This window comes from Shewanella sp. SP2S2-4 (genome assembly GCF_031932025.1).
In the GTDB taxonomy this organism is placed as follows: Bacteria; Pseudomonadota; Gammaproteobacteria; order Enterobacterales; family Shewanellaceae; genus Shewanella; species Shewanella baltica.
This window is the reverse complement of the sequence record NZ_JAUOER010000019.1, coordinates 1-98,610: the sequence shown is the minus strand read 5'-3', so window position 1 is coordinate 98,610 and position 98,610 is coordinate 1. Positions and strand designations below refer to the sequence as shown.

Genomic DNA, 98,610 nt, shown 5'->3' with positions numbered 1-98,610 from the left:
AAATCTGTGGCGGTTTGACCCGTTTTGGCTTTCTCCGCTTCTGTCTAATTCTCTTGGTATCACCATCTTTTGCTTTATACCAATCACATGAAGTATTTAATCAGTTCAGAGCCTCACAGGCATCTCAATCCAAGGCGCATTGGCGTAGAAATGGAAGTCAATGCAACAGGGGAGTGGGATGTCTATGAGGCCTCCTAAGGGCGCAGATGTTAACGGCATGGAAACGCGCCTCATGCTGCGTTCAAGGTTTTCGACAGAGACCACTATGCTTTCAGCCTTCGCCTTGTCTAAAGCGCGTTGAGCTCCCACTGAATGAATAGATATTTAATATTATTGGTGTTAGATATGCGTGTAGGTGTCACAGTGTCAGTATTGAGCGTCTAAGCTGTGGTTTAGTATCTGTTTGAGGAGAGCAATCAAGTAGACCGTGCTGGAGTTAAATCTGTTAGACTGCCAATGTAATGCTTGAACAGTACTTATGAGGGTTATTATGCGAGCAAACTGGGATCTAGTATTAGAAAAGATTTTGAGCCACAGCAATTATGAAGATCTTTCTGTGTTGTTTCATTTACTGTTAACCGAAGAAGAGCGTAGTGCCGTTGCTGGACGCTTAAAGGTATTTCAGTTGTTATTGGATGGGGATATGAGCCAAAGGCACATAGCTGCAGAATATGAAGTGAGTATTGCGACGATCACCCGTTGCTCTAATTACTTGAAAAATATGTCTCCCGACCATAGAGCGAAAGTTCAAAAATTGATTGGTTAGTACTCTTATGAAAACAAGCCCTGTGGACATCATTTGTGCTTGTTTTGGTAACAGCCTTAAGGCGTGATGGGCAGCTTATGGCGACGATAGAGTGAACGACGCACCAGAATATATAAGCCATAACTAAGTAAGCAGATGGCCAGAATTGGGTAAAGGTCTTTGGGAAGGAATTTAAAGATAGCCAATGCCGCTATGAGATAGATAAAAGGTAAGAAGTTATAAATCATCTCGGGAAGATAGCCCGACTTACGACGTCTTACCGAGTCTGTTCGACGGTTTTGAGAACGCATAACGTAGATCCTTGCGCCTAAGACGAACACTACCGTTGCCGCAACTAGGGCATAGTTGATGTCGAGTGCAATGAAACTCGAACTGCCGAGCGCCATGTAGCCAAAAGGCAAAATCTCGTAAAGGGGTTTGGTTAACATAAGCACTCCGTCGCTTAACTCAGGTTGATATCAATATCTAATTGAAAATATTCATATAAAATTTGAATACTTCAATTTGCCAGTCAGTTATTTATCTATTACGAATAGTATAAACGCTTGCGTATAAAAAATGCACGACCTTAAATTAAGGGCGCGCATCTTCAAAGGTTAAACTATGGGAGTTCAATCGCTTAGGGATAAGCTATTTCTAGCTCACCTTGGGCAACAATCTGTATTTAACCGCGGCAACCACAGCCGCCATTGCCGTCACAACCTGTTTTAGGTGTGTCACAGGCTTCGTGCTCTTCATGGTGGTGTCCATGATCGTGGTCTGAACCACCACAACAGCCGCCAGCTTCTTCTTTGCCTGAACCGCCACAGCATCCACCGCCGTGATCGTGATCATGTCCATGGCTTCCACAACCGCCTTGGGCATGAATGTGACCATGGGCGATTTCTTCGGCAGAGGCTTCGCGAACGTCAACGATTTCGACGCTGAAGTTGAGCGATTGGCCCGCTAAAGGATGGTTGCCATCGACGATAACCACATCGTCTTTCACTTCCATGACTTGAACTGGGCGTTGACCCATTTCAGTTTCGGCGATAAAGCGCATACCTGGAACGATATCTTCGATATCACCAAAGGCTTCTAATGGCACGGCTTGACGTAGGCCATCGTGGTAAGGGCCATAGGCTTCTTCGGCACTAATAGTGACATCGAGTTTTTCGCCTTTGGTTTTACCATCTAATGCGGCTTCTAAACCTGGGATCAGGTTTTCAGTGCCGTGCAGATATAGCATAGGTTCAGAGTCGAAAGAGTCTTCTAATAGTCTGCCTTCTTGATCTGATAAACGGTAATGAATGGTTACCGCGCTGTGTTGAGTGATCTTCATATCGCCTCCAATTCGGAATGTGCGCGCATAATAACGTGCTTTTTTAGTGCTGGCGATAATTTGAAGTGGCTTATGTTAGATATCGCACAGCTTTTTTTTCGGCAGATTAAAGCCGGTTTTACGCGGTGCAGCATGTGTAATGTGATTTTTGCGCGTTAGCCTGTCAATTTGGTCTGAGTGATGAGGTAGAACAAATAACGCATTAGTTAAAAGTGAACTATAAATAATTATCTGAAAAATAAGTGATTATCCAATAGCTTTCTCGCTTTATTACGTTAACGTCAACAGTTATCTATTGCATAAATCGCATTTTTACCCCTAGAAAACTTTATATTAACTAATCTTGATACAGTATTTTATCGAGTGTGAAGATTTGCTGATAAATAATCCATTTTAGGGGTTGACAAGCGCGGGTAAAAAAAGCAATTCTGTTTATCAAGAAATTAACATGGATTAGCCCAAACACATGCATAGCCTAGGTTTCGTAGTAACTACCATTATTACAACCACCACTACAACAATAGTGGGGGCGGGCTGATACACCCTAAAGAATTTTAACAATGAGCCCGCTTCCCACAAAGAAGCGGGCTTTTTTGTTTATAGCTCTTATTTCTAAGTCGGGCGCGGTACAGGAGAACAAGATGAAAGTAATGAAATTTGGTGGTACCTCGCTTGCAAATTGGCAGCGATTCTCGATGGCTGCGGATATCGTTGCCAAGTCATCTAAGCTAGAACCCGTAGCCACAGTGCTATCGGCCCCTGCAACTGTGACGAATGCTTTATTAGAAATGGTCGACGTAGCCGTTAAAGGTGAAGAATATTTACCTGTGCTGCAGCACGTTGAGCGGGTATTTACTTCGCTGTACCAAGACGCCGTTAACTCAGTGTTGTCGAGTGAGCAAAGCGAACAGCTTTTTTCTGGACTCAATACCCAGCTAGTGATCTGGCAGGATAGATTACGTGGTATCGGATTACTGCAAGAGTGTCCCGATGGCATCCGCGCTGAAATCGTGGTCGCAGGTGAGCGTTTATCAGCTGCCTTGATGGAACAAGTGATGATATCTAAGGGGATCACTTCGGCTCAGCTTGACCCACGCGCCTTATTTTTAGGTCGTGGTCGTCCGTTAGAATCTGTCGTTGATATCGCTGTGAGTAAGCCAAGGTTTCGCGCGTTGGCACTGGGTGAAAAACGTGTATGGGTAATGCCGGGATTCACCGCTGCCGATGAACAGGGCAAAGTGGTGACGTTAGGCCGTAATGGTTCTGACTATTCTGCTGCCGTGCTCGCCGCCTGTTTAGATGCTTCAAGTTGTGAAATCTGGACCGATGTTGACGGTGTTTATAATACCGATCCTCGGGTGGTAGCAGACGCTAAGTTATTGTCACAACTCAGCTACCAAGAGGCAATGGAGCTGTCCTATTTTGGTGCTAAGGTATTGCACCCTAAGACGATTGCCCCTATTGCTCAGTTCCATATTCCCTGTTATATCAAAAACAGTTTTAACCCCGATGCCCCTGGCACTCTGGTTTCAAACCAAGCCGATGAAACCGGCTTGCAGGTTAAAGCTATCTCCAATTTAGATAACCAGACCATGTTCGATATTTCAGGCCCAGGTATGAAGGGCATGGTTGGCATGGCGAGCCGTACTTTAGCTGCGATTTCCCGCAGCGGCGTGTCTGTGTCTTTAATCACTCAAAGTTCTTCTGAATACAGTATTAGTTTCTGTGTGGCTACATCTGATTCGGCCAAAGTGAAATGGGCTTTAGAGCAAGAGTTTGAATTAGAAATAAAAAGTGGTTTGCTTGAGCCTATCGCTATGCGCCATGAGCTGGCAATTGTGTCCTTGATTGGTGATGGTATGCGTACCCACAAAGGGGTGGCGGCGCGTTTCTTCCAAGCGTTAGCGCAGGCAAGCGTGAACATTATCGCCATCGCCCAAGGATCGTCCGAGCGCTCGATTTCGACTGTGATCGAGCAGCGTAAGACTAAGCATGCGGTGGCGGCTTGTCATCAAGGCTTTTTCGATGTGCAGCAATATTTAGATGTGTTTTTAGTGGGATGCGGCAACGTGGGTGCTGGTCTGCTTGAGCAGATAAAACAACAGTCCGCCATGCTCAAAGAGCAGCACATCAGTATCCGTGTTTGCGGCATAGTGAATTCGAACAAGATGTTACTCGACAGTGCGGGCATTGATTTAAGCAACTGGTCTAGCTTGCTTGCCGATAGTCAGCAAGCCTGTGATATCCCAGCGTTACTGGCATGGGCGAAAGAGCAACAATTACTGAACCCTGTGCTGGTGGATTGCACTTCGAGCGAGCAAGTGTCGGATCTGTATTTGGATGTGATGAACTCAGGTTTGCATGTGGTCACGCCGAACAAAAAGTCGAATACTCGCGATTATGCCTATTACCAAGCACTTCGCCAAACAGCCTTAAAACAGCGTCGCCAATTTTTATACGAAACCACAGTCGGCGCAGGTTTACCAGTTATCGATAACTTGAAAAAACTGTTATTTGCGGGTGATAAGCTGCATAAGTTTAATGGTATTTTATCGGGCTCTTTATCCTTTATCTTCGGCATGCTCGATGACGGTATGACACTTTCTGAAGCGACAGGTCTGGCGCGGGAAAAATGCTTTACTGAGCCCGATCCCCGTGATGATTTGAGCGGTATGGATGTGGCGCGTAAGGTGCTCATTCTTGCCCGTGAAGTGGGACTAAAGCTAGAACTCAGTGACGTACAGGTTGAATCTGTATTGCCAGCCGAGTTTGATGATTCAGGCGATGTTGAGAGCTTTATGGCGCGTTTGCCGCAGGTTGATGCGGCGATTGCCGCTAAAGTGGCGCAGGCCAAAGCCCAAGGTAAAGTGCTGCGTTATGTGGGACAAATTGAAGATGGCGTCTGCCGAGTGCGTATCGCCGAAGTCGATGCACAGGATCCCCTTTATAGTGTTAAAGGCGGCGAAAATGCCTTGGCATTCTACAGCCGTTATTATCAGCCCATTCCGTTTGTGCTGCGCGGTTATGGCGCGGGAACGGAAGTGACTGCCGCTGGCGCTTTTGCCGATGTATTAAGAACCTTGAATTGGACTCGTGAGGTGAGTGTATGAGTTTGACCGTTTATGCTCCAGCCTCTATGGGTAACGTGGGAGTCGGATTTGATTTACTGGGCGCCGCTTTGGCGCCTATCGATGGCAGTTTACTCGGCGACAGAGTGACTATCGCGGCGGCAGAATCGGGTGTGAGTCTGGCGCAAACCGGTGCTTGGGCCCATAAACTGCCTGAAAATCCGCAAGACAATATAGTGTACCAATGTGCCGAATTCTTCTTAACCGCCCTGAGTAAGGAGTATTTAGAAGCGCTTGGAAAAGCAGAGGAAGGCGTAGCGCTGACACTGGAAAAGAACCTGCCCGTCGGCAGTGGTTTAGGTTCGAGTGCAAGCTCTGTCGTGGCTGCGTTATATGCACTGAATGAACATTTTGACAGACCTTACAGCGAGCAAGCCCTGCTGGAACTGATGGGCGAGTTTGAAGGTAAGATCAGCGGCAGTGTGCACTATGACAACGTTGCCCCCTGTTATTTGGGCGGCATGCAATTGATGCTCAATGTGCCGGGCACTGTATGTGAAGCGATACCGAGTTTTAAAGAATGGTATTGGGTTGTGGCCTATCCTGGGATTTCACTTTCGACGGCGATGATGCGCAAACTCATGCCTGATCAATACGATAAAAGTGTCACTATCGATTTTGGTCGTTATTTAAGTGCCTTTGTACATGCCTCTTATCAGCGGAATGCCAAGCTTGCGATCAGCGTATTAAAAGATGTGTTAGCCGAGCCTTATCGCGCAGCTGCGATTCCGGGTTACGACAATGCCAGAGTCGCTTTAGCCGCTTTAGGCATGTTGACTACGGGGATTTCCGGCAGTGGTCCAACGCTGTTTTCGATTACCGATGATTTAGCCACGGCAAATGCGGCTAAAACCTGGTTAGAACAGCATTATTTAACCGAGGTGGGTGGCTTTGCCCACGTGTGTCGCCTCGATGAGCAGGGCACGCGTAGAGTCGATTAATTCTTATTTTTAGTATCAAGCCTAAGCATTAAGGCTAAATATCCATCTTATGCATAAAAAGCATGCATCAAGAATTAGCATTTAAGGCTTAGCATCAAAAGGTCGAGTGAGCATGGAACTATATAATTTAAAACACCCTTCGCAGAAAGTGAGCTTTAAAGAAGCAGTGCAATTAGGTTTAGGTCAGGACAGAGGTTTGTTCTTCCCCACCCAAATTCCGGTATTAGACGATATTGAAGGGCTGCTGGCGCTGCCATTTGTTGAGCGCAGTAAAAAAGTGCTCGGTGCATGGCTTGCCTCTGAACTAGGGCAAGATGCGGTTGATGACCTGGTTGAACGTGCCTTTAACTTCGATTTACCTTTAGTTGCCGTCGATGAGCAGCGCGCTTGCCTCGAATTGTTCCACGGTCCTACTCTGGCATTTAAAGATTTTGGTGCACGTTTTATGGCGCAATGCGTCAATACCTTTGTCGGCGACACACGCTTAACCATTCTGACTGCGACTTCGGGTGACACAGGCGCCGCGGTTGCCGATGCCTTCTATGGACTTGAGAAAGTCAATGTGGTGGTGCTCTATCCTAAGGGAAAGATCAGTGAGCTACAGGAAAAGATGTTCACGACGTTGGGCAAAAACATCCATACAGTTGCCGTATCGTCCGATTTCGATGCCTGCCAAGATCTGGTTAAGCGCGCCTTTGATGATCCTGAAGTCCGCGAGGGTTTGAGCTTAAACTCGGCGAACTCTATCAACATCAGTCGCTTACTTGCGCAAATTTGTTATTACTTTGAAGCCGTTGCCCAGTCTAAACAGCGCCACGATGCCGATCCTGTGATTTCAGTGCCAAGTGGTAACTTTGGTAACCTGACGGCGGGTTTATTCGCCAAAGCCATGGGGTTACCGGTTAAACGCTTTATCGCCGCAACCAATGCGAATGATACTGTGCCGCGCTATTTAGAAAACGGCCAATGGCAGCCCAATCCGACTCAAGCGACTATGTCTAATGCGATGGATGTGAGTGAGCCAAGTAACTGGCCGCGAGTGGAAGCCATTTGTGAGAAATTAGCTTGGCCGCTGAGTAACTTAGTGGGCATGCGTTTATCTGAAGAGCAAACTTCACTGGCATTAGCTGAGTTGCATGCACTGGGTTATGTGTCTGAGCCCCATGCGGCGATTGCAGCTAAAGCCTTGTCTTTAACTTTAGTGCCTGACGAAGTGGGTATATTCTTAGGTACAGCGCATCCCGCTAAATTTAAGGATGTGGTGGATAGAGAGCTAAATCTTAACTTACCACTGCCGGTTGAACTTGAGGCCGTTGCCCATAAATCTATCTTGTCGGCTGAATTACCCGCCGATTTTGCCGCACTGAAAGCGCACTTATTCAAAATTTTAACCTAAGCTGCTTGTACTTAAGGTATTGGCCTAGCGGTGAGATAAGATAGCGTTACAGAAGAGAAGGGAGCTTAGCTCCCTTTTTTATCAGCACAATTTTGATAAATACGTTTTTATAAATACATTGCCAACAAGTACACTTTTTACAAATGCATTTTTTTATAAGCGCACTTTTTACAGGTGTAAGCAAAATAACGATAAATTGATGAAACCGTGTTGCCGCAGAGCATAAAAGAACTTTTATTTAACTACATGATATTTAATTAATATTTGTTACTTATTGTATTATCTTTGGTAATAAAAATGTGATTAAGTTCACAATTTTATTGGTTTTAATTGTTTATGTTCACCCGCGTGTTTACTCAGTGGGTTGATTGATTTGTCTAGATTTTTTCTATTAAGTGTCTGTTTTTGCGTCTTAGCCTCAGGGTGTGCAACCGATCAACGTGAGTTATATCGGCGCATAAATGTAGCCTACGATTTTGAAGTGACCCATTGCGACAGTTTTGCCATCGTCACTGGGGTGAGCCGCCGCGAGAATAATCTAGATGAAGCCAAAGAGTCTGCCATTGCTCAGGGAGAGCAATTGGGCGGCACGCACATCGTTTGGTTACAGACTGATATGGGCGATCCCACTAAGGTAGTTGCTGTTATTTATAAGTGTCAGATTTAGTTAGCTTAACCTTCAACTTGATTTCAGTTACTCAGGCGGAGTCTTTATGGCAAGTGCATTAAGTCGGCTACACTAAACGCGTTAAACTAGCTACTGTCCTTTTTTGTTGTTATTCTCCGCGCCCTATTTCGGTTAATTACTATGATCTGACTGGTGTTTATGGCGCACTGTCTAAGTGCCAACTACGCTTATTTAGGTATTAAAACACCGCGGAAGCCTGACGTTGAACCGTTTTGCTTCATCTTCATCAGGAGAGGATCGCCAACTTAAGGGGCAAGTAACTTAGCCTATGTCATTGTTTAAATACGTTCCTGTCTTATTGCTGCTTTTTTTAGCCTTGCCCGCCAAAAGTGCGTTGCAGGTTAATAGTCCTTTACCCTGTCATAAAACCATTAAAGTCGGTTATAACGACTGGCCTCCCTATGCTTGGCAAGATCCCCAAGGAGAAGCTCAAGGTTTAGATGTGGATCTGATGCGGGCATTTGCCGTGTATCTCGGCTGCGAAATCAATTTTATCAATGTGCCCGCGAAGCGATCGCATCAGATGCTGAAAGCTGGACAGTTAGATGTGTTGATGGGAGCGACAATGACGGATGAACGTCAGGCTTATGCGCATTTTTCCAGTTATTATCGAGACGAAGAGCTGCGCTTATTCGTGCTCGATGAGCAAAAAGATCAGATTAATGTCGATAAGTGGGAGGACATTTTTACCAAAAAGTTACGCCTGCTTGTGCCTTCAAGCGGTTGGTATGGCGCGGATTATCAAGAGTCTCAATATCGATTAGAGCAGGAGCATTTATTGGTGTTAAGCCCTGACTCAGATAAGTCGGTACAAATGCTCACCTATGGTCGCGGGGATATGATCGTCGGCGATACTATGGCCATGCCCTATATTGCCAGTCAGCATCAACACATCAAGCTAGTGCCACTCAAGTTAGTGTTAGATCAAAACCATATCCATTTAATGCTCAGTAAAGCGAGTATGACGCCAAGCCAGTTAGAGCAGTTTAATCAGGCGATTAAGACCTTGATGGATAACGGTGAAATTGCACGCGTGATCAATAAATGGCAACAAATGTCACTGGCGAAACAATCCAATATGAGCCGCCTAAACAGTCCACTAAAGACGCTGTACGTCAGCCCGTAATCAGGCCTTAACACTAGCCCTTCACGTTAGCTAATCCTGTCTTACTCCTGACGATTTTTATCGTGGTGCAACAGGGTAACGCTATGATCTTTGTTGTTTTCCGCTAAAGAATATTGTTTTTTACTCAGTTGTTTTCCCGCGATTTAAGATGTGACACATTTGCTAAAACTTCTCTGGCTCGAAGTTACTGAACTCTCTATTAAATTCTGCTAGCTTGGTGGGCTAAATTGTCATGCTTTGGGCTTGATTGCGTTTTTTCGCAAACGTCTCTGGCAAGAATTTCTTCGCTAAATCTGCTAGCAAAATCTCGTAGTCAAAGAGTCCATTGCTAAAAATAACAATAGGATAGAGGTCATACATGAAACTTCGCCATTCTGTCACCTGCTGCATGCTTGCCCTAGGCACGTTCACTGCGGCCCAAGCCATCGCTGCCGATGCGGTGAGCAATCAAGGATATTACCGCGCGCCAGCCCTGCACGATCAAACCTTAGTCTTTACTGCTGAAGGGGATTTATGGACTCAGACCTTAGGTCAAAAGGCGGCGACCCGCTTAACGAGTTTACCCGCAGAGGAGCTAGGTGCGACCATTTCAGCCGATGGCAAGTGGGTGGCTTACGTGGCCAACTATGAAGGCGCGAGCGAAGTGTATGTGATCCCGGTTGCCGGCGGTGTGGCCAAGCGGGTGAGTTTTGAGAATAGCCGTGTGCGGGTTCAAGGTTGGACAGCCAAAGGCGAGATTTTATATTCCACCGACAGTGGTTTTGGCCCCGCGAATAATTGGATGCTACGCAGAGTCGATCCTAAAACCCTCACGACCACAGATTTACCCTTAGCCGATGCGGTCGAAGGTGTGATTGATGATCGCAACGAATATGTATACTTCACACGCTTTGGCCTGCAAGTCACTGGCGATAATGCCAAAGTGTACCGTGGCGGCGCAAAGGGCGAATTATGGCGCTTCAAACTTGGTAGCAAAACCGAAGCCCAGTTGCTCAGCGGCAAGCACGACGGCTCAGTGCGTCAACCTATGCTATGGCAAGACAGACTCTATTTTATCAGCGACAGCGATGGTAACGACAACCTCTGGTCGATGGCGGTCGATGGTTCAGACGCAAAACAGTTGACCCAATTTAAAGATTGGCAAGTCCGCGGCGCGCAGATGGATCAAGGCAAAGTGGTCTTCCAGCAGGGTGCTGATATCCATGTATTTGATATCGCGGCCGCAAAAGACGCATTAGTCAATATTGAACTCACGTCCGATTTTGCCCAGCGCCGTGAGCACTGGGTGAAAGATCCTATGGATTACGCATCCTCTACCGATTTGGCCCTTGCTGGCGATAAAGTGGTGATCACCGCCCGCAGCCATGTGGCAATCGCGGGTGTTGATGGCTCGCGCTTAGTGCAAGTTGCGCTGCCAGGGACTTATCGCGTGAGAGAAGCGATATTGAGTCAAGATGGCAAGTCTGTTTATGCGATCAGCGATATGACGGGTCAGCAGGAAATTTGGCAATTCCCTGCCGATGGCAGCAGTGGCGCTAAGCAGCTGACAAAAGACGGTCATACCTTAAGAATGAGCCTGAATCTGTCCAATGACGGTCGATTTATCGCCCACGACGATAATGATGGTAATGTTTGGCTGCTCGACTTAAAGAAAAATACCAATCAGAAAATCATCACTAACGGTGAGGGACTTGGGCCTTACGCCGATATCCGCTGGTCCGGAGACAGCCGTTTTATTGCATTAACTAAGTCGGAAATCGGTAAACAAAGACCGCAAATCGTCCTTTACTCTGTGGATGAAAATAAGGCCGAGACGCTCACCAGCGATAAGTACGAATCCTATTCGCCAACCTTTAGCAGTGACGGCCTGTGGTTATATTTCCTGTCAAATCGCCAATTCAGCGCCACGCCAAGTTCACCTTGGGGCGATAGAAACATGGGCCCAGTGTTTGATAAACGCAGCCAAATTTTAGCCATCGCCTTAGTTAACAATGCCAAATTCCCCTTTAGTAAACCCAATGAACTCAGCGTTAACCAAGCTGACAAAACGGATGCCAAGGATAAACCGAATCCGGTGAAAATCGATTGGTCTGGTATTTCGCAGCGCCTATGGCAAGTGCCTATCGATTCAGGCAATTACAGTGAACTGCGCGCCGTCGATGGTAGGCTTTATGTGCTCGACCAAGCGATGGGTGATGACGCTGAACCGAGTCTGATGACCATCAAGTTTGATCCATTAAGTCCGAAAGCCGAGGTTTTTGCCGAGGATATTGGTCATTATGCGGTTTCTGCCGATGGCAAAAAGCTGATGCTGCGTAAGTTCAGCAATGACAAGGCGCTGATGATTGTTGACGGTGGCGATAAGCTAGGCGATACGGATAATGCCAAAGTGCAAACGGATCAATGGCAATTAGCGATTTCTCCCCAGCTTGAATGGCAACAAATGTTTGAAGATGCTTGGTTGATGCACAGGGAATCTTTCTTCGATAAGAAGATGCGCGGCCTCGATTGGCAAGCGACCAAAGCTAAGTATCAACCTTTGCTTGACCGCCTGACTGACCGTAACGAACTGAACGATATCTTCATGCAAATGATGGGCGAATTGGATTCTTTGCACTCACAGGTTCGCGGCGGTGATTTACCCAAAGATCCCGATGCGGCTAAAGCAGCTAGCCTAGGTGCGCGTCTACAGCAAACCGCCGATGGCGTTAAAATTGCGCATATTTACAGTAACGATCCTGAGTTGCCAGCTAACGCTTCACCGTTAAATCGTATCGAAGTCGATGCCAAAGAAGGCGATGTGCTGCTGGCCATCAATGGCACGCCAGTGGCGAACGTGGCCGATGTCACGCGGCTGTTGCGCAATCAACAGGACAAGCAAGTATTACTGCAACTTAAGCGTGGCAGCCAAACCCATAAAACCATCGTTATGCCCGTCAGCGCTATGGTGGATGGCCAATTACGTTATTTAGATTGGGTGAGCCATAACGCGACTGTGGTCGAGGATGCGAGTAAGGGCAAGATTGGTTATTTGCACTTATATGCCATGGGCGGCGGCGATATTGAAAGTTTCGCCCGTGAGTTTTATACCAATTATGATAAAGACGGTTTGATTATCGACGTTCGCCGTAACCGCGGCGGCAATATCGACAGTTGGATTATCGAGAAGTTATTGCGCCGCGCTTGGGCGTTTTGGCAACCGACTCACGGCACGCCAAACACCAATATGCAGCAAACTTTCCGTGGCCATTTAGTAGTGTTAACCGATGAACTGACTTATTCCGACGGTGAAACCTTCTCAGCGGGAATTAAAGCGCTGGGTATTGCGCCGCTAATTGGTAAACAAACGGCAGGCGCGGGCGTGTGGTTATCTGGGCGAAATTCGCTGACCGATAAAGGTATGGCGCGAGTGGCCGAGTATCCACAGTATGCAATGGATGGTCGCTGGGTGCTGGAAGGACATGGCGTAACGCCGGATATTGAAGTCGATAACTTACCTTTCGCCACCTTTAACGGTAAAGATGCGCAGCTTGAGACAGCGATAAGCTATTTGAAGGATGAGTTGGTTAAGCAGCCTGTTCCAGCTTTAAAAGCGCAACCTCTGCCAGTAAAAGGAATGGCGCAGGATATAAAAGCTAAGTAATTGATATTTAAATTCAGTATTTAACTAAAATTTAAGGTATCTCAGTTAGCATAGTCGCGTACAAAGTTAGGGTGTTGTCTCTTAGTTCCCGAGACAACACCCATTTTTATGCCCATTCATTAATATTCTTACTCGTTTCTGCGAAGATCTGCATAGTGTTCACTTGCTGTTGTTGGGCAATGTGATTAACTGTCATCGCTCTTGCGTCTTCGTTATGGCTTAGGTAATAGGCCGTTGGCGCTGAAATCCCTTGGCTTGTTCCTGTTGCTATGTTGGTCATATCGGTGATCACTTGGTATTTCATCTTCGCGTGTTTCAATTCGACTAAGGTTTCTATGTTATCCCTCAGTGCTGGCATTTCTGCTGGTTTTTCAGCTGGTTTTTGCGCATTCGCAGCAAATTGTTTTGCATCGCGAGAAAGCGTTACTGTATCAGTTGATGTTGGTGCGCTGGTTTGAACGGCATTGTTAACCTGTGCAAATTCAGCGTTGGAGACATTTTTTTGTGGGCTGACAGACGGGGAATGTCGCAGTGGTTGAATGTGCATCGTTTAACTCCAACAGTTGATACCAAGCTAAGATTGGCTTCTATCGTACGGTTTAAAAGCTGGACATGAGCTGAACCATGGAAAAGGTTTCGGGGATGCAGATGGTAAGACTCTTTGTTGGAGCGGCGACGGTGATTCGGTGATGACAATGAGTCAGACTGGTAATGATCTGCGGTGCGGCAATAAAAAAGCCCGCTTAGGAAACCATTAGCGGGCCGTAGATATCAGCAAAATCTTAAAACTTGATGTGAATATCTGTCGCTAAACTATTGGCGATAAAGCAATTTACATGTGCTTTTTCGTGAATTTTCTCAAGGGTTTCTTGGCTGACTTCAACCCCTTCGGCAAACATGACCTTAGGATTCAGCACCATCTTAGTGACGGCCAACTTGCCCGCTTCGTTTTTACCCAGCTCTGCAGTGGCATTGTCCACATAGGACGTGACAGGTAAGCGCTTAAGATGTGCAATCGCGAGAAAGGTTAACATATGGCATGAGGATAACGCCGCCAGCAGGCTTTCCTCTGGGTTTACATTCTGCCCATTGCCTTTATATTCCGGTGCCGACGAGGCTTGAATCGTCTGGCCGCTGCCAAATGTAATACTGTGGTCTCGACAAAATTCGCCTTCTTCGGCGGGCGAGGTTTGCCAGTTAACCGTTAAGTTAAAGCCCATTATTTTCTCCTATCTGAAGGACATCAGGGCACTATAGCCTAGCGGTGCGCACTTAGCCATGACCTGTGGCCCAGTGCGGCAGGAAGTTATAGATTAGTGCGGAGAAGTTATAGCCCAGCGCTCAGTAATAGACTGCTTGTGAGTACGCTGCCAGCCACGATACCAATCGGTAAATGGCGTGGACTGTAGCTTAACGTCAGTATGACCAGCATGGCCGCGAGGGAAATAATCCCCATAAACAAAATGCTACCGTAGGCCCAGCCTTGATCGCTCGCGCAGGCACTTAAGCTAAATGCCAGTAATAACCAAGCAAACAAGGTGAGCAAATGGCTCTGCCATTGTGCTGGTGGACGGTTAAACACATCCTTAAAATGCCCAAACTTAGCTAAGGCGAACAGGGCCAGTGAGAGATAACTTAAGCCTAAGATGCCAAGTACAGGGATAAATTCTGGCATCATGATTTGGCTTCCTCCAATGAAGACGGCGAGGTAAGTTCGTTGGCTAGGGATGTTTTTGGCTCACTGCGGCGCGCCTTATTCGCCTTGGCATTCGGCGCATTAGATGCGGGTCTTGCTGGGCGCTTAGCTGGGGCTTTGGCAATCAAAGTTAATCTTTTACTGGCAAATAGCATAGCGCCGCCAAGTAGAATGGCGAGCACATCAAATCCGACTAAAGGCCATTGATGGGATTGAATATTGTCGATGAGATTGCTCGGCGATGTGAAGGCATTAAGCACGGGCAGTGCACAGCACAAACTGCCTGTGAGTATCAATGCTGCTTGCCACTGGCGACGTGAACGACCCAAAAAAGCCCATACTCCCATTGCCGCCAACGCGATAAAGAAGCTGTGAACTTCCCATTCAGAGCGGCCTGCAAAACTTGTCGATAGCAGACGATTTGCGTAAAAGAAGCTCACAGCGCCTAAGGGTAATCCTAAGATAAACATGAAGTTTAACCCTTCAACCAAACGTAATCCCAAGCTTGGTTTCTCGCCTTTATCTATAGCTTTCTGTTGTTTTTGACGTAGGCGAATGGCCCACATCAAAGTGCCTGTTGCGACCATAGCGCAACCCAATAAGCCGCAGAAAAAGAACAATATGCGTAATAGCGGGGCGGCAAAACGCGCCGTGTGTAGCGACATCATAGTGTCGTAAGTAGCGGATGCTCCCGAGGCTTCATGCGGGCTGGCATACTTAAGCTCACCATTGACCCCGTTAAATATCAAAATGTTGGCCTCATCGGTCACATCTTTACCTGTGTTTTGGTAAAAGGTCACTTGGCTATTTTGATCTTTAGGGTATGACACTATCACTTGCTTAATCGGCGCATCGCCCCAAGCGGCTTGCACCTGCGGCAGTAATTGACTCAGCTGCACCTGTGGCGCGCTAATCCCCGTGGCTTTCTCGGTTTGTCTGGCGGGGTTCAGCTCTTTTAAAAAGGCTTGGCTGTCACCCGAATAGGCGGTATCCACCGTCCACGGAATATAGATCAACATCAGAGTGATAAGCCCAGTATAAGTAATCATCAGATGGTAGGGCAGGGCGATGACAGAGCTCACATTGTGCACATCTAACCAAGAGCGGGCGCCCTTGTCGCGTCTAAAGCTGAACATATCCTTGAAGATCCGCTTGTGGATCACTATGCCGCTGATAAGGGCGATCAGCATAAACATAGTACAAATGCCGACGATATATCGAGCTGTAATTGCTGACATATAATGCAAGTCAAAGTGCAGACGATAGAAGAAATCACCGCCACGACTTGCGCGCACTGCTGAGATCATGCCGCTGCCATCGGCGAGGGCGACATGTTCTTCAGTCTTGCCGCGACGTTGACCTTTTTCTGGCGGTAGTTGCCAACTCACACTTTGAAAGGGTTTTCGTTCGGTTGGAAAACCTATCATCCAACGCTGCGCCGATTCGGGCGAATGCGCTGCGATATAATCTTGGCCTTTATCCAGCTGATTTGCGAGCGTATCGGCTTGATAGTTTTGATAAACCCCTTGGTGTAATTCGGGTTCGTTCCACAGGCTGATCTCATGGCGGAAATAGCTCAAGCTACCCGCAAAAAAGATCAACAATAACACCCAACACACGAGCAAACCTGCCCAAGTATGTAGCCAAGATAAGGTTCTAAAAAATGTCTCTTTCATCCTATTGTCCACACACCTGAATCAACCCAAAACATAACAAACTCACTAGGCCTAAATCTCGCCATGCATGCCAGGTTTTACGTACACAAAAGGCGTAAATAATGGCGATGGCATAAAACAGAAAAGCCAACATATTGGCCGTTATTGTGCTTTCGAAGCGGGGCATTGGTAGCACGACTGTCAGCAGGCAAGCCAAGGTGGCCGCCGCAATATAACCCGCCAGTAGGGCGGCGCTCGCGCGGGCAAAGACTTTGAAGGCAAACAGCGATTGCTCTTGCTTAAACCATCGCGCAATTTGCACAATCCCCCGTGAAATCAGTGAGAAAGAGCGCGTTTGCACTGCAGATGATTGCGTTGACGTTTCAAACGCGGGTGTATTAGACATAAGTGCCACTTCTCATTTCGAGCCAATATGGGTCCGTTATGGCTATCCGTTACGGTTAATTCTGCAACGTGCGCTTGAGCTTTCTGGTTTAACGGCAGAAGACTCGGCTTAACGGTGAATGCATTTCTATTAACAGGGGAATAGCTAACCGCGAGAAGTATAACTTAGTTAATTCAAATGATAAACGATATCATTTAGATTCGAATGTAAATATGTGATCTTGGGCTAACGGAGGTGCAGATTGTTACTAGGTTGTGTTTTTGTATTTTTTTAGCTTTGAATATAAATCTTTTAAATCAAAGGCTAAAAATTTATAGTTAATATATTGTGAACGATAAGTTATGAATACGTATGCATCCCATTGAGGCGAAAAACGCTACACCGTTAGTATGACACTTTGATTGCCCTATGTTTCTTGGATTGATGTGGTGAATAGAACATCGGGTTAAAACAAGTCGTTATGACATAGGGGAATGCCAAATGCGTCATTGTAAACTCAGCGTCTTGACCATGGCTCTCGCGACAGCAGGCTTTAGTGTGGTGTATACACCGCAGTTAGCCTTTGCAGCAGAGACTACGCCAACTCAACAGGAGGCCAAACAAGCTCAAGACGACAATATAAAAAACGATACCAACACGAATACCAAGAGTGTCGAAACCAACAAAAAAGCCAGCGATGAAGCGGCAAATATCGAACGTATTGAGGTTAAAGGTTACAGCAAAAGTCTGATTGATTCCCTCGATGCTAAGCGTTACGGCGACACAGTATCAGAGCAATTATCGGCAGATGATCTTGGCGCCTTACCCGATGTATCAATGGCGGATGCGCTGACCCGCTTACCCGGTATTTCAGCGGTACGTACCGGTGGACAAGCGGCGGAAATTAACATTCGCGGTATGTCTGGCGGTTTTGTTTTTTCAACCTTAAATGGCCGTGAACAGGTATCGACGAGTGGTACTCGCAGTATCGAGTTCGATCAATACCCGTCTGAACTGATTTCATCCGCCGCTGTGTACAAATCCCCTAAAGCCTCACTCATTGAAGGGGGCGTTGCAGGCACAGTTGAACTGCAAACAGTCAGCCCACTGCAATCCGATAAAGACCATAGTTTTCTGGTCAATGCCCGTGGTATGTACAACGACAGAGCCAGTGAAGTGTATGGTGCTGACGAGTATGGCCACAGATTGAGTATGTCTTATCAGGGTAAGTTCTTCGACGATACCTTAGGCGTGGCGTTAGGTTATGCCCGTCTAAAACAACCCAGTGTAGCGACCCAATTTATCGGTTTGGCTTATAATGACAGCAAAGAAGTTGATGGACTGGCTAATGATACCAACGGTCCTATTGATGCCCCTGCGAATGAGTACATCAGCGAGGGTTTTGAGCTACAGCACCTTGGTGGCGTTGAAATTCGTAACGGTTATATGGGCGCGATTGAGTGGGCACCTAGGGATAATTTTAAGCTCAAGGCCGATTCATTTTTATCGCGTTTCGATAGCGAATCGTTTGCCCGAGGATTCAGGGTTAAGTTTGGTGGCTCAGGCGCTGCGATTGCCAATCCTGTACTCGATGGCAATTCTGTTATTGGCGGAACCTTTAATCGCACCTCAAAGAGCTACACCCGAGTTGAGACTGTAAACGACGATAACCAAGATTTTGATGAAGTGAATAGCTTTGGCTTAAATGTTGACTGGCAAGTGACAGACAGACTGAATGTCGCCGCCGATATTTCCTATTCCTCAGCCAAAAGTAACTTTAGGAATGGCCTGTTATGGGCGAACGTTGCTGTCGATGCTAATGCCGCCACCCCAGTTTTCGATGATAATGTCTCGATTAGTTATCAACTTAACGGGCTTAATCTGCCCGATGTGGGCTTTAATCAAGCCGATGCTTTCACCGATCTGGATCGGGTGATGGTGAGTAAGTACGGCATCTATCCCTATGAGAATGAAGATGCGGTAAAGGCTTATCGCCTTGATTTTAAATATGACCTTGAGAATGATTACATCAGCTCAGTAGAGTTTGGTGTACGTTACTCTGATCGCAATTACTCCAATCGCCGCTCGGTATTTGAATATGGCAATGATGGCGCTTTCTCTAGCGCTGAGCCACCACTCAAGCTGACGTCTGATATGGCCTCGGTCGTCGATTGGCAGGGTGAGTTCAGTTATTTTCCCTCTTATCTCGCCATTGATCTCGACGCTGCGCTAGCGGCTTGGTTCCCTGAAGGTATCCCACAACCAGTACAAACTTGGGGAAATGCCGATGGTGTACTCGATGCTAAGGGCTATACCACTAACTATTCTTGGACCGTATTGCAAAGTGGGGAGGTGTTCGAAAAGGTGTTTGCGGCTTATGCTATGGTTAATTTTGATACCGAGATTGGTGGTATTCCAGTCACAGGAAATCTCGGTTTACGCCGTGTTGAAACAGACCAATCTGCAACTGTCTTAGAGAATGTTGGTGCACATCCAGAGCTTGGCGCTCAGTACATTGTCGATGATTTAGGCATAGTAAATAACTACTATGCACCTAAAATCAAAGGGATAGATTATGTTGATTATCTACCGTCCCTTAACCTTAGTTTTAAGATCACTGAAGATTCTCAAATCCGTTTAGCAGCCGCTAAAGTGATGTCGCGTCCGCCCATTAACCGCTTGGCGGGAGATGCGAGCGCAACGGTTAATAGCGATGGGGTCATCAATGGTTCCAGTACTAATAACCCTTATTTAAAACCTTTCTATGCGGATCAATATGATATTTCCTACGAGAAATACTTTGATGAAGGCGCCTTTGTCGCGGCGCTATTCTACAAAAATATTGATTCTTTTATTGATACTGTGGCTATCACCAATTTCGATTTTAAGGGGAATGGCTTCAACGTGCCGGATTACATCGTCGATCCTGTTACTGGGGTGCAAACCTCAACAAGTAATGGCACTTACACTACTGCAATGAATAATGCTGAGGGTGGATACATTCGCGGTTTAGAGTTGGCTTATACCCAAGTGTTTGCTTCCTTGCCCGATTTATTTTCCGGTTTAGGTTTTAACGCCAGTTATTCTTATACCGAGAGTGAGGTGCAGTCCATTACCAGCCTAGGCGGTGATAGTGCGACTCAATCTTTACCTGGGTTATCGAATAATGTGTTCAGTGCAACCTTGTTTTATGGCTATGAGGGCTTTGAAACCCGTATCAGCGCTCGTTACCGTGATGCTTTTGTCTCTGAACAGGTGGCGATTAACGATCAAGTGGTGAATTTCGATTCCGAAACCGTGATGGACTATCAAGCCTCCTACCAAGTAACGGACGGTTTAAACGTACTGTTCCAAGTCAATAACCTCACAGATGAACCGACTAAGAGTTACTTCGGCACCGAGCAGAAAACCGGCACCCTACAGTACTTTGGCCGCGAATTTTTCTTGGGGTTCACCTATGCCATGTAATCCATTGCATCAGTTAGTGTGCTTAGACGCACAGAGCCTAAATCCATTACATGTTGCGCCATTTTGCTTCACGGCGTCTTATTCGCAAATTGGGAGAAACCACTCATGTTGAGTATCTCTAATCTTATTAAACTGTCGGCCTTAGCTCTGAGTATGACCTTACTCTCGGCCTGTGGCGGCAGTGATTCATCTGAACCGGGTAAAGTGCTATTAACTTGCGATGTGCCTATGGTGCCCGATGCCACGGGCACAAGCTGCGTTGCACCAACGCCTATCAGTTGTAAGGCGCCTAAATTCCCTGATCCTAAAAACGAGAGTTGTATAAACGGTTTAGATCCCTCGTTACCCGCGCCAAGCGTATTCCCGCAAGCCAATCAAGCAGTGCTTTACTACAATCGCATTAAAGATAAAAACAATACGGCGAGTAACGCTGAATATCCTAAGTACAAATTACATACTTGGAACGATGAAAAGTGTGATGCCTATGCCGCTCCTTTTGATACCAGCGACTGGAGCAACGGCCATCCCTTCGATGGTATTGACCCTAATTATGGCGCCTATTGGATCCTTAATCTGAAGGAAGGTTATGGTGCCTGCGGCAACTTTATTGTGCATGCCGGTACGGATGATGCGGGTAAAGCCTTAGGTAAAAACAACTTAACCATGTCCCTGGTACAGGACGATGCGACGTATGTTCGCGTGAATTTCACCATTCACGGTGAGTCGGATGTTTATGAGTATCCGATTCTAGAGACAGGTTTCTCTATTTCAGGTATGAGTGCCCACTGGTTAGATCGCAATACCTTTGTGTGGAATCAAGATCCACAGGGGGTGACAAGCGTGAAATTGCATTATTCAGCTAAGGCTGATATCGCCGCCGATGATAATAATGTGATCAGTGGCACTCAAGTGACCTTGACGCCCGCGACCTTAAGCGATGCACAAAAAGCGTTATCGCCAGTGCTGGCAGATTGGCCTGCTTATACTGCTAATTTTACTGCGGATGAAGCCAAAGCCATTGCAAAAGATCAATTAGTATTAGTCGCTTACGATGCCGATGACAAACCTGTTGGCGCAACTTATGTGCAAGCGGCCAAGGTGCTTGATGATCTTTACACACAGGGCGACCAAGATGCTGATGAGGCTACGCTCGGTGTGGTTTACGATGGGGCTAACATTATTGCTTCAGTGTGGGCACCGACGGCCCAAGATGTAAAACTGAAAGTCTATGATGCCAATAAAACACTTAAAAGCACTGAGAATATGACCTTAGATAGCCTCACTGGTATCTGGTCCTATCGCGGTGATGCTAGCCTTAATCGCCTCTATTATCGTTATGCGCTCAATGTGTACCATCCAACGACTAAAAAACTTGAGTCGTTAGAAAGCACTGACCCTTATTCTCTAAATGTGTCGAGTAACGGTCGTTTTAGTCAGTTTATTAATTTGGATGATGCGGACCTTAAACCTGACGGCTGGGATAACCAAACCGTTGCTGCGATTGCTCACCCAGAAGATGCGGTGATCTACGAGGGGCATATTCGAGACTTTAGTATTCGAGATCAGAGTACAAGTGCCGCCCATCGTGGTAAATATTTGGCCTTTACCGAGCAAGGCTCTGCGCCAGTCGAACACCTTAAAAAGCTGGTTGATAATGGCTTAACTCACTTCCATGTGTTGCCCGCCACCGATATGGCAACGGTTAATGAAAATGCCAGTGAACGCATCGAAATGACCGACACTTTGGCCAAGTTATGCAGCAAAATCAATGATACGGCCGATGCTTGTAAAACCCAAAACAAGTCAGCAACTATAGAGAGTATTCTGGCGAATAGCTTACCCGGCTCAAGTGATGCGCAGGCATTAGTGGATGCTATGCGTGGTTTAGATGGCTTTAACTGGGGTTACGATCCGCAGCATTTTTTTGCACCTGAAGGCAGTTATGCCACAGTGGCTGAGGGTACGGCGCGAGTGCTTGAACTGCGCGAAATGAACCAAGCCTTGCATAATATTGGTCTCAGAGTCGTATTAGATGTTGTGTATAACCACACGAGCGCTTCTGGCGTGAATGCTAACGCTGTGCTTGATAAGGTCGTTCCTGGTTATTACCACAGATATGACCCTGTATCTGGCGCGATGGAACAGTCAACCTGTTGTGAAAATACCGCCACTGAACATCGAATGATGGGCAAACTCGTCACTGATTCTTTAGTTTTGCTTGCCAAAGAATATGGCTATGACGGCTTCCGTTTTGATGTGATGGGGCACATGCCTAAGCAAGGTATTCTCGATGCGAGAACCGCTGTTCAGGCCGTCGATCCAGACACTTACTTCTACGGTGAAGGATGGAACTTTGGTGAAGTTGCCGATAATCGTTTATTCGAACAGGCAACCCAAGCCAATATGGCAGGCTCCGAAGTGGGCACCTTTAATGACAGAATACGCGAGGCGGTGCGTGGTGGCGCATTGTTTGCGACTGAGTCAAAGGATGACTACCTGCGGGAGCAAGATACCCTACGCTTATCATTGGCGGGTAACTTACAAAACTATGTACTCAAAGACTTTAATGGCAATTCTGCTAAGGGCAGTAGCTTTAGCTGGAACTCACAACCGAGTGCTTATGCTCTCGATCCTGCCGACAGTATTAACTATGTGTCTAAGCACGATAACGAAACCCTGTGGGATATCCTGCAGTATAAACATGCCATTGGTTTGAGTATTGAAAATCGTGTGCGAGTTCAAAACATTGCTGCCAGTATTCCACTCTTGAGCCAAGGGGTGCCGTTCCTGCAAATGGGTGGTGATTTACTGCGCTCAAAATCGATGGACAGAAACAGCTATGACTCGGGTGACTGGTTTAACTATGTCGACTTTACCTACAACAGCAATAACTGGAATGTAGGTTTACCGCCAGCGCAGGATAACAGCAGCAAATGGACGCAGATTGCGGGTATTTCTGCTAACCCAAATGCGGCGGCGTCCATGTCGGATATCGAATTGGCTTCTGGGGTATTTAACGAGTTTTTACGTATACGTCATCAGAGTCCATTATTCCGACTGACCGATGAGCAGACCATTATTGAGCGGGTGGGATTCCATAACATCGGTAAACGTCAGCAACAAGGTGTCATTGTCATGAGCCTTGACGACGGTGTGGGTCTTAGCGATCTCGACCCGGCAGTCGATGCCATCGTGGTGATGATCAACGGCAGCGCAACGGAGCAGTCTCACACAGTGCCGACTGCAGCAGGCTTTAGCTTACACGAAGTACAAGCAAACTCTGTTGATGCCAAAATCCGCGGCGCAAGTTTTAGTGAGGGTGCGAATGAAGGCACATTTACGGTTCCTGCCTACAGCACGGCTGTATTTGTGAAAAAACAAAGCGGTGCTCAGGGCGTGGGTCTCTCGGCAAATGCCACAGTTGGTGCGCCTGATGTTGTGCCCTATGGCAGTACCGATGTATTTGTCCGTGGCGGCATGAATGGCTGGGGTGAGGTCGATAAATTCGCCTACGTCGGCGCTGGCGAATACCGTATTGCCATCAAACTGAATGCCGGTGACTATGATTTCAAAATTGCCTCGGCAGACTGGAATACCGTTGATTTTGGTGCCATAAGTGCTGATGTCGCGCAAGTTGATGAAGGCGTGGCCGAAGCGCTAGCAGCGAAGGGCGGGAATCTGCATTTTTCCGCGGGGATAACGGCAACCTATGTGTTCTCCCTTGATGCATCGGATAAGGACCATCCCGTATTAAGCGTTTATAACGAAGAGCCATTTGTAGGAACGCCAGTGTATCTGCGTGGTGATATGAATGGTTGGGGGACTGATAACGAAGTCAAGTATATGGGCGGTGGGATATATCGCGTTGATCTCGCTATCACGGCTGGTACTAAGGGCTTTAAACTCGCGTCCAGTGATTGGTCTACCGTAGATTATGGTACCGGTGAGGCCGATGGTGTCGTCGTGCTCAATCAAGAGAAATTGCTGGCGGTCAAAGGCGGCAATATGAGCATCACCTTCGACAGCGATGATACCTACAGCTTTGTGTTTGATGCGTCAAATCGTAATGAACCTAAACTCAGCGTGTATAAAACGGCGATGTTTGGTGCGAACACGGTTTACATTCGTGGCGGCATGAATGGCTGGGGCACAGTGGACACGTTAGCCTATCAAGGCGCTTCGGTTTACAGTGTCGATATCGCGTTAATCGCAGGTGATAACGAGTTCAAAATTGCTTCATCAGATTGGTCTAGTGTCGATTTTGGTGCTGTGGTGGGGGATGAGGCTGTGACGCTTGATGGGTTAAAAGTCTTGGCTTCAAAGGGGGCAAATATGCATTTTAATGCGCCAGTGGATGCAACTTATCGCTTTACTGTGACAGGTCCAGATCCTAAATCGCCAACCTTAACTGTGACTCAAGTTAATTAGGCTAACGCAGCGAGCCGCGGTTAACTCACCATGGATTCGCTGTGAATTTAAAACCACCTTAAGTGCGAACTTAAGGTGGTTTTTTTATTCCCCTGAGCGGGAGAGGTACAGATATTTAACCGATACGGAGGCAAGGCTTAAAACTGTGAGCGAAACAAGATATGGATTTTCTGACTTGCTGGCTTTGTCACAATTGTTTGTTTTTATTTGCTTAGGTGTGTCTAGTGGTTACTGCTTGTTTAGCGTTAGGTTAATTTTTATGCTGCCAATGTGAGCTTTATCAATTTTGATGTACTGAGGTTTTGGCAGAATGCTCGTTATCTTTTTTACCGAGACCTAGCCTGATAACCCTATGCATAAAAATTCTAAGAATGGTGAAACACACCTGTCAGATAATGCGATTCTACTATCCACGACGGATTTGAAGGGAAACATTAAATATGTGAATCAGACTTTTTCGCAGATTAGCGAGTTTAGCGCCGCTGAGTTGCAAGGGAATCCCCATAACATAGTGCGTCATCAAGATATGCCAGCGGCTGCGTTTAAGATCCTTTGGGAGCGAATTAAGCAGGGTAAACCTTGGATGGGGATCGTTAAAAATCGCACTAAAAATGGCGGTTATTACTGGGTAAATGCCTATGTCGCACCTGTGTATGAAGACGGTAAAATTCACGAATATCAATCTGTTCGCCGTCAAGCGACCCCTGAGCAGATTAAAGCTGCCGAGCGTATTTACAGCGATATAAATCAGGGCAAGCAACCTAAAGCATTGCGCAAAGATAGGCTAGGTTTCAGTGGTAAGATACTGCTGGCCATGCTGATTTCGATTATGACTACGACAATGATTGCCAGTTATTCTCCCATTGGTGCTGCAATTGCGGGGATGACGATAGCGTGCCTAGCATGGTATTTCCTGATGCAGCCGCTGCAAAAACTCGTGTCGATGGCGACTAATATTATTGACGATCCTGTGGCGACGGGCGTGTATACCGGCCGCCAAGATGAGATTGGAAAATTGGATCTTGCTCTGCGCTTTTTGATCACCGAAATTGGTGGCGTTGTCGGGCGCATGGCGGATTCTGCCAGTGAAATCCAATCTCAAAGTGTCAATCTTAAACAAACCATTACCAACACTTGGGAACATGCCGATAGCCAGAGTGAGCAAACGACGCAGGCTGCAACAGCGATGGAGCAGATGAGCGCCAGTTTTGCCGAAGTGACGGGCAATATTCACCGCACCGCCTCTGAAATGGTGTCGAGCCACGAGGCGGCTCAACGCGGTCATTCACGTTTAGAAACAGTCATAGAGGCGATTCATGAGTTGAGTGTGCAAGTGAGTCACTTTTCCGATGTGGTTCAAACGATTGAAGAAGATAGCCGTGCAATTCACCAAGTGCTTGAGGTGATACGTGCCATTGCCGATCAAACTAATCTGTTAGCTTTAAATGCGGCAATTGAAGCGGCGCGGGCAGGGGACAGTGGCCGCGGTTTTGCCGTGGTGGCCGATGAAGTCAGACAATTATCGAGTCGTACTAGCCAATCCACCTCGCAAATCGAATTAATTGTTAGCCGCTTTAGGGAAAGTACTCAAAGGGCGACTTCGACTATGATGGCGGGACAAGAGCAGGTTAAACGTTCGGTCGGCTTAGCGCAGGAAGCCAGTGTTGCTTTTGGCGAGTTGCTTTCATCTATATCAAGGATTAACTCCTTAAGTGATGATAATGCCGCCGCTATGACCCAGCAGACCTCAGTGGCCGCTGAAATCAGTCGTGCTATTCATGTGATCAGCGATTTGGCTCAGCAGAGTTTAGAGCAGACGCTCGATGCGGCGGCGCGGGGCGACCAAGTGTCGCGTCTATCGACTAAGACGCATCATCTGTCACAACAGTTTTGGCAGCAGAGTGTGCAACGTAAATATTAAGTGTATTTACTTTAGGTCGCATTGAATTTTGTGATTGATTTACTATCAATGCCTGGTTATAAATCAATCACTTAATCGCATTTTTCGGACAGTTTTATTTTCAACTTCTTGATGGCTGTCACATTTAGGAGATGCTAATACCTGAGTTGATCGAAATATTTGCCAATATCCCTTGTGTTTTATTCTGTATGCCCCAAGCTCTAGTAGTGAAGCGAAAATAAAAGTAATGACATTAAAAGGGACAACCTATGAAAATAAATATTTCTGGTCACCACGTCGATGTTACTGATTCTATTAGAGAAGATGTTAACGAGAAATTTGCTAAGATCGCCACTCATTTTCCCTCTCTGATCGCACTGGATATCATTATTGCGAAAGAGCATGGCGAGTATCAGGTTGAAATTCGAACCAATTATGAAGGCAGCCGCATTTCCGCTTCGGGTACCGATGAGGTGATGTACCCAGCTATCAAGGCCGCATCGAAAAAATTAGATGCAGCACTTAAGCACCGTAAAGGTCAATTAAAAGCAGATTTACATGAAACCCCGAGCTGCACAACGCCAGCCATTGCCCATGAAATTATCCAAGAGATGGAGCTTCGTTAGGTTTTAATCATTACTCACCGCCTTAGGTGAGCACAAAAAGGGCCTTAACTGGCCCTTTTTGTTGGCTATGATTTTTTCCAGAATGCTAATGGGTTAAATCAACGCCAGTTGTAAGCCCTTGAGTACAGCTTGGGTGCGGTCTCGGCAATCGAGTTTAGTGAGTAAGTTAGATACATGATTCTTTACTGTGCCCTCCGCTAAAAATACCGCATTGGCGATTTCTTTGTTGGAGAAGCCGCCCGCCATAAAACTGAGGATTTCCCGCTCCCGTTCCGACAATAATTCATTTCTAGTTACCCCAACGCTAGGTGCAGGTTTAGGCTCACTCATCTGTTTGAGTACCGAAGGCTCTATCAAGTAGCCGCCTTTGGCGACGGTTTCGATGGCGTGCAGTAACTTGTCGAGTGACACGTCCTTGAGCAAAAAGCCGTTGGCTCCCGCCTGTAAACTATTGAGGAATAACTCACTGTCGTCGAAGGTGGTCAACATGATGACAGGTAAACTATTGGCACTCTGACGTATCTGTTTGAGCATGGCGATGCCATCAAGGTTTGGCATGCGAATATCACTGAGCAGCACATCGACAGGATTATTGGCGAGTTGGCTGAGTGCATCTTGGCCATCTTCGGCCTGCCACACCACGCGAATGTTGTCGGAAATGGCGAGCAGGCTAGCGATGCCTTGGCGAACCAATTGTTGATCTTCTACTAAGCCGACACTGATGATGTTGTTTTGCGTATCCATAGCGATTCCAAAGAGTTTTCAATAAAAAGTTAAGCGAGTGCTGGGAGGGTGAGGGTGAGTTGGCAGCCGGGCGCCGAGTCATTCGCCCTTAGCTGCACCTTGCCATTAAAGGGCTGTAGTCTTTCCTGCATGCCGCTAAGCCCTGTGCCATAAAGTCCTGTACCGCTTTTAGCTGATGCGTTTCGCGCGGCTACCCGTGTTAGCCCCACGCCGTTGTCGCTCAGTTGCAATACCAGTGCGCTTTGGGAGTCTTCCATGCTCAGTTGCAGTTGATTCGCCTTGCCGTGGCGCACGGCGTTGCTGATGCCTTCTTGCAGGACTAACAGCAGGGCTTGAGTCAGTTCGGCTGATTGCAGTGGTTTCATCGCCTTGCAGGTGAGAGTGACGCTGGGTAAGCGGGTCATCAGCGCCTCTAAAGGTGGGACTAAATCCAATCCCACTTGCACTCTTTGAGCCCTGACGACGGCGCGAATACTTTCAAGTAGCTCTTTGGCTAAGGATTTACTTTGGTTAACTTGAGGTTTGAGGCCTTCGGGCGCTTTATGGCTCAGTACTTCTAATTGCAGAGAGAGTGCTGTGAGCTGGTGGCCGAGAATATCGTGTAAATCGCGGGAGATCCTTAATCTTTCTTGCTGTTCGCTGGCTTGGCTAAGTAGGGCGCGAGTGGCGATAAGCTGTTGGTTTAGCTGTTCTTGTATCAAACGTGATTTACGCTCGGAAAGCCTTGCTTGGCTGCTGCTGTAGGCAAAGAATTGAAAGCCAAGATAGATCAAAATATTGAACACATTGCTTTGTTCATGCAAATGCCATTGCAGCAGCGCGTAATAAACAAGGTTGGCTAACAGTAACTGCGAAATGGCTTGGCGGCGATTAAAGAACTCAGGCAAAAGTGACGCCCAAATAACGAAGAGGATCGGCAGCAATGCATGGTTTGCCGTGAGTAATAAGTTCAGCACGATAAGCGGCATTGCTAGTGTGGCAAGGCGACGAAACAGAATATTGTTATGCGCAACTTTATCGGTAGCTATCAGTATAAATGCCACTAAATACAGCCCATAAAGCGTGGCATTGAGCATGCCTTGCCATGTATGCAATGCGGTTTGATTTATCCCAACCCAAGCCACTAATGCCCAAGTGAGCACTCCTGCGGCAATTAACATGCTCTCTTCTTTCGCTAATCGATTCTCTAGCACGAATGACGATTCCTTAATCCAATTCTGCCGACCATTCTAAGGTATCAGCGTCAGATGTCACTATGCCAAAAGTCATCTTGTTAAAATCTTGTTTCATGACTTTTGGCACCTGTTTTTAGTCCTGTGATTTTTTAAGCTAACTCCATCGCAGTTACTTATCAGCGCAAATAACAGGAGTAAGACATGAAACACGTGAACTTAACGATGACAACAACTCAGATTCGCCGAGCAAATATGACCAAAAGGACGTTATCAGCGATTTGGGGCGCAGGCTTAGCTTGCTTGCTCTTGTCGGCAGGAAGCGTGTCGGCAGGCTCCATGTCCAAAGGAAGCCAGACACATACCCTGACTGTGGATATCGATAATATTCAAGTACAAACCGGCGCCTTAATGGTTGAGCTTTATGCCAATGCCGAGGATTACGCCGCAGGCCACAATCCCAGCGCATCTATGATAACGCCCGTCACTAAGACAGAGCATAGGCTGGTATTTAGCGATCTAGCCGATGGTCAATATGCGGTCAAGGTCTTTCACGATGAAAACGGTAATCACAGCTTAGATACCAATATGTTAGGTGTGCCGAGTGAAGGCTATGGTTTTAGCAATAACGCCGGCAGTTTTGGGCCTGCGAGCTTTAAAGACGCCAGTTTTAGTCTGCAGGCCGATGCGCAAATCACTATACATATTCGCTAAGGGAGGGCTGCACCATGGATAGACGTCAATTTCTAGCAGGCTCTGCCGCCCTAATGACGACTGCTGTTTGGGCGAGTTCAGTGGATAAATTACTGGCACTGGATAACGCACAAGCGGTCGCCCGTGAGCCATGGGCCATAGGTTTTAATGGGGCTGAAGGCGACTATCAGCCGCTCACTATGCAGGTTTCGGGCGAGTGGCCAGCGCAATTGAGCGGCAATCTATACCGAAATGGGCCTGCAAAAATGTCTCGGGCAGGTAAGGCATATCAGCATTGGTTCGATGGCGATGGCATGGTGCAGCAGTTTAGTGTGGCCAATGGGCAAATTCAGCATCAGGCTAAGTTTATCCAAACAAAGAAGTTTAAAGTGGAAGAAGCCGCTGGCGCATTTAAGTACACCACCGCAGGCACAGTGATCCCCAATGCTTTACCCATTCGCAATAACGATGATTTGAATGTGGCCAATACCAGTTTATTACCGCGCCACGGCGAGTTGCTTGCTATGTGGGAGGCGGGTTCACCCTATCGACTCGATGCGCAGACCTTAACTACGCTCGGTGTTAAAAGCTTTGGCGACAAGTTTAAGGGCTTACCCTTTTCCGCCCATCCACTCGATGATGGACAAGGTGGACTGTGGAATTTTGGTGTCTGGTATGTTGGCGGCGAGAAGCAATTACTTGTGTATCAAGTGGCAGCCGATGACAGCATTGCCAGAATGGAAGTGATTGAATTACCACAGGCGAGCTACTTACATGCCTTCGCCCAGAGTGAAAATAAGCTAGTGTTTTACATTTCCTCCTGCGTCTATGAAGAGGGCGAAACCTATATCGATGCCTTTAAATGGCGCCCCGAATTGCCATCGCAATTACTGGTTATCGACAAAGCCGACTTTAAAGCGCGCCAGTTACACCCACTGCCTGCTGGATTTGTGTTTCACTTTGGCCAAGCCATTGAGAAGAATGGCGAACTGTCAGTCCAGCTTTGCCTCTATCCTAATTCGGCAATGTTAACGCAAGGGATGAAGGGGTTACTGACGGGCGCCCGTAAAACAAAAACACCCCATGCCGAGTTAGTGACCATAACTGTTCCGCTCACAGCACCACTAACAGCAGCTAGCAAAACGCAGCTTGCAGAGACATTGCCTTCCTCTGCGCGTATTAACCGCAGCTGTGTGATGATGGAGTTTCCCCAGTTTGCGCAGCAAACTATGAGTCAAAAAGAGCTTGCACAGCTAACTAGCGGTAAAAAGGAGCTTGCAGAGAAAACGGGTGGAGCATCAGAGTTTGCCCCGTTATTTGGCGTTGGAGCAAGATCAGATTCTGCTATTAATTCTGGTGCTAATTCTACCTTTAAATATGAATCTGAATCTGAATCTGAATCAGGACTGAGTAACACTCTGTATTGTATTCATAATGCAAAAGACAGTAGCCAGCACGGTGAGGATGCACTTAGCGATACGAGCTATAGCGCGTTTTATCTTGGCAAAGGCAAGATTGCCGAAGAGCTGCTCTATATCCCCGCCACTGAGCAGCATGAAGCCTATTTGTTGATGACTTGGCTCGATTACCACAATGCACAGTCTGGTTTGTCTTTGTTTCGTGCCAGTGATATCAGTGCGGGCCCCATAGCTTCGGCTCAAATGAACAGGGTATTGCCGTTAGGGTTTCACGGTTGTTTCATTAACGCTTAATATGTTGATCTATAAACAAAAAACGCAGCCTAGGGCTGCGTTTTATTTCAGGCGAAAGTGGTGCTTAGTCTTCAATTTCCGCATTGTGATAGACGTTTTGTACGTCGTCACAATCTTCTAAAGCGGCGATAAACTTTTCAAACATAGCCACATCTTCACCTTCAACTTTAGTCATGTCCTGCGGTACGAAGGTGATGTTGTCGAATTCGAAGTTAACGTCTGGCATCGCTTCGGTCAGTGCAGTTTTGACCTTAAAGTACTCAGTGTGCGGCGCGTAAACTGTGATTAAGCCATCTTCCAGCTCTACATCGCTCACATCAACGTCAGCCATCATCAGCAGCTCTAAAATTGCATCTTCGTCATCGCCCGCAAACACGAATACGGCTTGATGATCAAACATGTGGCCAACAGTGCCTGGGCCGCCGAGTTTGGCATCGTTTTTCACGAAGGCTTGACGCACTTCGGTGAAGGTACGTTTTACGTTATCGGTTAAGCAGTCAACAATGACCATGCAGTTGCCAGGACCAAAACCTTCGTAACGGGCGGTATCGTAATCTTCACCACCGCCGCCTTTGGCTTTTTCAATTGCGCGTTCAATAACATGCGCAGGCACTTGGTCTTTCTTAGCGCGTTCAATCAAGCGACGCAGTGATAAGTTTCCATCGGGCTCAACGCCGCCTTGTTTAGCGACAACGTAAATCTCTTTACCGTAGCGTGAATAAATGCGGGTTTTTTGACCGGCTGTTTTCGCCATGGATTCTTTCTTGTTTTGATATGCTCTGCCCATCTTGATCTCGTTAGCTCAAAAAAATTGCGCCGATATTAGCAGTTTTCTTGGCATAAGTGCAGTCGTCCATGTGGGATTTATTACCGAGAAGGCGACGGGGCACGCATTTCAGGGCAAAGTTGGCTTTTTCAGATGGGGTAAACTTGAGAATGGACTAAGACTAAATCACGCGAAATTAATACTAATGTCTAATGCCATACACACGCGAGACTGTTGATGATAGTTAGCTGCTACTTTGTTTATCTAGCGAGATAAATTTTCTAGCTTATTCAGAGAAATAGACTAAAACTATAAATCTTGAGCGTTATCATGGTGAGTCCTTCCTAGTCAGTTGTAATCGATAGCGGCTGAACGAGGGCTAATGATTCGACTTTTAGCATTTCCCTTTCATTTTTACCTTGCTCAGTTACGGGAAGTATATGGAAATACAACAAAAAATCTTAATTCTCATCAGTTTCACTCTGGTCACTCTAGGGAGTTTATTGCTTGCGGGACTGCATCTTCCGAGCATTGTGCAGGCGCTGATCTTGGGCGCAATCACCTCTGGCTTAGTGGTGTGGGTGTGTTTGCGCGCAACTAAGGCTAAGCTCGACACCGATGAGGCAAATACTAAGGCATTAAAAGATCAAAGCCTTCCCGCCCATGATATCAGTGTGCAAACCAGTAAGATTGCTATTGGTTCGGCTGAAGTATCGCATTTTATTGATTTACTGAATAAATCTATTGAATCAAATGGCGAGCATGCCAGCGCTATTGCCGTTGCCGCGGGGCAATTGAGCCATACTACGGCCCAACTTGGCGATAATGCCGCCGATATTTTAGGTCAGGCACAAGAGGCCGAGCGTGTTAGCGTGCAGGGGCGTAGCCAAGCCCAAAAAGGTGTAGCGGCTATTCGCTCGCTGAGTACAGATATTGATACCGCCGCTGAACAAGTACAGGCGCTTAAGTCGCGAGCCGAAGAAATCCAAAAAATTACCGAAGTGATTAACTCTGTTGCAGAACAAACGAATTTGTTGGCGTTAAATGCGGCCATCGAAGCAGCTCGTGCGGGAGAGCAGGGTCGAGGTTTTGCTGTCGTTGCTGACGAAGTACGCAGCCTTGCGGGTAAAACCGCGGGTGCGACCCAAGATATCGGTAAGATGTTATTAGAAATCCGCAGCGAAACCGATAAAACCTCTGGACTGATGGAAAGGGTCGTAACGCAAACCGCCGATGTGGTCGCGGCTATGGGTGAGTTAGACGCGCATTTCACCGAGATTTCGGCCTCAGTGACCCAATCGGCCCATGCCTTAGGTGACATGGAAGATTCGCTCAAACAATATAACAATACCACTAATGACATTAGCAGCTCGGTGACTCAAATCCGTGATTCGTTAAATTTAACCGGTAAACAGAGTCATAGCGTATCCGAGCAGGCCTTTACCTTATCTTTGACCACTGAGGGGATTTTTAAAGCGCTGTCTAAATGGGATACACAAACCTTCGATCAGCAAGTTTTGCAATTGGCGAATGCCGCCGCTAAAGCCTGTGGTGACAAGTTAGCACAAGGTTTAGCCAGCGGCAGTTTTAGTGAGGCGGATTTGTTTAATCCTAAATACCAACCGATTGCCAATACTCAGCCGCAAAAATACAGCACAGCTTTCGATCGTTATACCGATCAGCATTTTCCAACGATTCAAGAACCCATTCTGGCAAAACACAGCGAAATAATCTATGCGGGAGCCGTTGATAAAAAAGGTTATTTCCCGACTCATAACAAACGCTTTAGCCAAGCACTGACGGGTAAGGTCGAAGTTGATATGGTGCATAATCGAACCAAACGTTTGTTTAATGATCCGACAGGCATCCGCTGTGGCGCTCATACCGAGCCTGTATTACTGCAAACCTACAAACGGGATACGGGCGAAGTGATGCACGACTTGTCAGTGCCTATTTTTGTGAATGGTAAACATTGGGGCGGATTTAGGGTGGGATTTAAGGCTAAGTAAAGTCATCACATTTAGGTTATTTACTCTAAAAAATGCATAAAAACGCACCTTGGGATGTATTACATATGTGATCCTTGATGGGTAATTGATTAACATAATAGAAATAGATTGGCATCTTTTTGCTGAAGTGCTTAAATAGCTCAAGATGCACAGTTAGATACAGTGTTGTGCACCATAATAAAAATATAAAAATTAAATAAGACCTTAATCATTTGATTTAAAAGTGTTTAAAATATCTTTGGGGATATTTTAATTGGTAGAGGACAGGGAGCTCTCTTGCGACGTAAAACAACGCAGCAGACGCTGCTTAATGTGAGTTAAATGTGATGCAAGCAAATCAAGCGACTGTTACTGTTCTATATTATGATGCGCCCGTAGGGCTAATTATGCACAATGCTGTGCTAGCTGATTTACCTGTGAGTGACGCTGGACGTGTGATGATACCGGCAAGTTTTCGTAAGGGAAAATCGATCATTGCCGTACTTGAAGGTGAATGTAAGATACTGAACTCATTGGGCGAGCGGGTATTTGCTCAGGCTAATATAGGTTGAAATTAGCTTATAATTTCAAAAGGTTATAATTAAAAAATTAACATTCAATAGATTAACATGTCAAAAAATACTCACCTTTGGGACGCATAATCGCCTTGTTGAATTATCGTCTCGACTTTCTCTGCAATACTTCTTTTAATCTTATTTAATAATGTACAGAACGTATTTACTGCGCTTTATCGGCTTGAATTCAAGGAGATGGTGACGCTTATATCGACTTGAATAACATCACCTTCCATAGCATCACACCCAATAATTTGACTCTCAATAACTCGACATTCAACAATATCTGAGCGATTACCAGCCATACATCTGCATTCATTAGCCACTATCGATTTAGTCGCCCAGATATTCGCCATTGAACAAATTAAAACGCCTTTAATGGCAGACTTCAGTTAGTAATCGATCGGCAAGATGCTGTAGGGTTTCGGCATTTGGATGGGTGTGAGCGAAGGTTCTTAAACCATAAATTCCCATCATAAAATATTGGGCTCTTTGCTCGTCGCTGCGATGACCTTCTAGCAGTCCTTGCTCGGCTGCGCTGATAAATTGCTGCGTTAGCGCTTGCTGCCAAGATTGCAGATACTGATTGATGATATCTCTAATCTCAACATCTTGCTCAGCCACTTCATTTAATGCCTTCGTCAATAAACAAGCTTGGGCGCTATCACAACTTAGGCATTCGGCAACAATATGATCTAAATAAGTTTTTAAGTTCGTTAGTACATTTTCGCTTTTAGCGAAAAGGCTGTTGAACTGCGCATTTCTGTCGAGTTGATATTGCTCAATGGCCGCGATTAATAACCCGCGTTTATTGGTGAAGGCACAGTAAATCGACCCCGGATGTAATCCCGTGGCTTGAGTAAGATCTTGCATGCTCGTTTTGGTGTAACCTTTGTGCATGAAGGCGGCCATAGCGCCGCGAAGTACCTGTTCTCGGTCGAACTCTGCATTACGCATCGAATTTAATTCACTTGTATAGAAACGCTTAGGCCAGATTCTACCTAAATTTGAATAAACATTCAAAAATGAACTTGAATGATCGTTCAAATAATAATATCTTGAATGCATATTCAAGAATGGGACTGAGAAAATGACCACACAAACCACGCCAAATTCATTGGTAAATCTGTTCGATACCTACTCACTTAATGACACTATCACCTTAAATAATCGTATCTTAATGGCACCTTTAACCCGTTGTATGGCGGATGCCGATTTAGTGCCGACCGATGATATGGTTGCCTATTATGCACGCCGCGCCGAAGCGGGTTTGATCATCACAGAGGCGACGATTATTCGTCCCGATGCTCAAGGTTACCCAAATACCCCTGGTATTTTTACTCAAGCGCAAATTGCTGGCTGGCGTAAAGTGACCGATGCGGTACATGCCAATGGCGGTAAGATTTTTGTGCAGTTATGGCATACGGGCCGTGTTGCTCATCCACACTTTTTCGGTGGTGGCGATGTGCTTGCGGCATCAGCGCAGAAAATTGAAGGCAGCGTGCCAAGAATGCGCGAACTGACTTATGTCACGCCAAAACCCGCCACACTTGAGGATATTCAAGGCCTAGTGCGTGATTACGCCAAAGCGGCGGAAAATGCCATTGAAGCTGGCTTTGATGGTGTTGAGATCCACGGTGCAAATGGTTATTTGATTGACACTTTCTTACACCATGACAGCAATCGCCGCACCGATGAATACGGTGGAACACCTGCCAATATGTCCCGTTTTGCGCTTGAGGTTGTCGATGCTGTTGTGGCTTGTATCGGCAAAGACAGAACCGGTTTACGGATTTCTCCAGGGGCTTATTTCAATATGGCGGCAGATAGTCGTGACCGCGAAGTGTTCGATTACTTCTTGCCTGAGCTGGAATCCCGCGATATCGCTTTTGTGCATATTGGGATTTTCGATGACAGCATGGAATTCGATTATCTTGGTGGCAGAGCTTCAAGCTATGTGCGCGCACACTATGGCAAAACCTTAGTGGGAGTTGGAAGCTACAGCGCTGAAACCGCCAGTGAAGCGATTGCGGCGAATAAGTTTGATTTGATTGCTATTGGTCGCCCATTCATTGCCAATCCTGACTATGTTGCTCGCGTGCGTGAGGGCGTTGAACTGGTTCCTTACAGCGACGAAATGCTAGCAAGCTTAGTGTAATTTCGCTTAATAGCTTTATAAAGAAAGGGTTAGCATGTGCTAACCCTTTTCGTTTATTTTATCTCGTGCCTTTTATTTAATCCGTTTTAACTAAGGATCTGAGTGCGGTGAGTTTTTGCTGAGCGATGCCGAAAATGCTCTCGGGAGAATATTGCCCTTGGCTAGGTGTGGCCGTTTGCGGCAAACTTCCTGCGGTTTTACCGAGCAGTAATTCCATTGCTTGAGTCACATGGGTAATAGCCCAAATATGGAATTCGCCCTGTGCCACTGCATCGACAATGTCTTTGCGCAGCATAAGGTTGGCCATGTTCGAGGCCGGAATAATCACCCCTTGCTCCGGCGTACGGCCTTTTATTTTACAAACATCGAAGAAGCCTTCAATTTTTTCATTCACGCCGCCAATGGGTTGAGCCTCACCAAATTGGTTCATCGAACCTGTGATGGCAATATCTTGCCTAATTGCTTGCTCGCTAATCGCTGAGATAATGGCGCAGCATTCGGCCATCGATGCGCTGTCACCGTCCACACCGCTGTATGATTGCTCAAAGGTGAGGTAAGTGGTGAGCGGGATTTGCGCCGTCTTACCTAAAACTGATGCTAAATAAGCGGTTAAGATCAACACGCCCTTAGAATGGATCCGGCCTCCAAGTTTGACTCTGTGCTCGATATCCATCACTTCACCCTTACCAAACGCAGTGGTTGCTGTGATGCGATTGGGCATACCAAACTGATGATCTGAGGTCGAGATGACGGATAAGGCATTGATTTGCCCAACCACTTTACCCTGAGTGCTAATCAAGGTCGTGCCGTTGGTAAAGCTTTGCATTATGTTATCGTGCAGGCGCGAGACTCTTTGCTCCTGATTTCGCAGTGCTTGCTCAACGTGCGGCACTAAAATTTGTTGACTGCCCGAAGATTTAGCGCAGTAGTTTGATTCCCGCAGCAGGTTGGCAATATTGGCTGAGTGTAGCGACAGTTTTTGTTGATCTTCGGCTTCCCGCGAGCTGTATTCGATGATGCGTGCTATAGCCGCACGGTCGCAATGTAGCATGTTGTTGTCGTGAACTATGCTCGAAATAAAGCGGGCATAGTGCGCCTCAGAAGTTGAGGTTCTGTCCATCACATCTTCAAAATCGGCGGTAACGCGGAATAACTCACTGAAGTCAGGATCATAGTGCTGTAACAGCTGATAAGTTTCGTGATCGCCAAACAGAATAATTTTCACATCTAAGGGGATAGGCTCAGGCGCCAATGAAATCGTGCCCGACAGTGACACTTCCCGCTCCAGTGAACTTAAATCGAGTTTGCGTGAACGCAGGGCGCGTTTTAACCCGTCCCACACGTAAGGGCGCTCTAACACTTTTACGGCATCCATCAATAACACGCCGCCGTTAGCTTTGTGCAGACTGCCAGAGCGGATAAGTGAGAAGTCGGTGAACACTGTCCCCCTGAAGGTAGCGTTTTCCACATAGCCAAATAGGCTGTGATAACTTGGGCTTTCTTCTACGACAATAGGGAATTTTTGAGTCCCTTGAGCGACCAAAACGTTAACTTGGTAGCGGCGGGGCATTTTCTTTTCAAGGGAAGCGTAGGCTAGGCCCAGTTGTTCTTCACTTTCTTCTAAAAAGATATCTAAATTGTCTAAGATATCCGCCTGCATACCGGTTAGGAAAGTCCGCGCTTCGGGCTGGTGCTTGAACTTATCTTTGAGTGGCTTAATAAAATGAATTAACACTTCTTTGGCGACTTGTTCGTCATGCTCTTGCTGCTTGTCGCTGAATTCTTCTTCCCATTCAGTGATTTGGCGAATAATACCGCGCAGTTTAACTTCTAGGCCATTGATATTACTTTCAAATTGACTACGTTCAGTCTCTGTCAATGCTTCGAATGAAGCTTCGTCATGGGGTTCATCACCATTGAGCGCTACCATTTGATAGTCGCCCTGCATGGTTAAACTGAGGCTGATGCCTTTCTGTTTCGCTTCTTCGGTTAATTCAGTGAGTGCGACTTCTTGTTTCTGTGATAATTGGCTTTTGAGCTTTTCAGTCCGGGCATAATACATTTCATTATCAAAGGCTAAAGGCATAGCTTTGACAAGTTTAAGCATCAACTTTTCGACGGCTTTTTTAAATTCAAGCCCCGTCCCTGCGCTCAGTTTCAGCACTTTAGGGCAACGGGTATCATCGAAATTGACCACATAGCACCAATCGTACAGGGTATGGTCGTTTGGCTCGTGACGGCTTAGGTAACGCAGCATCATGGTCCGTTTGCCGAGGCCGTTCTGACCTATGGCGTAGATGTTGTAACCCTTTTCTTTAATTCCCATTGCAAACTCTACCGCTTGCTGGGCGCGTTCTTGGCCGACAATATCATTGAGAGGTGTGAGTTCTGCTGTCGATTGGCAATCTGTGCTTAATTGGTCGAGTTCGCAAATGCGATATAATTGTTTACTGTTGAGCAGGGTAGCTTGGCTTGATACGACGTCAGTGGGCATAAATATCCTTGGTTTTTCAGCCTTATTATTTCCATTGTAGACAATAAGATAGCATTTTTGTCAATCAAAACTCTGTTATTGCTGATATATGTCTTTAGGGATGGTTTTCTCTCGCTAAGAAAGTGCTGAATTATCGGGGGAAGACTTAATTGATTAAGTCTAACTAATTGTTACTCAATAAACTTATCGCGATACTGACACTAAAATTTTGTGCTAAAGTAGCAAATGCAATGTTAGTTGGATTTACCCGTGCAAGCAGTCTGCTGAGTGTGAGTAAGTTAGTGTGAATTTTGATGGTTTGACCTCTACCACCCTAAAAGGTGGATATGATGGAGTAAGTTTTAGATCCAACCTTAGTGCCAATTGAGATGTATTGATTTGATGTTAAACGTAAAATTTTATGAGATTTTACTGCTTGGTTAACGTTTTCCCTCTGTAGCAATATTGGGCATGTGTTTAAGGTCTTACGGTATTCTCGCCGTAGGCCGATTGAGCAGTAACGAGATCTGAGTTGGCAAGATGATGATAGATGTACCTATTAAGCAGCAACAGCTGGATAACTGGTTGAGTGACTTAAATTTAGTCGCTGAGTTATCAAGCAGTAAAGCAATGTTATTAGCATGGAATGCTGCGGGTGAACTTAGCAGCATGTTAAGTTCAGACTCTGCGGCTGAAAGTGAAATACAGGCAATACTCAGCCACCTAAGTGGCAATCATTTGGCTAACACCCAGCCTGTTATAAGCCAGTCCGTTGCGATGCCGTCAATGGTCACACCATCTGAAATCGTTCCTAATCCCTTTGATATTATTGATAAACCTACTACTCCCCCGATAAGCAATGCTAAGTTGTCCAGCTTGAGTGAGCCGATTTCAGCATTGCCCCGATTAGGCAGTCATCAAATCACGGCTGCATTATCTGTATCACAGCTAACTGAGCAGGTACGTGAGCCTCTGTTAATTATGGATACTCGGCAGCACTCAGATTGGCACACTTGTAGCGCAATCGGCAGTGTGATTTGTTTGTCTCTCGCTTGGCCATCTGGGGCAAATTTTGGCTTTTTATGTTTTTATCACCATGAGGCTCAAGGCGTAGATTCGAAAACGCTGCGACTTGCCAAGCTCATCAGCGATAGCATTCAACACCGGCTAGGCGAGATATTAAGCCAACACAGTGAGGCAGAAGCATTAAGCCGAGGTGCGCCATCGAATATCGATACGGTCGACTTACAAAGTTTTATCGATAGTTTTGAAGAACATATTTGGATGAAAAATGCCGCTGGTATTTACACTCTCTGTAATCGCAGCGTCGAAAAAGCGTGGGAAATGCCCCGCAGCGAGATTGTCGGTAAATCCGATGCCGAACTTTTTGGTGAGGATATTGCGGATATTTTCCTAGAGGGTGATAGGCTCGCTATCGAGTCTGGCATGCCTATTATTGTCGCTGAGTGTTTAGATGGCGGTGAAACCAAAAATCATCTTTGGTTAGAAACGCTTAAACTCCCAACCTTAAATTCCCACGGTGAATTTGTGGGCGTTATCGGTATGACTCGCAATATTTCCAAGCATAAAGCGGTTGAAGAGCAGCTAACATTGGCGACCAATGTGTTTAAAAACTCGGTCGAAGGTGTGGTTGTGACCGACAGGCACGGCAATATTACCGACGTTAACGGCGCCTTTTTTGAGATCACAGGTTATGTAAGGGATGAGCTGATCGGTCAGAATCCACGGATTTTCAGCTCGGGTCGCCATGATAAAGCATTCTTCGACAAACTGTGGAATGCCCTGTTGGCAAACGGTAAGTGGAATGGTGAAATCTGGAATCGGCGTAAAAATGGCACTATTTTCCCGCAAAATATCACCATAAGTACGATTTATGACGAAGTCGGTGATGTGCGTTATTTTGTCGCGGTATTTGCCGATATTTCTGCCCAGAAAGAGAATGAAGCGCAGCTTACGCACTTAGCCTATTTCGACCCGCTAACGCATTTGCCTAATCGCATGAAGTTTATGATGCAGCTCAAACAAGAAGTGCGACAAGCTAAGCGACTGAATTTGCAGTTAGCGACTGTGATGATTGATGTCGATTTGTTTAAGCATATCAACGACAGTTTTGGCCATAGCATAGGTGATGAAATGCTGGTCGAGCTTGCCAAGCGTTTACGCAGCCAAGTGGGCGATCAGGATGTGTTATCACGTATTGGTGGCGATGAGTTTGTGGCATTAATTTCGGGGATCGACAATAGCGAAGATGCTACGGTTGCCATTCATCAATTGCGGCAAGTGTTTGAACAACCGTTTATTGTGAGCACGGGCGACCACTTGCGTTTGACCGCGAGCATGGGTGTTTCCTTGTATCCAAGTGATGGAAACGATGCGGACACTTTACTGCGTAACGCCGATGCGGCTATGTATCGCGCCAAAAATGATGGCCGCAATAATTACGCTTTTTATACTGAGTCCTTAACGCAGCAATCTTTTGAACATCTTAAGCTGCAAAGTGCCCTTTATGGTGCGATTGAGCAAAATGCCTTGTACTTGATGTACCAGCCAAAACTCGACTTAGTGACTCGAAAAACCGTGGGATTTGAAGCGCTGTTGCGTTGGCACGATCCTCAACTGGGTTTAATTTCGCCCGCGGTATTTATACCCGTGGCGGAAAAAATTGGTCTTATCCATGAGATAGGTTTATGGGTGTTAGAAACCGCCTGTCGTCAGGGCATGCGTTGGCTTAGTGAAGACAAACACTTTGGCCGCATTGCAGTGAACGTAGCTGGACAGCAGTTACAGCGCAGCTCCTTTGTGGATGATGTAAAACGTGTCTTAGCTGAAACGGGCTTGCCCGCCAAACACTTAGAGCTTGAAGTGACCGAAAGTGTGATGATGCAAAATCCCGATCTTGCTATCCGTGACTTAAAGCTCCTTGGCGATTTGGGCATAGAATTATCGGTCGATGACTTTGGGACCGGTTATTCATCGCTGAATTATTTGAAAAAACTACCCATCCATAAGCTGAAGATTGACCAATCCTTCGTGCGGGATATTCCCTTCGACACTAACAATACCGCGATTGCTAAAGCTGTGATTGCGCTTGGACATGCGTTGAAGCTCGACATTATCGCCGAAGGAGTGGAAACCAAAGAACAAGCCGATTTTCTGCAACAAAATCAGTGCGATCAAGCCCAAGGTTATCTCTTTAGTCGTCCGCAACTACCAGAAGATCTCGACGCATTTCTATCGTGATGCTGGCGTATTGCGAGTCTGATTGTAAGGCTGACTATCCTGAAATTGATTTAGTTTCATCCGATAGAACCACAGGGCTAGCGCTATGGCGCTAGTCGCTTGGGTTTGTGTCTGCTAAAATTCTGGTCATTATTTTCAGTGGTTAACTGCAATGTCCTTTAGTGTCTTATCCTTAAACTCCACATTAGTGAATACCTTAGCGAGCCTTGGTTATGAGTCGCCAACGCCTATCCAGCTAGAAGCGATTCCCGCCATCTTGGCGAAACGGGATGTGATGGCTGGCGCTCAAACAGGTACAGGCAAAACCGCGGCGTTCGCCTTGCCAATCTTGCATCATTTGTTGGCGCTCAGCCCTTTGCAAGAGTTAACTGCGGTGAGACCCGTACGTGCATTAGTCTTAGTGCCGACACGTGAACTGGCGGTGCAGGTACAGCAGAGTTTTGTTAATTACGCTAAAGGGACAGATATCCGTGTCGGCATCGCCTACGGCGGCGTGAGTATCGATGCGCAGGTCGCTGTGTTTAATGCAGGGATTGATGTGTTAATTGCTACGCCGGGCCGTTTACTCGACCACCTCAGACAAGGCGCATTGAGTCTTAACCAATTGAGCGTGCTTGTGTTTGATGAAGCCGACCGTATGCTCGACATGGGTTTTATGGATGAAATTCAAGCCGTGATCAAGCAAGTGCCGAGTGACAGACAAACGCTGTTATTTTCTGCCACCTTAGATGCCGCCATCTTCAGCTTAAGTAAAACCTTACTGCGCGATCCCAAGTTGATTGAAGTTGCCAAGCGCAACACGACCGCTGCTGAAATTGAACAAGTGGTTTATGCCGTCGACGCAGACCGTAAAACCGAACTCGTCAGCCATCTGGTACGCAGTAAAAACTGGCATCAAGTGCTGATTTTTAGCCGCACTAAGCAAGGTGTCGATAAATTGGTTCAGCAACTCAATAAAGCCGATATTAGTACTCAGGCGTTTCACGGTGACTTATCCCAAGGTGCGCGCGAGAAAGTCTTGCAGGAATTTAAACAAGGCAAGATTCAAGTGCTAGTGGCCACGGATGTTGCTGCCCGAGGCCTAGATATTGTTGAACTCAAGTATGTGATTAACTTTGAGCTGCCTTTTATCGCGCAGGATTATATTCATCGTATTGGCCGCACAGGCCGAGCGGGCAGTGCAGGGCTTGCCATCACCCTCTTTAGCCAAGAGGATGCCCTGTTACTGGAAGAAGTCGAAGTCGTATTGGACAAGCGTTTACCACAACAATGGTTACCCGGCTTTGAACCCGACTTTAATAAAATGGACACCGAACCAAGGCGTAACGGCAAAGCGGCCCAAAAACAACGTGCCAAAAAGCGCGCTTTGGGCGGTAAGAAGCGTTAATTTTTTATAGGAGTTTGTGTAGCGGTGTAAAGTTAATCATGTTTATCGTTTCACCGTCAGTTAGCGTTTTAATAGGATTCGGCCTTTTTGAATTGTTTTTTTGGGTGTTGTATGAAGCGATTGATGCTGTTTTTGGTTTTTATCTTGTCTATTCCTTCCGTGATCATCGCTGCATTTGTCTTTGAGGATATAGGAGGACATATTTTATTCTCTTGGTTCTCATTTACCCTTGGTCTCATCGGGATTGGTGGAATATTGAGATTTAGAGAGGATCAATTTTTAACATACGATATCGTTGAAGGGACTATTATTTCACTGGATGAAAATACCAGATACAGCCCAGAACATGAGCACTTCAGGTACCAACAAATTTTCATTAATCCGGTTGTAGAATATTTTTGGCAAGGAAAGCGTTATACAAGAGGAACTCTGATTAATTATGACGAACAAGCTTACACTCGGTTTGGACCTCAAATCGGTGACAAGATCAGTTTATGTGTTCCAATCAATTGCCCTGAAGAAGCGATTGAAAACAAATTTCTATCTAGATATATACATTTAATCATTGGTTTAATTTCTATTTCGATTTCAATCGCACTTGCTGTATTACTCTTCTCGTACTGATTTTTGCCGTTTTCATAGGTTTTAGTGATGGCGGAGCCAATCGTTAGCAGCAATGCGTATGTCTTAGATGGTCAAGTCCAAGCAGGTGATCTGAGTTATATATCTCATTCTCAAACTACCCAAGCTAGAAAATCTCAAACCATCCGAGCTAGCAAAGCTTAATTGTGGAAATAAAATCTCAAATTGCGTTCCATGAGCAGAGCAAACAAAAAGGGCTTAACCTTGCGGTTAAGCCCTTCTGGTAAAATTGGTGGAGGCGGCGGGACTTGAACCCGCGTCCAGAACACCTACATCCAAGGCACTACATGCTTAGTCTCTCTTTTAATTAACCCGAATAAACTCCGAAAGACAGGATTTCATCGGGCGAGTCCGGTACTATTTCGCGGTTCACCCCCGGACGGAGTTCCCTCGCTATCAAATGTAAGATGACCATCTGTATACACTGCCCATTTGAGAGACCTGTGTCAGATGGCTAGCTAGCCTAAGCTGCTAGAGCGTAGTTATCGTCGTTTGCAACTATAACTTTGCGGCTTTTTACGAGGCCAACCGCCCCTCGGCATGCTCCCAGGGTTTCGTGAATCCTGTCGAATCCAGAATCGCCCCCAAGAATTTGATTGTAACCCGTAGCATAATGATTACCTAGCATCATTTGCTTCAAGTTCAATCGTTTGTTCATTATCCGTGCGTTTTTTCTTTTTTCATCACACGGGCTTTTTCAACTTCCCATTCACGCGCTTTAGTATCTTCGCGCTTATCGTGATCTTTCTTACCTTTACCTAGGCCAATTTCCACTTTTACCCATGCACCTTTACGCCAGTACATTGAGATAGGAATGATAGAGTAGCCTTGGCGCTCGACTAAGCCAGCCAGTTTATCTAGCTCTTTACGGCTGAGTAGCAATTTTTTTAAGCGTAGTGGGTCGCAGACAACGTGTGTCGAGGCCGTATTCAAGGGAATAATGGTGCAGCCATGCATAAAGGCTTCGCCATTTTTCAGGAATACGTAACAGTCAGACAAGTTGACTTTACCCATACGGATAGATTTAACTTCCCATCCCATGAGGGATAGGCCAGCTTCCATTTTTTCTTCGAAACGGTATTCGAAGGTTGCGCGCTTATTACGTGCGATAGTCGCAGGCGCGGCTTTGCTTGATTTTTTCTTTACCATAGTGGCGCCATTATACGCACGGTTAATCAATTTGGTATTGATATAAGGTTTTATTTAGCTAATTTCAAGCCTCTATCGCGTTGTTGCTGTTTTTTTGAACGCGATTAGGCTGTTGAGTATCAACCTAAGTGCACAAGGGGTGCGTTTTTTACGTATCGTGATAAAATCCGTGCAAATTTTGATTGCTTGCCTAAGTTGTTCATCTTGCGTGCGTTCTTTTTGTGCGTACGAGTTTGTTTAGGTCGCTGTGAATACGTTAGTGAAGAGTGCTAAGTCCTATGCCGCAAATTTCTCGAAGTGTGTTAGTCCGTTTTAGTGCGATGCAAATGTATGACTTAGTGAATGATGTCGAGTCGTATAAAGAGTTTTTACCCGGTTGTGTGGGTGGCAAAGTCTTAGAATTTGACGGCAAAACTATGCTGGCATCTGTGGATGTGAGTAAAGCGGGGATCCGTAAGACCTTTACGACTCGCAACCAAGTGGTTCCTGGTAAGAGTATTGATTTAACATTGGAAAATGGACCCTTTAAGCATTTATTGGGGCAGTGGCGTTTTACTGAGCTGAGTGAAGAGGCCTGCAAGGTAGAATTTGAGCTGAGTTTTGAGTTTTCAAGCTCGTTAGCCGATATGGCCTTTGGTAAAGTGTTTAATGATCTTATGGTATCAATGGTGACGGCATTTACGAGTCGCGCTAAGGTAATTTACAGTGATAAATGAGACAGATAAGTTTGTAGTTGATGTGGTTTACGCCTTACCTACACAGCAAAAAGTGATTTCGGTGAATGTGAATCCTGGCACGTCAGCGATAGAGGTGGTGCGTTTAAGTAACATAGTGAGCTTTTTCCCTGAGATCGATTTAGACACGGTTAAGCTGGGTGTGTTTAGTAATGTGGTCAAACATGACCAAGTGATTTTACCAGGCCAAAGGGTTGAGATTTATCGTCCTTTGATTGCTGATCCTAAGGATGTGCGTCGCCGCCGTGCGGATAAAGCTAAAGATGAAGGCCGCGCGAATAAAGTGACGGGCGGACGAGCTTAATAGGATTGCTATAAAGACTGATATCAGTTTGCCATCATTGCTCAATAAAAAAGCGCCCTTAGGCGCTTTTTGTATTTCATTTGACTGAGAAGAGCATAAGCAAAGTTTAGGATATTACTTAATTGGTTTTTGAACCTGCGCTTCTGCTTGGTTTTCTTTTATTAAGGGCTTGGCATCGGGACGCTGTGCAGGAATTTGTGGCACTAGCTCAGTTTTATTCCCCGTAGGTAAACTACTTTGCTCGAGTGGCGTATCAAATTCTTTGCTTAGCTCATAATCACCATTCACTGCGGTCAGTTTATCACCCGTAAAGTGCAAAATGAGTTCTTTATGCGTAATGCTGGCATCGCGTCCACTCTTGTAGTGATACACATAGTACCAAGTATCGTCGGCGAAACTATCGCGTAAAACCGGACGGCCGAGAATGTATTCGGCTTGTTCTTTGGTCATGTCAATGCGCAACTTTTCAACTTGTTGCGGTTCCATGTAGTTACCCTGTGGAATGTCGGGCTTATAAATCAACCAATCGAACACACTACAAGCACTGAGCGAAACAGAGAGCGCCACAGCGCTCAGCAGGGTAAGACTTTGCTTTTTATTGATCATTGTATGCGCTACTTCTGAAAATCTGGCGGCCATAATACCCAAGCATTCCCCCTCATGACAAGGGCAATCGGGCTTTGCTGCCGTCATAGATCGAATTGTGTGACTTTTCGACCTGCGATGTTGGCTTTAGTTCTCAATCTTTAAGGATATTTATTACTGGAAGTCATGTGGCAGCTGTGGAGGTGTTTTTAGACTCTTAAGCGTGCTGACAGGATTGTATAAAAGGAAATGAGGGCCAGATTTTTTCTTTAAAGCCAAGCAATTAGTCAGTAAGTCGATAAACAGTTTGTGTGGCGATAAACATAGTAATCTTGCTTAAATCAGATTAAAGTTACCGATATGTTTTTATTATGTTCTTGTACTGTGGCTTTAGTTATGAGTTCGCAGTGTTTGAAATAAAGTATTGGGATAGATGCTTTGGGGTCATTAGTTTGTGTAGGCACGGGCTTGCAGCTGGCTGGACAAATCTGTGTGATGAGTCGCAGTTATATTGAACATGCCGATGTGGTGTTTTCACTCCTGCCCGATGGTTTTTCCCAGTGTTGGATCCAGAACATTAATCCCAATGTCATCAATTTACAGTCGTTTTATGCTCAAGATGGCGAAGTGAAAAATCGCCGAGAAACCTATGAACAAATGGTTAATGCTATATTGGAGGCTGTGAGGGCTGGCAAGAAAACCGTTTGTGCGCTTTATGGTCATCCAGGAATTTTTGCCTGTGTTTCCCATATGGCGATTACGCAGGCTAGGGCAGAAGGGTTTTCAGCGAAGATGGAGCCGGGGATTTCGGCCGAGGCGTGTTTATGGGCTGATCTGGGCATTGACCCCGGCAGCTCTGGGCATCAAAGCTTTGAAGCTAGCCAGTTTATGTTTTTTAATCATGTGCCCGATCCGACAACCCATTTATTGTTATGGCAAATTGCGATTGCTGGTGAACATACCTTAACTCAGTTCCATACTACGAGCGACAGGCTGCAGATTTTGGTTGAACAACTGCATCAATGGTATCCGCGAGATCATCAAGTGGTGATCTACGAAGCTGCTAATCTGCCAGTTCAAGCCCCTAGAATTGATTATTTGCCGTTGAGTAAGCTGCCTGAGGCAGACTTGTCTCCGATCAGTACTTTACTGATCCCGCCAGCAAAAAAACTCGAATACAACTATGCTATTTTAACTAAATTAGGCATTAGACCTGAAGACTTAGGCTAAATGCGAGTGCTGTACTTCTGAGCTGAGTTCGGGAGTCATTATATAAATAAGGAAAAGTATGTCTGCATTATCGGATTTTTTTACTCAGTTGGGTCAAGATGCACAGCTGATGGAAGCGTATCAACAGGATCCTGAGGCCGTTATGCGTGCCCATGGGTTAACTGATGAAGAAATTGCAGCCGTCATGTCGGGAGACATGGAAAAACTGAAAAGCTTGAGTGGCGATGGTGATTATCAGTCCTACTTAGTTATTTCCCATGGTAACGGTGAGTAATTGAAACTCCTGCGCGCTTTTTTGTGGTTATGTTCGGGTATATTTTGTTTGCCCTTAATGGCTGCAACTATCAATTTTGATGAGGCGTTAGCAGAGCTAGAACAACTGCAACATACCGATCTATCCATTGCCATTACTAAGCTCCATGAACTTGAAGCTGATTTCGAGCATATGACGCGTTTTCAACAAGGGCGCTTATTAGTATTTAAAGGGACTTCATTTATTTATTCAGGTCAATATCAAGAAGCCTTAGATAATTTAATTCAATCTGAAAATTTAGTTCAAAATAGCGATTATTTATTTTCTGCCTATAGCTATGAGGCAACTGCGTACATCGCCCTACGGAACTTTAAAGATGCTTTTGTTGTAATGAGCAAAAGCCTAGGGTTAATAGATCGAATTGATAATATAGATATCAAACGTGCTGCATATCTACGTTTAGCCGGTTTGTACTCTGCAATGGGCATAAAAGAAGAGGTGGGGACCTACGCGGCTAAGGCACTATCACTTACTGCAGCAGATAATGTAAAAGATATTTGTACTGCAAAGTTGTATTTATCAGTTTATCAATTAGAGCTTGAAATATATGACAAGGCATTTGATGAATTCCAGAACACACACGATTTTTGTGAGTCGAATGGTTTCCCATTGATTTCGTTTATTGCATTGAAAGGAATGGGGGAGTCTAAGTTAAGGTTGCAAGAATACTCTTCTGCAATTGCTTTACTTTTGAAAGCGCTAAAGGGGTACGAGTCTTTTAACTTTCAATTAGAAATTAATAGTGTCCATTCTTTGTTAGCCGAAGCATATTTTTCACTGAAGCAATTTGCTAATGCGGTCGAGCATGCCAAGTTCGTTACGTCATTGCCTAATGAATCTAGTTATACCGAGTTAAAGCATAATGTCTTTAAAGTGTTAGCTGGCTTAAATGCTGAGAATAAACAGTTTGAACAAGCCTATGAGTATTCGAAAAAAGAGCAGTATTACAATCAGCTGATGTTTGATGAAGCGAAAATGAAAACGTTAGCGTATCAGGCCGCTAAATTTAATGCCGATGAACAGGCGCGTGAGATCAATTTACTCAATAAAGAGCGAGAGCTTTATATCGCCCAGCAAACGGTAAAAGAGCGCGAATACACCAATATGCTGATGTTTGTCACTATTCTAGTAGGCGGACTGTTCTTCCTAGGGATTTTGTTCGCAGTAGGCCAGATGCAGAAACGCAAGTTTATGCGTATGGCGAGAATGGATGCATTAACAGGCATCTTGAATCGCGGTGCTGGGCAAGAGTTAGGGGAAAACCTTTTTGTTCAAGTCACGGCCCGCGGTGGGGATTTCAGTGTCATTTTATTTGATTTGGATTTCTTCAAACGGATCAACGATTCTTTTGGCCATGGTACCGGCGATTGGGCGCTTAAAAAGGTGGTTGATTCCCTTAAATCCCATATCCGAAATGGTGATGTTTTTGCTCGTATCGGCGGTGAGGAGTTTGCGATTTTATTACCCTATGCCGATGAAGAGAAAGCCATGGAAGTTGCGGAGCAGTGCCGAGCCCGTATCGAGGCCATTGATACCCAACATTCAGGACATAAGTTCGTCATTACGGCGAGTTTTGGCGTGAGCGGTTTAATGGCTGATGATCTGAGTTTAGACCCATTATTTCACCGAGCCGACATGGCGCTTTATGCCGCTAAGGCCAATGGCCGCAATGCCGTAGTACGCTATTCTGACATCTTAAAATGTGACAAGCAGGCAACTGATTTACGGCGTCATATCGCATCGCCCTCGGTGTAATGTAAGTCGAGTGAACATTTAGTCTCACCCTGAGTTGGCAAAGTCCTTACTGGTTTTTATCGTAGCTTCATTTGTTTCTCGTTTTGGGTTTTGCCGCCACTAACAAAAATGCGACAACAGTCTAAGGTGTCTCTGAACGCTCTTTTACTCAGCTTTGTTGCTCCAGTTGATTTCCCCCACGCTTAAGTGTTTTTCATACCAAAAATTTCTCATTTTTAATGAATTGCCTTGACCTTGTTAATAAATAAATGGGATATCATAGTTGCTAATTCGCCGAGCTGCGGCGGGGCAAATATATATGGAACACTGCGCATTCCTTTTTCCGTTGGAGCCTTCATGGAACAGTCGAGTTTACTCACGTCGGTGCTGCTATTTTTATTGGCGGCGGTTATTTTTGTTCCTTTGGGTAAACGTTTTGGCGCCGGCCCGATTCTTTCCTACCTAGGTGCTGGCATCATTTTAGGCCCTGGCGGCATGGCCTTAGTTTCTGATCCTGCTGCTGTATTACATTTTGCCGAGTTAGGTGTAGTGCTGATGTTGTTTGTACTTGGACTCGAATTAAATCCAAGTAAATTATGGGAACTTCGCAGTGCTATCTTTGGTTTAGGCAGTGGTCAGTTGTTGTTATCATGGGCTGCGATTGGTGGTTTGGCTTGGGGCTTTGGCTTGTCTGTTGACGCAGCTTTAGTGGTTGGCGCCGCGCTATCTTTATCATCGACAGCCTTTGCTGTGCAGTTAATGAGTGAACATAGGTTGCTCACAACCCCACTCGGGCGTGATGCCTTTGGTGTCTTGTTAATGCAAGATCTTGCCGTTATCCCTATGTTGCTGCTGACGGCATATTTGGCGCCTAATTCGGCGCAGATTGAACATCATGCCGTGCCTTGGTACTGGACGTGTCTAGCCCTAGTAGGGTTTGTGTTAGTGGGCAAATACTTATTGCCAAAACTCCTTAAGTTAGTCGCAAGCAGCGGGGTGCGTGAAGTACTCACCGCCTTTGCGTTATTGCTCGTAATGGGCAGCGCTGAGTTAATGGAGTGGCTTGGACTCTCTGCGGGTATGGGGGCATTTTTGGCGGGTATTATGCTCGCAAACTCAAGTTATCGACATCAACTTGAAACCGACATCGAACCCTTTAAAGGCTTATTGCTTGGGCTGTTTTTCATGGCGGTCGGTATGAGTATGGATTTGAAATTATTGATATCAGATCCGCTACTTATCTTAGGTATTTTGATGGCGATGTTACTGATTAAAACGTTTGTGCTGATGGTGCTGGGCCGCATTCGGCACCACAAATGGCGACCGAGTATTGCATTGGGGTTGATCCTTGCCGAAGGCGGTGAATTTGCCTTTGTGCTGTTATCCCAAGCGCAGTTATCTGGCATTGTCGGCGATAAAATTGCGCAAGTGCTAGTGTTGGCGATTGGTTTGTCTATGGCGGTGACGCCGATATTGTTTACCCTGTTTCGCGCAACTAAGGCCAAGGTGGTGGACACTCGCCTGCCTGATACGATTAATGTCACTGAATCGGAAGTGGTGATTGCCGGTTTTGGCCGAGTAGGCCAGATAACCGGGCGTATTTTGGCCTCCTCTGGGATCCCCTTTGTCGCCTTGGATAAGGATGCGAGCCATGTGGATGTTATTCGCAAATATGGGGGTGAGGTCTATTTTGGTGATGCCAGACGCTTAGACATGTTGATGTCGGCGGGGATCGCGCGCTCGCGTTTGTTATTGCTGGCTGTTGACAGTGTTGAGGATTCCATCGAAATCGCCCAGCAAGTGAAAACCCATTTTCCCCATATTCACATAGTCGCGCGGGCAAGGGATCGTAACCATGCTTATCGTTTGATGAGCCTTGGGGTGACAGATGTCTTTCGTGAGACCTTTGGCTCGGCGCTATCGGCCAGCGAGAAGATCCTTCAAGGTTTAGGTTTATCTCAGGTACAAGCCAACGAGCGGGTAAAAATCTTTGCTGAGCATGATAAGAAACTGGTGATTGCCAGTGCGGCTCATCAGAATGATTTAGCGACGTTAATCAATCTATCGAATAAGGGTAAGGCAGAGTTGGAATCCCTTATGCGCGGTGATAGGGAGAATGTGAGCTAATGTTGTCACTTTGATTTGGATATAAAAAGAGAGCATAAATGCTCTCTTTTTATTGGTTTAAAACATCAAATTTAACGCTGATGTTTAGGTGTTAAAAGCTATAGCTGTATTGCAGTTTGACGTTGCGTTCTTCACCCGGCATACCGCCTAAGAACATAGCTTTACTGTAATAGTCTTTATTGAATAGATTATTGATATTAAACTGGACTTTCCAAGAATCAGTGCTGTAACTCAGCGCCGAGTCAACGACGGTATAGCTAGGCACGTAACCGTCTGGAATTCCAAATGAGCTAGAGTGCGTGCTGCGATCGCCAACGTATTTTGCTCCTAGGCTTAATTCGATTGGACTCTGTAGCGCAAACCAATTCGCGCCGTAGGTAACCCAAGCACTGGCGCTGACATAAGGCACACCTTTTTGCTGGTTTTCATAGTTATCTCCATCCTTAGGATTCTGTTTGTCATTCGCATCTTGATACATGCCGTTGAGGTTAAGGCGCCACTCCTCATTAATATATGCATTAAGATCGAGTTCAATACCTTGAGTGTCTTCGCTGCCATTGTACAAATACACTGGGATGTTAGGTGTTAATATGCCATTGGTATAATCAGGATTGTTATAGGCGACATTAGTGCGCGAGCTTTTAAACAATACCAGTGAGCCCAGTAATTGATCCTCAAATGCCTTAAAGCGCATACCTAAATCATTGCTAATCGATTCTGAATCATCTCGGTTGGTAGCATTATCTTTTACTGCATCGAGCACACTGTAGGCGGTGCGTCCCTTTGAGTGATTGATAAAGAATGACAAATCCTCTATTGGCATGTAGGTCAAGCCTAAGTTATAGGTCATGCCGTTATCTGTGGTATCGGCCTCTGGAGTCGCTTGGGATTGGCTAATGCTGTAGCGAGGATCAAGGCCTAAGTGTTCATAACTTTGTTTTATCTCGTTAAATGCGACACCTACACGCGTGGTGAAGCCATGTCCTAAATATCCCACGTGTTGTACACCTAGGCCCCAAGCGCTGACCTTTTTGTCATAGTTAGCAGTTTTGAGTGGGTCATAGTCTTCAAACTTACCTGTGCCCCAATTAGGATTACGGATGTCGTAAATATAAGGCAAGGAACCTTGATAAGTAATTTCTCCATCCTTATTTTTATAAATTTGATCGGCATCGAAGATAGAATATTGCTGGAAACGAATATTACGGTCTTCATAGTTGGCATTGACCAATAATTCATTGTCTATATTGCCAATTTGGAAGTCATAACGTAGATCGGCAAAGTACTGCCAAGACGTTTCGTCGGCATCGACTTTACGGTATTCCTGACGTCTTGCAGCAAAAGGATAAAGTGCGCCATTTTCAACTAATGGTGATCTAGGCTCTTCGTTAATCACGTCGGTAAGAACGTTTTTAATCTTGATGTTACGCTTCCAATAGACGTAGTTATAGGCGCCAGTTTGGCGGGCGAAACCTGACGTGTAGTCGCGATACTGCAATTGTTGATTGAGGAACAAATTGTCAGTGAAATAGATATTATGGGTCAGTTTAAATCTTAACTCTTCACCCTCATTGTCCTTCGCCATGGGTGAAATCAGCCCTGCATCACCAAACGAATAGGGGGTTAAGCCGTCAGCGCCCGACAACGAGGCCGCTAACTGCTGACGCTGTGCATCGGTGAGTTGTAGACCATTACCGTTGGGATCATTAACCAGATCTTGCCACGTGACCTCGCCCGCGCTCTTACCGCCGACAGATTCTGCATTGTAAATCCGAATCGGGTGACCAATTGAATCAACGGCAATAGCATCTTTTATGTAAGCACCTGAAAGCATTAAATCTTGGCTATCACTTAATACCCATTTTAAGGCGCCATAGATTTCGTCTCTGTCTGTACCGATATCGCGATACCCATCACTGCGGCCAGATTTGGCGACTAAACGGTAGGCGACATCATCGCTCAGGCCGCCCGTGCTATCCAGAGCAAGGGAGTAGGTGTCCCATTGGCCCATTTCGGCGCTGAACTTATGCTTTGACTCAAACTGCGGTTTCTTTTCAATCAGATTGATCACGCCGCCAGCACTTCCCATGCCATAGAGTCCAGTCGCTGGGCCTTTTAATACTTCAACGGATTCAACGTTGGTTAAAGAGCGCGTAGGGTTGAAGGTATTACCTAGGCCTGCACCGCCATACATACCGTCATAGGTGTAATTTGCGCCTAAACCACGGATGACTATGTTGTCACCAATGCCATAGTTATTTCCCGCTTGAGTCACGCCACTGATGTTACGGATCAAGTCCTGCAGATTATCTGTACCTTGGGTTTCGATCAGCTCTTGGTCAACAATCACTACTGCTGCTGGGGTTTCCATAAGAGACATGTCGGATTTAGTCGCCAGCCCTGAATTCTTCACTACTGAGTTCTGTCTGCCATAAACCGTGATGCGCTCAACGTTGGCTTCAGCATTTGCTGATGTCGAGTTGGCTTCGGCGTGTGCGGTTTGCGATAAAACAGAAAGGCAGGCGAGTGCAGTTAGCGACAAACGAAATGGTTTCATTAATGGTTCCCCCAAATAAATAGGTCGCGAATAGTAATGATTTGCATTTGAGTTGGCAACAAATGTTTCAGCATTTATTGTCGAATTGTGCAGTGCTGCCAATGAATGCTGCAAAAAACATCTTTATGAGCAAACCAGTAATGGGTTCTAGCAAGAGAGAAACGTTATAAAAGGGCGGTTTTACGCTCCATCCCGTTGTAATTTCAAATTTGTTTCATTTTTTTTATAAAAAAGTGATTTATTTTTTGAGTTAACCATCACATCCCACCTTGTTGATCGGGAAACGCAACCTAGCGTTTAGCTGGTATTACATTCGGTCGTTATTGCGTTTACGTAAACGTCAAAATGAAACGGCCGTTTAAATTATTGGTGATGGTCGCAGTCATTATCATCATGATTTATATGGATTTAGCTTGCTTCCCTCTAGGTTAGTTCAAAACATCGAGTATTTTCTACTTAGGCCTAATAGGATAAAAATACTGTATTTATAAGTTTACTTTTAGTTATTTAATTACGTAAATAATTACGTTGCGTATTAGTTGGTAAAGTTGTCTGACAAATTACATTTAGCTTGGATTACTAAATGTGATCCAAATGTTTAATCCTTTTTTAATTAAGTGTTTAGATTTGATTTGTGTGCTTGGTCAGACCAATTCTAGCATGGATTTTACTAAGGCTAATGCTCGTTTTTGTCAATCTTGGACTGTTGCAAATACAAACGTTTGTCGGTAAGTTTTAGTTCGAAACAAACATTTGATGGTTTTTTGGTGAGTTTATAAGCCGTAGTGATTGGGGATGCTACTGCTTTATATGTCAGCGTTAAGCCTGTGATAGTGGAGCCTCTTGGGAGGGCATCAAGATGACGGAACACACTTTGAGTGAACAGCAATTGAATTCGACACAGGGTAAAGCTACAGCAAATGCCACGCTTAATATTGTGGGTCGTGACATTCCAGGCCAAGAAGTCATCTTTACCGAAGGGGCTGTCGCCTTACTCGAATCCCTTTGTCGTGAATTTGCCGACGAAGTACCCGCCTTACTCGCTAAACGTAAAGATAAGCAAGCGCGTATCGATAAAGGAGCATTACCCGACTTTCTGCCTGAAACCCGCGCTATTCGTGATGGTGCATGGCAAATTCGCGGTATTCCCGATGACTTGCTTGACCGCCGCGTAGAAATCACTGGTCCCGTTGAACGTAAGATGGTGATTAACGCGCTCAACGCCAATGCCAAAGTGTTTATGGCCGACTTTGAAGATTCCTTAGCACCGAGCTGGGAAAAAGTTGTCGAAGGTCAAATCAACCTACGCGATGCCGTGCGTGGTGATATTGAGTACACAGCACCGGACACAGGTAAGCACTACAAATTAGGACCAAATCCGGCAGTGCTTATTTGCCGCGTTCGTGGTCTGCACCTTAAAGAAAAACACGTGCAGTTTAACGGCAAAGCGATTCCTGGCTCACTGTTTGATTTCGGACTGTATTTCTACCACAACTATCGCCAACTTTTGGCCAAGGGCAGTGGTCCATACTTTTATATTCCTAAGTTAGAAAGTCATATAGAAGCGCGCTGGTGGGCAAAAGTATTTGCTTTTGTTGAGGAAAGATTTTGTCTGCAAGCGGGCACGATTAAATGTACTTGCCTGATCGAGACGTTACCGGCCGTGTTCGAAATGGACGAAATCCTCTACGAGCTGCGTTCCAATATCGTCGCGCTGAACTGTGGTCGCTGGGATTACATCTTCAGCTATATCAAAACATTAAAGCGTCATAGCGACCGAGTCTTACCGGATCGCCAAGCCGTCACTATGGATACGCCTTTCTTAAGCGCTTATTCAAGACTCTTGATTAAGACCTGCCACAAACGCGGTGCGTTAGCGATGGGCGGCATGGCGGCCTTTATTCCAGCCAAAGATCCGGTTCAGAACGAAGCCGTATTGCAGCGAGTTCGTCGAGATAAAGAACTGGAGGCGCGTAACGGCCACGATGGCACTTGGGTGGCGCACCCAGGTCTTGCCGATACCGCTATGGGGATTTTCAACGAATACATAGGCCAAGATCACTGTAATCAATTACATATTACCCGTGATGTAGACGCGCCAATTCTGGCTAGCGAACTGCTTAAAACCTGCGACGGTGAGCGCACTGAACAGGGGATGCGCCTGAACATTCGTATCGCACTGCAGTATTTAGAGGCGTGGATCAGCGGCAACGGTTGCGTACCTATTTACGGCTTAATGGAAGATGCGGCTACGGCTGAGATTTCTAGAGCCTCAATTTGGCAATGGATCCAACATGGTAAGTCGTTGTCAAACGGCAAACTCGTGACCAAGCAACTCTTTAAAGACATGTTGGTTGAAGAGCTGTCGAACGTGAAAAAAGAAGTGGGTAGCGACAGATTCACCCATGGCAAATTCACCCAAGCGGCGGTGTTGCTCGAAGACATTACCACCTCCGACGAGCTGGTCGATTTCTTAACCTTACCCGGTTACGAAATGCTGACAGCCTAGGATGAACCCATTTGCTTGACCCGTTTTAGGTAAAACAGATTTAGCCGTGGCGGGGCTACCGCCAACCAAACCATTTAGCAGAGTGAAACTGGGGGGCAGTTTCACGCTAGCTACAACATCAAAGATAAAGGAGCGACACTATGACTAAGGCAACGACTCAGACTTCACGTCAAGAACAGATTGATGCAATCAAGCGGGATTGGGCAGAAAACCCACGTTGGAAAAACGTGCGTCGTCCTTACACCGCAGAAGAAGTGGTAGCACTTCGCGGTTCAATCGTGCCTGAGAATACTATCGCTAAGCGTGGTGCGGCTAAGTTATGGGAACTGGTTAACGGCGGCGCTAAAAAAGGCTACGTGAATTCGCTCGGCGCGTTAACGGGCGGTCAAGCGGTACAACAGGCGAAAGCGGGTATCGAAGCGATTTACCTTTCAGGTTGGCAAGTGGCTGCCGATGCTAACTTAGCCGGCACTATGTACCCAGATCAATCTTTATACCCAGCCAACTCAGTACCTGCTGTGGTATCCCGTATCAATAATTCTTTCCGCCGTGCTGACCAAATTCAATGGGGCAATGGCGTTAATCCAGAAGATGAAAAATTTGTTGATTACTTCTTGCCAATCATTGCTGACGCAGAAGCGGGTTTTGGCGGCGTATTAAATGCCTTCGAACTGATGAAGTCGATGATCGACGCGGGCGCTGCCGGTGTTCATTTTGAAGATCAGTTAGCTTCAGTGAAGAAATGTGGTCACATGGGCGGCAAAGTATTAGTGCCAACCCAAGAAGCGGTACAAAAGCTGGTTGCTGCACGTTTAGCGGCGGACGTGAGCGGTGTCGATACACTGGTTATCGCACGTACCGATGCTAACGCGGCCGATTTGTTAACTTCAGATTGCGACCCATACGATCGTGATTTCGTGACTGGCGAGCGCACCAATGAAGGTTTCTACCGTGTTAAAGCCGGTCTTGACCAAGCGATTTCTCGTGGTCTTGCTTATGCCCCTTATGCAGATTTGATTTGGTGTGAAACCGCTAAACCGGATCTTGAAGAAGCGCGTATTTTTGCTGAAGCGATTCATGCTCAGTACCCAGATCAACTGCTTGCTTATAACTGTTCGCCTTCGTTCAACTGGAAGAAAAATCTAGACGACGCCACTATCGCGCGCTTCCAACAAGCATTGTCAGACATGGGCTACAAGTACCAGTTCATCACTTTAGCCGGCATCCACAACATGTGGTACAACATGTTCGACCTCGCTTACGACTATGCGCGCGGCGAAGGTATGAAGCATTATGTTGAGAAAGTTCAAGAAGTTGAGTTTGCTGCAGCGAAGAAAGGTTACACCTTCGTCGCGCATCAACAGGAAGTGGGCACAGGTTATTTCGACCAAGTGACTACGGTTATTCAAGGTGGCCATTCATCAGTGACCGCACTGACAGGTTCTACCGAAGAAGAGCAGTTTTAAGCAGTAAGCAGCGCTTAGGATGATCCATTGTGATTGTGGATCACTCCTCAGCACGCCTTATGCCGATGTGTGGTGAGGCGTGGTTAAAAACTCGAAATAGAGGGCAAGGGCGGACTGTGATGAGTTACCGAGCTTGCAGCTTAAATATCGAGTCGAGTATGAAAGAGTGTTACCCGTAAGCCTGTGTTTAGCTGCTCTGCAGCTGTTGTTCCCCGTGCAGTTCGCCTACATGTGCTGTGCGGGTTTTTAAGTCAAATTTTGTGACTTAACTTCCTACCCAGTAAGTTTTTGCTTGCCTTAGCTTGGCGACTCTATGAGTCGCTATTTTTTTGCTTATTGGTTCACTATTGCGCTGATTAATATGGTGCAACTCTGATGCGACTTGGTGCAATAATCAGATTATTTTACAGAAGCTTATTGCTATCTTATTGTTATTTAATGGCTATCAATTGTGGCCTGAAAAATGCTCTGAATACAGTGGGAAGTTATAGCGCATTAAAGCTGATTGTTGGCATTCACATTGAGGTCACCGCCATGAAATATTACAGTCGCCGTTTAGTTAAACCTGAACATTTAAATCCAGCAAATACGCTGTTTGGCGGTCAGTTGCTCAGTTGGATAGACGAGGAGGCCGCGATTTTCGCTGCCTGCCAGATGAAGAGCACCAGCCATGTGACTAAGCTGATTTCTGAAATCAACTTTATGACGCCAGCGCATCAAGGTGATGTAATTGAGTTTGGTCTGGAGCTGGTGAGCCTCGGCCACAGTTCGATTACTGTCAGCTGCCAAGTGCGCAATAAGATGACGCAGGCACCAGTGGTGAGCATAGATAAGATGGTGTTTGTGCATGTGAATGCCCAAGGATTGCCTGTGCCCCACGGTATTCGGGCGAATGCGGCTTAGTGGATGTGGCGCTTGAAATGCGTGACGTTTGAATAGATAAGATACTTAAAACAGACAGTGACGCCTAGGCGTCACTCTGATTAGTCTTTGGTTAAATCTTCTTTTACCGATTTGACGGCATCCCGCGAGGCATGACCTATGGCTTTGGTGGTGTCTCGAGTCGCGTGGCCTATCTCAGTGGTGACATCTTTAGTGGTTGTGCCGATAGCACGGCCTGCATCCTTTAAATCCGCACAGGCGGATGTAGCGAGTAATAAAGGAATAATAATGAGCGTCGCTTTATTCATTGTGATGCTAATCCTCAATTTAAGTTCGTAACTCAATTTACTGAGCCCTGCCATTTCTACAGTGCCAAATAACATTCGGGACAATATAACAGATCTTGAGCTGAATCACGCTATGGCACCAGTATCTGCCGAGTCGTTGTCGTAATGTCGTTAGGCAAGTTTGAGCAAGAGGTGTGGAACGGATAGGGCTAAATGACGTCGGAGTTTAAATTTTATGAATTCAGTAAATAAAAACGCCAGTGGCGTTTTGCGCACTGGCGTCTAAGGTCGCTAAATAATACTGCAAAGATTATTCGAGTTTGGCTAAGCGTTGTTGATAGTCTTCAATCAGGTGCTGCATGATTTCTTCCGGTGCAGCGTCGTCACAGCAATCATCTAAAAAGATTTTAAAGGTGACTAAGGCATGGCCGTCATTTTTGAGTCTGTCACTCTGCATTGAGAAGTAAGCATCTTCATTTTCGGCTTTACGAACCACAAACTTATTTGTTTCGAAGGACTTATCCCCAGAAAGCTCGTGCCACTTAGTGATGCGATTTAACGCGATTTCACAGGACTGGTTCATTTCAATATGATTTAACCAAGTAACGGGATGTTCAGGATCTTTGTAATGTGGACATCTAACTGTGTAGTTATATACATGGGTGATTGCAGTCATAGCGTACCTACCTGTTCGAGGATATTGTTGCCATCATAGGCATCGTTTTTGAATTCGGTCAATCATTAATTAAGTCTATTTAGCCTTGATGTTTTTTGACGGAGAAGGATAGTTACTGCATGAAAATTAACCATTTACTTAATCTGTCATGTCTCTATTTAGCATGAGTTTTATGCCAATAACTTTGTGCTAGATCTCAGTTTTGGGTGAAGTTTCGCTTTTGCTGAATTACTGATTAATAAAGCAACAACTTGGTCGTCAGTAAGTCTTATTGAGTGTAAGTGATAAAAAGAGTGAACAGCGGAGTAAATAGGTTAATTAAGCTTTGGTGGGCGTAATACGATTAAGTGGCAGCATAAGTTGTCGCAGAGGAAACGCAGAAGGCAGAATGGACAGAGGCCCATTCGTTAGAACGGGCCTCTCAGCTGGCTTCATCTTTTGCAGGGAAAAAGCGAACTGGGGTCATCTTATCGGATCTGTAACAGTCTGTAACCCACAGAGATCACGTTTTTTATATCATTTTGCTATGAATATTTGAGGTTCAGATCCTTTCTACTTGAATATGCAGATTTGTGAGTGTTTTGTCAGTGCAAAGGTGCATAGGCACTGAGTTTTATGTTGGTTTTTGTTGCTCAATTTTTAAGATAGTAACTTACCTCACCATCTTGTCGATACCGGTATAAAAAAGGCCCCAATAGTGCAGCGATATTCTGTGCACTATTGGAGCCCAAAACGCATTCATTGGAGGATGAAGTCGTGTTTACGCACTAGCAGGACAATCAGCCGTTATCCAGCAAGTTAGCGCACGATTGCTGTGCGATAACTTGCGATTGATAAAGTATGGCGATTACAGCGCGCAACTATAGCGCATTAGTGAAGATCTGACAGATCTCCGCATGGGTCGCTTGTTTTGGATTGGTGAATCCACAGGCATCTTTTAACGCGTTATCCGCAAGTGTTGGAATATCTTCCGCTTTCACGCCTAATAAGGTCAGGTTTTCAGGGATCTTAACCGCAACAGACAGTTTTTTGATTGCCGCTATCGCCGCACTGGCACCTTGTTCATCTGTCATCGCAGACACATCCACGCCCATAGCCTTGGCAATGTCTTTTAAGCGAGCAGGGACGACCTGGGCGTTATATTCCTGCACATGGGGCAGCAGCAGGGCGTTACACACGCCGTGGGGCAGATCGTAGAAACCGCCTAACTGATGCGCCATCGCATGCACATAACCTAAGCTGGCATTGTTAAACGCCATACCCGCTAAGAACTGAGCGTAGGCCATTTGTTCACGGGCGTTGATATCTTGACCGTTTTCAACCGCGTTGACTAAGTTAGCCTGAATCAATTCCATGGCCTTGATCGCGCAGGCGTCGGTGATCGGGTTGGCAGCAATAGACACATAGGCTTCAACCGCGTGAGTCAGTGCATCCATACCGGTTGCGGCCGTGAGGCTCGCAGGCTTTTTCAGCATGAGCTCAGGGTCATTGACCGACAGCAAAGGCGTAGTGTGCTTATCGACAATCGCCATTTTAATGTGGCGGGCTTCGTCGGTAATGATACAGAAACGCGTCATTTCACTGGCAGTACCTGCCGTCGTATTAATGGCCACTAACGGCAATTGTGGTTTTGCGGATTGATCTAACCCTTCGTAATCCTTAATGCTGCCGCCATTGGTGGCAACAAGGGCGATACCCTTGGCGCAATCATGGGGTGATCCGCCACCGAGTGAAATCACAAAGTCACAATTGTTAGCTTTTAACAGGGCTAAACCGGCTTCGACGTTCGTCACGGTTGGGTTAGGTTGTACGCCATCATAGATGGTGGAGGTAATGCCATTTTGACCGAGTTTTTCGGCCACTTCACCGACTAAGCCAATTTTGACTAAGGGTTTGTCTGTCACTATGAGAGCGTGTTTAAAGCCTAAGGTTTTGATGTCACCGATAGCGTCATCCACTGCGCCTTGGCCTAACACGTTGACAGAAGGAATAAAAAATTTAGCAGCCATAAAATCCACCTATTTGCTTGTAAAGATTAAGTTGTGTTCTTTTCTGGTGATCAAGCTACCAATTTGGAGGTAGTGAAAGTGTGAGCTCGATCGAGTTCGGCGCTTATCTGGGGGCAATTTCCCACTAAAGTTGGAACTCGGTAACTAAACTTCGGACTTTTATGACGGGTATTAGTGTTGGCGTACGATATGGTTTTTCTGGGGGGGAGCGCCGTGATGGCGCATCATTTTTGTGTGTTTTTTACTGGTCTTGTTATCTCACTTTTCATCCCACTTTTTAGCTAACATTTGACGGCTCAATTGTTAAATCTAACAGAGGTTAAACCTCATTAATACTTTCATTTGTAGCATTAACTCCAGTTAATTAGTTTGATATCTAATATTAATTTATGCGTGCTGCTGTGGTTGTGGTAGGGCCGTAAGTCAAAGGAATCTATACGTTTATCTTGTTTTTACACATTAATTCTTTTTTGCATAACTAACTTGTGATCTTTGTCACTGTGGCATTTAAGGTTGATAGTTACATCACTAATCATTATCATGATTGTTAATTGAACGTTCAATTAACGTCGTTCAGAGTATTGAGAGAGTAGTTATTCCTTGAGTATTTATGCCTAAAGCCGCAATGAAATTGATACGCAGACAGCAGCTTATCGATGCGACATTAGCATCGGTTGCCTTGCATGGATTGCAGCACACGACCATCAACAGCATTAGTCAGTTGGCGGGGATGTCGTCGGGGATCATCAGTCATTATTTCAGTGGTAAGCAGGGCTTGATCCAAGCGACGCTACGCCACTTGCTCGAGCAGTTAAAGCAGGCGTTGCTCAATCGAATCCAAGGACAAGTGTTGGCGCCAACAGAGCGCTTAATGATGATAGTTGAAGCGAATTTTACCGAGTTACAGCGCTCACGAAATGTCACTCACACTTGGCTGAGTTTTTGGGCACAGGCCGTCCACGATCCCCAGTTAGCCCGTTTGCAGAATATTAATAGTCGCCGCTTATACAGCAACTTACATTTTTCCTTTCGGCACGTGTTGCCCAAAGAGTTTGCCCTGATGGCTGCTGAGCAAACGGCGGCGATGATCGATGGATTTTGGTTACGCAGCGCCTTAAGTGAAACCCCTGAACAGGATTTTGTTCAGGCCGAAAAATTATGCAAAACCTTTATCCACAATGTGATAAAGCAGCATGGAGTCAAAACATGTCAGTAGAAGTACAGTACAACTTTATTGCGGGTCAGTTGCTCGCTAACGATAGCGGCGAAACCTTCGACGTCGTCAATCCTGCCACAGGGCAATTGGCGTACCGAGTGCAAGTGGCTGATGAGAAAATTCAGCAAGCAGCCATCGAGAGCGCCAAAAAAGGCTTTGCGATTTGGTCTGCCATGAGTGCCACCGAACGCAGTCGTATTCTATTAAACGCGGTCGCATTATTGCGCGATCGTAATGATGAACTCGCGGCAATCGAAGTGCGCGACACAGGTAAACCTTGGCAAGAAGCCTCAGTGGTTGATGTGGTTACAGGAGCAGATGCCATCGAGTTTTTCGCCCATATCGCCCCTGGGCTTGAAGGCGCGCAGCAGCAAGTCGGTGGAGATTTTTATTACACCCGCCGTGAGCCTTTAGGCATTTGTGCTGGTATTGGCGCTTGGAATTACCCATTACAAATCGCCTGTTGGAAGGCCGCTCCTGCCTTAGCCAGCGGCAATGTGATGATTTTTAAACCTTCGGAAGAAACGCCGCTTGGCGCACTGAAATTAGCGCAACTCTTAAGTGAGGCGGGTTTGCCCGATGGCGTATTTAACGTCGTGATGGGCGATGGCAAGGTTGGCGCTTGGTTAACGGGACATCCGGATATTGCCAAAGTGTCTTTCACTGGTGAAGTCGGTACTGGCAAGAAAGTCATGGCGGCGGCGGCAAGTTCATTAAAAGACGTCACTATGGAACTCGGTGGAAAATCACCGCTTATCGTGTTTGACGATGCTGATATCGACAATGCGGTTTCAGGTGCCATGCTCGGTAACTTCTACACCCAAGGTGAAGTCTGCACCAATGGGACACGAGTGTTTGTCCATGAGTCGGTTTATCAAGACTTTATTGAGAAGCTGCTCGCCCGTACCCAAGCCAATATTGTGGTGGGCGATCCTATGGCGCCAGAGACTAACTTTGGCGCGTTGATCTCCAAAGATCATCAGCAAAAAGTGCTCGATTATATTCAGCAAGGTATCGATGACGGCGCAACTCTGCTAACTGGTGGCACAGCGTTAACGCCTGAAAATGCTCCCAATGGTTACTTTGTCGCCCCAACCATTTTCACCGATTGCACCGACGAGATGCGCATCTGCCAAGAGGAAATCTTTGGCCCTGTGATGTCGGTACTCACCTTTAAAGATGAAGCCGAAGTGATTGCTCGGGCAAACAATACCGCCATGGGCTTAGCTGCTGGGGTGTTCACCCAAGATATCAGCCGTGCTCATAGGGTAATTCATCAGTTACAAGCGGGTATTTGTTGGATCAATGCCTATGGTGCATCGCCAGCCGAAATGCCGGTAGGTGGGTATAAGTTGTCGGGTATTGGCCGTGAAAACGGTAGCGAGACACTCAAGCATTACACCCAAGTTAAAGCCGTTTACGTGGGTCTACAGCCCTTAGAAAGCCCATTTTAAGGAGGCATTTTGGCCCATTCACTCCAGCAAAAATATTATAACTACATCATAGTCGGCGCCGGTTCTGCAGGGTGTGTGCTCGCTAATCGTCTGTCTAAGGATCCTAAAAACGAAGTACTGTTATTAGAAACCGGTGGCAGCGATAAGAGCATCTTTATTCAGATGCCGACTGCGTTATCGATTCCGATGAACAGCCCTAAATATGCTTGGCAGTTTGAGACGCAGCCTGAGCCGCATTTAGATAATCGCAAGATGCATTGTCCTCGGGGCAAAGTGCTTGGCGGTTCATCGTCGATTAACGGCATGGTGTATGTCCGTGGTCATGCCAGAGACTTTGATGAGTGGCAGGCGCAAGGGGCGACCAACTGGGATTACAGCCATTGCTTGCCGTATTTTAAAAAGGCAGAAACCTGGGCCTTTGGTGGCGATGAGTATCGCGGCGAGTCTGGGCCGTTAGGCGTGAATAACGGCAACCAGATGCAAAATCCCTTATACCAAGCCTTTGTGGATGCGGGCATCGCGGCGGGGTATTTATCGACCGCCGATTATAATGCAGCGCAGCAAGAAGGTTTTGGCCCTATGCACATGACGGTCAAAAAAGGCGTGCGTTGGTCTACCGCTAATGCCTATTTACGCCCGGCGATGGCCAGACGTAACCTTACCGTGTTGACCCACACTTTAGTGCATAAAGTGTTATTGGAAGGGCAAGCGGCCGTTGGCGTTCGCATTGAGCACAAAGGCAAAGTTGAAGATATTCGTTGTAATAAAGAAGTGATTTTAGCTGCTGGCTCAATAGGTTCGCCGCATTTGCTGCAATTATCAGGCATTGGCGATCCCCAAGTATTGGCCGATGCAGGGGTCGAGTTACAACATGAGCTGCCCGGTGTCGGTCAGAATTTACAGGATCATTTAGAGTTTTATTTCCAATTCAAATGCCTTAAACCGATTTCACTCAATGGCAAGTTAGATCCTTTCAGCAAGTTCTTAATCGGTGCACGGTGGATCTTAGATAAGTCTGGCCTAGGGGCCACAAATCACTTTGAATCCTGTGGTTTTATTCGCTCAAAAGCGGGTCTCGAGTGGCCAGATTTGCAGTACCACTTTTTACCTGCGGCCATGCGTTACGATGGTAGAGAAGCCTTTGCGGGTCATGGTTTTCAGGTACATGTAGGCCATAACAAGCCTAAAAGCCGTGGTGCCGTGACCTTAGTGTCGGCAGATCCTAAAGCGCCGCCTAAGATCCTGTTCAATTATTTACAGCATCCCGATGATATTGAAGGCTTTAGAGCCTGCGTGCGTTTAACCCGTGAGATCATCAATCAAACGCCATTCGATGAGTATCGCGGTGAGGAAATTCAACCCGGCACACAAGTGCAAACCGATGCGCAAATCGATGCCTTTGTGCGTCAATCGGTTGAGAGTGCTTATCATCCTTCTTGTTCGTGCAAGATGGGTACAGATGCGATGGCGGTGGTGGATCCTGAAACCCGCGTGCACGGCTTGCAGAATTTACGAGTGGTGGATTCTTCTATTTTCCCGACTATCCCGAACGGCAATTTGAACGCGCCGACCATAATGTTGGCTGAACGCGCCGCGGATATGATTTTAGAGGCTGAGATGTTAGCGCCGGCGAATTCCGCCGTTGTGGTTGCCGACGCTTGGCAAACCACACAAAGAAGCACAGCGACAAGTTAACGGTACAAGTTAACGCCATAAGTGCACAACATGCCTGCTCGGTCCGTCTTATCGATGGACTGGCGGCTTCAATTTTAAGTGACTCATTAATTGATGACTCAAAACTCATTAATTGATTACTCAAAATAAGGGTCATGATTCATTTTATCTAAAGGGTCGGTCAGCCCGCAGTGAGTGTGCAAATGATCACTTTCACGACTGAACATCTATCAGGGTTTAACTATCGCAGAGCGCTTTTTAAGTAGCGATATTTAAGGCTTGAGGGCAGAGCGCTGCCTTTAAAAATGATTCAGTTTTTTATTATTAAATAAAAACATGGAGTTACATTTTATGGATTCATATCCTCATGCCTACTTATATTCAGTATCGACTGGGACGGAGTGCATCCTATGATCTGGTTATTATCCGCAGGGATACTGTTCACTTTTGCCGCGATTGCGTTTGTGATTTATCGCTGGGGTAACATTCGCTGTATCGGTGTGACGCCTGTGCGTACGTTTACCTTTATCGCGATACTGTTCACCTCTGGCCTTGATGTCGGCTTGATCATGTTTCCGCTGACCGAGTTTGCCGGCTATGCCAATGTGGCGGCGAGTCCCGAGTACGGCTTTACCAATCCGCTGGCGATTGAGTTTGGCTTTTGGGCCTTCTTAATTTGGGGTTTCTACTTTTTAACCTGCTTCTATTTTTGTGTGATTGAACCTAGGGTGAAGTTCTTCGACATTCCTTTGGTCAAGTTCATCAATAATATCGTGATTATTGGTACCTGTGCCTTTACCGCCTATTTGTTATTAAGCAATTTGCCCTGGTACTTACCCGAATTAGGTGATGGCGAAACCATAGTCGGTAGCTTTTATTTAATCGTATTTTTGGTGATTGCCGCGGCTGTGTATTCCAGCACCAGCATACGTTATGTGCGTATTTTGAGCTTAGCCAGCACTTGGTTATTTTTAGGCTTGATTGCCATGATGTGGGCCAGTGCATTTTTATCGGCTGACTCAAGTGTGGGCGAGTTCTTTACGACCTTTGCCATGCTGGGCGACTACTTCGGCAATATTCAACATTTTGTGTTACCCATCAACGACTACCATGAGTTTTATCTGTTCTGGTGGTTTGCGTGGAGCATTATGATTGGTCAATTTACCTCGCGCTTTGTCGGCGGGATGAAAACCTATCAAGTGCTGCTGGCCATGATGGTGTTTCCGTCTATTCCCATCGCTATCTGGTTCACCGTGCTTTATTACTACAGCGCCAATGGGTTAGATACCTCGGGCTTCTATAATCTGGCGATGGTGATTGTAGGGGTGACCTTTGTGATTAACTCACTCGACTCACTGGTACGCCTGTATACCGACAATCTTAATCTGACGATTGAGCGTTTAGGCAAGCTTAAATATGTCAGCTTTAACTTAGTGTTGCTCTGCAGTCTGACATTACTCTTTCAATTAGACTTTCTTCAAATTCAATGGGTTGGTGCAATCGCACTGGGCCTGATCTTTAGCTGTTTTGGTTACATCATGATGACGCAATTGCAAACAGTTCGTGCCATTGAGCGCTCGCCAAAAGAGAACAAAATCGACTTTACTAAAATTGAGCTAGCTAACTAATGGAAAAATTAATAATGAAATCAAAATGTTTTTATCTTGTCGCCGGCGGATTGTTATTGATGTCGACTGCGGCGAATGCCGGATTATCGGCCACTGTGACGGCGACGTCGGATTACACTTTTAACGGTGTCAGCCAAACGGACAACGGCCCAGCACTGCAAGGCAGTCTGGATTACGGTTTTGATTCGGGATGGTACGTGGGCGGCTTCACCTCGAACGTCGACTTTGGTGGCAGCGATGACACTTGGTTAGAGCTCGATGCCTATGCGGGTAAGTATTATCAACTGAACAAGCAACTGAGTCTCGATGTCGGGCTGGCCTATTACACCTACCACGGCGATTCCTTCTCTGATGAGTACAACTATCCTGAGCTGTATAGCAAGCTAGGTTACGACACTTCCCTTGGCCACTCTGAAGCTAAGTTAACCTACACATGGGACTACTTTGGCTTGGGCGGCGGACATTACACTATGTTGCTCGGCCATACGATTAGCGTTGCCGAGGGCCATGATATTCGCTTCAGTGTTGACCGCTCGACGTCACTCGATGAAGACAAATGGTCATGGGATGGCGGCAAATCCTTTAATCACTATCGCATTGCCTATATGACCAGTTGGAGCGGCTTTGATTTCAGCCTCGCCGCAGAAGATACCAGCATGAACTTAGATACCAGTGACGAGCGCCTAGTGTTGTCGGTATCGCGTCAATTCATGTTGTAATGTAAGGGACTTTTACCATAAAAGTGCCTCCTCTTGGTGAGTTCAGTCGCGCTTTCTGGTAAGGTGCACTCGTTGCTTAGAATGGGGAGAATGCAAAGTACGATGGAAAAATATGAACAATTGCTCATTTCGCTGCGTCGAGTGATACGCGCTATCGACATTCATTCTCGTCAGCTGAACAAACATTCAGGTTTAACTGGGCCGCAATTGATGGTGATGCAGAAAATCGCCCAATTGGATGCGCCATTGGCGAAAACTGTGGCGGAAGAAATTACCCTCAGCCCTGCGACTGTGACGACTATTATCGATCGACTCGAGGGCCGTGGTTTAGTGATCCGTTTGCGCAGTGAGACTGATAAACGTAAGGTGCATTTATACCTTAGCGATGCGGGCCGAGCACTGTTACAGGACTCACCTAAACCGTTACAGGATCATTTTATTAAGCGTTATCAGAATCTTGAAGAATGGGAGCAGAGTCAATTGCTCTCTGCCGTTGAGCGTATCGCGACTATGATGGACGCCGATAAAATTGATGCGGCGCCTATGCTCTTGGTCGGGAAGATCCAAGGCGACGAGTAATCGTTTAGATCATGGTTTAAATGATTAGACGTTAATATCGATTCGTTTTTAAAATGAAAAAGCACTGAATCTTCAGTGCTTTTTTGCTTTTAACTCTATGTCGTTTGGCAGTGCATCTTTTACATGCTTAAGCAGCTGGACAGCTGGTTTGAGCCACAGAGTTAATCAGAATTTCTTGTACTGGCGTGTTGGCGAAACCACCGCTGTTTTTTGTTGGTACTATGCTGATCTGATCCGCCACATCCATGCCGTCAACCACTTTGCCAAACACGGCATAACCATAATTGCTCGCAGACGCATCCAAATGTGGATTATCTAACACATTGATAAAGAACTGTGATGTTGCAGAATTAGGGTCATCCGTGCGAGCCATGGAGATAGTGCCACGTTTGTTGCTAATACCGACTGCGGCTTCATTCTTGATGGGGGCATCGCTTGGTTTGCTTTTGAGCCCTGTGGTGAAACCGCCGCCTTGGATCATAAAGTTATTAACGGTTCTATGGAATAAGGTGCCGTTATAGAAAGACTTATCAACATACTGCTTAAAGTTTTTACCTGTGATTGGCATGTTAGTTAAGTCAATGGCGAGTGTGATATCGCCTTTCGTGGTTTTCATTAAATAACACACATCCGCAGCTAAGGCTGGCGGAGTGGGATCGGGCGTCGGTGGCGTCGGCGTTAGATCACCATCTGTACTTCCTTCACAACCGGTTAAGGCTATGCAGCCGACAAACAGTAATCCTGATAACTTCTTCATTTCATATCCTTATTCTCAATCATCATTGGGGAGTTTCTGCTTTAGCGTTCCATCGAGCGAGCCTCTGGCGGATAAGCGAGGGCATAGCAGGCTCCATGAATGTAATGTTGTTATTATGTTTCTACGCTGTAGCGAGATGAGATGTTGACAGAGGAGAGATAGGCTGTTCAAGTTATAAAGTGCAATTGATACAAAGTGTTGCACCGAACTCCCTAGTCGATATGTTTTGGGTCTTATTCATTGGGTTTTAGTTCGAATGCTATGACATATAAATGTCTTACGCCTGTCATATTATTTTTATGCCTTAGTTCCCTGCTTAGTGCTTGTCTTTTGTAACTGCCTCTCGTGACTGCTTTTCGTCAAGGCCTTGAGAAGCATGCTTGCCCTCTTGCTGAACGCATGCCCCAAGTTGGTGCGTTCCATGTTTATTATTTCGATTGTCACTGCGCGCGAACTTAACTGAGTGCTTCTAGTAAGTTACTGATTTTTTGAAAAAGTTTTTTGTTATTTCCCTGAAATATTTATGTCATCTTCTTGTTACTTTTGGTTGGCATGGTTACTGTATATCTAAAGCTATGGATGAGCGGTCGCGGGGGCGACAAAATATGGGGCTGGAAAAGTTGCTGTATTTGCGGGGGGTTGGAGCAGAATTTACTGATTGTTTTGGCCAAGAGATCCATATTTCCGAGGTAGACAGACAAGGTATCTTGACCTGTATGTTACAGGAAAAAAACACTTTGGCAGGGACTGCCATTGATGCTTCTGCTACAGAGGCGTTATCGAGTGATGTTGAGCTGACTAACGTCGATGCGGTATTGACCGAAGCGCTGATCGCCTTACAAATTGACTTGCTGGATGCCCGTCCTTGGACTCAGGTGTTGCCCGAATTCCATTGGTGTTTTGTGGATGAACCTTGGATAAGCCTTTGTTTACCCGAAACCTATACTTCAGATCTGAGTGTGGCGATTGAATGCGAACAGGGTGAGTCTATCGTATTTGATGTGCCTTTCTCGGCGCTTAAGTCGATTGGCGATTACCGTATTGAACAAACGCTTTATCTCCATTATCGCCTTGATCTTACGCAACTGGGATTAGCACGCCTCGATTTAGCTGAGGCCAAGACCCAAGCTTCCCCTGAACATTCAATGCCCGCTGAGACTGAGGCGGTGAATTTAGCGTCTTATTTCCTGAGCAGCCAAGAGTTCACTAACAACCCAGCCTTAATCAAAAACCAAGACTCATTTGCGCATGCAGCTGACAAAAATGCGAGTGATTTCTCTGTGTTAGGTTTGGGCTTTCATCGTATAGCTTTAAGCTTAAAACATGCCCTAGAGATAAGTGCACAAGTGCCAAGCTCGTCGCTACAGAGCAGTGTGACGGCTGAGGCTGATACCAGCACCTTGTTTTCTGGCACCTTAATGGTGGCACCGCGGGCCGCTTATCAAGGCGTACTCACGGCTGTCGCCCAAGGTAAGCGCCATAAACCTTGGGGGATCAGCGTTCAACTCTACAGTTTACGCAGCGAGAGCCAGTGGGGCATAGGTGACTTTGGCGATTTAGAACAACTGATCACGCTGGTGGCGGCGCAGGGCGCGGATTTCATTCAACTCAATCCTTTGCATGCCCTCGACATTGCGGCGCCAGAGCATCCGAGTCCCTATAGTCCGTGCGATCGCCGCAGACTCAATCCTCTTTATATTCAATTACAAAGCGTTCCTGAATACCAAGCACTTACCACTGAATTTTCAAGCGCTACTTGGATAGAGGCCATCGCCTTACTGAATCGTGACAATTGGCTCGATTATCCTAAGGTGAGTGAGCTCAAATACCGTGCCTTTGAGCAGTTATATCGCGTTTTTTGTGAAACCCATTTAGCAAACGACACGCCCAGAGCGCAAAGATTCCATGAGTTTGTGCGTGAGCAGGGCACTGCGCTGCAAGAGTTTGCTCAAGCGGAATACTTACGTAGCCCAAAAGCGTTTGTACAAGAGGAAGGTTTCTATCTTTACCTGCAATTTGTGGCCGAAAACCAGTTACACCTCTGTCAGCTAAAAGCGAAAGAAGTGGGCATGGGGCTGGGATTAATCCGTGATTTGGCCGTTGGCGCAGCGCTGCAGGGCAGTGAAGTACAGGCCAATGCCGAGCAGTTTTGTTTGAATGCCAGTATCGGCGCACCGCCCGATCCCTTTGCACCCCAAGGGCAAAATTGGGGCTTAACGCCCCTCGATCCGGTGAAGTTAAAACAACATAATTTCAGTCATTTTATCGCCTTGATCCGCGCCAATATGGAAAGCTGTGGCGCCTTGCGTATCGATCACGTGATGGGCTTACTGCGCCTCTGGTGGTGGCCACTGGATAAACAACTCGGCCAGGGTGCCTATGTGTATTATCCCGTCGAAACCTTGCTCGCCATCGTTTGCCTTGAGAGCCAACGCGCCCGCTGTGTGGTGATTGGTGAAGACTTAGGGCTAGTGCCACCGGACATTATTCATCGTCTCTACACTTCTGGCATTTACTCCAACGAATTGTTCTATTTCTGCAAAGACCATCAAGGCTTTAAATCACCGGCTCAATACAAGTCCCAGAGCCTGATGATGCTGGCGAACCACGATGTACCGACTTTAGTAGCTTGGTGGTGTGGCAGCGATTTGCACCTGCGTCGACAGTTATCCCTGTTTGAAACTGACGACCAATTGGGTGAGGCGCTGGCTGGGCGGGAGCATGAAAAGCAGCAGCTTATTTCACTGTTAGTCGCTCAAGGTCTGTTAGCCGAGGCGGCGATAGCAGAACTCGATATTCAAACCTTGCTCACGGCTTGGATGACCCTAGGGGCTCGCGGCAATAGTGCGCTGTACAGCGTGCAACTGTGTGATTTATTAGCCGATCGCCATGCGGTGAACATTCCCGGCACTTGGCTCGAATATCCTAACTGGCAGCGTCGCTTACCTTTGAGTTTAACGCAAGTGTCGGCTTCGCCAGAGATACTGCAGCGATTACAAAATATCGCTGCGGCGAGACAGCTACCGAGTTAATGCTGCTGATCCAGTGCCACATTATGCCATCCCTAAAGGTTCGATAATTAGGAGGTGTTATGCGGATAAAGAGTGCCAATTTGCAAGTTTAATTGACTGATAAACGGAAGAAAAATGATGACTCAAGCCAATGCTTATTTCTACGATGGCGCCGACGTCGCCCTACTTAATGGTCAATACACTGATGTTTTTTCGCTCTTGGGTATGCACAGTGCCAACGAGGGTAAGGCATTAATTGTTCGTTGTTTTTTACGCAATGCCCTCAGTGTGGATGTGATCAGCATTAAAGATGGCCGCAAAGTAGCTAGTCTGGACAAAGTTAACGAGCAGGGATTGTTCGCCGGTACGCTGGGGCGACGCGTCAAACCGTTTCTCTATTTGCTGCGGGTAGAATACCCCCTGTGTCAGCTAGATATAGTCGACCCTTATCAGTTTGATTCACTGCTCAATAGTGACGATATTTACCTGTTTGGTGAAGGCAGCGCCGAGCGCGCCTATGAGTTTTTAGGCGCCAACTGGCGTCAGACCCAAGGCGTTGAAGGTGTGCATTTTTGTGTGTGGGCACCCAATGCCAAACGGGTTTCTGTGGTGGGGGATTTCAACCATTGGGACGATACTCGCCATGTAATGCGCCAACATCTTGCCAATGGTTTGTGGGAGCTATTTCTACCCAATGTGGTTGAAGGCGCCCACTATAAGTTTGATTTGGTTTATCAAAATGGTGAGCGTCATACCAAGTCCGATCCCATGGCGACTCAAATGGAATGCGCACCCCATAACGCTTCTATCGTGCCCCCAAAAGCCCATCACAGTTGGAATGATACTGCTTGGATGAGTAAGCGAGCGGCGACAGCTTGGCATAAAGCGCCCATGTCGGCCTACGAAGTGCACTTAGGTTCGTGGCGTCGTAAGGGAGAGCAAGGCGAGCAATATCTTGATTATCAAGACTTGATTGAACAGCTTATTCCCTATGTGAAGGAGCAAGGTTTTACCCACATTGAACTGATGCCGATCAGCGAGTTTCCCTTTGATGGTTCGTGGGGATATCAGCCAGTGGGTCTCTATGCACCGACCCACAGATTTGGCGATGCCAATGGATTAAAAGCCTTTGTGGATGCCTGCCATCAGGCGGGAATTGGTATCATCCTCGATTGGGTGTCGGCGCATTTTCCTAAGGATCCCCACGGCTTAGTGCGTTTCGATGGCACTTGTTTGTATGAGCATGAAGATCCTCGCAAGGGCACACATCCCGATTGGGATACCTTGATTTATAACTATGATCGCGGTGAAGTGCGCAGCTTTTTATTGAGTAATGCCTGTTATTGGCTGCGGGAGTTTCATTTCGATGGCCTGCGTCTCGATGCCGTGTCTTCTATGTTGTACCTCGATTACAGCCGCGAGCCGGGCCAATGGCTGCCCAATGCCTATGGTGGACGGGAGAATCTTGAGGCCATTAGTTTCTTACAAATTTTGAATCAACGCCTGTACCAAGCTTTCCCCGGCATTTGCATGATCGCCGAAGAGTCCACCGCTTTTGCGGGGGTGACTAAGCCGACGGATCAGCAAGGTCTCGGCTTTGGCTTTAAATGGAACATGGGCTGGATGAACGACAGCTTAAGCTACTTAGGCCGAGATCCGCTTTACCGCCAATTCCACCATCATCAATTGACCTTCAGTTTGATGTACGCCTATACCGAGCAATTTATGTTGTCCGTGAGTCACGATGAAGTGGTTCATGGCAAGGGCTCGTTGCTGCATAAAATTCCCGGTGATGATTGGCAGAAATTTGCGACCCTGCGTGCCTATTACGGTTTTATGTGGGGGCATCCCGGTAAGAAATTACTCTTTATGGGCTGCGAGTTTGGTCAGCGAAATGAGTGGAATCATAACCAGAGTTTAGATTGGCACTTATTGGCTTATGAACCGCACCAAGGTGTGCAACGTTGGCTTAAAGATCTCAATCACTTATATCAAGCCATGCCTGCTTTATCAGTTCAAGATTACGAGGGGGCAGGATTTAGTTGGCTAGATTGTGAAAATAGCCGCGATAGCATCTTTACCTTTGTGCGTTACGGGTTAGCGGGTGATGCGCCGTTAGTGTTTGTTATCAACATGACGCCCCAATTGCACACTGGATTCCGTATTGGTTTGCCCTTGGCGGGGGATTACCGCGAATACCTGAATAGCGATAGCCAGATTTATGGTGGCAGTAACCAAGGTAATGCGGGCACTGTCGTTGCTGAGTCGCTGCCGTGGCAGGGCATGGCGCAGAGCGCGCTGATCACTGTGCCGCCCTTGGGTTGCCTAGTGATAGGGCCTGCAACTGGATTGGCTGAGGCGAACTAGCATGCAAAAGCCCACAGCTGATGATATCAAGCTCAACCTTGACGCTAAAAGCAACCCTTCTCAAAGTGAGAAATGGGCCTTGGGCGCAGGTGAGCCTTTTCCGCTCGGTGCTAATGTTGAGGGCGATGGTGTCAACTTTGCGTTATTTTCAGCTAACGCAACAGCGGTCGAGTTATGCCTATTTGATGACAATGGCGAGCAAGAAGTCGCGCGGATTGCGTTAACTGAACAAACCCAGCAAATCTGGCATGTGTTTGTGCAGGGGCTTAAAGCGGGGCAACTCTACGGCTATCGCGTTTATGGCTCCTATGAGCCTCAGCTTGGCCACAGATTTAACCCCAATAAGTTATTGCTCGACCCCTATGCGCGCCAGCTGGTCGGTGAATATAGCGACCATGAGTCTAACTATGGTTACGAGCTGAATCACAAGGATGAAGATTTATCTTTCAGTAAGTTAGATAACGCTGCCTATGTGCCAAAATGTAAGGTTGTGGACATTCGTCCATTAATCGACATCGCCGCTAAGCAGTCGATTCAGCCCGTTGCGACGAGGTTTCAGCCCAAACCCCTAGAGCGCAGCATTATTTATGAGATGCACGTTAAAGGCTTTACGGCGGCGCATCCTGAGATTGAACCTAATAAACGCGCCACCTTTGCGGGTTTAGCGACTCAGCCTGCTATCGATTATTTGGCCGAACTTGGGGTGACGTGCGTCGAGTTACTTCCAGTACAGGCCTTTTTTACTGAACCATTTTTGCTCGAGAAAAAGCTTACCAATTATTGGGGTTACAACAGTATTGGCTTTTTTGCCCCCGAGCCGAGTTATCTGTCATCCGACGATATTGGTGAGTTTCGCGCTATGGTGGATGCACTCCACGGTGCGGGTATCGAAGTGATCCTCGATGTGGTCTATAACCACAGTGCCGAGGGGAGTCGACTTGGGCCGACCTTTAGTTTTCGTGGCATAGATAATCTCAGTTATTACCGCCTGCATCCGAACGATAAGCGTTTTTACATTAACGATACGGGTTGCGGAAACACCTTAAATATCAACCATCCACGCATGTTGCAGCTCGTGCTTGATTCGCTGCGTTACTGGGTAGAAATCATGGGCGTCGATGGATTTCGCTTCGACTTAGCGGCTTGCCTAGGTCGCGAGGCCTATGGTTTTGATCCCGGTTCAGGTTTCTTCGATGCATTGTTGCAAGACCCTGTGTTGTGCCGAGTGAAATTGATTGCTGAGCCTTGGGATATCGGCCCCGGCGGTTATCAATTGGGTAATTTCCCCGTGGCCTTTAGCGAGTGGAATGACAGATACAGAGACACTATGCGCCGTTTCTGGCGCGGCGATCACAGCATGTTGCCCGAATTTGCTCGGCGGTTTCACGGCTCGGGGGATTTCTTCGAGCATGGCGGTCGTCCGCCTGCGACCAGTCTTAATTTTTTAACCAGTCACGACGGTTTTACCCTCAAAGATTTAGTGAGTTATACCCAGCGCCACAATTTGGCGAATGGGGAAGATAATCGCGACGGTCACCAAGAAAACTTCAGTCATCATTATGGGATTGAAGGGGAAACCGAAGATAGCGCAATTCTGGCACTTCGCAGCCGTCAACAGCGTAACTTATTGACGACACTATTTTTATCCCAAGGTGTGCCTATGTTGTTGAGCGGCGATGAAACGGGCCGCACCCAGCAAGGTAACAATAATGCCTATTGCCAAGACAATGAACTGAACTGGTTTGATTGGTCGGCAAAGGGTATGGATACTGAGCTGTTAGCCTTTACTCAGCAGCTTATCGCCCTGCGCAAACGTTTCCCCTTGTTATGCGCTAAACGCTTCATTCACGAGCAGTTATTGGCCGAATCCTTAGCCGATACCGGTGCTCGCTTAGATTGGTTTAGTCGTCAAGGTGAGCAAATGACCAAGAGCCTGTGGACTGAGTCTATGTGTCGCAGTTTGTCTGTGGTGCTTTCTGGTGACTTAGAAGGCCGAGGCAAGCAGCAAGCTCTGCTGTTGATGGTCAATGCCGACGATAATCCGTTAGCTTTTACGCCGCCGACCTTTGAGCACTTGAGTCCGTGGCAATGCCTTATTCATACCCAAACTGAGCCGCTGGATGCTCAGATCTCTACGACGCGATACTTGCTGCAAGATCGCAGTCTCATGCTTTTTCATGCTGATTTGATTTTCAAGAAATGAAGGAATTAACTATGAGTGACGAAAGCGAACTGAGCCCAAATACCAGCGAAAAAACCGTACCATCCGCGCCAAAAGCGGCAAGTAAGAAGGCGTCAGCTAAGCGTCAGGCCAAGCCTAAAGCCGCTGAACCCTGTGAGCCCTGCGATGCCTTGCCCGCTTCCTTTGAGCGCCATTTACGTTATGGACTCAGCCGTGGCGAAGGTGTGAGCTGCGAATTATTTCAAGCGCTGGCTTACAGCGTGAAAGAACAGATGCTAGACAGTTGGCGTCAGACCCGTGTGGATGACAGCCATTTTCAGCGCAAGCAAGTGGCGTATTTATCCCTTGAGTTTTTGATGGGCAGGGCGCTGGGCAATGCACTGCTGAGTTTAGATTTACAGCAAGATAGCCGTGATGCCTTGAGCAACTATGCGGTATCGCTAGAAGAGTTAGAAGAAGCTGAACATGATGCCGGTTTAGGTAACGGCGGCTTAGGTCGATTGGCGGCGTGTTTCCTCGATAGCTGCGCGAGTATGGACTTATCAGTGACGGGTTATGGCATACGTTACGAATATGGCATGTTCGCCCAGAAGATAGTCGACGGTTATCAGGTTGAGCGTCCCGACCGTTGGCTGCGCGAAGGTAATCCGTGGGAAGTGCGCGTGCCGACCCACAACGTGACAGTGCCATTTTTTGGCCACACAGAATCCTATGTCGATAAACAGGGTCGCAGGCACATTATTTGGGTTGAAACCCAAGATGTGCTCGCCGTCGCCTATGACATGCCAGTTCCCGGTTATCGCAATGGACGGGTGAATACCCTGAGATTGTGGAAGGCCGAAGCGACCGATGACTTTGATTTAGCTGAGTTTAACCAAGGCGACTACACAGAAGCCGTGGCCCGTAAAAACTTGGCCGAGCAGATCACTATGGTGCTCTATCCCAATGATGCGAGCGAGAACGGCAAAGAGCTGCGATTACGTCAGCAATACTTTTTATCCTCCGCTAGCTTGCAGGATTTACTCAAACGTTGGGTGAGTCGCCATGGCCATGATTTCACGCAGTTTGCCGCTAAAAATGTGATGCAGCTGAATGACACTCACCCCAGCATTGCCGTGCCTGAGTTGATGCGGTTATTGATCGACGAATACGGTTTGGAATGGGACAGTGCGTGGGCGATTACCAGCCAGACCATGGCGTACACTAACCATACCCTATTGCCAGAAGCACTAGAGCGTTGGCCCGTGCGCATGATGGCGCAGATGCTGCCACGTATTTTAGAAATCATTTATGAAATCAATGCCCGCTACCTAGATTTAGTCGCCCACCATTGGCCGGGGGACGCTAGCAAACTGGCGAGTATGTCGATTATTCAAGATGGCCCCCATCCCCACGTGCGCATGGCGTATCTGGCGATTGTGGCGAGTTTCTCGGTCAACGGCGTCGCGGGTTTACACACGCAACTGCTTAAATCAGGGTTGTTTAAGGATTTCTATGAGTTGTGGCCGCACAAGTTTAATAACCGCACCAATGGCGTGACGCCAAGGCGTTGGCTTGCCCATTGTAACCCTGCTTTAGCTAAGTTGCTGACCGCCCATTTAGGTAAAGAGTGGGTGACAGACTTAAGCCAGTTAACGGCGCTCAATGCCCTTACGCAGGACACGGCGTTTATCCAAAAATGGCGTGATGTGAAGCAAGCCAACAAGGCTTTGCTGGCGAAGATGATTGCCAAGGAATGCGGCGTCGAGTTCGATCCATCTATGTTGTTTGATGTGCAAGTGAAGCGTATTCACGAATATAAACGTCAGCTACTCAATATCTTACATGTGGTTCATCTCTATCATCAAATCCAACAAGGCCACACCGAAAACATGGTGCCACGTTGCGTGTTGATCGGCGGTAAAGCGGCGCCCGGTTACTTTATGGCTAAGTTGATCATCAAGCTCGCCAGCAATGTCGCCCATATGGTCAATTCCGATCCTTTGGTGACGCCATACCTACGTTTTGCTTTCTTACCCAATTACAACGTCAGCGCCATGGAAAAAATCTGCCCGGGAACGGATTTGTCCGAGCAAATTTCGACCGCGGGTAAAGAAGCATCGGGCACGGGCAATATGAAGTTCATGATGAACGGTGCACTGACGATTGGCACTATGGATGGCGCCAATATCGAGATGTTAGAGGAAGTGGGTTCAGAGAACTTCTTCCTGTTCGGACTCAATGCGGAGCAGGTCGCTGAGGTACGTAACCACTATCATCCGCGCAGAATTATTGACGATTCACCGGCGTTATCTGAGGTGATGAAGTTACTCAAGAGTGGTCATTTCAATCTGCTGGAGCCGGGGATTTTCGATCCTATTATTGCCGCCATCGAAAGTAGCGACGATCAATGGATGACGGCCGCCGACTTTGACAGTTACCGAGTTGTGCAAGAAGCCGTAGCGCGGGCCTATAAAGATCCGCAGGTGTGGACGCAAATGAGTATTCGCAATACCGCTGCCAGCGGACGTTTTTCGAGTGATGTGACGATCGCGGGTTATCGCGATGAAATTTGGAAACTGTAAGGGCTGGGCTCTGGGTAATAGCCTTGTTATAGCGGTTGAGTATAAGCGTTAAGTGTTTGAAAGGAATTCAGCAATCAATGGAAGGAATGGGGAATGCAAGTGAGAAATACTCAGGGGAATACGGCCGTTTCTGCCGTATCGAGAAGCCATTTATGGGCAATCAGTTTGCCGATTTCGGAGTAAGAGCCTATGTCTAATGTTCGTTATATCAGTAATTTAACTCGTGAAACCTATGCGTTGATTTTAGCTGGTGGGCGCGGGTCTCGCTTGCATGAACTCACGGATTGGCGTGCTAAACCGGCGCTGTATTTCGGTGGTAAGTTTCGTATTATCGATTTTCCGCTGTCTAACTGCATCAACTCGGGTATTCGCCGCGTAGGTGTGGTCACTCAGTACAAGTCGCATTCCTTGATCCGCCATGTAATGCGCGGTTGGGGCCATTTTAAGAAAGAGTTAGGCGAGTCGGTGGAGATTTTACCCGCCTCACAACGCTATTCGGAAAACTGGTATCAAGGCACCGCCGATGCCGTATTCCAAAACATCGACATCATTCGCCATGAACTGCCTAAATACGTAATGGTGTTGTCGGGCGATCACGTGTATCGCATGGATTATGCGGGGTTATTAGCCGCCCATGCCGAGTCGGGTGCAGATATGACAGTCTCATGCCTTGAGGTGCCGATTGCCGAAGCGGCGGGTTCGTTTGGAGTGATGGAAGTCGACGACGAGATGCGCATCTTAGGCTTTGAAGAAAAGCCGCTGCAGCCTAAACATTCTCCGGGCAATCCTGAAATGTGTTTAGCATCTATGGGCAACTATGTGTTTAACACAGAGTTTTTGTTTGACCAGCTCAAGAAAGATGCCTTAAACGAAAGCTCAGATCGGGATTTTGGTAAGGATATTATTCCTGCGATCATCGAAAAACATAATGTGTTCGCCTATCCCTTTAAGAGCGCTTTCCCGAACGAGCAAGCCTATTGGCGCGATGTGGGGACGCTAGACTCTTTCTGGCAAGCGAATATGGAGCTGTTATCGCCCACGCCAGCACTGAATTTGTACGATGCCAAATGGCCAATTTGGACCTTCCAAGAACAATTGCCACCGGCTAAATTTGTGTTTGATGACGATGACAGACGCGGTATGGCGCTGGACTCGATTGTCTCGGGCGGTTGTATTATTTCGGGTGCGACTGTGCGCCGTAGCGTATTGTTTAACGAAGTACGTGTGTGTTCCTATTCGTTGGTTGAAGATTCAGTGGTGCTGCCCGATGTGGTCGTGCTGCGCCATTGCAAAATCAAGAATGCCATACTCGACCGTGGCTGCATTATTCCCGAAGGCATGGTGATTGGTTATAACCATGATCACGACCGAGCCAAAGGTTTTAGGGTGTCGGAAAAAGGCGTCACTTTAGTGACCCGTGACATGCTAGGTTTACCAGTAGGTTATGAATAGCGGTTGCAATTCATCCTTTGAGTCGCCAAGCATAACGAGCGCAAACGGCATAGAAACGGGCTTAAGTTTGAGCTTTAAGTACGGGCTTAAGTTAAGTGTTTAGATTAAGCCCTTAGATTTAGCGCTTAGGTACAGTCAGCTTATTAATAAGCCGCTGAAATGAAGTAGCGGGAGTATCCAATTAATTGAAACAACGCATTTTAATGGTCGCGGCTGAAAACGGTGCCCTTGCGGGCGCCAAGGTTGGCGGTATGGCGGATGTGATCCGTGACTTACCCGACGCTTTGGCGGGTGTGGATTTGTGCGCCGATGTGATTATGCCAAGCTATGGCTTTTTGACTGCGGTCGCGAATCAACCCCAAGATTTGGGTGAGTTAACTGTGGCCTTTGGCGGCCGATTGGAGCGGGTGCACGTGTTTGCCATGCCCCATCCTCAAGTGCCAGAGGCGATGATTTATCTGCTCGAACATGCATTATGGCAATCCGTACCTGGGCAAATTTATAGCCAAGGCAGCGCCGAGCGTCCTTTTGCCGACGATGCAACTAAGTTTGCTTTCCTTTGCGCGAGTGTCGCCACGGCATTAGCCACGGGTCGAGTGCCAATGCCGGCTGTGCTGCATTTACATGATTGGCATGCGGGCTGCTTAGCCATGGTAAGGGCGTTTGTGCCTGAGTTCAGCGCACTAAAACAGATTGAGTGCGTGTTCTCTATCCACAATTTGGCTCTGCAGGGGATACGTCCCCTAAGCCAAGACTCGTCCTCGTTTGCGGCTTGGTTTCCCGAGCTATTTGCGTCTTTAACGCAGGGGCAAAAACAGCTGATCACCGATCCGCGTTATCCCCACTGCGTTAACCCAATGCGCATGGGCATAGTGCTGAGCGATAAAGTGCATTTAGTCTCACCCAGTTACGCCAAAGAAGTGTTACAGCCCTCCAAACCTGAGGCGGGATTCTTTGGTGGCGAAGGGCTAGAACATGACTTACAAGTCAAGGCTAATGACGGCAAAGTGGTGGGGATTTTAAATGGCTGTGTCTATTCGTCAGTATCGGATTTAGCCGCTAAGCCACCTGCGCGTATTCAAGTACCCGAGTTCAAGCAATTGCTGAGTGCGGTTGAAACTGCGTTAGTGCAATGGCAGGGACATCAAGCGCAAGTGAGCGGCGTGGACATGATTGCCTTTGCGCGCACACAAGCCCATTGGCGCCAAGCAATGGCGGAGCAAGTACCGAGTCTGTTACTCACTTCGGTCGGCCGTTTGACCGACCAAAAAGTTTTACTGCTGCGCCATCAATTATCCACGGGCTTATCTGTGCTTGAGACCTTACTTAAAGCGTTGAAGCAGATAAAACCGACGGCGCTACTGATTTTACTCGGCAGTGGCGACGCATCGATTGCTAAATCCTTCCAAGCCTTAGGGGCTAAATACGATAACCTATTATTTTTGCAAGGATACAACGAGGCCTTATCCGAAGTGCTGTATCAGCATGGCGATCTCTTCTTGATGCCAAGCTCCTTTGAGCCCTGTGGCATTAGTCAAATGCTTGCTATGCGCGCCGGACAGCCTTGCTTAGTGCATGGAGTGGGCGGATTGAAGGATACCGTTGAGGATGGCGTGACTGGCTTTGCTTTTAACGGCAATAGTTTAGACGAGCAAGCCGAAGCGTTTTTGCAAAGGTTGATGCAAGCCATTGCTTGTTTCGAGGGGAAAACATGGTCAAAGGTGCGTGCGGCGGCCATGGCGCAGCGTTTTGACTGGCATTCCATTGCTGAACAATATCGTCAACAACTCTATTGCAAAGTGTGATGCAGCAGATACAAAGTGTGATGTGGTAAAAGGAATTAACGCATGATTTCTAAGTGATTCTGCTACACTAGTGAGGGGAATGTTAAAATTGTATCAAGCCCCCTCATTTATTGGAGTCGCTCTCTGAGTCATGGATAAAGGTATTCTCTTTCCGTTAGTGCAAAATGCGGCTTTGCTGCTGGCGTTGGTCTTTTTGTACGACGTGATCCCTAAAAAGCATCAGCGGCAGTATTTCTTGCTGTGGCGTATCATTATTGGGATGCTCATCGGTGGTATTGGTATCACCATCATGAGCACGCCTTGGATATATCAACCGGGCGTTTTTTTCGATACTCGCTCGGTTATCCTCTGTATTTCAGGCCTCTTTTTCGGTGGTTTGCCGACCTTTATTGCTGTAGTGATGACGGCGCTATATCGCATCAGTATTGGTGGCGCGGGGATGTGGATTGGCGTCGGCGTGATAGTGTCATCCGGGTTAATTGGGGTGATCTGGCGTCAATATCGTAAGTCTCTGTTAGCCAATATTTCAGGTGGAGAAATTTTTCTCTTTGCCTATACCGTTCATATCGTGATGTTGTTGTGGTTCGTATTTTTACCCAATGGCATCGGAATGCCCTTACTAGAACAAGTCACCCTACCTGTGCTCACCATTTTCCCCATTGCGACTTGGCTATTGAGCCGCTTGTTATCGCGACGTTTTGAATTAGAGCGTGATGAACAAATTCGCTTGCAGGATGATTTTCTTTTTAGGAGCCAATTTAACGCCGGCAATATTGGTATTGCAATAACGGGAATAGATAAAAAGTGGATAAAGGTGAATCCACGTTTATGTCAAATGCTCAAATATTCAGAAGCTGAATTGCTACGGATGACGTGGACGCAAATTACCCATCCCGATGATTTAGAAGCGGATGCGTCGAAATTTGAGCTTATGCTGCGGGGGGATATCGATAATTACGAGATGGATAAACGTTTTATCGTTAAAGACGGTAGCGTGGTTTACACCCATATGACAGTCGCCTGTAAGCGCGGTGGTAATCATGCCGTGCAGTTGGTGATTGCCGGATTTATTGATATCACCTCACAGGCCAGAGCTGATCAAGAGGTGCTCGCTAGCCGTGAACAACTCGAACTGGTGTTAAGCAGTAGCGATCTTGGGGTGTGGGATTGGGATATTCGTCATGATCGTATCGAACGTAACGCCCGCAGCGCCGATATTCTTGGCTGCGATGTTGATATGCTCAACGCTAATAGTCGCCAATGGATGGATGCGATAGTCGCCGAAGACAGACCTAAAGTGCTGCATTCGATTGAGGCCCATATTCGTGGCGAAACGGCGCAACATAAGATGGAGTACCGCTTAAATACCGTAAACCGTAAGGTGCGGTGGATCCTTGATACAGGTAAAGTCGTGAGCAGAGATGCAAACAACAATGCCCTGCGGATGTGCGGAACCTATACCGATATTACCGACGCAAAACTTATCGAAGAATCCTTAAAATTGTCGGCACTGGTTTACGATAACAGCTCTGAAGCCATGAGTGTCCTCGATGAAAAGGGCGTGATTATTACCGTCAACGCCGCCTTTAGTGTGATGACGGGCTATCGTGAATTTGAAGTGCGGGACCAACATGTTCGGCTGCTTTATTGTGACCTCAATGGCCGTGATTTTTACACCAAAATGAACAATGATATCCGCGAGAAAGGCCAATGGCAGGGGGAAATGTGGCAGCGGCGCAAAAATGGCGAGGAATATGTCATCTGGTTAACCATCAATACCATTAATGACAAAGAAGGCCATCCCTATCGACGTGTTGCCCTGTTCTCAGACATTACCGATAAGAAGCAAAATGAACATCTGATTTGGAAACAGGCTAACTACGATACGCTGACGGGGTTGCCTAATCGGCGCATGTTGTTGGAGTATTTAAGCAGTGAAGTGAAAAATGCCGACCGCAATCGCAACCACTTTGCCTTATTGTTCTTGGACTTAGATTTCTTTAAAGAAGTGAATGACACCTTAGGCCATGCTATGGGCGATTTACTGCTGATAGAAACCGCGAGTCGATTGAAATCCTGTGTGCGTGATGCCGACGTCGTGGCGCGTCTTGGCGGCGATGAATTTACTGTGGTGTTAAGTTCGATGGAAGACCATAAGGGGATTGAGCGCGTCGCCGAGAATATTTTGCGACGAATTGCCGAACCCTATGTGTTAGGGGAAGAAACCGCTTATATCAGCGTCAGTATTGGGATAACTTTATATCCCGATGATTCGACCAGTATTGAAGGGCTTCTCAAGCATGCGGATCAGGCTATGTATGCGGCGAAAGATCAAGGGCGTAATCGCTTCAACTATTTCACCCCATCGATGCAGGAATACGCCAAATACCGCATGCGCTTGATCCAAGACTTACGTCAAGCGGTCGTGAATAAAGAATTTGAACTGCATTATCAGCCGATTGTTGCCTTAGCAACGGGTGAAGTGACCAAGGCTGAAGCCTTGATCCGCTGGCATCATGCAGAGCGTGGTGCTGTGTCGCCTGCAGAGTTTATTCCTGTGGCGGAGGATACTGGCTTGATTGTTGAAATCGGCAATTGGGTGTTCGAGCAAGCCGCTCGTCAGAGTGCGGCGTGGCGTCATGAATTAGGGGTTGAAATCCAAATCAGCGTCAATAAATCCCCAATCCAATTTCGTGATGAAGGCACGCTGCTCAATGATTGGTTGAAGTTATTGCAAGATCTTAATATTACAGGCGCGGGCGTGTGCGTTGAAATTACCGAGGGCTTGTTATTGGACGCCAGTATGGGCGTGACCGAAAAACTACTGGCCTACCGCGATGCGGGCGTGCAAGTGTCTCTGGACGATTTTGGTACTGGCTACTCTTCACTCGCCTATCTGAAAAAGTTTGATATCGACTATCTTAAAATTGATCAATCTTTTACCCGTCATATTGATACCGATTCAAACGATCAAATTCTCTGTGAGGCGATAATAGTAATGGCCCACAAATTGGGAATGAAGGTGATTGCCGAAGGTGTCGAAACCGAGGCGCAGCGCCAAGTGTTGTTGGCGGCAGGTTGTGACTACGGCCAAGGTTACTTGTTCTCAAGACCTGTGCCTGCCGCTGAATTCACCCAAAAATACCTGCAAGCTTCGCCTTTAGTTTCCCGTGTCTAAGAGGATATTGACCGCGGGATGATAATTGCCTATAAAAACGCCGCGGATTTTGCTAGACTCCGCGGCCCCGCGTTGGGGCATTGAGTATCACCTCGCATCAAAGTTTTACTACTTAGCTAAAGAGTCCCTATGAAATTTGAAACACTCGGTTTATCTTCTCCTATTTTGAATGCGATAACTGAGTGTGGCTATCAGCAACTCACTCAAGTGCAAGAGAAAGTGATCCCGCTTGCCTTTGAAGGCAAAGACATTATGGCCTGCGCCCAAACGGGTACAGGTAAGACGGCTTCCTTTGCTCTGCCTGTACTTGAAAAGCTGGCGGCTGAGTCTTTAACAAGCGACAGCAATGATAAACCGATTTTACGCGCGTTGGTGATGACTCCCACCCGCGAACTCGCGATCCAAGTCTGCGAAAATATCCAAAAATACAGCCAGTTCCTGCCGCTGAAAACCTTAGCGGTTTACGGCGGCGCCAACATGAATCCCCAGCGTAAAGGGGTAGAGCAGGGCGTTGATATTTTGGTGGCAACCCCAGGTCGTTTATTCGATATTATTGGCCAATTCCAGTTAGATTTATCGAGCGTCACGACCTTAGTGATCGACGAAGCCGACCGCATGCTAGACATGGGCTTTGTGCGCGATATTGAAAAAGTGAAACGCTTAATTGCGCCGCAGCATCAAACCATGTTGTTTTCAGCCACATATAGCGATGCAGTCAAACAACTCGCCGAGAAAATGCTGAATGAACCTCAGTGGGTGAATGTTGCTGACACGACTACCGCATCCACAGTAGTGCAGGAAGTGTATCGCGTTGATAAACGTCGCAAAGCCGAGCTGTTGTCAGAACTCGTTGGCCGCAACAATTGGCGCCAAGTACTGGTTTTTGCCAGCACGAAAGAAAGCGCCGAGCATTTATTGCAAGAATTAAAGCTCGATGGCATAGCCGCAGGCGTGTTCCATGGCGATAAAACTCAAGGCGCCCGTAATCGGGTGTTAGAAGAGTTTAAAGCCAGTAAATTACGGGTGCTGGTGGCAACCGATGTGGCTGCACGTGGGTTAGACATTCATGCCTTGCCTATGGTGATCAACCTTGAATTGCCTTTCCTTGCCGAAGATTATATCCATCGCATTGGCCGTACAGGCCGTGCTGGATTAACCGGTCGCGCGATTTCGTTCGTGTCACCTTCTGACGATGAAATGCTTGCTGAAATTGAAGCCTTGATTGAGCAAAAACTGCCTGTATCGGTACAACCGGGTTATGAAGAAGGCACGCCTTTACCTGCCCGCTACCGTGATGCGCCTGCCGCACCGATTAAGCCGATTGGAAAGTGGAGCCATAAGGCGCCGCAGGATCGTACTATTGGTCAGTCTCGTCAGGGTAAGTACGCTAAAGGTAAAGCGCAGGACAGCAAAGCAGGTGCCGATAAATCCTCTAGCCGTGCTAAGCCTGCGTCAGGCTCAGGTAAGCCGTTTAATGCAACTAAACCTAAGTCGAATTTGGTGAGCAATAAGTCAGGTTTTGGCTCTCGCACCAATAAGTCAAAATAAGTAAAATAAGCTAAGTAAAAATAAGCCAAGTCAAAATAAGTTAAGTCAAAATAATTTAAACCAGAATAAGCTAAGCCCAACAATCAAGGCTAATAAGCGCCAAGAGCCTGTCAGCCTTGCTGTTTAACGTTTGCTTAGTTGGTTAAATAGCCCCACCATTCTAAAAGCGCATCCTCACCGATGCGCTTTTTGTTGAGCTTCAAAGCCAATACTTCTACACTCGAGCGCCAAGCTTTCTATTCGAGCGAGTTTCCTTATGATTATCAAAGCGATTCCCACCAATATCATCACAGGTTTTTTAGGCGTAGGTAAAACCTCTCTGATTAAACAATTGCTGGCGACTAAACCCGCGGATGAGACTTGGGCTGTGCTGGTCAATGAGTTTGGTGAGGTTGGCATTGATGCGGGGTTACTGAACTCATCCGATAACGGCATACAAATTCGTGAGGTGGCGGGGGGCTGTATGTGCTGCGCAGCGGGCGTGCCGACGCAAGTGGCGATCAATCAGTTGATTGCGAAAGCAAAACCTGATCGCTTATTGATAGAACCTACTGGGCTTGGGCATCCTAATGAAATCATTAAAGTATTGAGTGCACCCCATTATCAGAATGTGATTTCACTGCGCAGTACTTTATGTTTGGTGGACGCGCGTAAAATCCACGATCCTCGCTATCGCGAACATGCAAACTTCATCCAACAGCTGCAAGTGGCCGATGTGATTATCGCGACTAAGTCGGATTTATATGACGCTGAAAATACTAAGTTACTCTATGAGTTACAGACCTATTTAAGTCATATCGAGCGCACTGATATTCCTGTTGTGAGCCACACTAACCAGCAACCTTTACCTAGCGCGCTGCTGGATTATTTAAACCAACCAAGGCGCGTGTCACTCAATATAAATGGGCATGCTAGCGTGGGCTTAAAGCTGGGCAGCCTACCGACGACAGCGCCAAGCCTGTTCCGCACGGGTGGTTCGCGTTTGAGTGAGCTAAGCCTTTTTGCCGAAGGCGCAATCGAAGTCGCTCTCGAATTCGATGCACGTGGCATAGTACGCAAGCAGAATCAAGGCGAAGGCTGTTTTAGCTGCGGCTGGGTGTTTGAACCAAGACAAGAGTTTGATTTCGATAAATTAATGGCGTTAATTCAGCGTTACACTCAGTCATCAGACGTCGGGCAAGTCTTGCTGAGGTTAAAGGCTGTAATGATCACCTCTGAGGGGATCGCTGGATTTAACTGGATTGATCATGAGTTTACTGTGGTTGAACTCGATGACACCTTAGATTCCAGACTTGAGATGATTACAGTGAATGACGTCGATTGGGACGAGATTGAGCTGCAGTTGCTCGCCTGTCTTTGTTAACGATTAACTGCTCACTGACTTTCCCATCGCCCTTTATTACACATGTGAGCATAGGTTAGGCGGGTGCTAATAAAGTTGCAGCGGTCGTACATGAAGGAACAGTCGTGCATGATCAGTCGCGCCGGCTCAGTAAGGCAAGGTTACGCGATATTCTTGGCCGAGTGTCGTAAAGGTGCCATTTTGGATCATGTCCTCGAAAAAACGGTCAAACCTTTGTCTTAAGGGATCGAATTTCGCCTGCTTCGGAAATGCCATATAACCGTCTTGGACATCGATTATCGGTGTGATTGGGGTAATCGCCTTAGGGATTTTGATTTGGGCGAGCACGGCATCGGTATTGCGGCTGTTTGTGGCGAGTAAATCTAAATCACCCCGAGAGAGGCGTTCTATCCCGCTTTTAATATCGACAAATTCATTGATATTAAAAGATTTAGTTTGTTCATTAAACGTCGGGCCATAACTCCACCCCTGCATCTTTCCAATCCGTTGACCTTTAATGCTGGCATAGTCGCCATTCCAGACAATTTCATGGCCTACACGGGCATAGAACACCATATTATCGCGGTAAAAGGCTTTCGTCGCAAAAGCCAAGTTTGCTTCACGCTCTGGGGTATCGTAGGGACCAATCAGAATATCCGCTTGGCCACGTTCGACCATAGAAATGGCACGGCGCCAAGGGGTAATCTGATAGTGAATGTTCACACTTTGCTGCTGGGCAAAGCGATTTAAAATATCGACACCTAAGCCAGTATATTCGCCATTGGGTTGTAGTTCGAAAATTTGGCTGAAGCTTGTACCCACGGCCAGCAGGTCTTTGGCCTGCGCAGTCAAGCAAAGGCTGCTGAGCGCCAAAAGGATGACTTGTGCAAAGGCTTTGCTGGGTATCATGGCATTCCTTGTGTGTTATGAATGCGGGAGCTTAAGGCTAGGTATCTCGCAAAAGGTGGCGATACCATGATGAAATTCACTGAGATTAAGGTTAGCAAATTTTACCTTGATTGGGGCGCACGTTAACATTTTTATGTTTTGAGATAAACGTGAGATTAGTGAGAATCGTAAGGGTATTAAGCCGTTGATCTTCAATTGATACATCATCCTATCCCTCAGATCGTTTAATGATACCTAAAGGTGTCAATTTGTATCGTTTGCGGGTGAGGATGAGAAATGTATTTTAGTTATGCGTTTAAATCAGTTAAGGCCGAATAAAGGGGATTGGGGTATGCTCTGCCACTAATTGATTGATACGCCAACGCTAGGCGGCCTATTTGAGCGGGATGTTATGAAGCTGCAGGAAATAGATAAAACCTTGTATCGTAAAAACATGAATTTATTCATCGTAATTTTAGTTGTTAGCTTAGTCGTGCTGTCATTGCTTTTGGGTGCAGGGCTGATTGCGCTGTTTGGGGCAACGCCTGTGCCGGGCGAGCCTACAGGTAATTTCCATTTGAATCTCTTAGGGGTGATTTTCAGTCTGGGTCTGTGTAGCGCAGTGATTTATAACTTGAAGGATAAACCCTTCTTCAGCGAAATTTATTATGTGTGGCAATTAAAGCAGCTCCATAATCGTATCTATCGCAAGTTGATAAAGATTAAAGCCGCTGCGGCGCAAAATGATGTGAATGCTTTGATTATACTGCTGTTTTATTACACGAGTTTAAGGCAAGTGTATGAGCTCGATGACAATACCCTGACCTTGCCAGCGCTGACTCAAGATCTCAATCGTTTGAATGCACAAATCGAGAGCTTAGGTTTATTGCTATCGCCTGAACAATTTACGCCTGAGCTGCTGACGCGTCCTTTTTGATACTGATAAGGCAAGATGAAGATCGCTCCTCACCTTGCCTTTATTTAGGCCTTATCTTGTCTTTATCGCCCTTACCTCGAATGAGGTTAGCGAGTCCCGCTTAGGCGGCTTGCTGGGCTCTTTGCAGTGTGAGTAACCACTTACCATAGATAAAAATCCCCACCGCTGAGATAGTCCCTATGGCGGCGATGATGTACCACGCCATGCCAATGTTATGGCTGTGGTACAGCAGTTGGGTGAGTTCCTGGGCGCTTTCACCTGTGTAGCTCACCAAGGTAGTAAAGGCTTCACCTTGGGGAATGGCGCTAACCTCAGTGCCGTTCATGCCGCGCTCTAACAATAAATCCCGCGAAAACAATTCTTTCGATGCATAAATTTCATAGAGTTTAGGGCCAAAGTAGCCTTCTAATCCCCAGCCGATCCCTTGGGGTAACATCACAAAGCCCAAGTACATGGCTTTTTTACCTTCGGGCGCTATGTTGCCCATAAACTCATTTTTCTTCGGGCTAATCATCATTTCGCCAATGGAGAACATAGCGATCGCGAGCACGATAAACCAAGCCGCATGGAAGGCGCCGATAAACACAAAGGCCAAAATACTCAGCAAACAACCAACAAACATAGCAGTTGTGATGCGGTATTTAGCCGTCAGTGCGGCGACGATAAAACAGCTGGTCATGATCATGCCGGCATTAAGGTTGAGCATGCCTTCTGGCATCACCTTAGTGCCTTCGTTATTGAGGCCAAGCCAAAATTGCAGAATGCCGTTACTGGTGCCTTCGCTGCCAAAAAGGGATGTGACGATTACGCTGGTATCGACCCATTCGGAAATATGGATAGGCAACACATCGAATAGGGCATTGTACAAGAACCAAAAGCCTGCAAATACCAACATGTAGTAGATCACAATCGGCTTTTTCAGCTCACGCCAAGCATCACGCCACAGGGCTTCTTGTTTGACTTCACCTGACTTGATTTGTTTATTACGCTCTAGTCGCTCGGCTTTGCCTGGTTCTGTATAGGTCAGTAAAAATAAGAAGTTGAGTGAGATAATCGCGGCGCAGGCGAAAAACACATTGTCCCACGACAATTGGCGCATATGTACGGCCACTAACGGCCCGAGGAAACCGCCAATGTTGACGACTTGGTAAAAAATGCCCCAAGCCATAGAGGTATTATTGCGATTAGTGGACAGCACTAAGGTGCCTTGAATGCCCGGTTTAAATATCCCAGTACCGATGGCGAGGAGTAATGCGCCAGCAAGAAAGCCCCAAAAACTGGGGAAGAATGCCATCACCAGATAGCCAAAGATTTTAATGATGGTGGAGCCAAAGATGGTTTCTTTGTAGCCGACGCGGTCAGAAATGCCACCGGTGAATACAGGCACAAAAGTTTGCATGATCGCCCAGAGGGAAATAATAATGCCGTAGTCGCTTAGGCTGATCCCAAGCCCGCCCGCAGACTCAGGCGCTTTAGCGTACAGTCCTGCACTGGCTTTGACGCCGTAGTAAGCGATACGCTCGACTAACTCCATCCCGCCGACCAGCCAAAACACATAACCTAAGCTAGTAATGGACGCCCACATACCGAGCTGTTTGACTTCCCGCAGGTCGTTGCCTGCATTTGGACTATTCTGACTCATGTCCTTCCCTTATTATTGTTATTGAATTTATTATTAATTAAGCCATTAATTATCAACATCTTAAATTTTTATAGTTAATAATTTTATCTTACTAAAATACGTGAATAGGCTTGCTTGAGCTAATACTTTACCTAATTCGGCCTTAAACGCCAAAAAAGTAGCAAAAAATGATGAGTTAGCCTACCTCTGTTATTGGACTGTGCTCGGTTTGTCATTTGACTGAAATTGGACTGTTTAGACTTAAGTCATTGTGATGATTAATCTTTGTGGTTACATCTTCATACTTAACTTGCTTTGAGTTACGGCTGATTTTAGGTACAATCCATTGTCGCATTTTTGTTCACCCGATCATTTTTCTAAATAGATACGACTCTTGCCCCCTTTTTTGTGAGAAACGCTAATGACAGCAATAACATCTAATCATGCTCCTGCGGATATGAGCCTGCTCGAGGAGCCGATTGCGAAGCTTTTTTGGCGCTATACCATACCCACCATCGCCTCTATGTTGGTGACGGGCGTCTATGTGACGATTGATGGCATCTTCGTTGGCCACTATTTAGGTGAAACTGGGCTGGCTGGGATGATGTTAGCCTATCCAGTCGGCGCTATTTTGTATGCGATTGGCGCCATGATCGGCATGGGTAGCGCGGCATTAGTGTCGATCAATCTTGGTCAAGGTAATGTGGCTAAGGCCCGTAAATTGCTCGGTAATGCCTTTAGTTTGTGTTTATTGGCGGGAGCCATTTTTGCCCTCATTGGTGGGATATTCTCGCGGGATATTTTGATCGCCCTCGGGGCGCAGGGGGATATTCTCGAAAACGCCAACGAATATCTGTTCTGGTATTTTGCCCTGTGTCATTTCCCCATTATTTCAATGACCTTCACCACATTGCTGCGTAATGATGGTCGGCCATCCATGGTAACTTGGGTGCTGATCTTGGGCGGTGTATTAAATACTTTCTTAGATTGGCTGTTTATTGTGGTCTTCCCCTTTGGTTTAGCGGGCGCTGCGATTGCGACCATGATGTCGCAGGCGGTGACTGGGCTTTTGTGTTTGCAGCATTTTTTCAGTCCTCGGACTCAGTTGAGGATCGACCTTGAGCAGATGAAGCTTAAGCTCGACAATTGCTTGAACATAGCCCGCGTGGGTTTACCCAGCTTTTTGATGAACCTTTATTTGTCGATAGTGTTAACCCTGCACAACACAGCTTTTTTGTGGGTGGGCGGCCCCTTACACGTGGCAGCCTATGGCGTAGTCAGTTACACAGAAGCATTCTTCTATTTGATTTTCGAAGGTATCGCCCTCGGCACGCAGCCTATTTATAGCTTTAATGCGGGCGCTGGGCGTTTCGATAGGGTTAAGCAAGCACGTAATATTGCCTTTGGCATGACGCTGCTCACTGCTGCTTTAGGTTTAGCGCTGATTTATTCTCGCCCTGAATGGCTAGTGTATTTGTTTGCCGGCGATAATCAGAACCTAACGCCTGTGGCGATTGAAGGTATGCGCTGGTATTTCTGGGGCTTACCAATGGAAGGTTTAATCTTAGTCGGCGCGAGTTTCTTCCAAGCGATTAATTGCTCGAAACAAGCCTCTATGCTGACCGGCGCGAAACTTATCCTGATCGCTGCGATTATCTACTGCTTCGCTTGGATGTTTGGCGTGATTGGTGTGTGGGTATCGCTCGCAACCTGTAGCACTATTCTGACGATATGGATGTTCTACGCCATGAAGCGAGTCGAGGCTCGGCTGCAATAACTCTGTTTTGTTCCAGTCTTGTCTGTGCCTGCTTTTTTGCGTGCGCTGATGATGAGGGAAGAGGGCAAAAGAAGGCAAAATAAGCGGCCAGACAAGCGGGAAGAACAGAACCAGAATAGCGGACATAAGTAGTTAGTTTTCCCTGAGTTTCATAATCAATTTTACAATTGATTTCACCATTAAGTTCACTATTGTTTTCAGTATCGGGGCGATTCATGGCACCGATTGCTATTCAACTGCTATCTTTCTGCGCCAAACATGACTTAGGGCTAGCGTGGGATGATGGCCTCTGATACATTTCGCTGGTTTAATCTGCTATCAAAAATGACGCCTTCAAGCGGGCGGTTTTTTCGAGGTCATAACCCTCAGAAAACCAGCTAGATTCGCTATGAAACTCGGGTCAGTTGATCGTCGATATAACTGGGTATTGAGCCGAATGACTCGCTCGTTGATTTTAGTAATTTATGTTTTATGAGGCCCTTATGCGCACCACTGCAGTCATTTCTATGCTGTTGCTTGGCGTGTTAACCACAGTTAATGCCAGTGCCAAAGAGAATGAGTTAGTGTTTGCCAGCGACTTTGAAGGCAATCGTTTATCTCAACCTTGGTCGTGGATCATGGGTTGTCAATTTGAAGGCGCAGAACCCCACAGTGGTGAAAGTGCGCTGTTATGTGCCGAAGGCAATAGCAGCATAGTCAGCAAGTACCCCATTTCTGAAGCGGGTCTGTTGGAGTTTTGGGTTAAAACCCAAAATACTCAAACCCAGTATCGAATCAATGTATTAACCTCACCAGTATTAAAGCTCGATGCCCAGTGGCAGCATGTTGCCTTAATCGATATCACTCCGGGTGCGAACGAGTATTTAGCACACAGAGTCTCTATCGACGATCCGAGCCGCCAGTATATTCGCCTCGACATTGAGTCCATTAATGGCCCCATCAGTCTGGATGATTTGAGCTTAGATAAAATTCGCCTTGATACGGCCCTGCAAAAAAATGAGCAGAAAATTATCGGCGGGATTTTAGATAAGCTTAAAGCTGACAAGAACTACGAAGTGCAGTCTGAGTCATTCCGCACCTTAGGTAAAAACTACGCCGCCCAGCTTGAGAGCCAAAGACAATACCTCGAATACTCGAATGCCATCTATTCCAGTATCACCTTTGTGTTGGCAACCTCTGAGCGCAACAAGATGTCTAACCCTATGGGATATAACACCTTTAGGTCGGTGTTATCCGACACTAAACGTGTGGCATCACCTATCCAGCAGGCACGCTTGGGTTCTATGGTGAAACCCTTTGGCGATTTAGCCACCGCGACCTTAAATGTGGTCAGTGCCGGTGCTTATTCCGCCTTTGCCGAACCTTTTAAATCATTCTTGGCCGCGACCTTCGATCGCTCCAACTATGACAACAGCGATCTGAGCCGTAGCGATAAAAAGTTTGCCGAAGAAAATGGCCTGAAAATTTATCAGCAGGCCGAACGCTTTATGTCTGAAATCGAAAAAGAGCTGCAACAAGTCACGGCACTAGACAATGATTTAGTCAGCATGCAGAAGAACTTAGATACGTTTCGTAAGGATCTCGATAAGCATCTACGCGGCTATTTGCAGCATGCCGGCATTGCCCGCACGCCTGAAAACTACAGCCGAGTGATGAGTAAAGACGAGCAAACCCGAGCACTTGTGATAACTGAGGCCAGTGCCAATATCAGCGCCAAAGCCGAAGCTTTATTGGCTTCGAATAGCAATGCTGAACTGGTGCAGTACATGATTAAAACCACTGAAAAAATTGATGAATTTCAAGAATTCAAGGAGCGTTTTAACCAGATCACCTCGGCCATGCTAACCTTCTACGATAAGTTTGAACGCTCAATTGCCACTGAACAAAACCCCTTCACCGACCCAAGCGATCGCGCCGTATGGGAGCAACACGCCCAAAGCGCCCGTAACTACATTCGCCAGTCGAAGGAAGCGTTCACTAAAGCCTTTATGTAAAGGATTGTTGTAACAACATCGACTGAGCTTTTTTCACCGAAATGGCAGCGCAAATCTTTTTCGCTGCCATTTTTTATATCCTCAATTTGCCAAAGCGCTCGTTTAATAAGCCATTTTAATCTGAGCGTGTTGTAGGTAATCCTATAGTGCATTATGTTGTCGATCTAGAATAGTCAGTTGTTTGGTTTTATCAGTGATGGAGTTGTTGACATGGAGTTTCAGGCTATCCCAATTATGCGGATTTTTGATGAAGATAAAGCCAAAGAGTTTTATCTTGGTTTTCTTGGCATGGAGTTAGATTGGGAACATCGTTTTGAAGAGGGTTACCCTATTTATATGCAAGTGTCGCTTGGCGATTTTGTTTTACACCTAAGTGAACATTCTGGTGACTGCACGCCTGGCAGTAAGGTTTTTGTTAATGTCAGCAACCTAGATAAACTTTTTACACAAATTACTTCAATGCCATACAAATATAATAAGCCAAGCATTGAAGAGGCAACTTGGGGGGCGAGGTGTTTCACTGTGACAGATCCATTTTCAAATAAGATATTGTTTAATGAATCATCGGATACATAACAAACAAATGTTGTCGCCAGCAAAAAGTGCCGGCTGCAACG

The 98,610-nt window shown here is 46.5% G+C and carries 68 protein-coding genes and 1 other RNA gene; 47 read left to right on the top strand and 22 right to left on the bottom strand.

What is annotated here, in order from left to right:
* Positions 1–490 precede the first annotated feature (490 nt).
* A complete protein-coding gene (trpR, locus tag Q4Q54_RS15250; RefSeq protein WP_063882757.1) occupies positions 491–766 on the top strand; it encodes a trp operon repressor in 276 nt (91 codons plus the stop codon).
* A gap of 56 nt (positions 767–822) precedes the next feature.
* On the opposite strand, the gene Q4Q54_RS15245 is transcribed toward trpR, so the two are convergent.
* Together Q4Q54_RS15245 and slyD are read right to left on the bottom strand one after the other, a co-directional pair.
* Complete coding sequence (locus tag Q4Q54_RS15245) at positions 823–1,194, bottom strand: hypothetical protein (RefSeq protein WP_063882755.1); 372 nt, start codon at positions 1,192–1,194, stop codon at positions 823–825.
* Between the two features lie 236 nt (positions 1,195–1,430).
* Entirely contained in the window at positions 1,431–2,087 is a 657-nt protein-coding gene (slyD, locus tag Q4Q54_RS15240) for a peptidylprolyl isomerase (RefSeq protein ID WP_006085085.1), read from the bottom strand.
* A gap of 641 nt (positions 2,088–2,728) precedes the next feature.
* On the opposite strand from slyD, the gene thrA reads away from it, so the two are divergent.
* From thrA to Q4Q54_RS15210, 6 genes are all read left to right on the top strand, one after another.
* Positions 2,729–5,197 carry a bifunctional aspartate kinase/homoserine dehydrogenase I gene (gene thrA / locus Q4Q54_RS15235; protein WP_311988867.1) on the top strand — a complete coding sequence of 823 codons (2,469 nt, stop codon included), beginning with the start codon at positions 2,729–2,731 and terminating at the stop codon, positions 5,195–5,197.
* Complete coding sequence (gene thrB, locus Q4Q54_RS15230) at positions 5,194–6,156, top strand: homoserine kinase (RefSeq protein ID WP_311988866.1); 963 nt, start codon at positions 5,194–5,196, stop codon at positions 6,154–6,156. The genes thrA and thrB overlap by 4 nt, the downstream gene beginning before the upstream one ends.
* A gap of 112 nt (positions 6,157–6,268) precedes the next feature.
* A complete protein-coding gene (thrC, locus tag Q4Q54_RS15225) occupies positions 6,269–7,552 on the top strand; it encodes a threonine synthase (RefSeq protein WP_311988865.1) in 1,284 nt (427 codons plus the stop codon).
* Between the two features lie 364 nt (positions 7,553–7,916).
* Positions 7,917–8,219, top strand: coding sequence for a hypothetical protein (locus Q4Q54_RS15220; RefSeq protein WP_014620644.1), 303 nt, complete (start codon positions 7,917–7,919; stop codon positions 8,217–8,219).
* Between the two features lie 289 nt (positions 8,220–8,508).
* Positions 8,509–9,366, top strand: coding sequence for a transporter substrate-binding domain-containing protein (locus Q4Q54_RS15215; RefSeq protein ID WP_311988864.1), 858 nt, complete (start codon positions 8,509–8,511; stop codon positions 9,364–9,366).
* Positions 9,367–9,724: 358 nt separating this feature from the next.
* Entirely contained in the window at positions 9,725–13,009 is a 3,285-nt protein-coding gene (locus Q4Q54_RS15210) for a S41 family peptidase (RefSeq protein WP_311988863.1), read from the top strand.
* Positions 13,010–13,115: 106 nt separating this feature from the next.
* Here Q4Q54_RS15210 and Q4Q54_RS15205 read toward each other — a convergent pair whose 3' ends face one another.
* From Q4Q54_RS15205 to Q4Q54_RS15185, 5 genes are all read right to left on the bottom strand, one after another.
* On the bottom strand, positions 13,116–13,556 hold the full coding sequence (locus tag Q4Q54_RS15205; protein ID WP_311988862.1) for a hypothetical protein: 441 nt from the start codon (positions 13,554–13,556) through the stop codon (positions 13,116–13,118).
* 235 nt (positions 13,557–13,791) lie between these two features.
* Positions 13,792–14,229 (bottom strand): OsmC family protein, encoded by a 438-nt coding sequence (locus tag Q4Q54_RS15200; RefSeq protein ID WP_259482003.1) that lies wholly within the window; start codon positions 14,227–14,229, stop codon positions 13,792–13,794.
* Between the two features lie 107 nt (positions 14,230–14,336).
* On the bottom strand, positions 14,337–14,687 hold the full coding sequence (locus Q4Q54_RS15195) for a DUF3325 domain-containing protein (protein WP_006080813.1): 351 nt from the start codon (positions 14,685–14,687) through the stop codon (positions 14,337–14,339).
* Entirely contained in the window at positions 14,684–16,381 is a 1,698-nt protein-coding gene (locus Q4Q54_RS15190) for a PepSY-associated TM helix domain-containing protein (RefSeq protein WP_311988861.1), read from the bottom strand. Before Q4Q54_RS15190 ends, Q4Q54_RS15195 begins: the two co-directional genes overlap by 4 nt.
* A 1-nt stretch (position 16,382) precedes the next feature.
* Complete coding sequence (locus Q4Q54_RS15185) at positions 16,383–16,766, bottom strand: DUF3649 domain-containing protein (RefSeq protein ID WP_006080815.1); 384 nt, start codon at positions 16,764–16,766, stop codon at positions 16,383–16,385.
* A gap of 480 nt (positions 16,767–17,246) precedes the next feature.
* On the opposite strand from Q4Q54_RS15185, the gene Q4Q54_RS15180 reads away from it, so the two are divergent.
* The 4 genes from Q4Q54_RS15180 to hpf all read left to right on the top strand — a co-directional run bounded on the left by Q4Q54_RS15180 (position 17,247) and on the right by hpf (position 27,167).
* Positions 17,247–20,213: a TonB-dependent receptor gene (locus tag Q4Q54_RS15180; RefSeq protein ID WP_311988860.1), complete on the top strand. Its 2,967-nt coding sequence runs from the start codon at positions 17,247–17,249 to the stop codon at positions 20,211–20,213.
* A gap of 105 nt (positions 20,214–20,318) precedes the next feature.
* The gene (locus Q4Q54_RS15175) at positions 20,319–24,641 is read left to right on the top strand and encodes an alpha-1,6-glucosidase domain-containing protein (protein WP_311988859.1); all 4,323 of its coding nucleotides are present in this window, start codon (positions 20,319–20,321) and stop codon (positions 24,639–24,641) included.
* A gap of 352 nt (positions 24,642–24,993) precedes the next feature.
* Complete coding sequence (locus Q4Q54_RS15170; protein WP_311988858.1) at positions 24,994–26,562, top strand: PAS domain-containing methyl-accepting chemotaxis protein; 1,569 nt, start codon at positions 24,994–24,996, stop codon at positions 26,560–26,562.
* Positions 26,563–26,810: 248 nt separating this feature from the next.
* The gene (hpf, locus tag Q4Q54_RS15165) at positions 26,811–27,167 is read left to right on the top strand and encodes a ribosome hibernation-promoting factor, HPF/YfiA family (protein ID WP_006080817.1); all 357 of its coding nucleotides are present in this window, start codon (positions 26,811–26,813) and stop codon (positions 27,165–27,167) included.
* A gap of 93 nt (positions 27,168–27,260) precedes the next feature.
* On the opposite strand, the gene Q4Q54_RS15160 is transcribed toward hpf, so the two are convergent.
* Both Q4Q54_RS15160 and Q4Q54_RS15155 read right to left on the bottom strand, forming a co-directional pair.
* On the bottom strand, positions 27,261–27,911 hold the full coding sequence (locus Q4Q54_RS15160; protein WP_311988857.1) for a response regulator transcription factor: 651 nt from the start codon (positions 27,909–27,911) through the stop codon (positions 27,261–27,263).
* 29 nt (positions 27,912–27,940) lie between these two features.
* Positions 27,941–29,104: a histidine kinase gene (locus Q4Q54_RS15155; RefSeq protein ID WP_311988856.1), complete on the bottom strand. Its 1,164-nt coding sequence runs from the start codon at positions 29,102–29,104 to the stop codon at positions 27,941–27,943.
* A gap of 183 nt (positions 29,105–29,287) precedes the next feature.
* Here Q4Q54_RS15155 and Q4Q54_RS15150 point away from each other — a divergent pair, with 183 nt between their 5' ends.
* Together Q4Q54_RS15150 and Q4Q54_RS15145 are read left to right on the top strand one after the other, a co-directional pair.
* Positions 29,288–29,797 carry a DUF2141 domain-containing protein gene (locus Q4Q54_RS15150; protein ID WP_311988855.1) on the top strand — a complete coding sequence of 170 codons (510 nt, stop codon included), beginning with the start codon at positions 29,288–29,290 and terminating at the stop codon, positions 29,795–29,797.
* A gap of 14 nt (positions 29,798–29,811) precedes the next feature.
* The gene (locus Q4Q54_RS15145; RefSeq protein ID WP_311988854.1) at positions 29,812–31,488 is read left to right on the top strand and encodes a carotenoid oxygenase family protein; all 1,677 of its coding nucleotides are present in this window, start codon (positions 29,812–29,814) and stop codon (positions 31,486–31,488) included.
* A gap of 64 nt (positions 31,489–31,552) precedes the next feature.
* Here the strand turns inward: Q4Q54_RS15145 and Q4Q54_RS15140 are convergent, their stop codons facing one another.
* Complete coding sequence (locus Q4Q54_RS15140) at positions 31,553–32,275, bottom strand: YebC/PmpR family DNA-binding transcriptional regulator (RefSeq protein ID WP_006080823.1); 723 nt, start codon at positions 32,273–32,275, stop codon at positions 31,553–31,555.
* Between the two features lie 419 nt (positions 32,276–32,694).
* On the opposite strand from Q4Q54_RS15140, the gene Q4Q54_RS15135 reads away from it, so the two are divergent.
* Together Q4Q54_RS15135 and Q4Q54_RS15130 are read left to right on the top strand one after the other, a co-directional pair.
* Positions 32,695–34,263: a methyl-accepting chemotaxis protein gene (locus Q4Q54_RS15135; RefSeq protein WP_311988853.1), complete on the top strand. Its 1,569-nt coding sequence runs from the start codon at positions 32,695–32,697 to the stop codon at positions 34,261–34,263.
* A 326-nt stretch (positions 34,264–34,589) separates the two neighbouring features.
* The gene (locus tag Q4Q54_RS15130; RefSeq protein ID WP_311988869.1) at positions 34,590–34,814 is read left to right on the top strand and encodes a TIGR02922 family protein; all 225 of its coding nucleotides are present in this window, start codon (positions 34,590–34,592) and stop codon (positions 34,812–34,814) included.
* Positions 34,815–35,192: 378 nt separating this feature from the next.
* Here Q4Q54_RS15130 and Q4Q54_RS15125 read toward each other — a convergent pair whose 3' ends face one another.
* Positions 35,193–35,774: a TetR/AcrR family transcriptional regulator gene (locus Q4Q54_RS15125; protein WP_259215265.1), complete on the bottom strand. Its 582-nt coding sequence runs from the start codon at positions 35,772–35,774 to the stop codon at positions 35,193–35,195.
* Positions 35,775–35,907: 133 nt separating this feature from the next.
* Between Q4Q54_RS15125 and Q4Q54_RS15120 the strand changes: the two genes are divergently transcribed.
* Complete coding sequence (locus Q4Q54_RS15120) at positions 35,908–36,975, top strand: alkene reductase (RefSeq protein ID WP_311905021.1); 1,068 nt, start codon at positions 35,908–35,910, stop codon at positions 36,973–36,975.
* Positions 36,976–37,051: 76 nt separating this feature from the next.
* On the opposite strand, the gene Q4Q54_RS15115 is transcribed toward Q4Q54_RS15120, so the two are convergent.
* Positions 37,052–39,469 (bottom strand): ATP-binding protein, encoded by a 2,418-nt coding sequence (locus tag Q4Q54_RS15115; RefSeq protein ID WP_311988852.1) that lies wholly within the window; start codon positions 39,467–39,469, stop codon positions 37,052–37,054.
* Between the two features lie 519 nt (positions 39,470–39,988).
* Here Q4Q54_RS15115 and Q4Q54_RS15110 point away from each other — a divergent pair.
* The 3 genes from Q4Q54_RS15110 (at position 39,989) to Q4Q54_RS15100 (ending at position 44,720) form a co-directional block, all read left to right on the top strand.
* Positions 39,989–42,709, top strand: coding sequence for an EAL domain-containing protein (locus Q4Q54_RS15110; RefSeq protein WP_311988851.1), 2,721 nt, complete (start codon positions 39,989–39,991; stop codon positions 42,707–42,709).
* A gap of 151 nt (positions 42,710–42,860) precedes the next feature.
* Positions 42,861–44,096: a DEAD/DEAH box helicase gene (locus tag Q4Q54_RS15105; protein ID WP_311988850.1), complete on the top strand. Its 1,236-nt coding sequence runs from the start codon at positions 42,861–42,863 to the stop codon at positions 44,094–44,096.
* A 111-nt stretch (positions 44,097–44,207) separates the two neighbouring features.
* Positions 44,208–44,720 carry a hypothetical protein gene (locus tag Q4Q54_RS15100; protein WP_014620650.1) on the top strand — a complete coding sequence of 171 codons (513 nt, stop codon included), beginning with the start codon at positions 44,208–44,210 and terminating at the stop codon, positions 44,718–44,720.
* Positions 44,721–44,968: 248 nt separating this feature from the next.
* Here the strand turns inward: Q4Q54_RS15100 and ssrA are convergent.
* Positions 44,969–45,324: a transfer-messenger RNA gene (ssrA, locus tag Q4Q54_RS15095) on the bottom strand.
* Positions 45,325–45,395: 71 nt separating this feature from the next.
* A complete protein-coding gene (smpB, locus tag Q4Q54_RS15090; RefSeq protein WP_011790147.1) occupies positions 45,396–45,887 on the bottom strand; it encodes an SsrA-binding protein SmpB in 492 nt (163 codons plus the stop codon).
* 278 nt (positions 45,888–46,165) lie between these two features.
* Here smpB and Q4Q54_RS15085 point away from each other — a divergent pair, with 278 nt between their 5' ends.
* The gene (locus Q4Q54_RS15085; protein WP_311988849.1) at positions 46,166–46,603 is read left to right on the top strand and encodes a type II toxin-antitoxin system RatA family toxin; all 438 of its coding nucleotides are present in this window, start codon (positions 46,166–46,168) and stop codon (positions 46,601–46,603) included.
* The gene (locus Q4Q54_RS15080; protein ID WP_259573956.1) at positions 46,593–46,925 is read left to right on the top strand and encodes an RnfH family protein; all 333 of its coding nucleotides are present in this window, start codon (positions 46,593–46,595) and stop codon (positions 46,923–46,925) included. Before Q4Q54_RS15085 ends, Q4Q54_RS15080 begins: the two co-directional genes overlap by 11 nt.
* A 114-nt stretch (positions 46,926–47,039) precedes the next feature.
* Here Q4Q54_RS15080 and Q4Q54_RS15075 read toward each other — a convergent pair whose 3' ends face one another.
* Positions 47,040–47,531 carry an outer membrane protein assembly factor BamE gene (locus tag Q4Q54_RS15075; RefSeq protein WP_311988848.1) on the bottom strand — a complete coding sequence of 164 codons (492 nt, stop codon included), beginning with the start codon at positions 47,529–47,531 and terminating at the stop codon, positions 47,040–47,042.
* A gap of 417 nt (positions 47,532–47,948) precedes the next feature.
* Here Q4Q54_RS15075 and Q4Q54_RS15070 point away from each other — a divergent pair, with 417 nt between their 5' ends.
* The 4 genes from Q4Q54_RS15070 (at position 47,949) to Q4Q54_RS15055 (ending at position 52,914) form a co-directional block, all read left to right on the top strand.
* The gene (locus Q4Q54_RS15070; RefSeq protein ID WP_311988847.1) at positions 47,949–48,740 is read left to right on the top strand and encodes an SAM-dependent methyltransferase; all 792 of its coding nucleotides are present in this window, start codon (positions 47,949–47,951) and stop codon (positions 48,738–48,740) included.
* A gap of 58 nt (positions 48,741–48,798) precedes the next feature.
* Positions 48,799–49,014, top strand: a complete 216-nt coding sequence (locus Q4Q54_RS15065) for a hypothetical protein (RefSeq protein WP_063882706.1) — start codon at positions 48,799–48,801, stop codon at positions 49,012–49,014.
* A gap of 48 nt (positions 49,015–49,062) precedes the next feature.
* The gene (locus Q4Q54_RS15060; RefSeq protein WP_311988868.1) at positions 49,063–50,808 is read left to right on the top strand and encodes a GGDEF domain-containing protein; all 1,746 of its coding nucleotides are present in this window, start codon (positions 49,063–49,065) and stop codon (positions 50,806–50,808) included.
* 336 nt (positions 50,809–51,144) lie between these two features.
* A complete protein-coding gene (locus Q4Q54_RS15055; RefSeq protein ID WP_006080839.1) occupies positions 51,145–52,914 on the top strand; it encodes a monovalent cation:proton antiporter-2 (CPA2) family protein in 1,770 nt (589 codons plus the stop codon).
* Between the two features lie 91 nt (positions 52,915–53,005).
* On the opposite strand, the gene Q4Q54_RS15050 is transcribed toward Q4Q54_RS15055, so the two are convergent.
* Positions 53,006–55,471 (bottom strand): TonB-dependent receptor domain-containing protein, encoded by a 2,466-nt coding sequence (locus Q4Q54_RS15050; protein ID WP_311988846.1) that lies wholly within the window; start codon positions 55,469–55,471, stop codon positions 53,006–53,008.
* Positions 55,472–56,330: 859 nt separating this feature from the next.
* Here Q4Q54_RS15050 and aceB point away from each other — a divergent pair.
* The 3 genes from aceB to Q4Q54_RS15035 all read left to right on the top strand — a co-directional run bounded on the left by aceB (position 56,331) and on the right by Q4Q54_RS15035 (position 60,349).
* Positions 56,331–57,980, top strand: coding sequence for a malate synthase A (gene aceB, locus Q4Q54_RS15045; protein ID WP_311988845.1), 1,650 nt, complete (start codon positions 56,331–56,333; stop codon positions 57,978–57,980).
* A 140-nt stretch (positions 57,981–58,120) separates the two neighbouring features.
* Complete coding sequence (gene aceA / locus Q4Q54_RS15040) at positions 58,121–59,446, top strand: isocitrate lyase (RefSeq protein ID WP_012588215.1); 1,326 nt, start codon at positions 58,121–58,123, stop codon at positions 59,444–59,446.
* A gap of 534 nt (positions 59,447–59,980) precedes the next feature.
* Positions 59,981–60,349 (top strand): acyl-CoA thioesterase, encoded by a 369-nt coding sequence (locus tag Q4Q54_RS15035; protein ID WP_006080843.1) that lies wholly within the window; start codon positions 59,981–59,983, stop codon positions 60,347–60,349.
* 80 nt (positions 60,350–60,429) lie between these two features.
* On the opposite strand, the gene Q4Q54_RS15030 is transcribed toward Q4Q54_RS15035, so the two are convergent.
* The 3 genes from Q4Q54_RS15030 to yiaY form a co-directional block, all read right to left on the bottom strand.
* Positions 60,430–60,636 (bottom strand): hypothetical protein, encoded by a 207-nt coding sequence (locus Q4Q54_RS15030; RefSeq protein ID WP_006080844.1) that lies wholly within the window; start codon positions 60,634–60,636, stop codon positions 60,430–60,432.
* Positions 60,637–60,925: 289 nt separating this feature from the next.
* Entirely contained in the window at positions 60,926–61,291 is a 366-nt protein-coding gene (locus Q4Q54_RS15025) for a hypothetical protein (RefSeq protein ID WP_006080845.1), read from the bottom strand.
* A gap of 860 nt (positions 61,292–62,151) precedes the next feature.
* On the bottom strand, positions 62,152–63,300 hold the full coding sequence (gene yiaY, locus Q4Q54_RS15020) for an L-threonine dehydrogenase (protein ID WP_311988844.1): 1,149 nt from the start codon (positions 63,298–63,300) through the stop codon (positions 62,152–62,154).
* 610 nt (positions 63,301–63,910) lie between these two features.
* Here yiaY and betI point away from each other — a divergent pair.
* The 6 genes from betI to Q4Q54_RS14990 all read left to right on the top strand — a co-directional run bounded on the left by betI (position 63,911) and on the right by Q4Q54_RS14990 (position 70,570).
* Complete coding sequence (gene betI, locus Q4Q54_RS15015) at positions 63,911–64,516, top strand: transcriptional regulator BetI (protein ID WP_006080847.1); 606 nt, start codon at positions 63,911–63,913, stop codon at positions 64,514–64,516.
* Positions 64,507–65,970 carry a betaine-aldehyde dehydrogenase gene (betB, locus tag Q4Q54_RS15010; RefSeq protein ID WP_012588213.1) on the top strand — a complete coding sequence of 488 codons (1,464 nt, stop codon included), beginning with the start codon at positions 64,507–64,509 and terminating at the stop codon, positions 65,968–65,970. The genes betI and betB overlap by 10 nt, the downstream gene beginning before the upstream one ends.
* Positions 65,971–65,979: 9 nt before the next feature.
* A complete protein-coding gene (gene betA, locus Q4Q54_RS15005) occupies positions 65,980–67,665 on the top strand; it encodes a choline dehydrogenase (RefSeq protein ID WP_311988843.1) in 1,686 nt (561 codons plus the stop codon).
* 389 nt (positions 67,666–68,054) lie between these two features.
* The gene (locus Q4Q54_RS15000) at positions 68,055–69,272 is read left to right on the top strand and encodes a BCCT family transporter (RefSeq protein WP_311988842.1); all 1,218 of its coding nucleotides are present in this window, start codon (positions 68,055–68,057) and stop codon (positions 69,270–69,272) included.
* Positions 69,273–69,286: 14 nt separating this feature from the next.
* A complete protein-coding gene (locus Q4Q54_RS14995; protein WP_311988841.1) occupies positions 69,287–69,991 on the top strand; it encodes a TorF family putative porin in 705 nt (234 codons plus the stop codon).
* Positions 69,992–70,093: 102 nt separating this feature from the next.
* A complete protein-coding gene (locus Q4Q54_RS14990; RefSeq protein ID WP_006080852.1) occupies positions 70,094–70,570 on the top strand; it encodes a MarR family winged helix-turn-helix transcriptional regulator in 477 nt (158 codons plus the stop codon).
* Positions 70,571–70,697: 127 nt separating this feature from the next.
* Here Q4Q54_RS14990 and Q4Q54_RS14985 read toward each other — a convergent pair whose 3' ends face one another.
* Positions 70,698–71,327: a peptidylprolyl isomerase gene (locus Q4Q54_RS14985; RefSeq protein WP_311988840.1), complete on the bottom strand. Its 630-nt coding sequence runs from the start codon at positions 71,325–71,327 to the stop codon at positions 70,698–70,700.
* A 605-nt stretch (positions 71,328–71,932) separates the two neighbouring features.
* Between Q4Q54_RS14985 and malQ the strand changes: the two genes are divergently transcribed.
* The 9 genes from malQ (at position 71,933) to Q4Q54_RS14940 (ending at position 90,797) form a co-directional block, all read left to right on the top strand.
* Positions 71,933–74,359: a 4-alpha-glucanotransferase gene (gene malQ, locus Q4Q54_RS14980; RefSeq protein ID WP_311988839.1), complete on the top strand. Its 2,427-nt coding sequence runs from the start codon at positions 71,933–71,935 to the stop codon at positions 74,357–74,359.
* A 114-nt stretch (positions 74,360–74,473) separates the two neighbouring features.
* On the top strand, positions 74,474–76,705 hold the full coding sequence (gene glgB / locus Q4Q54_RS14975; protein ID WP_259482074.1) for a 1,4-alpha-glucan branching protein GlgB: 2,232 nt from the start codon (positions 74,474–74,476) through the stop codon (positions 76,703–76,705).
* Position 76,706: 1 nt separating this feature from the next.
* Positions 76,707–78,908: a glycogen debranching protein GlgX gene (glgX, locus tag Q4Q54_RS14970; RefSeq protein WP_311988838.1), complete on the top strand. Its 2,202-nt coding sequence runs from the start codon at positions 76,707–76,709 to the stop codon at positions 78,906–78,908.
* Positions 78,909–78,919: 11 nt separating this feature from the next.
* Positions 78,920–81,451, top strand: coding sequence for a glycogen/starch/alpha-glucan phosphorylase (locus tag Q4Q54_RS14965; protein WP_311988837.1), 2,532 nt, complete (start codon positions 78,920–78,922; stop codon positions 81,449–81,451).
* A gap of 189 nt (positions 81,452–81,640) precedes the next feature.
* Positions 81,641–82,903, top strand: coding sequence for a glucose-1-phosphate adenylyltransferase (gene glgC, locus Q4Q54_RS14960; protein WP_006080859.1), 1,263 nt, complete (start codon positions 81,641–81,643; stop codon positions 82,901–82,903).
* A gap of 185 nt (positions 82,904–83,088) precedes the next feature.
* Entirely contained in the window at positions 83,089–84,708 is a 1,620-nt protein-coding gene (locus tag Q4Q54_RS14955; RefSeq protein WP_311988836.1) for a glycogen/starch synthase, read from the top strand.
* Positions 84,709–84,838: 130 nt separating this feature from the next.
* On the top strand, positions 84,839–87,886 hold the full coding sequence (locus tag Q4Q54_RS14950; protein ID WP_311988835.1) for an EAL domain-containing protein: 3,048 nt from the start codon (positions 84,839–84,841) through the stop codon (positions 87,884–87,886).
* A 129-nt stretch (positions 87,887–88,015) separates the two neighbouring features.
* Entirely contained in the window at positions 88,016–89,434 is a 1,419-nt protein-coding gene (locus tag Q4Q54_RS14945; protein WP_311890070.1) for a DEAD/DEAH box helicase, read from the top strand.
* 256 nt (positions 89,435–89,690) lie between these two features.
* The gene (locus tag Q4Q54_RS14940) at positions 89,691–90,797 is read left to right on the top strand and encodes a GTP-binding protein (protein WP_261271850.1); all 1,107 of its coding nucleotides are present in this window, start codon (positions 89,691–89,693) and stop codon (positions 90,795–90,797) included.
* 126 nt (positions 90,798–90,923) lie between these two features.
* Here Q4Q54_RS14940 and Q4Q54_RS14935 read toward each other — a convergent pair whose 3' ends face one another.
* A complete protein-coding gene (locus Q4Q54_RS14935; RefSeq protein WP_012088656.1) occupies positions 90,924–91,685 on the bottom strand; it encodes a substrate-binding periplasmic protein in 762 nt (253 codons plus the stop codon).
* Positions 91,686–92,076: 391 nt separating this feature from the next.
* Between Q4Q54_RS14935 and Q4Q54_RS14930 the strand changes: the two genes are divergently transcribed.
* Positions 92,077–92,601 (top strand): DUF3087 family protein, encoded by a 525-nt coding sequence (locus tag Q4Q54_RS14930; RefSeq protein ID WP_011846271.1) that lies wholly within the window; start codon positions 92,077–92,079, stop codon positions 92,599–92,601.
* 100 nt (positions 92,602–92,701) lie between these two features.
* On the opposite strand, the gene Q4Q54_RS14925 is transcribed toward Q4Q54_RS14930, so the two are convergent.
* Positions 92,702–94,243 (bottom strand): MFS transporter, encoded by a 1,542-nt coding sequence (locus Q4Q54_RS14925; RefSeq protein WP_311897907.1) that lies wholly within the window; start codon positions 94,241–94,243, stop codon positions 92,702–92,704.
* 400 nt (positions 94,244–94,643) lie between these two features.
* Here Q4Q54_RS14925 and Q4Q54_RS14920 point away from each other — a divergent pair, with 400 nt between their 5' ends.
* From Q4Q54_RS14920 to Q4Q54_RS14910, 3 genes are all read left to right on the top strand, one after another.
* Positions 94,644–95,999, top strand: coding sequence for an MATE family efflux transporter (locus Q4Q54_RS14920; protein ID WP_012588199.1), 1,356 nt, complete (start codon positions 94,644–94,646; stop codon positions 95,997–95,999).
* Positions 96,000–96,481: 482 nt separating this feature from the next.
* Positions 96,482–97,993 (top strand): hypothetical protein, encoded by a 1,512-nt coding sequence (locus Q4Q54_RS14915; protein ID WP_311988834.1) that lies wholly within the window; start codon positions 96,482–96,484, stop codon positions 97,991–97,993.
* 210 nt (positions 97,994–98,203) lie between these two features.
* On the top strand, positions 98,204–98,569 hold the full coding sequence (locus tag Q4Q54_RS14910; protein ID WP_311988833.1) for a glyoxalase superfamily protein: 366 nt from the start codon (positions 98,204–98,206) through the stop codon (positions 98,567–98,569).
* The last annotated feature ends 41 nt before the right edge of the window (positions 98,570–98,610 follow it).

Bases quoted from the DNA above. Each gene is read 5' to 3' on its own strand.
- trpR (WP_063882757.1), top strand. From the start codon at position 491: ATGCGAGCAAACTGGGATCTAGTATTAGAAAAGATTTTGAGCCACAGC.
- Q4Q54_RS15245 (WP_063882755.1), bottom strand. From the start codon at position 1,194: ATGTTAACCAAACCCCTTTACGAGATTTTGCCTTTTGGCTACATGGCG.
- slyD (WP_006085085.1), bottom strand. From the start codon at position 2,087: ATGAAGATCACTCAACACAGCGCGGTAACCATTCATTACCGTTTATCA.
- thrA (WP_311988867.1), top strand. From the start codon at position 2,729: ATGAAAGTAATGAAATTTGGTGGTACCTCGCTTGCAAATTGGCAGCGA.
- thrB (WP_311988866.1), top strand. From the start codon at position 5,194: ATGAGTTTGACCGTTTATGCTCCAGCCTCTATGGGTAACGTGGGAGTC.
- thrC (WP_311988865.1), top strand. From the start codon at position 6,269: ATGGAACTATATAATTTAAAACACCCTTCGCAGAAAGTGAGCTTTAAA.
- Q4Q54_RS15215 (WP_311988864.1), top strand. From the start codon at position 8,509: ATGTCATTGTTTAAATACGTTCCTGTCTTATTGCTGCTTTTTTTAGCC.
- Q4Q54_RS15210 (WP_311988863.1), top strand. From the start codon at position 9,725: ATGAAACTTCGCCATTCTGTCACCTGCTGCATGCTTGCCCTAGGCACG.
- Q4Q54_RS15205 (WP_311988862.1), bottom strand. From the start codon at position 13,556: ATGCACATTCAACCACTGCGACATTCCCCGTCTGTCAGCCCACAAAAA.
- Q4Q54_RS15200 (WP_259482003.1), bottom strand. From the start codon at position 14,229: ATGGGCTTTAACTTAACGGTTAACTGGCAAACCTCGCCCGCCGAAGAA.
- Q4Q54_RS15195 (WP_006080813.1), bottom strand. From the start codon at position 14,687: ATGATGCCAGAATTTATCCCTGTACTTGGCATCTTAGGCTTAAGTTAT.
- Q4Q54_RS15190 (WP_311988861.1), bottom strand. From the start codon at position 16,381: ATGAAAGAGACATTTTTTAGAACCTTATCTTGGCTACATACTTGGGCA.
- Q4Q54_RS15185 (WP_006080815.1), bottom strand. From the start codon at position 16,766: ATGTCTAATACACCCGCGTTTGAAACGTCAACGCAATCATCTGCAGTG.
- Q4Q54_RS15180 (WP_311988860.1), top strand. From the start codon at position 17,247: ATGCGTCATTGTAAACTCAGCGTCTTGACCATGGCTCTCGCGACAGCA.
- Q4Q54_RS15175 (WP_311988859.1), top strand. From the start codon at position 20,319: ATGTTGAGTATCTCTAATCTTATTAAACTGTCGGCCTTAGCTCTGAGT.
- Q4Q54_RS15170 (WP_311988858.1), top strand. From the start codon at position 24,994: ATGCATAAAAATTCTAAGAATGGTGAAACACACCTGTCAGATAATGCG.
- hpf (WP_006080817.1), top strand. From the start codon at position 26,811: ATGAAAATAAATATTTCTGGTCACCACGTCGATGTTACTGATTCTATT.
- Q4Q54_RS15160 (WP_311988857.1), bottom strand. From the start codon at position 27,911: ATGGATACGCAAAACAACATCATCAGTGTCGGCTTAGTAGAAGATCAA.
- Q4Q54_RS15150 (WP_311988855.1), top strand. From the start codon at position 29,288: ATGAAACACGTGAACTTAACGATGACAACAACTCAGATTCGCCGAGCA.
- Q4Q54_RS15145 (WP_311988854.1), top strand. From the start codon at position 29,812: ATGGATAGACGTCAATTTCTAGCAGGCTCTGCCGCCCTAATGACGACT.
- Q4Q54_RS15140 (WP_006080823.1), bottom strand. From the start codon at position 32,275: ATGGGCAGAGCATATCAAAACAAGAAAGAATCCATGGCGAAAACAGCC.
- Q4Q54_RS15135 (WP_311988853.1), top strand. From the start codon at position 32,695: ATGGAAATACAACAAAAAATCTTAATTCTCATCAGTTTCACTCTGGTC.
- Q4Q54_RS15130 (WP_311988869.1), top strand. From the start codon at position 34,590: ATGCAAGCAAATCAAGCGACTGTTACTGTTCTATATTATGATGCGCCC.
- Q4Q54_RS15125 (WP_259215265.1), bottom strand. From the start codon at position 35,774: ATGCGTAATGCAGAGTTCGACCGAGAACAGGTACTTCGCGGCGCTATG.
- Q4Q54_RS15120 (WP_311905021.1), top strand. From the start codon at position 35,908: ATGACCACACAAACCACGCCAAATTCATTGGTAAATCTGTTCGATACC.
- Q4Q54_RS15115 (WP_311988852.1), bottom strand. From the start codon at position 39,469: ATGCCCACTGACGTCGTATCAAGCCAAGCTACCCTGCTCAACAGTAAA.
- Q4Q54_RS15110 (WP_311988851.1), top strand. From the start codon at position 39,989: ATGATGATAGATGTACCTATTAAGCAGCAACAGCTGGATAACTGGTTG.
- Q4Q54_RS15105 (WP_311988850.1), top strand. From the start codon at position 42,861: ATGTCCTTTAGTGTCTTATCCTTAAACTCCACATTAGTGAATACCTTA.
- Q4Q54_RS15100 (WP_014620650.1), top strand. From the start codon at position 44,208: ATGAAGCGATTGATGCTGTTTTTGGTTTTTATCTTGTCTATTCCTTCC.
- smpB (WP_011790147.1), bottom strand. From the start codon at position 45,887: ATGGTAAAGAAAAAATCAAGCAAAGCCGCGCCTGCGACTATCGCACGT.
- Q4Q54_RS15085 (WP_311988849.1), top strand. From the start codon at position 46,166: ATGCCGCAAATTTCTCGAAGTGTGTTAGTCCGTTTTAGTGCGATGCAA.
- Q4Q54_RS15075 (WP_311988848.1), bottom strand. From the start codon at position 47,531: ATGATCAATAAAAAGCAAAGTCTTACCCTGCTGAGCGCTGTGGCGCTC.
- Q4Q54_RS15065 (WP_063882706.1), top strand. From the start codon at position 48,799: ATGTCTGCATTATCGGATTTTTTTACTCAGTTGGGTCAAGATGCACAG.
- Q4Q54_RS15055 (WP_006080839.1), top strand. From the start codon at position 51,145: ATGGAACAGTCGAGTTTACTCACGTCGGTGCTGCTATTTTTATTGGCG.
- Q4Q54_RS15050 (WP_311988846.1), bottom strand. From the start codon at position 55,471: ATGAAACCATTTCGTTTGTCGCTAACTGCACTCGCCTGCCTTTCTGTT.
- aceB (WP_311988845.1), top strand. From the start codon at position 56,331: ATGACGGAACACACTTTGAGTGAACAGCAATTGAATTCGACACAGGGT.
- aceA (WP_012588215.1), top strand. From the start codon at position 58,121: ATGACTAAGGCAACGACTCAGACTTCACGTCAAGAACAGATTGATGCA.
- Q4Q54_RS15035 (WP_006080843.1), top strand. From the start codon at position 59,981: ATGAAATATTACAGTCGCCGTTTAGTTAAACCTGAACATTTAAATCCA.
- Q4Q54_RS15030 (WP_006080844.1), bottom strand. From the start codon at position 60,636: ATGAATAAAGCGACGCTCATTATTATTCCTTTATTACTCGCTACATCC.
- Q4Q54_RS15025 (WP_006080845.1), bottom strand. From the start codon at position 61,291: ATGACTGCAATCACCCATGTATATAACTACACAGTTAGATGTCCACAT.
- yiaY (WP_311988844.1), bottom strand. From the start codon at position 63,300: ATGGCTGCTAAATTTTTTATTCCTTCTGTCAACGTGTTAGGCCAAGGC.
- betI (WP_006080847.1), top strand. From the start codon at position 63,911: ATGCCTAAAGCCGCAATGAAATTGATACGCAGACAGCAGCTTATCGAT.
- betB (WP_012588213.1), top strand. From the start codon at position 64,507: ATGTCAGTAGAAGTACAGTACAACTTTATTGCGGGTCAGTTGCTCGCT.
- Q4Q54_RS15000 (WP_311988842.1), top strand. From the start codon at position 68,055: ATGATCTGGTTATTATCCGCAGGGATACTGTTCACTTTTGCCGCGATT.
- Q4Q54_RS14995 (WP_311988841.1), top strand. From the start codon at position 69,287: ATGAAATCAAAATGTTTTTATCTTGTCGCCGGCGGATTGTTATTGATG.
- Q4Q54_RS14990 (WP_006080852.1), top strand. From the start codon at position 70,094: ATGGAAAAATATGAACAATTGCTCATTTCGCTGCGTCGAGTGATACGC.
- Q4Q54_RS14985 (WP_311988840.1), bottom strand. From the start codon at position 71,327: ATGAAGAAGTTATCAGGATTACTGTTTGTCGGCTGCATAGCCTTAACC.
- malQ (WP_311988839.1), top strand. From the start codon at position 71,933: ATGGGGCTGGAAAAGTTGCTGTATTTGCGGGGGGTTGGAGCAGAATTT.
- glgB (WP_259482074.1), top strand. From the start codon at position 74,474: ATGATGACTCAAGCCAATGCTTATTTCTACGATGGCGCCGACGTCGCC.
- glgX (WP_311988838.1), top strand. From the start codon at position 76,707: ATGCAAAAGCCCACAGCTGATGATATCAAGCTCAACCTTGACGCTAAA.
- Q4Q54_RS14965 (WP_311988837.1), top strand. From the start codon at position 78,920: ATGAGTGACGAAAGCGAACTGAGCCCAAATACCAGCGAAAAAACCGTA.
- glgC (WP_006080859.1), top strand. From the start codon at position 81,641: ATGTCTAATGTTCGTTATATCAGTAATTTAACTCGTGAAACCTATGCG.
- Q4Q54_RS14950 (WP_311988835.1), top strand. From the start codon at position 84,839: ATGGATAAAGGTATTCTCTTTCCGTTAGTGCAAAATGCGGCTTTGCTG.
- Q4Q54_RS14945 (WP_311890070.1), top strand. From the start codon at position 88,016: ATGAAATTTGAAACACTCGGTTTATCTTCTCCTATTTTGAATGCGATA.
- Q4Q54_RS14940 (WP_261271850.1), top strand. From the start codon at position 89,691: ATGATTATCAAAGCGATTCCCACCAATATCATCACAGGTTTTTTAGGC.
- Q4Q54_RS14935 (WP_012088656.1), bottom strand. From the start codon at position 91,685: ATGATACCCAGCAAAGCCTTTGCACAAGTCATCCTTTTGGCGCTCAGC.
- Q4Q54_RS14930 (WP_011846271.1), top strand. From the start codon at position 92,077: ATGAAGCTGCAGGAAATAGATAAAACCTTGTATCGTAAAAACATGAAT.
- Q4Q54_RS14925 (WP_311897907.1), bottom strand. From the start codon at position 94,243: ATGAGTCAGAATAGTCCAAATGCAGGCAACGACCTGCGGGAAGTCAAA.
- Q4Q54_RS14920 (WP_012588199.1), top strand. From the start codon at position 94,644: ATGACAGCAATAACATCTAATCATGCTCCTGCGGATATGAGCCTGCTC.
- Q4Q54_RS14915 (WP_311988834.1), top strand. From the start codon at position 96,482: ATGCGCACCACTGCAGTCATTTCTATGCTGTTGCTTGGCGTGTTAACC.
- Q4Q54_RS14910 (WP_311988833.1), top strand. From the start codon at position 98,204: ATGGAGTTTCAGGCTATCCCAATTATGCGGATTTTTGATGAAGATAAA.